This is a genomic window from Pseudomonas sp. GW821-FHT07F05, from assembly GCF_059418765.1.
The window spans coordinates 173,015-288,357 of sequence record NZ_JBWKQL010000007.1; the positions used below are offsets into that span (position 1 = coordinate 173,015).

General features: G+C 62.3%; 93 protein-coding genes and 3 pseudogenes (1 of these 96 cut by a window edge). 51 read left to right on the top strand and 45 right to left on the bottom strand.

What is annotated here, in order from left to right:
- The first annotated feature begins 76 nt into the window (after positions 1-76).
- Positions 77-403: an NIPSNAP family protein gene (locus tag AC07RO_RS16440; RefSeq protein WP_495086571.1), complete on the top strand. Its 327-nt coding sequence runs from the start codon at positions 77-79 to the stop codon at positions 401-403.
- A 220-nt stretch (positions 404-623) separates the two neighbouring features.
- On the opposite strand, the gene AC07RO_RS16445 is transcribed toward AC07RO_RS16440, so the two are convergent.
- A complete protein-coding gene (locus AC07RO_RS16445; protein WP_192172554.1) occupies positions 624-1,304 on the bottom strand; it encodes a GntR family transcriptional regulator in 681 nt (226 codons plus the stop codon).
- A 333-nt stretch (positions 1,305-1,637) separates the two neighbouring features.
- Between AC07RO_RS16445 and AC07RO_RS16450 the strand changes: the two genes are divergently transcribed.
- From AC07RO_RS16450 to AC07RO_RS16465, 4 genes are all read left to right on the top strand, one after another.
- Entirely contained in the window at positions 1,638-2,096 is a 459-nt protein-coding gene (locus AC07RO_RS16450) for a hypothetical protein (RefSeq protein ID WP_423574285.1), read from the top strand.
- Between the two features lie 452 nt (positions 2,097-2,548).
- Positions 2,549-3,397: a phosphate/phosphite/phosphonate ABC transporter substrate-binding protein gene (locus AC07RO_RS16455; protein WP_495009450.1), complete on the top strand. Its 849-nt coding sequence runs from the start codon at positions 2,549-2,551 to the stop codon at positions 3,395-3,397.
- A gap of 31 nt (positions 3,398-3,428) precedes the next feature.
- Complete coding sequence (locus AC07RO_RS16460; protein ID WP_495086572.1) at positions 3,429-6,347, top strand: putative bifunctional diguanylate cyclase/phosphodiesterase; 2,919 nt, start codon at positions 3,429-3,431, stop codon at positions 6,345-6,347.
- A gap of 202 nt (positions 6,348-6,549) precedes the next feature.
- Positions 6,550-6,789 carry a hypothetical protein gene (locus AC07RO_RS16465; protein ID WP_346625741.1) on the top strand — a complete coding sequence of 80 codons (240 nt, stop codon included), beginning with the start codon at positions 6,550-6,552 and terminating at the stop codon, positions 6,787-6,789.
- A 21-nt stretch (positions 6,790-6,810) separates the two neighbouring features.
- Here AC07RO_RS16465 and AC07RO_RS16470 read toward each other — a convergent pair whose 3' ends face one another.
- The 8 genes from AC07RO_RS16470 to AC07RO_RS16505 form a co-directional block, all read right to left on the bottom strand.
- Positions 6,811-7,965, bottom strand: a complete 1,155-nt coding sequence (locus AC07RO_RS16470; RefSeq protein ID WP_346629006.1) for an ATP-binding protein — start codon at positions 7,963-7,965, stop codon at positions 6,811-6,813.
- A gap of 224 nt (positions 7,966-8,189) precedes the next feature.
- The gene (locus AC07RO_RS16475; protein ID WP_495086573.1) at positions 8,190-9,023 is read right to left on the bottom strand and encodes a phosphodiesterase; all 834 of its coding nucleotides are present in this window, start codon (positions 9,021-9,023) and stop codon (positions 8,190-8,192) included.
- Positions 9,024-9,045: 22 nt separating this feature from the next.
- Positions 9,046-10,077: an ABC transporter ATP-binding protein gene (locus AC07RO_RS16480; protein ID WP_495086574.1), complete on the bottom strand. Its 1,032-nt coding sequence runs from the start codon at positions 10,075-10,077 to the stop codon at positions 9,046-9,048.
- On the bottom strand, positions 10,074-10,868 hold the full coding sequence (locus AC07RO_RS16485) for an ABC transporter permease (RefSeq protein ID WP_495086575.1): 795 nt from the start codon (positions 10,866-10,868) through the stop codon (positions 10,074-10,076). The genes AC07RO_RS16480 and AC07RO_RS16485 overlap by 4 nt, the downstream gene beginning before the upstream one ends.
- A complete protein-coding gene (locus AC07RO_RS16490; protein ID WP_495086620.1) occupies positions 10,865-11,686 on the bottom strand; it encodes an ABC transporter permease in 822 nt (273 codons plus the stop codon). The genes AC07RO_RS16485 and AC07RO_RS16490 overlap by 4 nt, the downstream gene beginning before the upstream one ends.
- 48 nt (positions 11,687-11,734) lie before the next feature.
- Positions 11,735-12,739 carry an ABC transporter substrate-binding protein gene (locus AC07RO_RS16495; RefSeq protein ID WP_495086576.1) on the bottom strand — a complete coding sequence of 335 codons (1,005 nt, stop codon included), beginning with the start codon at positions 12,737-12,739 and terminating at the stop codon, positions 11,735-11,737.
- Positions 12,723-13,742: a LacI family DNA-binding transcriptional regulator gene (locus AC07RO_RS16500; protein ID WP_495086577.1), complete on the bottom strand. Its 1,020-nt coding sequence runs from the start codon at positions 13,740-13,742 to the stop codon at positions 12,723-12,725. Before AC07RO_RS16500 ends, AC07RO_RS16495 begins: the two co-directional genes overlap by 17 nt.
- A gap of 280 nt (positions 13,743-14,022) precedes the next feature.
- Positions 14,023-16,605 carry a M10 family metallopeptidase C-terminal domain-containing protein gene (locus tag AC07RO_RS16505; RefSeq protein WP_495086578.1) on the bottom strand — a complete coding sequence of 861 codons (2,583 nt, stop codon included), beginning with the start codon at positions 16,603-16,605 and terminating at the stop codon, positions 14,023-14,025.
- A 242-nt stretch (positions 16,606-16,847) separates the two neighbouring features.
- Between AC07RO_RS16505 and AC07RO_RS16510 the strand changes: the two genes are divergently transcribed.
- Entirely contained in the window at positions 16,848-17,363 is a 516-nt protein-coding gene (locus AC07RO_RS16510; RefSeq protein WP_495086579.1) for a DinB family protein, read from the top strand.
- A gap of 138 nt (positions 17,364-17,501) precedes the next feature.
- Here AC07RO_RS16510 and AC07RO_RS16515 read toward each other — a convergent pair whose 3' ends face one another.
- Positions 17,502-17,816: an RcnB family protein gene (locus AC07RO_RS16515; RefSeq protein ID WP_495086580.1), complete on the bottom strand. Its 315-nt coding sequence runs from the start codon at positions 17,814-17,816 to the stop codon at positions 17,502-17,504.
- Positions 17,817-18,083: 267 nt separating this feature from the next.
- Here AC07RO_RS16515 and AC07RO_RS16520 point away from each other — a divergent pair, with 267 nt between their 5' ends.
- Together AC07RO_RS16520 and AC07RO_RS16525 are read left to right on the top strand one after the other, a co-directional pair.
- A complete protein-coding gene (locus AC07RO_RS16520; RefSeq protein ID WP_495086581.1) occupies positions 18,084-18,641 on the top strand; it encodes a GNAT family N-acetyltransferase in 558 nt (185 codons plus the stop codon).
- 102 nt (positions 18,642-18,743) lie between these two features.
- Positions 18,744-19,922, top strand: coding sequence for an MFS transporter (locus AC07RO_RS16525; protein WP_495009442.1), 1,179 nt, complete (start codon positions 18,744-18,746; stop codon positions 19,920-19,922).
- A 59-nt stretch (positions 19,923-19,981) separates the two neighbouring features.
- On the opposite strand, the gene AC07RO_RS16530 is transcribed toward AC07RO_RS16525, so the two are convergent.
- The gene (locus AC07RO_RS16530) at positions 19,982-20,836 is read right to left on the bottom strand and encodes a LysR family transcriptional regulator (RefSeq protein ID WP_495086582.1); all 855 of its coding nucleotides are present in this window, start codon (positions 20,834-20,836) and stop codon (positions 19,982-19,984) included.
- Between the two features lie 150 nt (positions 20,837-20,986).
- Between AC07RO_RS16530 and AC07RO_RS16535 the strand changes: the two genes are divergently transcribed.
- Positions 20,987-21,460, top strand: a complete 474-nt coding sequence (locus AC07RO_RS16535; protein WP_495086583.1) for a nuclear transport factor 2 family protein — start codon at positions 20,987-20,989, stop codon at positions 21,458-21,460.
- Between the two features lie 113 nt (positions 21,461-21,573).
- Positions 21,574-23,031, top strand: a complete 1,458-nt coding sequence (locus AC07RO_RS16540) for an MFS transporter (protein ID WP_495086584.1) — start codon at positions 21,574-21,576, stop codon at positions 23,029-23,031.
- Here AC07RO_RS16540 and AC07RO_RS16545 read toward each other — a convergent pair.
- Positions 23,028-23,432, bottom strand: a pseudogene (locus AC07RO_RS16545) (MFS transporter); the annotation flags it as partial. The gene AC07RO_RS16540 and the pseudogene AC07RO_RS16545 sit on opposite strands and share 4 nt — an antisense overlap.
- Before the next feature lie 124 nt (positions 23,433-23,556).
- Positions 23,557-24,444, bottom strand: a complete 888-nt coding sequence (locus AC07RO_RS16550) for a LysR family transcriptional regulator (RefSeq protein ID WP_495086585.1) — start codon at positions 24,442-24,444, stop codon at positions 23,557-23,559.
- Between the two features lie 103 nt (positions 24,445-24,547).
- Between AC07RO_RS16550 and AC07RO_RS16555 the strand changes: the two genes are divergently transcribed.
- The 3 genes from AC07RO_RS16555 (at position 24,548) to AC07RO_RS16565 (ending at position 26,430) form a co-directional block, all read left to right on the top strand.
- Positions 24,548-25,210 (top strand): NADPH-dependent F420 reductase, encoded by a 663-nt coding sequence (locus AC07RO_RS16555; RefSeq protein WP_495086586.1) that lies wholly within the window; start codon positions 24,548-24,550, stop codon positions 25,208-25,210.
- Positions 25,211-25,305: 95 nt separating this feature from the next.
- The gene (locus AC07RO_RS16560; protein ID WP_346629190.1) at positions 25,306-25,935 is read left to right on the top strand and encodes a LysE family translocator; all 630 of its coding nucleotides are present in this window, start codon (positions 25,306-25,308) and stop codon (positions 25,933-25,935) included.
- 60 nt (positions 25,936-25,995) lie between these two features.
- Positions 25,996-26,430: a GNAT family acetyltransferase gene (locus tag AC07RO_RS16565; RefSeq protein WP_495086587.1), complete on the top strand. Its 435-nt coding sequence runs from the start codon at positions 25,996-25,998 to the stop codon at positions 26,428-26,430.
- Positions 26,431-26,506: 76 nt separating this feature from the next.
- On the opposite strand, the gene copM is transcribed toward AC07RO_RS16565, so the two are convergent.
- The gene (gene copM / locus AC07RO_RS16570; RefSeq protein WP_495086588.1) at positions 26,507-26,848 is read right to left on the bottom strand and encodes a CopM family metallochaperone; all 342 of its coding nucleotides are present in this window, start codon (positions 26,846-26,848) and stop codon (positions 26,507-26,509) included.
- 379 nt (positions 26,849-27,227) lie between these two features.
- Here copM and cynS point away from each other — a divergent pair, with 379 nt between their 5' ends.
- The 14 genes from cynS (at position 27,228) to AC07RO_RS16640 (ending at position 43,381) form a co-directional block, all read left to right on the top strand.
- Positions 27,228-27,695 (top strand): cyanase, encoded by a 468-nt coding sequence (cynS, locus tag AC07RO_RS16575; RefSeq protein ID WP_192172533.1) that lies wholly within the window; start codon positions 27,228-27,230, stop codon positions 27,693-27,695.
- 120 nt (positions 27,696-27,815) lie between these two features.
- Entirely contained in the window at positions 27,816-28,478 is a 663-nt protein-coding gene (locus AC07RO_RS16580; protein ID WP_346625726.1) for a carbonic anhydrase, read from the top strand.
- A gap of 55 nt (positions 28,479-28,533) precedes the next feature.
- Entirely contained in the window at positions 28,534-29,415 is an 882-nt protein-coding gene (cynR, locus tag AC07RO_RS16585) for a transcriptional regulator CynR (protein ID WP_495086589.1), read from the top strand.
- A 476-nt stretch (positions 29,416-29,891) separates the two neighbouring features.
- Entirely contained in the window at positions 29,892-30,782 is an 891-nt protein-coding gene (locus AC07RO_RS16590) for an alpha/beta fold hydrolase (protein ID WP_346625724.1), read from the top strand.
- Positions 30,783-30,808: 26 nt separating this feature from the next.
- A complete protein-coding gene (locus tag AC07RO_RS16595; protein WP_346625723.1) occupies positions 30,809-31,351 on the top strand; it encodes a carbonic anhydrase in 543 nt (180 codons plus the stop codon).
- Between the two features lie 31 nt (positions 31,352-31,382).
- Positions 31,383-31,778, top strand: coding sequence for a hypothetical protein (locus tag AC07RO_RS16600; protein ID WP_346625722.1), 396 nt, complete (start codon positions 31,383-31,385; stop codon positions 31,776-31,778).
- A gap of 140 nt (positions 31,779-31,918) precedes the next feature.
- Positions 31,919-32,857: a GlxA family transcriptional regulator gene (locus tag AC07RO_RS16605; RefSeq protein WP_346625721.1), complete on the top strand. Its 939-nt coding sequence runs from the start codon at positions 31,919-31,921 to the stop codon at positions 32,855-32,857.
- Between the two features lie 93 nt (positions 32,858-32,950).
- Positions 32,951-33,925, top strand: coding sequence for a nitrilase-related carbon-nitrogen hydrolase (locus tag AC07RO_RS16610; protein ID WP_346625720.1), 975 nt, complete (start codon positions 32,951-32,953; stop codon positions 33,923-33,925).
- A gap of 175 nt (positions 33,926-34,100) precedes the next feature.
- Positions 34,101-34,622, top strand: a complete 522-nt coding sequence (locus tag AC07RO_RS16615; RefSeq protein ID WP_495086590.1) for a winged helix-turn-helix transcriptional regulator — start codon at positions 34,101-34,103, stop codon at positions 34,620-34,622.
- 21 nt (positions 34,623-34,643) lie between these two features.
- Positions 34,644-35,813 carry an HlyD family secretion protein gene (locus AC07RO_RS16620; RefSeq protein ID WP_495086591.1) on the top strand — a complete coding sequence of 390 codons (1,170 nt, stop codon included), beginning with the start codon at positions 34,644-34,646 and terminating at the stop codon, positions 35,811-35,813.
- On the top strand, positions 35,810-37,375 hold the full coding sequence (locus AC07RO_RS16625; protein WP_346625717.1) for a DHA2 family efflux MFS transporter permease subunit: 1,566 nt from the start codon (positions 35,810-35,812) through the stop codon (positions 37,373-37,375). The genes AC07RO_RS16620 and AC07RO_RS16625 overlap by 4 nt, the downstream gene beginning before the upstream one ends.
- Positions 37,376-37,395: 20 nt before the next feature.
- On the top strand, positions 37,396-38,883 hold the full coding sequence (locus AC07RO_RS16630) for an efflux transporter outer membrane subunit (RefSeq protein WP_346625716.1): 1,488 nt from the start codon (positions 37,396-37,398) through the stop codon (positions 38,881-38,883).
- Between the two features lie 271 nt (positions 38,884-39,154).
- The gene (locus AC07RO_RS16635; RefSeq protein ID WP_495086621.1) at positions 39,155-41,719 is read left to right on the top strand and encodes a PAS domain-containing protein; all 2,565 of its coding nucleotides are present in this window, start codon (positions 39,155-39,157) and stop codon (positions 41,717-41,719) included.
- Between the two features lie 246 nt (positions 41,720-41,965).
- On the top strand, positions 41,966-43,381 hold the full coding sequence (locus AC07RO_RS16640; RefSeq protein ID WP_282371678.1) for an MFS transporter: 1,416 nt from the start codon (positions 41,966-41,968) through the stop codon (positions 43,379-43,381).
- 261 nt (positions 43,382-43,642) lie between these two features.
- On the opposite strand, the gene proA is transcribed toward AC07RO_RS16640, so the two are convergent.
- The 9 genes from proA to AC07RO_RS16685 all read right to left on the bottom strand — a co-directional run bounded on the left by proA (position 43,643) and on the right by AC07RO_RS16685 (position 56,873).
- Positions 43,643-48,928: an anti-phage protein ProA gene (gene proA, locus AC07RO_RS16645; protein WP_495086592.1), complete on the bottom strand. Its 5,286-nt coding sequence runs from the start codon at positions 48,926-48,928 to the stop codon at positions 43,643-43,645.
- Positions 48,929-49,107: 179 nt separating this feature from the next.
- Positions 49,108-50,301, bottom strand: coding sequence for an ABC transporter substrate-binding protein (locus AC07RO_RS16650; protein WP_495086593.1), 1,194 nt, complete (start codon positions 50,299-50,301; stop codon positions 49,108-49,110).
- Positions 50,298-51,302, bottom strand: coding sequence for a CobW family GTP-binding protein (locus AC07RO_RS16655; RefSeq protein WP_495086594.1), 1,005 nt, complete (start codon positions 51,300-51,302; stop codon positions 50,298-50,300). Before AC07RO_RS16655 ends, AC07RO_RS16650 begins: the two co-directional genes overlap by 4 nt.
- Positions 51,299-51,598 carry a hypothetical protein gene (locus tag AC07RO_RS16660; RefSeq protein ID WP_065989066.1) on the bottom strand — a complete coding sequence of 100 codons (300 nt, stop codon included), beginning with the start codon at positions 51,596-51,598 and terminating at the stop codon, positions 51,299-51,301. Before AC07RO_RS16660 ends, AC07RO_RS16655 begins: the two co-directional genes overlap by 4 nt.
- A gap of 34 nt (positions 51,599-51,632) precedes the next feature.
- Entirely contained in the window at positions 51,633-52,379 is a 747-nt protein-coding gene (locus AC07RO_RS16665; protein WP_495086595.1) for an SDR family NAD(P)-dependent oxidoreductase, read from the bottom strand.
- Positions 52,380-52,439: 60 nt separating this feature from the next.
- Positions 52,440-53,201 carry an SDR family NAD(P)-dependent oxidoreductase gene (locus AC07RO_RS16670; RefSeq protein WP_495086596.1) on the bottom strand — a complete coding sequence of 254 codons (762 nt, stop codon included), beginning with the start codon at positions 53,199-53,201 and terminating at the stop codon, positions 52,440-52,442.
- Between the two features lie 10 nt (positions 53,202-53,211).
- Positions 53,212-54,552, bottom strand: coding sequence for an MFS transporter (locus AC07RO_RS16675; protein ID WP_282371672.1), 1,341 nt, complete (start codon positions 54,550-54,552; stop codon positions 53,212-53,214).
- Between the two features lie 27 nt (positions 54,553-54,579).
- A complete protein-coding gene (locus tag AC07RO_RS16680; protein ID WP_192172524.1) occupies positions 54,580-55,461 on the bottom strand; it encodes a polysaccharide deacetylase family protein in 882 nt (293 codons plus the stop codon).
- On the bottom strand, positions 55,461-56,873 hold the full coding sequence (locus AC07RO_RS16685; RefSeq protein WP_495086597.1) for an amidase: 1,413 nt from the start codon (positions 56,871-56,873) through the stop codon (positions 55,461-55,463). The genes AC07RO_RS16680 and AC07RO_RS16685 overlap by 1 nt, the downstream gene beginning before the upstream one ends.
- A 332-nt stretch (positions 56,874-57,205) precedes the next feature.
- Between AC07RO_RS16685 and AC07RO_RS16690 the strand changes: the two genes are divergently transcribed.
- Positions 57,206-58,207: a GntR family transcriptional regulator gene (locus AC07RO_RS16690; RefSeq protein WP_346628981.1), complete on the top strand. Its 1,002-nt coding sequence runs from the start codon at positions 57,206-57,208 to the stop codon at positions 58,205-58,207.
- 157 nt (positions 58,208-58,364) lie between these two features.
- Here AC07RO_RS16690 and AC07RO_RS16695 read toward each other — a convergent pair whose 3' ends face one another.
- The 5 genes from AC07RO_RS16695 to AC07RO_RS16715 form a co-directional block, all read right to left on the bottom strand.
- Positions 58,365-59,783, bottom strand: coding sequence for an efflux transporter outer membrane subunit (locus tag AC07RO_RS16695; RefSeq protein ID WP_495086598.1), 1,419 nt, complete (start codon positions 59,781-59,783; stop codon positions 58,365-58,367).
- 17 nt (positions 59,784-59,800) lie between these two features.
- Positions 59,801-62,908: an efflux RND transporter permease subunit gene (locus tag AC07RO_RS16700; RefSeq protein WP_495086599.1), complete on the bottom strand. Its 3,108-nt coding sequence runs from the start codon at positions 62,906-62,908 to the stop codon at positions 59,801-59,803.
- Complete coding sequence (locus AC07RO_RS16705; protein ID WP_495086600.1) at positions 62,905-66,135, bottom strand: efflux RND transporter permease subunit; 3,231 nt, start codon at positions 66,133-66,135, stop codon at positions 62,905-62,907. The genes AC07RO_RS16700 and AC07RO_RS16705 overlap by 4 nt, the downstream gene beginning before the upstream one ends.
- Positions 66,132-67,232 carry an efflux RND transporter periplasmic adaptor subunit gene (locus tag AC07RO_RS16710; protein ID WP_495086601.1) on the bottom strand — a complete coding sequence of 367 codons (1,101 nt, stop codon included), beginning with the start codon at positions 67,230-67,232 and terminating at the stop codon, positions 66,132-66,134. Before AC07RO_RS16710 ends, AC07RO_RS16705 begins: the two co-directional genes overlap by 4 nt.
- Positions 67,233-67,698: 466 nt before the next feature.
- On the bottom strand, positions 67,699-68,751 hold the full coding sequence (locus AC07RO_RS16715) for a GGDEF domain-containing protein (protein ID WP_495086602.1): 1,053 nt from the start codon (positions 68,749-68,751) through the stop codon (positions 67,699-67,701).
- A 263-nt stretch (positions 68,752-69,014) separates the two neighbouring features.
- Between AC07RO_RS16715 and AC07RO_RS16720 the strand changes: the two genes are divergently transcribed.
- The gene (locus tag AC07RO_RS16720) at positions 69,015-70,040 is read left to right on the top strand and encodes a hypothetical protein (protein ID WP_495009616.1); all 1,026 of its coding nucleotides are present in this window, start codon (positions 69,015-69,017) and stop codon (positions 70,038-70,040) included.
- 109 nt (positions 70,041-70,149) lie between these two features.
- Here AC07RO_RS16720 and AC07RO_RS16725 read toward each other — a convergent pair whose 3' ends face one another.
- Positions 70,150-70,449, bottom strand: coding sequence for an ArsR/SmtB family transcription factor (locus tag AC07RO_RS16725; protein WP_346626131.1), 300 nt, complete (start codon positions 70,447-70,449; stop codon positions 70,150-70,152).
- An 84-nt stretch (positions 70,450-70,533) separates the two neighbouring features.
- On the opposite strand from AC07RO_RS16725, the gene AC07RO_RS16730 reads away from it, so the two are divergent.
- Both AC07RO_RS16730 and AC07RO_RS16735 read left to right on the top strand, forming a co-directional pair.
- Complete coding sequence (locus AC07RO_RS16730; RefSeq protein ID WP_282371657.1) at positions 70,534-71,625, top strand: NADH:flavin oxidoreductase/NADH oxidase; 1,092 nt, start codon at positions 70,534-70,536, stop codon at positions 71,623-71,625.
- A gap of 128 nt (positions 71,626-71,753) precedes the next feature.
- Entirely contained in the window at positions 71,754-72,629 is an 876-nt protein-coding gene (locus AC07RO_RS16735) for a LysR family transcriptional regulator (RefSeq protein ID WP_495086603.1), read from the top strand.
- A 34-nt stretch (positions 72,630-72,663) separates the two neighbouring features.
- Here the strand turns inward: AC07RO_RS16735 and AC07RO_RS16740 are convergent, their stop codons facing one another.
- The gene (locus AC07RO_RS16740; RefSeq protein WP_495086622.1) at positions 72,664-74,559 is read right to left on the bottom strand and encodes a HAMP domain-containing methyl-accepting chemotaxis protein; all 1,896 of its coding nucleotides are present in this window, start codon (positions 74,557-74,559) and stop codon (positions 72,664-72,666) included.
- A gap of 158 nt (positions 74,560-74,717) precedes the next feature.
- On the bottom strand, positions 74,718-75,143 hold the full coding sequence (locus AC07RO_RS16745; RefSeq protein ID WP_074883781.1) for a VOC family protein: 426 nt from the start codon (positions 75,141-75,143) through the stop codon (positions 74,718-74,720).
- Between the two features lie 253 nt (positions 75,144-75,396).
- Here AC07RO_RS16745 and AC07RO_RS16750 point away from each other — a divergent pair, with 253 nt between their 5' ends.
- The 5 genes and pseudogenes from AC07RO_RS16750 (at position 75,397) to AC07RO_RS16770 (ending at position 85,471) form a co-directional block, all read left to right on the top strand.
- Complete coding sequence (locus AC07RO_RS16750; protein WP_282371647.1) at positions 75,397-75,909, top strand: acyloxyacyl hydrolase; 513 nt, start codon at positions 75,397-75,399, stop codon at positions 75,907-75,909.
- A 339-nt stretch (positions 75,910-76,248) separates the two neighbouring features.
- Positions 76,249-77,280: pseudogene (locus AC07RO_RS16755) on the top strand (cache domain-containing protein); the annotation flags it as partial.
- Positions 77,281-77,370: 90 nt separating this feature from the next.
- Positions 77,371-78,135, top strand: coding sequence for a methyl-accepting chemotaxis protein (locus AC07RO_RS16760; RefSeq protein WP_446731158.1), 765 nt, complete (start codon positions 77,371-77,373; stop codon positions 78,133-78,135).
- Between the two features lie 138 nt (positions 78,136-78,273).
- Positions 78,274-79,485, top strand: coding sequence for a GGDEF domain-containing protein (locus AC07RO_RS16765; RefSeq protein ID WP_282371643.1), 1,212 nt, complete (start codon positions 78,274-78,276; stop codon positions 79,483-79,485).
- Positions 79,486-79,855: 370 nt separating this feature from the next.
- Entirely contained in the window at positions 79,856-85,471 is a 5,616-nt protein-coding gene (locus AC07RO_RS16770; RefSeq protein WP_495086604.1) for a putative Ig domain-containing protein, read from the top strand.
- Between the two features lie 421 nt (positions 85,472-85,892).
- Here AC07RO_RS16770 and AC07RO_RS16775 read toward each other — a convergent pair whose 3' ends face one another.
- The 9 genes from AC07RO_RS16775 to AC07RO_RS16815 all read right to left on the bottom strand — a co-directional run bounded on the left by AC07RO_RS16775 (position 85,893) and on the right by AC07RO_RS16815 (position 95,722).
- Entirely contained in the window at positions 85,893-86,486 is a 594-nt protein-coding gene (locus AC07RO_RS16775; protein ID WP_495086605.1) for a peroxidase-related enzyme, read from the bottom strand.
- Positions 86,486-87,031 carry a CMD domain protein gene (locus tag AC07RO_RS16780; protein ID WP_495086606.1) on the bottom strand — a complete coding sequence of 182 codons (546 nt, stop codon included), beginning with the start codon at positions 87,029-87,031 and terminating at the stop codon, positions 86,486-86,488. The genes AC07RO_RS16775 and AC07RO_RS16780 overlap by 1 nt, the downstream gene beginning before the upstream one ends.
- 69 nt (positions 87,032-87,100) lie before the next feature.
- Positions 87,101-88,666 carry an ABC transporter substrate-binding protein gene (locus AC07RO_RS16785; protein WP_346628970.1) on the bottom strand — a complete coding sequence of 522 codons (1,566 nt, stop codon included), beginning with the start codon at positions 88,664-88,666 and terminating at the stop codon, positions 87,101-87,103.
- 55 nt (positions 88,667-88,721) lie between these two features.
- Complete coding sequence (locus tag AC07RO_RS16790; protein ID WP_495086607.1) at positions 88,722-89,732, bottom strand: ABC transporter ATP-binding protein; 1,011 nt, start codon at positions 89,730-89,732, stop codon at positions 88,722-88,724.
- Complete coding sequence (locus tag AC07RO_RS16795; protein ID WP_495086623.1) at positions 89,722-90,723, bottom strand: ABC transporter ATP-binding protein; 1,002 nt, start codon at positions 90,721-90,723, stop codon at positions 89,722-89,724. The genes AC07RO_RS16790 and AC07RO_RS16795 overlap by 11 nt, the downstream gene beginning before the upstream one ends.
- A 26-nt stretch (positions 90,724-90,749) precedes the next feature.
- Positions 90,750-91,670 (bottom strand): ABC transporter permease, encoded by a 921-nt coding sequence (locus tag AC07RO_RS16800; protein WP_495086608.1) that lies wholly within the window; start codon positions 91,668-91,670, stop codon positions 90,750-90,752.
- Positions 91,667-92,641, bottom strand: coding sequence for an ABC transporter permease (locus AC07RO_RS16805; protein ID WP_495086609.1), 975 nt, complete (start codon positions 92,639-92,641; stop codon positions 91,667-91,669). The genes AC07RO_RS16800 and AC07RO_RS16805 overlap by 4 nt, the downstream gene beginning before the upstream one ends.
- Complete coding sequence (locus tag AC07RO_RS16810) at positions 92,638-94,098, bottom strand: NAD(P)-binding domain-containing protein (protein ID WP_495086610.1); 1,461 nt, start codon at positions 94,096-94,098, stop codon at positions 92,638-92,640. Before AC07RO_RS16810 ends, AC07RO_RS16805 begins: the two co-directional genes overlap by 4 nt.
- 673 nt (positions 94,099-94,771) lie before the next feature.
- Entirely contained in the window at positions 94,772-95,722 is a 951-nt protein-coding gene (locus tag AC07RO_RS16815) for a LysR family transcriptional regulator (protein WP_282371382.1), read from the bottom strand.
- Positions 95,723-96,016: 294 nt separating this feature from the next.
- Here AC07RO_RS16815 and AC07RO_RS16820 point away from each other — a divergent pair, with 294 nt between their 5' ends.
- From AC07RO_RS16820 to AC07RO_RS16870, 11 genes are all read left to right on the top strand, one after another.
- Complete coding sequence (locus tag AC07RO_RS16820; RefSeq protein WP_495086611.1) at positions 96,017-97,372, top strand: iron-containing redox enzyme family protein; 1,356 nt, start codon at positions 96,017-96,019, stop codon at positions 97,370-97,372.
- Positions 97,373-97,413: 41 nt separating this feature from the next.
- Entirely contained in the window at positions 97,414-98,355 is a 942-nt protein-coding gene (locus AC07RO_RS16825) for a methyltransferase (protein ID WP_495086624.1), read from the top strand.
- A complete protein-coding gene (locus AC07RO_RS16830; RefSeq protein ID WP_495086625.1) occupies positions 98,355-98,669 on the top strand; it encodes a hypothetical protein in 315 nt (104 codons plus the stop codon). The genes AC07RO_RS16825 and AC07RO_RS16830 overlap by 1 nt, the downstream gene beginning before the upstream one ends.
- Positions 98,670-98,807: 138 nt before the next feature.
- Complete coding sequence (locus AC07RO_RS16835) at positions 98,808-99,323, top strand: DUF4142 domain-containing protein (protein WP_495086612.1); 516 nt, start codon at positions 98,808-98,810, stop codon at positions 99,321-99,323.
- Between the two features lie 134 nt (positions 99,324-99,457).
- A complete protein-coding gene (locus AC07RO_RS16840; protein WP_192172498.1) occupies positions 99,458-99,700 on the top strand; it encodes a hypothetical protein in 243 nt (80 codons plus the stop codon).
- 253 nt (positions 99,701-99,953) lie between these two features.
- On the top strand, positions 99,954-102,614 hold the full coding sequence (gene ligD, locus AC07RO_RS16845; RefSeq protein WP_495086613.1) for a DNA ligase D: 2,661 nt from the start codon (positions 99,954-99,956) through the stop codon (positions 102,612-102,614).
- Between the two features lie 415 nt (positions 102,615-103,029).
- Entirely contained in the window at positions 103,030-104,271 is a 1,242-nt protein-coding gene (locus AC07RO_RS16850) for a zinc-dependent alcohol dehydrogenase (RefSeq protein WP_192172496.1), read from the top strand.
- 25 nt (positions 104,272-104,296) lie between these two features.
- A complete protein-coding gene (locus AC07RO_RS16855) occupies positions 104,297-104,515 on the top strand; it encodes a PLD nuclease N-terminal domain-containing protein (protein ID WP_282371371.1) in 219 nt (72 codons plus the stop codon).
- 292 nt (positions 104,516-104,807) lie between these two features.
- The gene (locus tag AC07RO_RS16860; RefSeq protein ID WP_495086614.1) at positions 104,808-105,572 is read left to right on the top strand and encodes a hypothetical protein; all 765 of its coding nucleotides are present in this window, start codon (positions 104,808-104,810) and stop codon (positions 105,570-105,572) included.
- Positions 105,572-106,003, top strand: coding sequence for a phage holin family protein (locus AC07RO_RS16865; protein ID WP_192172493.1), 432 nt, complete (start codon positions 105,572-105,574; stop codon positions 106,001-106,003). The genes AC07RO_RS16860 and AC07RO_RS16865 overlap by 1 nt, the downstream gene beginning before the upstream one ends.
- Positions 106,000-106,839: a DUF3618 domain-containing protein gene (locus AC07RO_RS16870; RefSeq protein ID WP_495086615.1), complete on the top strand. Its 840-nt coding sequence runs from the start codon at positions 106,000-106,002 to the stop codon at positions 106,837-106,839. The genes AC07RO_RS16865 and AC07RO_RS16870 overlap by 4 nt, the downstream gene beginning before the upstream one ends.
- 96 nt (positions 106,840-106,935) lie before the next feature.
- On the opposite strand, the gene AC07RO_RS16875 is transcribed toward AC07RO_RS16870, so the two are convergent.
- Complete coding sequence (locus tag AC07RO_RS16875; protein ID WP_346628960.1) at positions 106,936-107,793, bottom strand: SDR family oxidoreductase; 858 nt, start codon at positions 107,791-107,793, stop codon at positions 106,936-106,938.
- A gap of 443 nt (positions 107,794-108,236) precedes the next feature.
- On the opposite strand from AC07RO_RS16875, the gene AC07RO_RS16880 reads away from it, so the two are divergent.
- Positions 108,237-108,617, top strand: a complete 381-nt coding sequence (locus tag AC07RO_RS16880; RefSeq protein WP_346625690.1) for a RidA family protein — start codon at positions 108,237-108,239, stop codon at positions 108,615-108,617.
- A 122-nt stretch (positions 108,618-108,739) separates the two neighbouring features.
- Positions 108,740-110,734, top strand: a complete 1,995-nt coding sequence (locus tag AC07RO_RS16885) for a peptidase U32 family protein (protein ID WP_495086616.1) — start codon at positions 108,740-108,742, stop codon at positions 110,732-110,734.
- Positions 110,735-110,801: 67 nt separating this feature from the next.
- Here AC07RO_RS16885 and AC07RO_RS16890 read toward each other — a convergent pair whose 3' ends face one another.
- Positions 110,802-111,131, bottom strand: a complete 330-nt coding sequence (locus AC07RO_RS16890; protein ID WP_192172488.1) for a hypothetical protein — start codon at positions 111,129-111,131, stop codon at positions 110,802-110,804.
- 286 nt (positions 111,132-111,417) lie between these two features.
- Between AC07RO_RS16890 and pcsA the strand changes: the two genes are divergently transcribed.
- Entirely contained in the window at positions 111,418-112,137 is a 720-nt protein-coding gene (gene pcsA / locus AC07RO_RS16895) for a phosphatidylcholine synthase (RefSeq protein ID WP_192172487.1), read from the top strand.
- 99 nt (positions 112,138-112,236) lie between these two features.
- Here pcsA and AC07RO_RS16900 read toward each other — a convergent pair whose 3' ends face one another.
- Complete coding sequence (locus tag AC07RO_RS16900) at positions 112,237-112,698, bottom strand: Lrp/AsnC family transcriptional regulator (RefSeq protein WP_282371358.1); 462 nt, start codon at positions 112,696-112,698, stop codon at positions 112,237-112,239.
- Positions 112,699-112,905: 207 nt separating this feature from the next.
- Here AC07RO_RS16900 and AC07RO_RS16905 point away from each other — a divergent pair, with 207 nt between their 5' ends.
- A complete protein-coding gene (locus AC07RO_RS16905; RefSeq protein ID WP_495086617.1) occupies positions 112,906-114,066 on the top strand; it encodes a cysteine desulfurase family protein in 1,161 nt (386 codons plus the stop codon).
- A 138-nt stretch (positions 114,067-114,204) separates the two neighbouring features.
- Here AC07RO_RS16905 and AC07RO_RS16910 read toward each other — a convergent pair whose 3' ends face one another.
- A complete protein-coding gene (locus AC07RO_RS16910) occupies positions 114,205-114,606 on the bottom strand; it encodes a hypothetical protein (RefSeq protein ID WP_495086618.1) in 402 nt (133 codons plus the stop codon).
- Positions 114,607-114,926: 320 nt separating this feature from the next.
- Positions 114,927-115,343: pseudogene (locus tag AC07RO_RS16915) on the bottom strand (RHS repeat-associated core domain-containing protein); its annotated part runs 809 nt beyond the window's last position; the annotation flags it as partial.

The following is a 115,343-nucleotide window of genomic DNA, read 5'->3' on the forward strand; positions in this document are numbered from 1 at the left end:
AATAGGATAATTTACGTTTTCTTACCAGCGGCACCTGCTCGCAACTTTTGTCAGCAGCCCTAACAGGAGAAGAAAAATGATCGTTGAATTGCGCACCTATCACTGTGCTCCCGGCCGTCTGCCTGCATTGCATGACCGGTTCACCAGCACGACGCTGGGATTTTTCGAGAAGTACGGGATCGGGCAGGTCGGCTTCTGGACCAACCTGACGGGGGCGACCAATCAGTCGCTGACGTACCTGTTGCAGTGGGAGAGCCTGGCCGAGCGCGAGACGAAGTGGAATGCGTTTCAGGCGGACGCCGAGTGGATCGCCAAACGCGCGGCGACTGAAGCCCAGACGATTATCGTGGAGCGGATCGAGGTGCAGTTCATGGCGCCGACGGGGTATTCGGCGTTGCGATGAAAGGAGAGCGCTGAAGGCCGTTTGAATATCCGTTGCTGCGGTAACGGCTGCGTGAGCGGACTCCAGTCAGGGTTGATGCGACACCTGTCGGCGCCGCTGGAGGCAAGACCGCAGTGAATGGCGAAGGTCTGCCAGACAAGGCGTCTGACACGCGCCTGTGCTGTCCTCGCGACTCGTGACATCACCGCATCGCGTGCTGTCGACGTACGGCGGCGAACCGTCACTCGACCGCATGCGCCCCTGTCGCTGCCAGCAGTTCAAGGACGTTTTTCGAAGCGTTCTCGACGTGGAGCAATGCCGCAGCGCAGGCACTTTCTTCATCGCGCAACTGGATGTTGCGGACGATTTCCTTGAGTTCGGCGAGGGTGTGAGGCATGCGCCCTTCCCGGCCCAATGACAAGGCGCGCAGAAGGCTGACGCGGTTGTTGAGCTGTTCGAGCATGCTGCCGACGACGCGGCTTTGTTCGATGTCGAGGAGGACGTGGTAGAAGCGTCGTTTGATGTCCAGCAAGGCTGTGCCATCGACGCTGGTGGTGCGCGACTGTTCGGCGAATTCGTCGAAGACTTCACTCAATTCGCCCACGTCTTCGTCGGTGGCGTAACGAACGAAGTTGCGCACGGCCAGGACTTCCAGCGCACCGCGCACGTCATAGATTTGCACCGCATCTTTGGCATCCACCGAAGCGACATAGGCGCCGCGATGGGGCACCTGCTCCACCAGGCCTTCGGCTTCGAGCTGCCGCAACGCTTCGCGCAACGACGTGCGGCTAACGTCCAGGGCCGTGTAAAGCTGTTGCTCGACCAGACGATCGCCGGGTTTGAAACGCCCCGAGATGATTTCGTTGCGCAGTGCATCCTGCACTTGATGCCGCAAGGACGATGCCTGACGTAGTACTTTCATGCTGTATCCCTGATGACCTGTAAATGCCGTGATGGAGACCCTCGTGGAGCAAGGGTCACTTTGAACCTGCGGGCCGATCCTCATGATGCGACCCGTCGAAAGCAATCGTATTGTATTACAGGAATTTACGGGGAATTTAAATCAGCAGGTGATCCGGTGGTCGTTCGGCATGCGCCGGGGCAGCAGACTGGCCAGGCATTCAGGTCGCATGCGCTTTAGCGTCGCGGCTGAAGTTATGGCCCACAAGCGGTTACTCCTTTCTTACTCAAAGCGGCTCGCCTCTGCACTCAGCCCGCTGCTAGCATCCACTCATTGATAACCTGAGATTTTTCCATGCTACGGATTGCAAGCGTCTTTGTTTTCACAGCCATCTTTTCTCTGCCAGCGTCGGCACAGGAGCAATTCCAGTGTGCCGGGGCAACCGTCACCATTGCGGTAGATGCGACCAGGCCATTGCGATCAACAGAAGGCGCAGACGTTGTTCTCCGGGTAGAACGCGGCACTCGTTCAACAGTCTTGCGGTACAGCAATGTGGATTTCATCGGCGGCGAATGCGACACCGATGCAAATCACGCTAGCCGGATCATCTATCAAGCTGTCTGTGGCGGCAGCGGTTGTCATGATTTATCCAACTGGGGAGTCATCAATCCTGAAAGCCTTCAAGCCCTGCTGGTTCCTTCGGACGACAGCCTTGAGCCAGCCATTGCCCTCCTCGGGCATAAGCCGATGCTGAAAGGCAAACCGATGAATGTGAGCGCTGAAGCACACCGGCTGGGACTACCTACGCCGTAAGGTGCAATGGGCCAAAGAAATCGATAGCCGACGATGAAGCCCCTTTGACTCAAATCAAACGGGACCCAGGTCGTTCTTCACCTGTTCTTGCCTTGCCTGATCGCCGCTCGGCGAATCTACGTACGGAACCTGGCAAGCATCTGCCGAAGGTCAAGGGCCGCCTCACCCGGCGAACAGATCAAACACGCCTCCGAACACCGGGTCCACTCCAGCGCTGAAGCCCTTGAGAGCCAACCTTCGCACGCCCCTCCAAACGAGGACGGGATAACGGCCTTCGTCAATGGGGTCAGGGATAAGAAGCGGATCAGTGGATCCAAGTGCAGTTAACTAATTATTTAAGAAAACGGTGCTTAAGATCTCCCCTCTTCGGCCGATTATATTGGATTGCTGAGTTTAATTAACGCTCATCACCTTTGAGTCAGAAACTGATATACATCTGGAGCCAACAAGTAATGTTACGTCTGACCTGCAAAGCTATCCTTATTGCGCTGTCGTTTGGCCTTTCAACTATCGCCGCTTCTGAAGATCTTAAAGTCTATAGTTTCTCGCCTGTCAATCAATACAACCTTAATCTCTCAGCCACTTTCTGGAACCCGATCATACGGTACGTGTCCGAAAAAAGCGGCGTGAACCTCACGCTGAAATTAGGCCGCACCTCCTCTGACACGACCAGTTATGTGCTCGCACAAGAGGTTGATTTTGCATTTACCAATCATCTCTTCAGCCCTGAGCGCGACAAAATGGGCTGGAAGGTATTTGGCCGCCGTGACGCCCCTGCCCTCGAAGGACAAATCGTGGTCCCCGCCGATTCGCCCATCCATAGCCTTTCCGAACTGGAAGGCAAAGAGGTCGTGTACCCCGGCCCCGAAGCGTTTATTGCTTACAAAGTCACCAGCTCGGAACTGGTAAAAAAAGGGATACATACGTCTACGGTATTTGCAGGAAACATGGACGGCGCCTTCAGCCAGCTGCTCAGCGGCAAGGCTCAGGCGATGGGTGTCAATTCACAGCTTGTCAGCGGCTACACGGAGAGAGAAGGTCAATCGTTCCGCGTATTGTGGAGTTCGTCCTCGTTCAATGATTTAGCCCTCATGGCCTCCCCTCGTATTTCTCAGAAAGAACTTGATGCGGTAGCCAACGCATTTTTCAACATGCAGTACGATAAAGACGGCAGCAAGATTCTTCATGAGGCGACCGAGTTAGTTCATGCACCGGCACCGATTACCTTTATTCCTGCGACGGCAGCGGATTACGCTTCCTATCGTGATTTTTACAGCAGCTTGCCGGCAAACCTTAAGTAAATAATCTGACATTTAGCTGGAGAGGCTATTAATGACTTTCTTTAAAAGCCTGCTGCCAAAATCGCTGACGTCGCAAATATTGGGAATGTTGTCTGTTCTGATAGTCGTATTCCTTACGGCCGGCCTGGGTCTGTTTTATAAAAATCAGCTTCTTCAACATATCGAGGAAATCCAAGACACCGCCAATATGCTGATCGAGGTTGCCGCGCAAGCCGTGGAGGAAAGCGTAGTCATCGGCGATTACGACACCATCAAAAGAACCCTCGAAAAGACCCTGGCTCGCTCGCCATTCCAATCCGCCATGTTTATTGACCTGTCAGGTGGCGTCATTCGCCTGCAGGCGCCCAGCGCGCCGGTTGGCAGAGCCCCCGCATGGATAGAGTCCGAGGTCGCTGCACGATTGTTCGATGTCAACCGTCCGATAACGATCGGTGGGAAAGATTATGGCGTGATGCGCCTGTCATTCAACGCCGAGAAAATAGCGACCGAACTTTGTAATCTGGTGGTGCAAGCTACGGTACTGGCAGTGCTTTTTTTGCTCACAAGTTTGTTATTGATGGGCTGGGTGATCAAGCGTTCACTTGCCCAGCTGGACAAGCTTCACTCCTATGAAGCGGAAATCGCTTCCGGCGAAGTGGCAGCAGAGGCTATGTTGGTCGCAGATGCTCCCGTCGAAATACAGGAAGCAATCAAAGCGGTAAACCGTACTGCGGCAAACATGCGTAATCACTTTGGTCAGCGCATCGAATCGTTGATGAACACCCTGGTGCAGCATAAAAACGCCCTGGATGAGGTTTCAATCGTTTGCGAATGTTCGCCGTCCGGTCGCATCACCTATGTCAACGAACGATTCGTGACAAGCTCACAGCGTTCCCGGGCCGAGCTTTTAGAGTTGACGATCGATCAAGTCTGGAACGGCATGTCTTCAACCACTCAGCCGTGGCAGTGGGCACCTGAACGCGGAGTGTGGAACGGTGAGGTCAGGCTTACCGGTCTTGCCGGTAAGGAGAAATGGCATCAACGCACCATCATCCCTATTCTCGATGACAGGGGCGGCGTTGAAAAATATATCTGCATCGACATCGATATTACGGATCGAAAAGAGTTTGAGGATGCGATTCTCGATAACGCCAGAAGGCAAAACCTGATCGCCCTGTTTGGCCAGCAGGCACTGACAGAGGAAAACGTCAGCGCCCTGGGTGAACTGGCCGCACTGACGGCCGCGCAAGGGTTGAGCATGGGTAGGGCCGCTTTGTTAGTCGTTGATCGAGTGAGTCACAGAGTCATCCTCAACGCCAGGACCGGCTTTACCAGCGTTGATGCCCGGAATGGCTACACGAATGAATTCTTGAGCGGTATGGGTTCTTCTGGCGGGCTTGAGATTATTTCCGATACGCCTGATGCAACGTACAAGTTGCTGTCGATTGACACCGTGGAAGCTGAGCGCATTGGAAGCCGTATAGAGGTCGATATACCGTGCGGGAATGCCTTTAAGGGTGTGCTCGGAGTCTATGCCACCACGGGGCAGCCCTTTACCCGTGAAGATGTTAGCTACCTCCAAACGTTGGCAAACCTGTTGGCCGCCGCGCTTGAACGGGATGACGCGAAGAAAAGGCTCACCTATCTGGCCGAAAATGATTCGCTTACACATCTGCCTAATCGCTGGTTTCTGAATAATTACCTGCACACTGCAATCAGCCGCACTGCATCAGCGCCCTCTGCAATAAGCGTCATGTTCATCGATCTGGACAGATTCAAAACCGTGAACGACACCATGGGGCATTCCGTAGGGGATGAATTGCTCATCCAGGCAAGTCGGCGCCTGGAGGAATATATCGATGACGACAGTCTGGTTGCGCGGCTGGGGGGCGATGAATTTTCGATTGTTGTCACACAGGCTGCTTATTCGGAGAGCTCCATAAAATCGCTCGCGACCCATATTGTCGACGCTTTGGCGAAACCATTTAATCTTCGCGGTCAGGATATATTCGTTTCAGCGAGTGTTGGCATTGCTAATTATCCCTTTGACGGGGATGACGCTGGCGTCATCCTCAAGCATGCTGATACCGCCATGTACCATGCAAAAAAGAGCGGTCGTAATAATTTCAAGTTTTACACTGCCGAGATGAATGAAAGTGCCGTCAAGCGTTTGCAAACTGAAACGCTATTGCGGGGCGCGCTTGATCGCGACGAGTTCATTCTGCATTTCCAGCCCAAGGTCAGCCTCACAGACGGCAGCATCAGTGGATTGGAGGCGTTACTGAGGTGGAATCATCCAGAGCTCGGCCTGGTTTCTCCCGCTGACTTTATCCCTATGCTTGAAGACACCGGCCTGATCATTCCTGTGGGCGAATGGGTCATCCGGAAGGTCTGTGAAACCCTAAAACGTTGGGAAGATAACAATCTCGGAGTGGTACCGATCGCCATCAACCTTTCAGCCAGGCAGCTTCAGGTAAAAGGACTGGCTAAAATCGTCAGGCATATCCTGGAAGAATACGGTATCCACCCTGCTCTTTTAGAGTTCGAGCTCACTGAATCCGTGCTGATGATTGAACCCGAGTCGGCGGTTGAAATACTTCGAGAGATAAAGTCATATGGCATAGGTCTTTCGGTCGATGACTTCGGAACGGGTTATTCCAGCCTGGCCTACTTGAAGCGATTCCCTATCGACACTCTTAAAATCGATAGAATGTTCATAAAAGATATAACAAGCAATCATGAAGACGCGGCGATCACCCGCGCGGTCATCGTATTGGCGCACGAACTGGATCTAAACGTCATTGCGGAAGGCGTCGAAACATCTGACCAACTAGAGTTGCTTGTCAAACATGGCTGCGATCAAATTCAGGGCTATCTTTTCAGTAAACCCGTCACAAGTGATGAGTGTGCCGCCATGATTAAATCTTCACGCACGTTGGCTATAAGATTTTCTGAACCTGATTTTGCCTGAATCAGTATCTGCAGCATTTGCGCGACCCGCCAGGACGGGCAGCGGCGCTTGAACCCAGGGTGAATGTCTTCCCCGGGGCCTCCCCCTTCAGAGCCGTCGCAGCTCTGGCGAACACCATCGGGGTCGCGACGCAGCCCGGTTATGGGCACACTGTGCAGCATTCGCCTGAACACACAGCGCCTAACCTCTATCCGGACGTCACATGACACCCAACGCAGAACTCTATAACCCTTCTACCGACTACGCTGACAAGCTGATTTCGCGGATTGGCCAAACACCTTCGTGGATCGCCAAGCGCATCGGTGTCACCGACAAGCGCATCCGCTACATCCTGGACGGCGAAAGAACCGTCAAGGGCGAAACCACGCCCATTCAGATGACCTACACTGAGCAGTTCGCCCTTGAGTGCCTTGTCCAGGAGGCCATCGCGCTCAAGAGGTAAGCATCTTGGGCTGCCGCGAGGCTACAAACCTTTCAGCAGCCCGTCGGCGCGCAGCAGATCAACGATCACGTGCTCATCCACCGCATACACACCCCGCGAAGCCTTCCAGACCAGATTCTTTTCCTGCAACGCGATGAGCGCTTGTTGCACGCCCGGCACCTCAACCTTGATGTCGCTTTCCGGGATGCCCGCCTGCTTCATCGCTGTGGCGTACAACGCCATGGTGGGCGCCTCGAACGGGGCGAAGTTATCGCCCATGCTGCCCATGACGCGAATCACGGCCGACTGAATCGGGGTGAGGCTGTGGATCACCTTCTTGAGGTTCGCATTCAACTCATCAGCCTGTGCGCGAACAAGCTCGGCAAACCGCTCACGTACGTTTTCAGGGTCGATGAAAAAATCGAAGCGAATGGCATCAGCCGCTGCGCCGAGCAATTCGGGCCGATAGCCGCTTTCTTTGAACAGCTGGAACACTTCTGCCGGATCGAGCGGGGATGGCAGATCGATGTTGGCGCACAGCCAGTCGATGTAGTTCTGATCGAGCGTAGGGAACGGCACCATTGATGCCCCAAAGAACGCCTGGTCCTTGCTGTTGCGCAGCATGGCCAGCTTGTCCCGGTTCGAGCCGGTGCAAACGATGCGCAGGCCGTGGTGCCGGGAGCTGTTGAGTTCGTCCCTCGCCGCCTTGAGCGCGAACAGCGCCGCCACACCCGCCTCGGTGGTAATCGCGTGCTGCGCTTCATCGATCATCAGAACGATGAGCTTCTGCGATTCGTCGGAGAGCGCCACCAGCGCCGTGGTGAGGTCGATGTCCTTGCCGAGGCCGATTTTATCCAGACTGAAATTCAAGCCGCCTACAGCGACCTTGTCTATCCCGGAAGCCTTGGCCAGCCGTGTGATGAAGCCATCGTTTCGGCCAACCGCTTCGCGTATGGCTTCCACGATGACAAGGCCGGGGTCTTTGGTCAGGTCTTGCCAGAGGTCGGCATACAGCACAATCGCCCCCGCTTTTTCCAGCGCAGGGCGCAGGTCTTCACGGGCGAAGGTGGATTTGCCGGTGCGCCGTGGCGCTGCCAGGAAGACGCCTGAACTGGCCGAGCTGCCCACAGATACCTGAATGATCAGCTTCGAAAGCCGGGCGGCCAACTCGGGGCGGTGGTAGAAGATTTCGGGCATCTGTAGACCTCAAGCACAGCTCTATAGGCAATTATAGAGCGACTATAGACCAATTATAGAAAGGGTGAAACTTTACGTTTATAGCGGATTATAGAATCACTATAGAGCGACTATAGACTGATTATAGATGATGTCATTTTAGCGATGCAGCGGCACCCACAGGCCCGCAACCCTCCAGGCCTCGCCGGGCCAAGACGATAGGACAACCTCCGGGATGGTGCGAGCTAGTCGATCAGCCCCTGCGCGTCATAAAACGGATACGGCCCCGGGTAATCACCGAACATGCCGTTGTGGGTGACCAGGCCCTGTTCCGCATCCCAGCGATGCAGCAGGTAGCCTGCCGGTTCGAGGTTGAAATGCGCCGGGGCATCTTCGCGCAGGTCGAGCACGATCTGGTGCGAGGTGCCCGGGCAGGTGCAGCTGATGCTGCCGGCAAAGCGCCGCTGCATCGGCCTATGCAAATGCCCGCACAAAACACGTTCGACTTGCGGGTGACGGGCGATCACTTGCTCCAGCGCCGCGCCGTTGATGAACGCCTCGCGGTCCATGTGGCCGATCCCGGTGATAAACGGCGGGTGGTGCATGATCAGCAAGGTCGGCACCTCCGGGCGCCGGCCAAGCACTTCATCGAGCCAGGCCATCTGGCTGTCCAGCACTTGCCCGCCGTGGGCGCCAGGAATGGTCGAATCCAGTCCGATCAGGCGCACCGGGTGCTCTTCGACGACCCAATCCAGGGGTGACTTGGGACAAAGCGGCAGGTAAACGTGATCGGCGAATTCAGCCAGCAGGTGCTCGCGAACGTCATGATTACCGGGCACCAGGTAGTACGGCATGACCAAGCGCGCCAGCTCGGGATGCAGGACGGCGTATTCATCCGGCCGACCGAAATCCACCAGATCGCCGCTGATCACCACGATGTCCGGGCGCGGCGTGCTGGCGTTCAGATGGTCGACCGCGCGACGCAACGCGCCGAGGGTGTCGACCACGCCATAGGTCAGCTTGTTGCCGGCTTTGAGGTGCAGATCGCTGATCTGCGCGATGAGAAACGGGACGCTCACATTCAACTCACTTACACAATGATTACGGATGCAGGGCGAACAACGCCTGCGGCTCGACGGCCAAGGCGATCAGATCACCCGAGGCATGAATGACGTTGTCGGCGCTGTCGACCAGCAAGGGTTGCGCCGCGCCGACTTCAATCAGCAAACGGCTCTGGGCGCCTTGAAAGAACTGACAGAGCAAACGCCCGTGCAGGTGCCCTTCGCGCTTCACCACCCGCAGGTGCTCGGGCCGGCAATAGACGGTGGACGGCTCACCCGCCCCACTCCACGGCAGTTCGCCGCCGCTGACTTTCAGGCCGTTGACGGAGCGGCCTGCCACCGAGAAGGCGTTGAGATTGCCGACGAAACCGGCCACGAACGGGTTGGCCGGCTGCTGATAGATTTCCCGCGGGGTGCCAAGCTGGGCGATGCGCCCTTGCTGCATGACCAGGATCCGGTCGCCCAGAGCCATGGCTTCGCCCTGATCGTGGGTGACGAACACCGAGGTAATGCCCAGTCCGCGCAGCAGCTGATCGAGTTCGCTGCGCAGGCGTTCACGCAGCTGCGCGTCCAGTGCGGCAAGGGGTTCGTCGAGCAGCAGGACTTTCGGCCGTGGCGCCAGAGCGCGGGCCAGTGCCACCCGCTGCCGCTGCCCGCCCGACAACTCGTGAATACCGCGCTTGGCGTGTTCCTGCAGGCCAACCAGTTCCAGCAGTTCGGCGCAGCGCTTGTTGCGCTCGGCGACGGCAATGCCGCGCACTTTCAGGCCATACACGATGTTGCCTTCCACCGAGAGGTTGGGAAACAGCGCGTAGTTCTGAAAAACCATGCCGACGTCGCGGCGCTCGATGGGCAGACGGGTGACGTCCTGATCGCCGAAGAACACCTGGCCGACGTCCGGCCGTTCCAGCCCGGCGATCATCCGCAGCGTGGTGGTTTTACCGCAACCGGACGGGCCGAGGATCGCCAGGGTCTCCCCCGCCTCGATGGTCAGGTTGAGGTCGTGAACGGCGACAGTGCCGTCGGCGAAAGCCTTGCGGCAGCCGATCAGCCGCAGCGTGGTTCCAGTCATCTTTGCTCTCCACGGGAAAGGCGCGCGCTGATGGCCTGCAACGCAACCAGCAGCGGCACGATCATCAACAGAAATATCAGGGTGTAGGCACTAGCGACCTCCAGCCGCGCCGAGGCGTAACTGTCCGCCAGACCGACCGGCAGGGTTTTCGTCATGGGCGTGTGCAGCATCCACGTCAGGTTGAATTCGCCCAGGGACAGCGTGACCACCATCAGCACGCCGGCGAGAATCCCCGCCCGGCAGTTGGGGACCACGACGCTGAAGAACCGTCGCAACGGCCCGGCGCCAAGACTGGCGGCGGCCTCCTCCAGCGTCGGCAGGTGTTGACGCTGCATCACTGCCATCACCGGCCGCACCAGAAACGGCAGGGTGAACAGCACATGGCCGACGAGGATGAACAGCCAACTGCTGCGAAAGCTGCCGAACTGGCCATAAGTCAGCAGCAGGGCCAGGGCGCTGGCGAGGCCGGGCATGGCCACGGGCAAGACCATTAATTCTTCGAAGGCGCGACTGAAGCGGTTGTTCATTCGCACCAGCGCGTACGCCGCCGGTACGCCAATCACGCAGACGCACACCGCGCAGGCCAGGGCCAGTTGCAGGGACAGCCAGACGGTCGGCGAATAGGCCTGCCAGACTTGAGCAATCCAGTCGAAGGTCAGTCCGCTGGACACGCCCTGAAAATAATTGCGGGTGAGCCCGGCCACCAACGACATCAGCACCGGCACCAGCATGAACGCGCAGACCAGGAGCGTGAACAGCAGTTGCGCGATGAACAGCGAAGAACGCTTCACAGGACGGTCCTCGATTGCTTGACCATGCGCCGCGCGAGCAGCAACACCGCCCAGGTCAGCGCGCCCAATACCACCGACAGCGCCGCCGCGACGGTAAAGTTGGCGTAGTTGGTGAACACGTTGTAGATCGCCACGGGGGTGACATTCAGTTGAGTCCCCAAGGTGAAGGCTGTGCCGAACGCGCCCATGGAGGTGGCAAAACAGATCGCCCCGCAGGACACCAGCGCTGGCGCCAGCCCGGGAATGATCACGTCATACACCACCCGCCAGTGCCCGGCGCCGAGGGAATGGGCGGCTTCTTCCAGGCTGCGGTCGAGGCTTTCGCAGGCGGCCATGATCGTAAGAATCACCCGCGGAATCGAAAAATACAGATAGCCGAGGAACAGGCCCGCCAGGGAATAGGCGAACACCCAGCGCTCACCGGCCAGTTTCAGGCCGAGCATGGCAAACAGACCCTGCCGCCCTGCCAGCAAAATCACCAGAAAACCCACCACCACGCCAGGAAACGCCAAGGGAAAGGTCAGCAGCGCCACCAGAGTGGCGCGTCCGAAAAAGCGCTGTCGGGCGAGGAACACGCCGGTGATGCCGCCGACCAGCAGCGCCGCCAGCGTCACCACGACGGCGAGCACACAGGTTTGCGCCAGGCTGCCCAGATACTGCGGGCTGCTGAGCACTTGCCAATATCCGCTGCCGGCGCCATCCCGCTGCTGTCCGCCGAGCACGATCAGGTGCGCCAATGGCAATAGCCAGAACGCCGCCAATACCGCCGCCGCGGGTGCCAGGGCCCACGCGGCTGTTGGGCGCAGACGCCATTTCAACAACCTACGCGCGGCCACGTTCTGCGCCTTCAACACCGTGCTGCTCACTTACTTGACCTCGCTCAGGTAACGCGCGGCGAAGGCTTCCTGCACGTCTGCCATGTGCTGGTAATCCACCACACCGGCGCGGGCGTAATCGCTGTCCGGCAAAAACTGCGCGGCGACGTCCGCCGGCATCTTCATCGTGCGAACCGGACGCAGATACGCCTTGGCCCACAGCGCCTGGCCCTGCTCGGAGAGCACGAAATCCAGCACCTTCTCGGCGTTGGCTTGATGGGGCGCGTTGGCGACCAGGCTCATCACGTAAGGAACGCTGATGCTGCCCTCCTTCGGGATGACGAAAGCGACGTTGGCCTTGTCCTTGTAGCGGGCGCGGTAGGCGTTGAAATCGTAGTCCACGAGGATCGGCAATTCGCCGGACAGTACCCGCGCATAGGCCGTCTGCTTGGGCACGATCGGGGAGTTCTTCGCCAGTTTCTGGAAGTAGTCGATGGCCGGCGCGAAGTTGTCCAGGGTGCCTCCCATGGCCTGGTTGATCGCCACGGCAGAGACGTAGCCAACGAACGCGCTGGACGGATCGAGGTAACCGACCATGCCTTTGTATTCCGGCTTGAGCAGATCAGCCCAGCTTTGCGGGACTGGCAAGCCACCCAGTGCATCGACGTTGACCATGATGCCGAGGGTGCCGGAGTGGATCGCGAACCAGTGCCCTTCCGGGTCCTTCAGGCCTGCGGGAATTTGCTCCCAGCCTTTGGGTTTGTAGGTGCCGACCACGCCAGCCTTCTGCGCCTGCAAGCCGAAGGTCACGCCGTAATACACCACGTCCGCCACCGGGGCGGCTTTTTCGGCCACCAGTTGCGCCAGGGACTGGCCGGAGTTCTTGTTGTCCAGCGGCACTTGCACGCCGGTGCTGTCGGCGATGGCGTTGAGCTGAGTGCCCCAGTCCGCCCATTCCGGCGGGCAGTTGTAGCAAATCGCGGTTTCGGCGGCCTGGGTCAGGCTGGCCACGCCACACAGCAGCAGGGCCGCCAGGGTTTTACGGAAGCGGATCATGGAGCGTCTCCTCGTAGGGCTGAGTACTTTCGCCCGGCCGGATGTGGCACGGCAGGCAGTGGGAAGTCGGGGCGGCGCCGGCGATTTGTGCCAGCAGTTGATCGATGACGGTGGTGGCCAAGGCGGCAATCGGCTGAACCACGCTGCAGAGGGTCGGGTGCATCTGGGTGCCTATGTCGATGCCGTCGAAACCGATGATCGACAGCTGCTGGGGCACCGCCCAACCGTGGCGGCGCAGTTCGGCGATCAGGCTGATCGCCAGCAAATCGTTGGAGCAGACCAGCGCGGTGGGCGCGTGAGGGCCTCGTAGCAACGGCGCGAGCGCGGTGAAATCGGCCTGGGTGTGGCTGGGCATTTCGATGATGGGCATGGCGTTCAAGCGGTGTTCAACCATGGCGTCGCAGTAGCCCGCGTAACGCTGCCGCGCCCGGTCGGACTGCAGCGTCGGCCCCGCGACCATGCCGATGCGTCGATGACCGGCGTCCAGCAGATAGCGCGTGGCAAGGGCCATACCGGCACGGTTGTCCACCGAGACCGCGCTGTATTCGGTGCTGCCGGGCTGGTGAAAAGCGAGGACAAAGGGCGTGTCTTCGGTGCTGAGGCTTTGCAGCACGCGATTGCTGTGGGCATCGGTCACAGTGAGGACAAGTCCATCGACCCGTTGGCGCAGCAGTTCTTCAACCACCGCACTTTCCCGCTCGGCGCTGTAATCGGTGGTCGCCAGCAACAGGTTGTAGCCCCGCAACCGCGCGGCGCGCTCCATGGCTTGAAACTGTTCGGCGAACACCGGGTTGAGCAGGCTCGGCACGACCACACCGATGAGCTGGGTGGTCTGCAGGCGCAACTGGCGGCCCAGCAGGTTGGGGCGAAACCCCAGTTCCCGCGCGGCGGCGAACACCTGGTCACGGGTCGTCGGACGCACCACTTCGGGAGAGGCGAAACAGCGGGCGGCGGTCGCTCTGGAAACCCCGGCCACCCGTGCGACTTCTTTCAGGTCACTCATGTTCACTCGCTTGAGATCGATCTCATTGGCGAGGACATTACGGCGTCAATGTGGCAATTCAGGGGCGAGGATGTGACAGATTGGAGTCATTGGGTGAGGCAGGCCTGACTGCCAGGCGGAAGTCGGACTGGCTCAACCCACTGTAGGACCGGCTTTAGCCGGGAATGCGTCAGGTGTCACACCGCACATCTTAGGGTGTGCGGGCTGCCCTCTTCCCGGCTGAAGCCGGTCCTACACTGAGATCGCGTGCAGCCTCAGAGACCGCATGCGTTGAAGGTGATCAGGCGTCGGACAAAACCACATGGTCCATCGCTGCCTGCACGCCCACGGCCTTGATCTCGGTCGCGTTCGCTGCCGGGCTAAAAGCGAAATCCTCGGCCTTCAGGCTATGGCTGTAATCCCCCGCCAGGGTGACCTGGAATTTCTGACCTGTGCTGTCCGCCTCGTTGCTGCGCACGTAGGTGCGGTCGCTGCTGGCGTTGTAACTGACCTGCAAGGTGCCGTCGCGGCCGTCGCCCAATCCGGTGAAGCCCAGCGCTGAAACATCCAGCGTGTCGTGGCCAGTGGTGAAGTCGGTGATGAGATCCGCCGCGCCGACGTAGCTGTCGCTGATGTGATCGAAGCGGAAGGTGTCCTCACCCGATCCGCCGGTGAGCCGATCGCTGCCAGCACCGCCAACCAGCAAATCATCGCCGACGCTGCCCGCCAGCACGTCGTTGCCCGCCAGGCCAAACAGGGTGTCATTACCCCAGTCGCCATACAGCGTGTCGGCGCCTGCCGTGCCGGTGGCGTTCACCGAGGTCAGTGGCTGAGACGAATCGGTGCGCGTGTCATCGGGGTTGGCGAACAGTACATTGCTCGCGGTCAGGTCATAGAGGTGGTTGCCGTTAAGCAGGATTTCGAAGCGGTTGCCGTCGGCGTCCGGCTCCAGCGACTTCAGCGCCGTCTGGTCGCCGGCCAGGTTCAACACGACTTTGAGCGTGCCGTCATAGCCATTGCCCAGGCCCTTGAAATCCAGGGCAGTAAGGTCGAGGCGATCATGGCCGTTGCTGTTGAAATCGGTGATCAGGTCGCGTTGCGCGTAGCTGCCGCTGGCATCGTTGCGCAGGCTGTTGCTGACGCTGGTGTACACGAAGGTGTCTGCGCCAGCCCCACCCGTCAGCGTGTCGCCGCCGCTGCCGCCGAGCAACCGATCTGCGCCGCCGTCACCGGACAACGTGTCTCGCCCTGCGCCGCCGATCAGCACGTCATCGGCAGCGGTGCCAAACAGCTTGTCGTCATTGGCCGTGCCGGTAATCGACGAAAAGAAGTTCGTCGCGCTCAGCGTGCTCAGGTGGTTGCCGTCGAGTGCCAGCTGAAAGCGGTTGCCGGCGGCATCGGCGTCCAGGCTCGACAGGTAGGTAATGTCGGTGCCAGCGTTGTAGGACGCCTTCAACGTGCCGTTGTGGCCATTGCCCAGCCCTGACAATCCCAGCAGGGTCAGGTCGAGACGGTCGCTGGCGTCGTTGAAGTCGGTAATGCGATCGGTGAAGGACGTGGTGGCCGTGCGATAGCTGTCGCTGACCGAAGTGAAGCGAAACACGTCGCTGCCGGTGCCGCCGCTGAGGCGGTCCGCCCCTGCACCGCCATGGATGACGTCGTCACCGGCGCCGCCGTCGATGCGATCGCGCCCTGCTCCGCCACTGATGAATTCGTCCGAACGGCTGCCGATCAGGGTGTCGGCGCCCGCACTGCCGCGCACAATCAGCACATCGCTGTTGTTGTAGACCTGGGTGTTGTTGCCCGCCGCGCTGATGTCGCCCGAATGAGTGCCGTTGATGACGTTGCCGAAGATCACGCTGCCTTCGACGCTCGCCACGTCCGACGGCACCTCGGCCACGCCCCAGGTCGATCCGGCGCTGCCGGTGATCAGGTTGTCGTAGACGAAATTCTGCGTGCCGTTCTCGCTGCCCAGGTTGCGGATCGCCACTTCCGGCACGTCGTTGCTCTGCGCGTTGGCGTGGATGACGTTGTCGGACACTTCGATGTGGGTCGTGCCCTGCAGATTGACGCCTGACCCGCCGTTGTCATGGATGTCGAGGCGATACACGCCGCCGTATTCGATGCCGCGCATGTGCACGCCATCACCGCCGTTGCCATAGACGTCGCCGCCGATGACGCTGAAAAAGCCGGTGTCGACGCCGCTTTCTTCATGGACGTGAATGCCGTCGCCGGCGTTGCCGGAAGCTTGGTTGTCGGTCAGCGACATCGCCACGCTGCCAAGCCCCACATTGATGCCATTGCCGCCGTTGTCCAGCGCGCGGTTGTCCTGGAAGGTCAGCGCCGGCAGCGACCCGCCCAGCACGAAACCGTCAGAGGCATTGTCTGTGGCCGTGCTGTTGCGCACCGTCAGATGCACCGACGCGCCGGTCAGGTCAAAACCGCTGCCGCTGAAGTTCGTCGCGGTGACGCCGTCGATCAACAGATTGGTACTGCTCGCCCCCGACTGAGACCAGCCACTGACGTGCCCGCTGCCGCTGACCTGATTGCCATCCAGCGAGAGATTGCTGACGGTCGCGTCTCGCACGCTGCTGCCTGCTACCACGCCCAACAGAGCGGTGGTATTCGATCCGGCGCCCTCGGCCAGCTTGAGCACGCTGTCACCTGCGCCCTCCCCGGTGAGGGTGACGTTGCTTTTCAGCGCCAAGGCGTTGCCCGAACCGTCGCTGTCCGACACAAGCCAGGTGCCGCCAGGAATGTAAACCTTGCCCCCACCCGCAGCGCTTGCGGCATCAATTGCCTTCTGGATGGCGACGGTATCGTCAGTGACGGAGTCGCCCTTGGCGCCGTAATTGCGGATATCGAAAGTGGGGGTGATGCTCATGCGCTGCTCCTGCCTGGAATACTGACGACCTGTGAACCGGTTGTCGCAACCGGCTCGGGGAACAGGTTGGACCGGCAGAGTTCCGGATTGTTAGTGCCGGTTCGAAGGCTTTCGTCGGATGGGCTGTATGGGTTTGCGTGGCACTTTTCGGTGCGCCATCCAGTCGCGGGAGTGAAACGCCGGGTGACGAGACATCCCTGAATTCATTACATTCATTCCAGCTATCCACCCAAGGCCTACCGATGAACAGCTATCTGGCGCAGGCACACAATAATCGATGGTCGAACCGGCGCCTGCTCTCGGCATGCCTGGGGTTGAGCAATGAAGAATACCTGGCGCCGCGAACAGGTTTTTTTTCCTCAATTGAGCTGACGCTGCGGCACATACTGGATGTCGATCAATTCTACCTGGCCGCGCTGACGTTTGATCTCGAAGGTCAACGAAAGGAGCTGCCCGAGCATCTCTCGCTGCAGGAAATCGTCCGGCTCCAAACCGAGGCAGACGGCCGACTTGTTACCTATTGCGAAGGTCTGGATGAGCACGCGCTTGGTCGACGAGCGGGTGTAGTACGGGCGACGGGCATTATTCCGGAACGGGTGGATTGCCTGTTGCTACATCTGTTCCAGCACCAGATTCACCACCGTGGACAGGTTCACGCCATGCTGTCCGGTACCCGCATACCACCGCCTCAACTGGATGAATTTTATCTTGATGGAAATTTACCATTGAGGGCATCGGATGAGCTTCTTCCCGGCTAAAGCCGGTCCCACTAAAAAGCACCGCGTGCATCCAGTGGGATTGGCTACGTACCCGAATGTAGGACCGGCTTTAGCCGGGAAGGCGTCAGACGTCACGTCATCATCGCTGGCTGAGGAATGGGGTCTCAGCCAATGGCGTTATTTATGCGCCTTACCCTTGGACACCATCTGTTTGATCGTGCCCGTCGGAATATCAACCAACAGGTACTGGCCCTTGATCTCCACCCACTGTTGATTTTTGTCCGGCGCGCTCAGGTGACGTGCTTTCCAGTCTTTAAGCGCCAGGCTGGGACGTTGGTATTGATCAGGGACGTTGTCGCCTTCCTTCATTTCCTTAACCCCTGCGCCAGGGCGATCCATCGTCACGCTTGGCTGTTCGGCAGCGTAGGAGAAGCTGCTGACTGCGCATACTGCGGTGAACAGCAGATGAGGGAGGAATTTCTTTCCGAGCATGATCAGATCCTTTGGCAAACGAGTGCCGCTGATTGAATAAGGGGTGACGGTGCATCCGTCATGCTCTGACCGGGACTGATTCCCAGGAGTTCGATCTGATCGCGTGCCATACGCTCGCATCGACTTTCGCAGTGGTTGCCAGTGGGGCAACAGCAGATACCAGAAGCCGAAGATCAACAAAGTCCGAGAGCCAGTCTCGAGACACTTGTTCTCTGTCCACTGTATATGGCATCAATGTCGCTGCACTGCTTGCATGGAAAAAACCGCATGGAAAGCCCCACGCTCCAGACTCCCCGGCTGACACTCGCCCCGCTGCGGCTAACCGACGCGCCCGTGATTCAACAGCTGTTTCCCCAGTGGGACGTGGTCCGGTATCTGGACAGCCATGTGCCATGGCCCTATCCCGACGACGGCGCGCTGACCTACCTCCGCGACGTCGCGCTTCCTGCCATGGCAGACGGGCGCGAATGGCACTGGACGATACGCCTGACGTCCGAGCCGGCGCGGATGATCGGCTGCATCAGCCTGCACGATCAGCCCGAGAACCACCGGGGTTTCTGGCTGGCGCCGCAATGGCGAGGTCAGGGGTATATGCGCGAGGCGTGCGAAGTGATCAATGCCTTCTGGTTCGAAACCCTGCAGCGCCCGGTGATGCAGGTGCCCAAAGCGGCGGGCAACGAGGCATCGAGGAAGATCTCCGAACGCGAGGGCATGCGCATGATCGAGCGCCGGGACGGCCACTTTGTCTCCGGTCCCATGGTTCAAGAGCTCTGGGAGTTGACGCGCGATGAATGGTTGACCAGGCAGCCGCCGACTTCGAAATGATGCAGCAGGCACTGGTTTCCCGGGGCAGTTAGCTGATTGCCTGTTGACCTGCTCCGCCTCAATCCCTAGGGTAGCCGGCCTTCTTTACCCCTCAGGAACCCCATGTCCAGCCGCAGCAAACTCCCGTCCACCGTCTACCTTCTGGGCCTGACGATCTTCTCGCTGGTGACGGCCGAATTCATGGTCGCCGGCATGATGCCCGCGCTGGCCGACGCGTTCTCGGTCAGCCTCGCCCAAGTCGGCAACCTGATCGCCTTTTACGCTTTAGGCATGGCCATCGGCGGCCCCCTTGTGACCGTGTTGCTGCTGTCCAAAGGCGTCAGCAACAAACGCTCTTTGATCGCGCTGCTCGTCTGCTATGTGCTGGCCGGCGCAGTCGCAGCGGCCGCCCAAAGTTATCTGGTGCTCGCCGCTGCACGCGTGGTCATGGGCATTTCCAGTGCCGTCTGCATCGGTTTGTGCATGACGGTGTGCGCAGGCCTCGTCACCCCGGAACGACGCGGTCGAGCGGTTTCGGTGGTCCTCGCCGGGCTGATGCTGTCCCCTGTCGTCGGCGTGCCGCTGACCACGTGGGTCGAGCAACACTTCGGCTGGCGTGCGAGCGCCTGGCTTGTAGTAGTGCTGGCGATGCTCTGCACGGTGCTCGCGAGCAAGCGCCTGCCGGCAGGCGCCAATGGCAGCGAACCGCCGCTGCGCCAACAAGTCGCGGACATGAAGAATCCGCCCCTCTGGGCGGCGTACCTCACCAGCGGCTTGATCATCGGCGCCACCTTTGCCGCGTTCAGCTACTGCACGCCCATCTTGATTCAAGAAGTCGGCGTGGCACCGAAATTCGTCGCCCCGCTGCTGGCGCTGTATGGCGTCGCCAACGTGCTGGGCAACTGGGTGGTGGGCCGGCTGGCGGATCGCTACATGATGGCGATCGTCGGCTGGGGTCTTGCGATCATGGTGCTGGCATTGTCGGGCTTCGCCCTGGCCGGGGATCATCTGTGGCTGAACCTGATGTGCTTCCTCGCCCTCGGGCTGACCGGCGTGGCGCTGAACCCCGCGATGGTCGCGCGCGTCATGAAAGCCGCCGAGCCCGGCGCGCTGGTGAACATCATGCACACCTCGGTCATCACCGCCGGGCTGGCATTCGGCAGTTGGGCGGGCGGCGTGACGATCGATGCAGGCCTGGGTCTGCGTTCGCCGCTGTGGGTCGGTGCGGCCATGGCGCTGGCAGGATTGCTGAGCCTGGTGCGGCCGATTGCGATGCGTCGCAGCCAGGCGTTGTGCGACTGAAGGCGTTGTAACTGACGTCCGGGTATTGCCCGGAGACTGATGCCTGAGACCGCCCAGGGTCAGTCTTCGCCAATCATCTGCCCGGCAAGGTCCGCGAATGCGCGAAGCCGGTCCATTTGCCGCATGTCGTGGTGATAGCCCATCCAGATATCCCGCCCGGGCGGGGCCTGGCCGGCGTCCAGCAGCCTGAGCCCGGCGGCCTGATCTCCAAGGACGCGCGGCAATACGCAGACGCCAAGCCCGAGGGCGCACATGCGCGCCTGCACCGTGCGGCTGCTGCTGGTAAAGACGACCCGGGCTTGCGGGTACAGCGCTCGCAGCCAGATGACGTCCGGGTAATGGGATTGCGCGGTGTCCATGGTGATTAACCGGACGCCTTCACCGCCAGCATCCGGAGAGAATGGCTGCTGTGCGCCCACGTACAAACCGTAGTTCAGGGTGGTCAAGCGACGCTGGACGATGTCCGGCTCGGTGAACGGGACGATCCGAAACGCAATGTCGGCCTCTCTGCGGGTCAGGTCGGACAGCCGTTGTCCGGCGATCAGTTCGGGCGCGATCAGGGGATGGCGCCGGAGCAGTTCGGCCAGCACAGGCCCGAGCACATAGCCGGCAAACCAGTCCGCCGACGAGATGCGCAGCAGGCCTTCGAATTGCTCGCTTTCGCCGGCGATGCGCCGCTCGATCGTCAGCGCGCTGTGCTCCATCTCCTGCGCTAGCTCGAAGATGCGCTCACCGCTGTCGGTTAATACCAGGCCGGTCGCCGTGCGGCGAAAGAACACTTCACCACTGCTCTGCTCCAGCACATGCAGGCGACGCCCCACGGTGGGATGGCTTACGCCCAACAACTTTGCGGCGGCCCCCAGTGAACCGCTGCGGGCGACGGCGAGAAAGACGCGCAGGTCATTCCAGTCCATGGCGTACCTCGTACAAAAGTGAACGCCGAAGATGCAGCAATGGCAGTCCCCAAGCAACTGCACGGCTCGCACAATGGCGCTTCTCAGCAAAACACTCAGGGCACGTCCACAGCGTGGAGGCCCAACCCACGCGCTACCGAGAGGAACATCATGAACATTGAAATGCTCGCTGCACGGCTTGAAGCCCTGGAAAGCCGCGCGGCGATCGAGTCGCTCATTTCCGGCTACGCCAACGCCTTTGACCTGATGGACATCGACTTGCTGCGCAGCCTCTGGCACCCCGACGCCACGCTGGATCTGCCGGATTTTGGCGCTGGGCGAAGCCTTGAAGAGATCGTCGCCATGGCTCACACCAGCTGGATCAAGTTGCCGCACATGCATCACTGGATGTCCAACCCCATGATTCAAATCCAGGGGGCAATGGCCTCGGCAACCGTCGCGGCGGACTGCCTGTTTCATGATCGGGAAAAAGGCCCGGTCCAGGTCAGCGGCCTTTACCACGACCGCTTCGAGCGTCGCGATGGACAGTGGCGATTCACGTCTCGCCGCTTCGAGTTGCACTTCCTGACCCCGCTGCTCAACTGGACGCCGATTGCAGGTTCCGAAGCCTTCGAGCGCGTCTGAGACCTCTTCGCCTCAACAGCGCATCGCAAGCTTGCCAAGGCGATGCGCTCCTCTATTGATCGCCCCCTTTTTCATCCGATCGCAACGCCAAGGTTGCGTAGGGAGGTCCACCTATGTCCGTCAATAATACCCTGCCACATGATCCGCGCCGCTGGGCGATGTTTGTGATCCTGCTGGTCGGCGCGTTTCTGCCACCGCTGGATTTTTTTATCGTCAACGTGGCATTGCCATCGATCAAGCAGGATTTGAGCGCCAGCGTCTCCGCTGAGCAACTGGTCATTTCCGCCTACGCCGGGCTGTACGCCGTGACACTGATTACCGGTGGGCGGCTCGGCGACCTCTATGGCCGCGGCCGTGTGTTTTTCATCGGCCTGACCGGGTTCGCAGGGGCGTCATTGCTGTGCGGGTTTGCCTGGTCGCCGTGGTCGCTGGTCGGCGGACGCGCATTGCAGGGCATAACCGCGGCAGTGATGGCGCCGCAGGCACTGGCATCGGTGCAGGCCATCTTCCCGGATTCGGAAAAGCCCCTCGCGCTCAGTCTGTACGGTGCTGTGTTCGGGCTGGCGTCGGTCATCGGGCAGGCATTGGGCGGGATTCTGATTTCGCTGAACCTGTTCGGACTGGGCTGGCGGGTCATTTTCCTCGTTAACCTGCCGGTTGCGGGGCTGATTTTGCTGTTCGGCCTACCTGTGCTGAAGGAAATCCGTGCGCGAAATCCGAACACACTCGATCTGGGGGGCGTGGCCCTTTCGATCCTGACCCTGGCCGCGCTGATCGTGCCGCTGATCAAGGGGCGAGAAGCAGGATGGCCGCTGTGGGCCTGGTGTTCACTGACGGCAGTGCCGTTGCTGGCGTGGGTGTTCTGGCGCTATGAAGCGCGGCTGAGTGCTGCCGGCGGCTCGCCACTGCTGGATCCCCACGCGCTGAACGTCCCGGGGCTGGGTCGCGCGCTGGTCATTGCCCTGCTGTTTTACACGATCGCGCCGTTTTTCCTGTTGTTCTCGATCTATCTGCAAGGGGCACTGGAGACCTCTGCGCTGAGCGCGGGGCTGGTGTTTCTGCCCTTCGGCGCCGGATTTCTGCTCGGGCCGCTCATGGCGCCCCTCTGCAAACGGTCGCTCGGTGTGTACGTCAATGCGACGGGCATGGGCCTGGAGTCGGCCGGCTTTATCGGCATGGTCTGGCTGCTCAGTGCGACGCCGGCCGGCGTGTACCCGGCGCCGGCACTGCTTGCCGCCCTGCTCTTCATGATCGGTTTCGGGCAGGGGCTCGGGCTTCCCACCCTCATGCGCATGGTGACGGGCCGCGTGGCGCCTGTGTATTCGGGCATGATCGCCGGCGTCGCCAGCTCAACGCTGCAAATCAGCACAGCGCTGAGCGTTGCAGTGATTGGCGGGGTGTTCTACACCCTCCTCGATGGACGCACTGACCCGCCAGCCATCACTCACGCCTTCATCATCGCGCTATCGTGCATCGCGCTCTGCCTGGGCGCGGGGACGCTGCTGAGTATCACGCTGGTACGCGAGCCGGCGTTGCCCGATGGAAAAGCCGCCACCCGGTCAGCGGGTTAAGCGGCGTGCACCTGATGAGCCGCAACCATCTGCCCGCCAACCCTTCCACCCTGCACAAACCCATGGGCCCGCGCACGGAACGCAATCACCATGCTGATCAGCAGCACCAGCAACATCACCCACGCAAAGGCGCCCGTCCCCCAGTGATCGAGCAGCACACCGCCCAGATGCCCTGCGACCCAGATGCCGACCAGCGCGGCAATGCCGAACACCAGCAGCACCAGATCGACATGGCGACCCAGCCCGGCGAGGGAAACGAAGGGCGCGACGTAGGTGTAGAGAATGTTGTGGGCGAGCATCCAGGTCAGCACCACGCCAAGGACAGGACGCACGCCCGGCGTGAACAAAACCTGACGCAGCGGCATGCGCCGGGAAGATGATTGACCCGGGTAGTCCGGCACTCACGCCGCAATTACTCATGTGATGGGCGTATGGGACGGGCTGCGCATCGACATGCCGATGGAAGCGGGTGACCCGCCTGAAGCCTGACCGTGGGCTACCCTCGGGAGTCCTCGCCGCTGAGGCTTAACCAAAACGCTCATGCGCCGCATCAATGAATCGGCGCAGCTTGGCCGTTCGCTGTCGGCTGCCGGTGTAGAGCATATGCATGGCCCGGCTCGGCGCCTCATAGTCAGGCAACACTCGCACCAGCGCGCCGCTGCGCACCGCGGACTCGAGGAAATCCCAAGGGCCGAGCACAATGCCGAAACCGTCCAGCGCCGCAGAGAGCAGCGCACGGACCTCATTGACCCTCAATCGACTGGCCACCTGAACCCGTTCCACCGTTGACCCTTTGCAGAAAACCCATTCGCGTTCCGTCGGCCGCGACCACCAGGCGTACCCCAGGCACTCATGCTGGCTCAGGTCCTGGGGACATTGCGGCACGCCGCGTTCGGCCAGGTAGCCAGGTGCTGCGCAAGCGACCAGTTGATAAGGGGCCAGCGGCCGGGCGGTCAGGCTGGAGACGTCCAGCGGGCCGATCCTGAACGCGATATCGACCCCCTCCTCCATCAGATCAACCAAGCGATCGGTCAATTGCAGATCGATTTCAATCTCGGGATGCTGCCGGAGAAATTCCGTCACGAAGGGCATGAGGCGAGAGGAGCCGAAGGTGGTGGGGGCGCTGATTTTCAGCTTGCCGCGCGGGGTGTCGTTCATCATCTCCCCAAGGGAATCCGCCGCCTTCGCTTCACTCAGGATGTGTTTGCAACGTTCCAGATACGCCTGGCCCAGATCGGTCAGGCTCTGGCGCCGCGTGGTGCGGTTCAGCAGTCGTGCGCCGAGTCGATGCTCGATCGCAGCGACATGCTTGGCGACCATTTGCGGCGACAACCCCAGGCGTTCGGCCGCCTTGGCGTAGGAGCCGCATTCCGCCGCCGTGACGAAGGCTTCCATGCTGCTGAGACGATCCATGATTCAACACTCCGGGTGGGGAGACTAAGTGCCTGATGATTATTTATCTGCGGCTGGTTCGCAATCATCATGACCGCTTCCAGCCCACCAGAGGAGTCATCACATGCGCATCGGCATCATCGGGGCAGGCTTTATCGGCCAGGCAGTGGCGCAACGGGTCATCGCCGCAGGTCATGAAGTCATGCTCAGCAATTCACGTGGCCCACAGACCCTGAACGGCCTGCTCGTCCAGATACCCGGCGTCCGGATCGGCACGATTGAGGACGCTGCTGCCTTTGGCGATGTGGTCCTGGTCGCCATTCCCTTCAAGCACTACCCCACCCTTTCAGCTAAATGGCTTGCCGGTAAAACGGTGCTGGATGCCAATAACTACTACCCCGAACGGGACGGCTTTTTCCCGGCGCTCGACAGGTGTGAGACCACCACCAGCCGGCTGCTTGCCGAGCATCTGCCTGGCGCCACAGTGGTGAAGGTGTTCAATGCGATCCTGGCGGATGACCTCATCCGGGATGCTCGGCCAGGTACGGCGCACGACCGACGCGCACTGCCGGTGGCCGCCGATGACCCTGCGGCGAAAGCGCTGGCCATACAACTGCTGGACGAGGTGGGATTTGACGCGGTAGACGCCGGTAACCTCGACGAAAGCTGGCGATTCGAACGGGCCAAACCCGCTTACTGCATTCCATTAAACCGGGAGGCGCTGAAAGTCGCGCTGGCCAAGGCTGAAAGGCACATTGAATTGCCCCATGGCTCGTGGCGCCACTGAGTGGCGTCATCCCGCAAGGGACCTCCAGCCAGCGCCACCTTCCGGTAACATGCGTGCCTGCACATGCCGTTTGTATTGCCTCGGGAAGGAACTTGATGATCGATCTCTCAGTATTGCTGCTTTTCGCTGGCGCCTGCCTGGCGCTTACGCTGACACCGGGCCCGGACATGCTGTTGATTGCATCGCGAAGCATGAGTCAGGGCAGAGCATCCGGTTTCGTTTCGCTGGCGGGCATTCAGGTGGGCACCTATTGTCACGCGCTGGCTGCCGCACTCGGATTGTCGCAATTGTTGATCAATGTCCCCGCTGCCTACGACGCGGTGCGGTTCGCGGGGGCTGCCTATCTGGTTTTTCTCGCCTGGAAAGCGTTCAGCGCCCCATCGCCGCTGCGTGCAGATACGGATCTCGCAGCCACGCCCCTTCTGAGTATCTTTCGGCAGGGAGTCGTGACCAATCTGCTCAACCCAAAAATGGCACTGTTCGTGTTGGCGTTGTTCCCGCAGTTCGTTGATCCGGCGAAAGCTTCGCTGGTCGCGCAGATGCTGATATTCGCCACGGTTTTGAACGTCATCGGATTGCTGGTGAACGGCGCAGTGATACTCCTCGCCAGTAAAATCGGGCACACGCTGGCGACCAATGCCCGCATTGCCAAGCGCCTTAATCAAGTACTGGGTGCGGTCTTTCTGGGATTGGCCTGTCGGCTGGCACTGGTTTCGGGAAGATAAGGTGGCGGTTGCCAGCGTAGAAAGTCTCACCTCCCAGTCCGCTGAATAAGGAGCCTCACCATGGCTGCCATCACTGACTATTCGGACACGCTTCATCGCCAGGCCGTGATCGAACTCTGGGACACCGTGTTCGGCTACGAAACCGCCCATAACACGCCCGGCCTCGCCATCGACAAAAAGCTGGCTGTATCGGACGGCCTCTTTTTTGTTGCCCTGACGAACACCGAGGTGGTGGGGACCGTCCTGGCCGGGTACGACGGTCATCGTGGATGGCTGTATGCGGTGGCGGTGCACCCGTCTCATCGCAGAAATGGCGTAGGCATGCAGCTGGTTCGTCATGCAGAGCACGCCCTGACAGTGCGGGGGTGCATGAAAATCAACCTGCAGATCGTCAGCACCAATGCAAGCGTCCAGGCGTTCTATGAGTCTACGGGGTACTCAACCGAACCGCGCATCAGCATGGGCAAGAAAATCGAATCGAACATCACCCATTGACGCGCTCGACGCAGCGACCTCCTTGCCCTGCCCCCGCTGTCTGCGCCCCTGATCAGGGGCGTATTACTTCGTTGCTTTATTGAGCCGGATGCGCCTTCAGCCAATTCTTCATCTGCGTAATTTCCGCCGCCTGCGCCGCCACAATCTTGCGCGCCAGCTCCAGCATCTCCGGATCCTTGCCGTATTTAAGCTCGTTCTTCGCCATCTCCACCGCGCCTTCGTGGTGCGGCAGCATGCCGGCGGCAAACGCCACATCGGGGTCGTCGCTCATCATGCCGTGGTGCATGTCGTCTTTCATGGCGCCCATCGATTGCTGGTAGGCCTCATGCATCTGTTTGACGTCCTCCGTCTGGTCGGCCCTGACGGCGGTTACGGAAAGCAGAGCAATGACGCTGACAACGGCGGCAATCTTTTTCATGACGAAGCATCCTGGATGAGGGTAGAGACGAAGCCGTCACGCTAGACCTTTCCATTGCGGCAAGGTCAAGCGCATTCTCGATTGCCGTTTAAAACACATCGTTCAATGCCCGAATGCATCCTTGAGCCCAAAACCCGGGTGTTCGTGGATTTTTTCTGGTCGAGCATTTTCGCACCACGATGGGCAGCCGATTTCGAGGGGATTGAGCCAGAGCCTGAGACCAATGGCCACGCTGGCGCGGATCTATAGGCAGCGGTTATGCGAAGGATTGTTTATCGGTCTTGGACGCTATCGGCGGATGGGAAGATGATTGCTCCACGCCTCACCACCCACATCAGCATCATCAACCGGCAAGTCCAACCATCGCCAGGAGAAAACCATGACGCAGTCCCACGCCTACAACGACACCAGCCTCGCACTCACCGCCGAAATCCTCGACGCCAAACAGCGCAAGAACCTGTCCTTCCAGGACCTGACCGACGGCACCGGCCTGGGCCTGGCCTATGTCACCGCCGCGCTGCTGGGCCAGCACCCGCTGCCGGCCGATGCGGCGAAAGTGATTGGCGAGAAGCTTGAGCTGAACGACGACGCCGTTGCCCGCCTGCAGATCATCCCGTTGCGCGGCAGCCTTGGCGGCGTGCCTACCGACCCGACCATCTACCGCTTTTACGAGATGATCCAGATCTATGGCACCACCCTCAAAGCGCTGGTCCACGAACAATTCGGCGACGGCATCATCAGCGCGATCAACTTCAAACTGGACATGAAGAAAGTTGAGGACCCCGAAGGCGGCCATCGCGCGGTGATTACCCTGGACGGCAAGTTCCTCCCACTGCGCCCGTTCTAAGTTGCACCCGCGCTGAGAGGTGGACCCGCCGCAACGGCGGGCCCGCTTCAAACTACTCAAGGGCAGCGGTTGCACTCAGTGATCACAACTTAGGTTCAATGACGGAGAGAGGAATACATCATGAAGGCACTCATCGACGGTCTTTTGAAGTTTCAGAAAGAAGTGTTCCCACAGCGCACTGATCTGTTCAAGCACCTGGCGACGACCCAGCATCCCGGCACGCTGTTCATCACCTGTTCGGACAGCCGCGTGGTGCCGGAGCTGCTGACTCAGCAGGAACCCGGCGAGCTGTTCGTGATCCGCAACGCCGGAAATATCGTGCCGTCGTACAGTCCGCACCCGGGCGGCGTGTCGGCCACCGTTGAATACGCCGTCGCCGTGTTGGGCGTGACTGACATCGTGATTTGCGGCCATTCCGATTGCGGTGCGATGACGGCGGTCGCCAAGTGCACTTGCATGAATCACCTGCCCGCCGTGGCCGGCTGGCTGGAGCATGCGGCCTCGGCGAAGGTCATCAACGAGTCGCGGGTTCACATCAGCGAAGCGGCAAAGGTGGGTTCGATGGTGCGCGAAAACGTCATCGCGCAACTGGCCAATCTGCAAACCCACCCCAGCGTGCGCCTGGCTCAGGACAGAGGTCTGTTGAATCTGCACGGCTGGGTCTACGACATCGAGACTGGCTCGATCGACGCCCTGGACGCCGATAACCGCAGCTTCAAGTCGTTGCTGGATCACCCTTCGACCTGCGCCGTGCACGCTCGCCAGGCAAATGCCGCCGCATGAGGCGAGGCGGGACGTACACTCACCCGGTCTGTCCTTGCCCCTGGTGATCAATCCCATGCTGTTACGACACCTGCGTTACCTGTTGGCGGTCGCCGACCACGGAGGTTTCACCCGTGCAGCGGAGGTGCTGCATGTCTCGCAGCCGACGCTTTCGCAGCAGATCCGCCAGCTCGAAGAGAGCCTCGGGGTGAGCCTCTTCGACCGCACCTCTCGCACGGTCAAACCCACCGACGCAGGCCTGGCGTATATCGAATGCGCGCGGCGGGTGCTGGTGGAGCTGGCGGCGGGCAAGCGCGCGTTGCACGACGTCAAGGATCTGTCCCGGGGCAGCCTGCGCCTGGCCATGACCCCGACGTTCATGGCGTATCTGGTCGGCCCGCTGGTGCGTGACTACGCCGCGCGGTTCCCGAACATCCATCTGGACATTTTCGAGCTGTCCATGGGCGACATCGAACGGGGGCTGGCCGATGATTCGCTGGACATCGCCATCGCGTTCGATCAGGTGCGCAACCCCGACATCGAGTGCATCCCGGCATTTGTCGAAACCCTGGGGTTGATGGTGGGCCGGGATCACCCCTTGTACGACTCACCGAGCCCGCTGACCGCCGCTCAGGTGGCGGACCTGGATTTCGCGCTGCTGACGTCGGACTTCGCGACCCGGACCTGCATCGACAGCTATTTCGCCCGCGCGGGCATCACGCCCAGGGTGGTGATCGAAGTCAACTCGGTAGCCACCCTGCTTGAGGTGATCCGCCACACGCCGGTGGCGACCCTTCTCCCCGAGCCGATTGCCACGCGAGACCGCGGACTGCACACCCTCCCGCTGACCGACACGGCGCCCCAACGCGGCGCATCGCTCCTGCGCCGCAAGAACAACTACCACAGCGCAGCGTCGGTGGCGTTCATGGCGCTGGTGCTGGGGCGGATGGCTGATTAGCGCCAGACGCCCCTTGCCGGCCAAAACCGGTCCTGGCGGCTATACGCGGTGCTTTTCGTAGGACCGGCTTTAGCCGGGAAGAGGCCAGTGTGCATGTCATCCGTCTGTAGCGTGACGCCCAACGCGTTCCCGGCTAAAGCCGGTCCTACGAGGGTACGCGGGGGCGTGGCGCGGCGGTCGAAATCCCCAGAAAACCCCATTGCCAGGAGGCCATCGAAGCGCGCCGGGGCAGGCAGGAGCAATGGATGGAGAAGGAAATTCGCGGAGGCCACTGCTCCCGCGACGCCCGTGAAAGCTGTGTCCGAAAAGGTGGGATCAATGACATTGTGACCATCATCCAAGAGCCGCATCCTGTCTCACATCGGCACCGGCCAACCCCGGGGTGCCCCACCCGTAGTCGCTGCGTTGATCGATGAACGCGGGCCTCGACAGGCCCCGGCCATGCTCGGCTGCACCTTTAACCGTGAGGATTTCTGATGAGCATTTCTGACCAGCCCCTGGCCACGCCCTACACCGAACACTGGATTGCCCGCGAGGGCGGTCGGCTGTATGCGCGGCACTACCCAGGCACCGGGCCGGCTTTTGTGTTGATGCACGGCTTTCCCGACAACCTGCACATCTACGACGGTCTGGTGCCTCACCTGACCCTCGCTGGCCGTAGCGTGGTGACCTTTGATTTTCTGGGCTTTGGTGCTTCGGACAAACACGACGGCGCGGTTTACAGCTTCAGGCAGCAATTGGGCGATTTGCAGGCGGTGGTCGAGGGCCTCCAGCTGGGCAAAATCGTCCCGGTTGCCCACGATGCCGCAGGCCCTGCCGCGATCAATTTCGCGTTGGAGCATCCCGAGAACGTTCATGGCTTGTGCCTGCTGAACACGCTGTACGGCGCCACCCCCGCCGCGCGCCTGCCGGAACTGATCGAGCTGTTTGCCCAGCCCGGCCTCGCCGCGCTGGCTGCCGAGATCATCCAGAGCCCCGAGCAGATGGGCTTTTTGCTGAACTTTCAGTTCGGAAGATTCCAGGCCAGCCTCAGCGAACGTCACCAGGCCCACAGCGCCGCCGTGCTCGGGCCGATTGTGATCAACAGCTTCATGCAGCCACCGAGTTCGGCCCGCGCTTTTGTGCAGCTGGCAGCCGATCTGTTTGCCGAAATCGGGCGCAACACGGCGCGCCTGGCCGACCTGAAAAAACTCGATGTCCCCGTGAGCATCCTCTGGGGCAATGACGACCCCTATCTCACCACTGGTATGGCCGACGACTTCAAACGTCATCTGCCCCGTGCATCCGTTAGCTTCGTCGACGCCGGCCACTGGCTGATGATTGATGAGCCCGCGCTCGTTGCGCAAAAAATGCTGGCGTCTGCCTGAACCCATTGCTGATCAAGGACTTCCCCATGACCGTTATTGATGACCTCACCCAACGCAATGCCCTGTTCGCCAGCACCGGTTTCGACGCGCAGTTGCAGATCATGCCGTCGATGAAGACCGTGATTATCGGCTGCGTCGACCCCCGCGTGGACCCCGCCGATGTGCTGGGCCTCAAGCCAGGCGAGGCTGCGGTGATCCGCAACGTGGGCGGCCGCATCAACCCGGCGATGTTGCAGAACATGGCGATCGTGCGCACCGTTGCGGCCGCCGAAGGCAAGGAAATCGGCCCCGGCTGGAACCTGATCGTCCTGCACCACACCGACTGCGGCATCACGCCGTGCCTGACCCACGCACCGGCGTTGCTGGCGAAGAACCTCGGCGTCGAGATAGCGGACCTCGACGCACTCGCCATCGCCGATCCCTACGCAGCAGTCGCCATCGACGTCGCCGCGCTCAAGGCCAACACGCAGCTGCCCGGCGGTTTTCTGGTGACCGGGATGGTCTACGACGTCGACACCGGCAAGGTCGACGTGGTCGTGCCTCCTGCGCTGTTGCGCTCTACAACGTGAACCTCTTCGCCCACCGCACCGAGCACATCTTATGAAGCTGATCTTTCGCCGACTGCTGCTTGCCAGCGCCTTGTCACTCAGCTTGACCGGCACCTCCCAGGCGGCCCCGCTGCCCATGGTGCCCACCACGAAAATCATCGCCATCGGCACGATTACACCCGGCTCGACCCAGGACGCGATCGGCGCCGTGCTGCCCCAGGAAGTCCGTGAAACCGTGCAGCTGCACCTGGACGGCAAGATCGAGCAGTGGAACGTGCGCAACGACAAACTGGGGGTGGTCTTCGTCCTGAACATGACCAGCGTCGAGGAGGCCAAAGCGATTTTCGCCAGGATGCCGCTGGACCGGGCCGGTCTTATTTCCTTCGAGTTCATTCCCGTGGGCCCCTTGTCACCGCTGTCGCTGCTGCTGGCGCCCGCGGGTCACTGAAGCGGCTGCTGTTTGACTGCCGACGGCGTCCTCACAAGGGACGCCGTTTTCGTTGGCGCGGAGGTGTGTTTAGCGTACAACCCTGATGAAGCAGCCTGCAGGTCTTGCAGGCCACCGTTCCGTTGATCAGGGCAAACGTCATGCAGACCGTGGGATTGATCCTCTACCCGGGCTTTCAGGTGCTGGGGTTGTCCATGTCCGCCACCTTTGAAGTGGCCAACCTGATGGCCGAGCGCGAGGTGTATGCCGTCAAACTGCTGTCCGAAACCGGCGGGCTGGTGCAGTCATCCGCAGGCTTCGGCGTCGACACCGAGCCCTTTGACCAACGCCGCTTCGACACGCTGTTGATCCTCGGCGACAACGTGGTCAGGCCGGCGTCCCCCGGATTGATCCAGTACATGCGCGAGGCCAGTCCGCTGACCCGTCGGGTCGGTTCGATCTGCACCGGCTCCGCGGCATTGGCCGAAGCCGGCCTACTCGCCGGGCGCCGAGTGACCACCCACTGGGCCCACGCACCGGACTTGCAGCGCCTGTATCCCGACATCCAGGTGGACGAGGACCGAATCTTCATCAACGACGGGCCGGTGTGGACCGCCGCCGGCATGAGCGCCTGCATCGATCTGGCCCTGGCGTTGGTGGAAAACGATCTGGGCAGCGAAATCACCCGTCGGGTGTCCCGGCATCTGGTGGTCTATCACCGGCGCGCCGGCGGCCAGTCGCAGTTCTCGGTCATGCAGGACCTCGACCCGAAAACCGACAGAATTCAAGCCGCGCTGACCTACGCGCGACAGCATTTGAAGACCGAGCTTTCCGTGGAGCAACTGGCCTACGTCGCCCATCTCAGCCCCCGGCAGTTCAGCCGGATTTTCCTTGCCCAAACCGGCAGATCCCCCGCCAAGGCCGTGGAAAACCTGCGCGTCGAAGCCGCCCGATTGATGATGGAAAACGGCCACAGCTCCATCGACGTCGTCGCCACCGAGACCGGCTTTGGTGATCGCGAGCGCATGCGTCGCGCCTTCATCCGTGCGTACGGCCTGCCGCCGTCGAGCTTCACCCGCCCTCATCCACAACTGAGCTGACATGACCGAAAAGGTGGCAACCACGACCTACGCCCATGGGATGTCGCCTGTAATCTGACCTCACTGAAACCCAACTCCTGTGAGGAAAGCCCCATGACCATCGTCAAAGCCGCCGCCGTACAAATTGCCCCCGTGCTCTACAGCCGAGAAGGCACCGTCGCAAAGGTGGTGCAGAAGATTCTCGAACTCGGTGAAAAAGGCGTTCAGTTCGCTGTGTTCCCGGAAACCATCGTGCCGTACTACCCCTACTTCTCCTTCGTGCAGACGCCGTTCGAAATGGGCGCCGAGCATTACAAGTTGCTCGACCAGGCCGTCACCGTTCCTTCGGCGGCCACCGACGACATCGGCAAAGCGGCCAGACAGGCCAACATGGTGGTCTCGATCGGGGTCAACGAACGCGACGGCAGCACGCTGTACAACACGCAATTGCTGTTCGACGCTGACGGCACCCTGATCCAGGCCCGTCGCAAGATTTCGCCGACTTATCACGAGCGCATGATCTGGGGCATGGGCGACGGCTCCGGCTTGCGCGCCGTGGACAGCGCAGTCGGACGAATCGGCCAACTGGCCTGCTGGGAGCACTACAACCCTCTGGCCCGCTATGCGCTGATCGAGGATGGCGAGCAGATTCACGCGTCGATGTACCCCGGCTCGTTCGCCGGCGACCTGTTCACCCGGCAGATGGAAGTCAGCATCCGCATGCACGCCCTGGAATCGGCCTGCTTCGTGGTCAACTCCACCGCCTGGCTGTACCCGGAACAGCAGGCGCAGATCATGGCCGACACCGGCACCTCGATCGACCCCATTTCCGGCGGTTGCTTCACCGCGATCATCGACCCCCAGGGGGAAATCATCGGCTCACTGACCGAAGGCGAAGGTGAAGTGATCGCCGACCTGGACCTCTGGGAGATCGACAAGCGCAAACGCCAGATGGACGGCCGCGGGCATTACAGCCGTCCGGAGATCCTCAGCCTGGTCATCGACCGCACCGCCCACAGCCACGTGCATGAACGTGCGCCGCATCCGAAGCTCGCCGAGCTGGAACAGCGCGCCGCCAGCAACGCGTAATCCGGTTTAAACGCACTTGGCGCACCGTCCATAACGACGGTGCGCTGATCGCCCCTCCTCCCGAAAAACACCCACCCGACCACCGGCGTCGTTCATTTCCCGCAGTCACTTTCATTATGAAATTCACTGTGTAATATTATGGGCATCATTCAGCATAACCGGACCGGAGAAATCCATGAAACGCGCCACCTTCCAGCCCATGCCCTGCCCCGTTGCCAACGCCCTGGAACACATCGGCGACGGCTGGAGCATGCTGATTCTGCGCGATGCCTTTTACGGCCTGCGCCGCTTCGACGACTTCATCAACAGCCTCGGCATCGCCTCCAACACCCTCACTCGCCGCCTCAATGATCTGGTCGCCCACGACCTGCTGGAACGTCGCCCTTATCAGGACAACCCGCCGCGCCACGAGTACCACCTGACCGAGGCCGGCCGTGATCTGCGTCAGGTGATTCTCACCTTGATGGCCTGGGGCGCCCGCCACTCCAACACCGGCGACAAGGTTTATCTCGCTGATCAGGAAACCGGCCAACCGGTAGACCTGGCACTGATCGACGCCAACACCGGCAAGCGCATCACCCGCGACGGCCACCGCGTGCACATCAGCCCCGATGCCGACGCGTTGACCCAATGGCGTGTACGCGCCGGTCAGGCCTACCGCGACAACGACGCACTGATCAGCCCCTTCCCTAACTGATTCCCACGAGGTCCTTTCGCCATGGACACCCACACCACGTCTGCACCGCACGCCGCTACTAGTCCCAGTGCCAGTCCAACAAACGCTTCCGAAACCTCGCCCACCGGCAAACCACCCGCTGCCTCCCGGCGCAAGAAGGTCCTGCGCCTCGGCCTGCTGGCCATCGCCGTGATCGGCGCGCTGGGTTACGCCAGCCATTGGTGGCTGACCGGGCGATTTATCGAAGACACCGATGATGCATACGTCGGCGCCGACACCACGGTCATCAGCGCCAAAGTGCCGGGCTACATCAGCGAAGTCGCGGTGCAGGACAACCAGTTCGTCAAGGCCGGGGATCTGCTGGCGCGGATTGACGTCAGGGACTATCAGGCGGCGCTGGCCAAGGCCGACGGTGCGGTGGCGGCGCAGCGAGCGACGCTGGTCAACCTGGATGCGACCGAGCAGCTGCAACAGGCGATGATCAACCAGGCCAAAGCGCAACTGGACGCCGCCGACGCGGAAACACAGCGGGCCAGCGACGACCACACCCGCTATCAGAATCTGGTGCGCACCCAGGCGGTCTCTGTCGAGAGCGCGCAACGGGTCGACGCCACCTGGAAGACGGCCCGCGCCGACCACGCCCGTGCCGAAGCCGGCCTGCTGGGCGCTCGCCGGCAGCTGGACGTGATCGAGAGCCAGCGCGGCCAGGCCCGTGCGGCACTGCAACAAGCCCAGGCCGAGCGTGATCAGGCCCAGTTGAATATCGGTTACACCGAATTGCGCGCACCGGTGGACGGTTATGTCGGCAATCGCCGCGCCCGGCTCGGCGCCTATGCCGCCGCCGGCAGCCAACTGATCTCGGTGGTCCCCGCCCAGGGATTGTGGATCGATGCCAACTTCAAGGAAGACCAACTGGCGCGCATGCAAGTGGGCCAAAGCGTCAGCGTTCGCGCGGATATCCTCCCGGGCCGCGAATTCCACGGCCACATCGAAAGCCTGGCCCCCGCGACCGGCGCGCAGTTCAGTGTGCTGCCAGCGGAAAACGCCACGGGCAACTTCACCAAGATCGTCCAGCGAGTGCCGGTGCGGATTCGCCTCGACGGCGCCGACGCACGCTTCGGGGCCCTGCGTCCGGGCCTGTCGGTGGTCGCGAAAATCGACACCGCCGAATCGCCCGAGCACAAGGACGTTGCCGTGGCGGTGCAGCCATGAACTCGCCGATGCCAACCCTGAGCACGTCGCAAAAGGTTGCCGCGTTTGCCACCATGTGTGTTGGCATGTTCATCGCGCTGATCGATATCCAGATTGTCTCCGCGTCCCTCAAGGACATCGGCGGCGGCCTCTCCGCCGGCGCCGATGACACCGCCTGGGTGCAGACCGCTTACCTGATTGCCGAAATCATCGTCATCCCCATGTCCGGCTGGCTGTCGCGGGTGATGAGCACACGCTGGCTGTTCGCCGTGTCGGCCGCGGGTTTCACCCTGACCAGCCTGCTCTGCGCCCTGGCCTGGAACATCCAGAGCATGATCGCCTTTCGTGCCTTGCAAGGGTTTCTCGGCGGCTCGATGATCCCGCTGGTGTTCACCACCGCCTTCATGTATTTCACCGGCAAGCAGCGCGTTATCGCGGCATCGACCATCGGCGCCATCGCCTCGCTGGCGCCGACACTGGGCCCGGCCGTTGGCGGCTGGATCACCGATGTTTCCTCCTGGCACTGGCTGTTCTACATCAACTTGGTGCCTGGCCTGTTTGTCACCTTCGCCGTGCCCATGCTGGTCAAGGTTGACCGGCCCAACCCGAGCTTGCTGAAGGGCGCGGACTACATCGGCATGGCGCTGATGGCGGTGTTCCTCGGCTGCCTCGAATACACCCTGGAAGAAGGCCCGCGCTGGAACTGGTTCAGCGACAGCACCATTTCCACCACAGCATGGATCGCGGCGGTCAGCGGCGGCCTGTTCATCTGGCGCTGCCTGGAGATCAAAGAGCCGATCGTGGATCTGCGCGCCCTGAAAGACCGTAACTTCGCCCTCGGCTGCCTGTTTTCGTTCATCACCGGCATCGGCATATTCGCGACGATTTACCTGACCCCGCTTTTTCTCGGCCGAGTGCGCGGCTACGGCTCCCTCGACATCGGCCTGGCGGTGTTCTCCACGGGGATCTTCCAGCTGCTGGCGATCCCGGTCTACGGCCTGCTCGCCAACCGCGTCGATTTGCGCTGGATCCTGATGTTCGGCCTGGCGCTGTTCGCCCTGTCGATGTGGGACTTCTCACCGATCACCCATGACTGGGGTGCCAAAGAGCTGTTGCTGCCCCAGGCCATTCGCGGCTTTGCCCAGCAGATGGCGGTGCCGCCGGTGGTCACGCTGACACTCGGTGCGCTGGCGCCCGACCGGCTCAAGCTGGCGTCCGGGTTGTTCAACCTGATGCGCAACCTCGGCGGCGCCATTGGCATTGCCGCCTGCGCCACCGTGCTCAATGACCGCAGCAACCTGCACTTCCTGCGTCTGGCGGAGAACCTCAACACCCGCAACGAGCCAATGAACACCTGGCTCGAACAGTTGACCGGCAGCGCGCAGACCCTCGGACAGAACAGCCTCGACGCCAGTCAGGTGGCGCTGCGGCAACTGTGGGCGCTGACCTGGCGGGAAGCACAAACCCTGACCTACGCCGACGCTTTTCTGATGATCATGGCCTGCTTCGTCGTCGCCACGCTGATGGTGCCGTTGATGCACAAGGTCAAGCCGCCGCAGCAGCCTTCGGCCGACGCCCATTGATGACATTCGAGGATATTTCGATGAAAACCCTGCTCCCCCTCATGCGTTTCCCCCTCGCGGCGCTTACCCTTGCACTGGCCCTGGTGCAGACCGGTTGCACCGTCGGCCCTGAGTATCAGCGGCCCGACGATCAGGCAGCGGCGCAGTTCATGGCCCAGGATGCCTTGCAGCATCGCGACGGCAGCCGCCCGGCGCCGGCGCTGGAAAAATGGTGGCTGGGCTTCGACGACCCGCAGCTGACGCGGCTGATCCAGACGGTGCTGGCGCAAAATCTTGACCTCGCCGCAGCCATGGCCCGGGTCGATCAAGCCCAGGCCGTGGCGGCGCAGGCCGGCGCGATCCGTTTGCCCCAGGGCAGCCTGGACGGCCAGGTCGTGCGGCAGCGTCAATCGCTGGAAAGCCCCGAGGGTCAGCTGGCCAGTCATCAGCCCGGCTACGACCGTAGCCAGACCCTGAGCACGATCAGCGCCGGCGCAAGTTGGGAGCTGGACCTCGCCGGCGGCCTGAAGCGCGGTGAACGCGCGGCGCTGGAAGATGCCCAGGCGGCGCAGGCCAGCCAGGCCGGTGTGAGAGTGTCGGTGGCAGCGGAAGCGGCGGATGCCTACCTGCGCATCCGTGGCGCTCAGCAGCGGATTCGCGTGGCCGAGCAACAGATCGGCATCCAGACCGACCTGCTCGGTCTGGTCGACAAGCGCCTCGGTCAAGGCATTGGCACCCAGCGCGAAGCGTCCCAGGCGCGAGCGGTATTGCAGCAGGCAAAAACCACGATGCCACCCCTGCGCACCGAACTCGCCGTGCAATTGAACCGCCTCGATGTGCTGATGGGGGCCGCTCCTGGCACTTATGCACGGGACCTGGCCGGCAACACGCCTCAGGACGACCGCTATCACGTGCCGCAGATCCCGGCCAACATCGCCCCCAGCGAAATGCTGCGTCGGCGCCCGGACGTGATCGCTGCAGAACGCCGACTGGCCGCCAGCAATGAACGCATCGGCCAGGCCACGGCCGAGTTCTATCCGAAGCTGTCCCTCGGCGGGCTGCTGGGTTTCAACAGCTTGCACGGCGGCTCGCTGCTGACCGATCAGGCGTTTCAGCCCCAGGCCATGCTCGGTTTGCACTGGCGGCTGTTTGATTTCGGCCGCGTCGATGCCGAGGTCGCCCAGGCCAGAGGCGCGAATGCCCAGGCCCTGGCCGAATACCGGCAGTCGATGCTGCGCGCCAGCGAAGACGTCGAGAACGCGGTGGTGACACTGGTTCAGCTGGAAAGCCAGCGGCAGGATCTGGCGCTGGAGATCTCCGCTCGCCAGGCCGCCCGCCAGGCGGCGAGTGAAGCCTATCAAGGCGGCGCGGTGAGCCTGATCGAAGTCCTCGACGAAGACAGCGAACTGCTCCGCGCCCGGGATCAAATGGCCCAGCTCAACGCCAACGACGCCCGCGCTGCCGTCGCGACCTTCCGGGCGCTGGGCGGCGGGTGGGACGCAGGCGATGCGCAGCTGTCAGCAAACTAAAAGCTCAGCCTCCAACTACAAATACTCCATACCGACCTGGCGAATCATTCCCGGCGCCGGAACCTTTATCTTGCCGCCCGAGTCTTTTCTGGAAGCCAAATTGCATTCTGCCAGCAAGCAGCGTAAAACGCTGGCCGCCGATACGTGCTGGATCAGCCGGCTGGCGCAGTCCCGGAGGGAGCATGGCGCACCTCCGACCTCAGGTCATAACGTTACGTTTGCAGGTGGAAACTTGAAGCATTTGACCCGGGAAGCCCTCGAGGCTGAAGTCATGCAGTTGCGGTCGGCGTTGAAGAAAAGTGAAGTCATGAGGCTGAACAGTCTGTGCACCGGCACACGACCGAACGATGTCGCCGGCTCGCTCGACCACACGGCCGAGCGCGCCGCCGAAGAGGTTGCCGAGCAAGCGATCGAAGACGCTCAGGTCCGCTACCGCCTCGCGGTAAAAGCCACCAACGATGCGATCTGGGACTGGGACCTCAAGGAAAACCATGTCCTGTGGAACGACGCCCTGGAACGGGTCTACGGGCATCCGATCGCCACGGTCGAAATGACCGGCGACTGGTGGATTGCGCAGATTCACCCCGATGACAGGCAGCGCATCGTCACCTCGATCCATGACGTGATCGACGGCGGGCAGACCGGCTGGAGTGAGGAGTATCGGTTTCGCCGGGTGGACGGCACCTACGCTCAGGTCCTCGACCGTGGCCACGTCATCCGCGACGTTCAAGGCAACGCGGTGCGCATGATCGGCGCCATGCTCGACCTCACGCCGATTCGTGACACCGAGGCTGCACTGCGGCAGAGCGAGGAGCGTTTCAGGACGATTCTGGAAACGGTCGAAGCCGCCTTTGCCATCGTTCAGGTCAAGTTCGATGCCAATGACTACCCGATCGACTATTGCTTCCTCGAAGCCAACCCGGCCTTCGAACGTGAGGCCGGGGTCAACCTGCGCGGGAAATGGGTCCGGGAGTTTGCCCCGGACCTGGAACAATTCTGGTTCGATACCTACGGACGGGTTGCCAAAACCCGCGTGCCGGCCACCTTCGAAAGCTACGCCAAAGCCTTCCAGCGCTGGTTTGACGTGCGCGCCGTCCCCGTTGGCGATCCCGCCGAATGTCAGATTGCGATCATCTTCAACGACGTGACGGGGCGGCGTGATGCCGAGGAGCGTCTGCGCCAGAGCGAAGCCATCGCCCGCGCGAACGTCGAGCGGGTGCAGCTGGCCCTGGCCGCCGGGGCCATTTTCGGCACCTGGCACTGGGACTTGCCCAGCAACAGTTTCACCGTCGATGAAGCGTTCGCCCGGGCCTTCGGCCTCGACCCGATGCTGGGTTACGAAGGCCTCAGCCTTGAGCAAGTGGTGGCGACCGTGCATCCGGAAGACCGGGCGGGCCTGATGACGGCAATCGACGAGGCCATCCGTCGCGGCGGCGCCTACGCCCATCAATACCGGGTCCGTCGGGCGGACGGCAAATACTACTGGATCGAGGCAAACGGGCGCGTCAACTTCAGCGAGGACGGTGTTCCCCTCAGCTTTCCGGGCGTGCTGATCGACGTCGAGGAGCGGCGTTCGGTCGAAGCCCAGCGCGACCTGGCAACCGCGGCCCTGCGTACCCTCAATGAGACCCTGGAACAGCGCGTGGCGGAACGCACCGCCGCGTTGATGCAGACCGAGGAAAAGCTGCGCCAGTCACAGAAAATGGAAGCCGTGGGGCAACTCACGGGCGGGCTTGCCCATGACTTTAATAACTTGCTCGCGGGCATCTCGGGCTCGCTGGAGTTGTTGAGTGCGCGGTTTGCTCAAGGTCGTCTGACGGATGTCGACCGCTACCTGACGACGGCCCAGGGCGCGACCAAACGGGCGGCTGCCCTGACCCACCGATTACTGGCGTTCTCCCGCCAGCAAACCCTGGATCCCCGGCCCACCGAGATCAACAGCCTTGTCGAGGGCATGACCGAGCTGATCCAGCGCACCGTGGGCCCCAGCATCAGCGTGCAGACCGTTGGCTCGCCGGACAGCTGCGTGGCACTGGTCGATGCGAGCCAGCTGGAAAATGCGTTGCTGAATCTGTGTATTAACTCGCGGGACGCCATGCAGGACGGCGGCAGCATTACCATCGAAACCCGCTGTCAGTTCGTGGGAACAGCGGAAGCACCGCTGCTGGAGGTCCCCGAGGGCGAATACCTGACCCTCAGCGTGACCGACACCGGAACGGGCATGCCAGCCAACGTCGTGGCGAAGGCTTTCGACCCCTTCTTCACCACCAAACCCATCGGTCAGGGCACTGGCCTGGGCCTCTCGATGATTTATGGTTTCGCCAAGCAATCCGGGGGGCAGGTTCGTATCGCCTCGGTGGTCGGACAAGGGACCACGCTGTCCATCTACCTCCCCCGCTACCACGGAACGCCCAGCGTAAATGAGCTGTACGAACCAGATGCCGCGGCCTCGACAGCGGGCATCGGCGAAACAATTCTGGTCGTCGATGATGAACCCACGGTGCGCATGCTGGTGACCGAGGTCCTGGCTGAACTCGGCTACACCCTCTTGGAAGCGACGGACAGTGCCAGTGGCCTGAATCTGCTTCGCTCCGACATGCGCATCGACATGCTCGTCACCGATGTAGGCCTGCCCGGTGGCATGAACGGACGCCAGATGGCAGACGCTGCGCGCCTGGTGCGTCCGGGCCTGCGGACATTGTTCATCACCGGCTACGCGGAGGGGGCGGCGATCGGTGCCGGGCAGCTCGAGCCTGGCATGCATGTGCTCATCAAGCCTTTCGGCATCGAGACACTGGCCGCCCGCGTGCGTGAACTCATGAACACGCCGATCTGATAGACCGATCTGATAGTCAGCCCGGCGGCATGACCCGATCAGGCTGACGCGGACCTTTGGGCCACACCTCACGGTTTTTCCGAAAAGCCAGCGCCTCCCCGGGTGACATCTGAAGCCTGATGAGCATGGGGCGGCGATGTTTCGCGTGCAAACATTGACAGCCTGCTGAAACGCTCGCTATACCTACAGCGTTGTACGACGACAGACGATCACAATCGATAACCCCAATAATAAAAAAGTGATGCCATGATCCCGAACGAGTCTACCCACCCCCAAAGCATTACCCAGGCGGCCACCCGGTCCGTCGGCAAATACCGCTGGACGATCTGCGCGCTGCTGTTTTTCGCCACCACAGTCAACTACCTGGACCGTCAGGTGCTCAGCCTGCTGGCACCGGAGCTGTCCACGACGTTTGGCTGGAGCAACACCGACTATGCCAACATCGCTTCGGTGTTTCAGTTCGTCTACGCGATCTCGATGATTTTCGCCGGGCGTCTGGTCGACAGGATTGGCACCAAAACCGCGTTCGTGGTGGCCATCAGTGTCTGGTCCACCGGCGCGGTCATGCACGCGTTTGCAGTGCCGCTGGGACAAGGCATTGGCGCGATCACCACCGCCCTGGGATTCGCCGCCATTCCGGTGTCCATTGCCGGTTTCATGCTGTCACGGGCCGTGCTGGCGGTTGGCGAGGCCGGTAACTTTCCGATTGCGATCAAAGCGGTCGCCGAATACTTCCCGAAAAAAGAGCGCTCGTTCGCCACCGGCATCTTCAACTCAGGCGCCAACGTTGGCGCGATCACGGCGCCCATTTGCGTGCCGCTGATCGCGGCATTCTGGGGCTGGGAATCGGCGTTCATCGTGGTCGGCCTGCTGGGTTTTGTCTGGCTGGGCGTGTGGATGGCGCTGTACGAAAAGCCGGATCAGCAAAAACGCCTGACGGCCGAAGAACTGGCCTATATCCGTAGTGACGAGGTCGAGCACGTCAAGGCGGCCCCGCTGCCGGGCGCGCCTGCGGTCAAGGTCTCCTGGTTCAAATTGCTCACCTATCGCCAGACGTGGGCGTTTGCCTTCGGCAAGTTCATGACCGACGGCGTGTGGTGGTTTTTCCTGTTCTGGCTGCCGACCTACCTGTCGGCGCAGTACGGGATGAAAGGCCAGGCCATCGTGCTTCCGCTGTTCGTGCTGTACAGCATGACCATGGTCGGCAGCATTGGCGGCGGCTGGTTCCCGAGCTACTTCATGGCCCGCGGTGACAAGCCTTATGACGGCCGGATGAAGGCCATGCTGGTGATCGCGCTGTTCCCGCTGGTGGTGCTGTTGGCGCAACCGTTCGGCTATATCAGCTTTTGGGTGCCCGTCCTGTTGATCGGCATCGGCGCGTCCGCACACCAGGCGTGGTCCTGCAACATCTTCACCACCGTCTCCGACATGTTTCCGCAGAAAACCGTGGCGTCGGTGGTCGGCATCGGCGGCATGGCGGGCGGCCTGGGCGGCGTGGTCATGACCAAGATCGGCGGCTGGGTATTCGACTACTACAAGTCGATCAACGACATTCACACCGGCTACATGATCATGTTCGCGATCTGCGCCCTCGCCTACCTGGTGGCGTGGAGTGTGATGAAGACGCTGGTACCGCGCCACAAAGAGATCACTGACCTTTAACCAGTCGGACGAAGCCAGGCCCCCCCATAAACCGGGGCTGAAGCAACAATGTGGGACCGGCTTCAGCCGGGAAGGCGTCAGGGGCCACACCGTAAAAGTGAGGGCGATCGCACTGGCCTCTTCCCGGCTGAAGCCGGTCCCACTAAAAGACCGCGTGCGGTCAGTGAGATGCTGACGATCAGGCGCCTCTGTTACCTCGACTGACCGCCAGCATTGAGCAAGTAAAACCAGGGTCTGCTAAGACGGGCCCCGGAGATCAATCTAACCAATCGGGGTTTCATTCACCTCGTCGTCAGCCTCAGGTTCCGTTAACGCTGTGAAGTCGACCAGGAGCGGCGCGGTGACGGCCTCATCGGCCCGTTCGGCAGCGCCGTCCCGTCGCGATTCAGCCAGCAGGTCGTTCAGCGCCACGTGCAGCTTCTGCAACGCCCCTTCCTTATCCACCCACCAGTCGGTGGACCACAGCCGCAGCAGGTTCCAGCCCAGGCCGGTGAGAATCGCCCCGCGCACTTTGTCCCGGTCCCGCGCCGTGGCAGCGCTGTGATAGGTGGCGCCGTCGCACTCAACACCCGCCAGATAATCGCCCGGGCGGTCCGGGTGAACGATGCCCAGATCGATGCGGAAACGTGACACGCCGATCTGCGGAACGACCTGCCAGCCCAAACGCCTCAGCCCTTGCGCGACGGCTTCTTCGAACGGCGAGTCGTAACCGCCCACCGAGCCCTGAACCGCCTCGGCCAGCGCCTTCGGACCACGCTGAGCAAACTCGATGAAGTGCTTCAGATCGCGCACGGCCCGGGCGTTGGTGCGGTTGAGGTCAATCATCGACGGATCGAACGAGGTGAACACCAGCATTTCCCGGCGGGACCGGGTGATGGCGACGTTGAGCCGGCGCCATCCGCCGTCCTTGTTGAGCGGCCCGAAGTTCATAGACATCACCGGCGCACCGGGTTCGGTGGGGCCATAACCAATGCCCAGCATAATCAGGTCACGCTCGTCGCCCTGGACGGTCTCTAGGTTCTTGACCACCACCGGCTCGGTCTGGGTGTCCTGGAAGAACGGCTCGATCTGCGGGTATTGCTTGCGGGCCGCGTCCAGCAGGTCGTTGATCAGTTTCTGCTGGTCGGAGTTGAGGGTGATGATGCCGATGGAATACCCCGCCGCCACGAACGCGGGGTCGGTGAGGCGCTTGACGGTTTCATCGACGATGGCCTGGGCTTCGGCCTGGTTGTAACGCCCCTTGCCCTTGGCGTACACGCCCTCGACCTTGCGCCACTCGACGGCGCTGGCGCGGGTTTCCGCGGCCGGGAAAGTGATCAGATTGCTGTCGTAGTAACGGTGATTGGAGAAGGCAATCAGGCTTTCATGGCGACTGCGGTAGTGCCAGCTAAGACTGTGGCTCGGCACCCCTGCCCCCAGGCATTCGTCGAGGATGCTTTCCATGTCTTCGGCGGTGTCGTCGTCGCCGGCATTCGGGCCACGGTTGAAGAAGTTGGTCGGCGGCATCTGCCGAGGGTCACCGGCGATGATCACCTGCTTGCCCCGGGCAATCGAACCGATGGCGTCCCACGGCGCGATTTGCGACGCCTCATCGAAGATCACCAGATCGAACGGCGGTTGGTCGGCGGGCAGGAACTGGGCAATCGACAACGGGCTCATGAGCATGCAAGGGGCCAGGCGATTCAGCGCATCGCCCATCTCGATCGCCAGCTGCCGGACCGGTTTGTGCCGGCGGGACTTCTGCAATTCGTGCTTGAGGATGGCGAAGCCGCTGCTCTTGGGAATGTCATTCTTGGACGGAATCAAGCCGCAGAGCTTGGCGCGGATATAGCGCACCGTGAGTTTCGCCAGCTCGTCGTCCAGACGCACGAAGGCGCCGATGTCGCTCATGTGCTCGGCCGCCACGAAATTGCGCAGCAAGGGTTCGCCGTCGATGCCCTGGGTCGCGAACCAGTGGGCATAAGCCGTGACGAAGGTGTCCTCTGCAGCGGACGGCAACAGGCTGCCGGTTTCCAGTGCCTGAGCCAGAGTGGCCAGGCCGGCCTCAGTTGCCTGTTGGCGCACCCGGCACCAGTCGCACCACGCCTTGAGCTGCTCTTCGTGCTGCTGGATGGCGAGTGACGTGGTCCGAAGAACGGCCACGCTCGGGTGAGTCTCGGTGGCCGTGCCGGCTAGGCCGGCGAACGACCGCGCCGCTTCCTCAAAGCGCGACAGCGCCTGCTGCAACGTCAAGCAGGCGGAAGCGATTTGGCCGCTCGGCGCCAACATGTCGTTCGCCTCGATCACCAGACGCGCCACGGCGCCGCGCAAGGCAACCAAGTGCTCGGGTGATTCCGCCAGCCCGATCAGCATGCCGCGCAGACGCTCGGCCAAGGTCACGGCCTGCAGCGTTCGCACCGGGTCGCTGGTCATGCCTTTCCAGCCGGGCATCGATTGCATGTCGCTGGCCAACCCGTCCAGCTCCAGTAGCTGAGCCTGCAGGCGTTCAAAAATGGCGAGGTCGCCCAAGGTGTCCGGCAGGCCCGCCGCGCCACCCAGAGAGGCCAGCTTCTTCGCCACCTTTTTCTTGGCAAACGTCGCCAGAAACCAGAACTTGCCCTCGGCTTCATGCCACTCGGTGCGCAGTTGCGCGACCGGCACACGACGGCACGCTTCATCGGCGTAATCCAGAGACAGGGTTTCTTCAAGCTCCCGATAGCTCTCGATCAACTGGCAACTGCGCCGGGCTGCTTCGATGCGCGCGGCAGCATCGGGTGCAAAAGCAAATGACAGGTTCAGCCCGTGGGATTCAAGGATCAGGGCAACCAGCTCATGCAGCTGCTGGACCTGCGCCACTTCAGCGACCGGCAACGGCACGTGGGTCAGACCCAGGAGCCGCTCGCTGGCGGCGTTCAACTGATCAAGGGCTTGGGGAATCTCACGGGCGACGCTGGCGATCTGTGCCTGCCAGGCGTTCGACCATTGCGTCTGCGCCAGGGCGCCGAACTTGCCTGACAGCTCGCGGGCGGCGCTGCCGTTGAGTCCCAGGCGACGGGCGAGATCCAGCAACCCGGCGTACTCGGTTCCATCGTGTTCCGTGCCCGTTTCCCAGCTCATTCTTGGCGTCTGAGCGCTGTGGTCGCGAACCACCCGACCGATGGACTGATGCAAGGTCAGGCCGTTATCCCAGCGTCGGTGCAGCACGTCGACCAGTTGATTGAGCCGTGAGCGCAGGGTCTGCAACCGGGCGGCTTCCCGCTCCCATTCCTCGGCGCTCAACGCTTCACTCACGTCCCAGGCGCGGTCCAGCTGCTTGAGCACTTCAACCTTGGACGCCTTGCTGGAATGCAGCTCCAGACAGAACTCGCCAAGGCCCTTTTCAGCCAAACGACGGAATACCACGTCAAGGGCGGCGCGTTTCTCTGCCACGAACAGCACACGCCGGCCGAGGGCCAGGTTGTGGGCGATCATGTTGGCGATGGTCTGGGATTTGCCGGTGCCGGGTGGCCCGTCCATGACGAAGCTGTGGGTGTTGGCCGACGCCACCACCGCGGCCACTTGCGACGAGTCGGCCGGCAAGGGGGCGAACAGCTGCGCCGGCGTGACGGTCGCATCCAGACGCTCGGGGCGGGGAAATTCGGCCGAACTGGAAAAGCCTTCACCCGCTCCTTCACCCGCTGCGTCGGGGTCCAGCAGATGCTTGACCAGAGGGCTTTGCAGCAGCTGCGCCGCGTTGGCGTTCAGGTCTTTCCACATCAGGTATTTGGCAAACGAGAAGGTGCCCAGCACCAGCTCGGTGCTGACCTCGAAGCCGGGTACATCGCGCACCGCCCGGCGCACGCTGTTCCAGATACCGGCCACATCAATGCCGCTGCCATCGCTGGGCAGCTCACCGTCCAGCCAGGGAATCACCAGCTCGAAGTCGTGGCGCAGCAGCTCAAGCAAAGTCAGGTTGAAGCGCGGTTCCTCGTCGAGCAGGCTCAGGGTGACGCCGGACAAGGCGCTTTTGCGCTCCAGTTTCACCGGCAGCAAAATCAACGGCGCGGAATAGGTTTTCGGGTCGTCGACGCTTTTCTTCCACTTCAGGAAGCCGATGGCCAGGAACAGCGTGTTGGCACCGCCTTCCTCGATATCGCTGCGGGCCTTGCGGAACAGGTCGATCAGCGTGGCTTCCAGCTTGACCTTCTCCAGACTGGCGAGGACTTCGCCGCGCGCCAGTGCCTGACGGGCCACCTCGTCGACCAGGCTTTCGTTGTTCTGCTGTTCATACAGGGCCTCATCGCGGCCGCTGCTTTTCAAATCGGGGACGGCCACCACGCGAATGCGCTGGCCGCTGGAGAGCAGGTCTTCAAGGGCCGCCGGATCGGGGCATAGCAGACGCACGCCCTTGGCGCTGTCAGGCAAATGCAGCAGACGATTCCGGGTGGTCAGATCGAGCAGTTTGCGTTGCCACAGGGTAAGTTTTCCGGCCGGCCCCGAGGCGTCTTCATTGATCTCGACATCGAACCCCGGCAGCGAGGGCGCTTCTTCCAGCCCTTCCGCCACGGGCGGTGCTTCCTCGGCGCCATCGACTGGAACAACCGCTGACACCAGCGCCATCGGACGGATCTTCTGCATCCGGGCGCGGTGCACGTCGATGGCCATGATGAACTGCTCATCGTCGAGTTCCCGCTCGGCGGCGGCCACCGCCCGGGAAAAACTCGGCGCGGGTGCCTGGGTCGCGAGGGTCGTCTCGAACACCAGCATTTCTTTCAGGTCGAGACGCTTGCGCACCGCCGACGCTTCATCGGTCAGCAACTGGGAAAATTCTTGCGGCTGCAACCAGACGCCGGCGAATGCGTGACCCTTGGTCATGACCAGCAACGCATTCAAACCGGCCTGCTCCAGCGCTGCCGCGAACAGCAACGCGGTGTCGAGGCAGGTCGCGACGCCGTTTTCCAGCACCACGCTCGGTGGCCTGATCTTCTGGCCCTGCTGCTCGAAACTGGCGGGTGGCAACGCATAGCTCAGTTGAAAGCTGCACACCCCCGACCAGATGGCGGAAGCCAGTTCCCAGGTGCGCGTGCGGGATTTGCTTTCGTAGCCGTCGATGCCGTCTTTCTTGCCGGCACGGCGCAGGACTTGCGAGGCGGCTTTGAGCACCCGGTCCACTGCGGGGTCATTGGGCATGCAGAACGCGGCGAGCAATTCCGGCATCGCGCTCAGACCGCCCCATTCGGTGCGGGCCAGCAGCTCGGTGGGGAAGCGCTGTTCGACGAGCACCGTTTCGCCCTGGGACACGCGCAACACCACGTCGGCGTTCAGGCTTTCGGTCAGACCGGACAGGTATCCGGCGTTCAGCTTGATGTCGCGATCAGGGATGCCGAGGCGATCACCGGCGTGGATGCGGTCAATATTCCAGCTTCGGCTTTCAACGAACTCCGGGTCGGTGCTCAGGGTCAGCACCAGGTCTTCGAGGGTGGTTTCTTCCTGGTTCCAGAGGCTCAATTCACGCACGAGGGGAACGGCATTCTGGTGGGAGGCGAAGCCGATCTTGCGGGCGATCAGCGCGTCAATCTTGATGTTCATTCACAGGATCCTGAAGCTACGAGCGCTGGCCCCATGAGGGGCGCGCCAAATGGCGCCTATAGTCCATGAGTAATCGCCGGTTGTGAATGTGTTTATCGGTCAATCAGCCCGCCGGGCATTTTGCAGGGACGCTGGCGCAGCGGTCCGCCACGCCCCGGCTTGCGGCCCGCGCGAGGGCTTCACTGCCTGCGCGAGCCCTTGCTGCCGGCCCGGGAGATGTCCCCCCAGCGGCGCACCAGGTAGTTGTGCTCATCCATGACCGCATTCCACACCGCGATGTGGCCCATGCGCTGCTCGTAGGAGCCGCCATCGCGCACTTCGCCGATGTCGATCAGCGGCAGGCCGTCGCTGCCCATGAGTTGTTCCCGGGCGGGCAGTCCGGCGTACCAGTAATCCCACTCGGCCGCGCTCAGGTGTTCGCGGCTGCGGGCCGGGTTGCCGATGTAATAACCCTGGCGGGCCATCACCGCCCCGGGCCAGCCGGACAGCCACCAGTTGAGGTAGGCGTAGGCCGCATCGAGTACCTCGCCTTTGGCATGGCGCGACAGGGACAACCCGCCGAACCAGCCGCGATAACCCTCGCGCGGGACGGCGACGCGGTATTTCACGCCGGCCCGATGCAAGCGCACCAGGGTCGGCGACCATAAGCTCTGGATGTCGATTGTCGGATGCAACATCAGCTCCGCCGCTTCTTCATCGTCTGACCAGAACGCGCCGAACATGCCCTGCCCCTGCTTGCGCACGAGGATGTCGGCCAGCACGTCGATCTCTTCGATGCTCAGGTTGCCGATGTCGCGGAACTGCGCCAGCCCTGCGCCTTGCACGGCGAGCGCGGCGTCGAGTGCGCCGATGGCCGCGTCACTTTGCAGGGCCACCCGCCCGCACCAGGCCGGATCGACCAGCCAGCCCCAGCTCTCGTCCGCCGAGCTGAAGCCGGCGGGAAGGCGCTCGGGACGATAGGCGAAACTGTCGGCGTTATGGGTCAGCGGCAACATGCTGATCCGTTCGCTCACCGCGCTGCCGAGGCTGCCGTCGTGCTGCACAAAAAGGCGCTCGCTGGGCACGCTGCCGCTGCCGAGGCGGTCACTGGCCGACAGCCTGCCGCGTTTGGGCAGGTCGTTGATTTCGTGCCACAGGGCAACACGGCGGGTGTCGATGGGCTGAATGGCGCGGGCGGGCCAGACGAAATCCACGTTGTGGAACCACTGGTCATAGAGGTCGTAACTGTCGGGCTGCATGACCGCGATGCGCTGGGCGGTCTGCACGTCATGCACCTGATAGACCAGCTTGATACCGAGGTCTGCTTCGGCGCGAACCCGCAGGGATTCAAGCAGCGTCACCGAAGTGCCCAGTACCCTCAGCGTCACGGTCATGCCAGCGCTTCCCGGGGCGCCGGCGCCAGGCGTTCACTGAACACCTCGAACGAGCGGCGCAGCAGCGCGGTGTCCAGCCCGCGCACGATGAATACCAGCCGCGAACGATGGTCGTCGCCGGGCCATGAAGGCAGGTGCACCGGCGCGTGCAGACAATGCTGCACGCCATGGATGACGACGGGGGCGTGGCTGTTGTTCACGTTGAGCAGTCCTTTGACGCGCAGGATTCGTTCGCCGTGGCATCTTAGCAGCATGGACAGCCAGACCCCGAAGGCGACCCAATCCAGCGGGCGTTCAAAGGTCAGGCAGCAGACCTGCGCCTCACCGTGGCGGGCGGCTGTCGAGCGCACGCCCATTAATTGCCAGCGCGCGACCTCCTGGGCGGGATCACTGCTGTGCAGCCCGTCACCGAGCAGCAGTTGGTCGCCGCTCTGAATGGCATCCGTGGTCATCACAGGCGCGGGATTGATCGACTGCAAACGCCGCTGCAACGCCTGCAGCGCGTCTTCGTCGGCGACGTCGGTCTTGCTGATCAGCAGCCGGTCGGCAGCGGCGACCTGGGCCATCCATTCCGGGTGCAGGCGTTCCTGCAGCGCGGCATGGCTGGCGTCGACCACGGTGACTACCAACCCGATATGCACACGGCCGCGGAGGTGCGGGTCATTGTTGATCGTCGCCAGAATGGGCGCAGGGTCGGCCAGGCCCGTGGTTTCCAGGAGGATGCGTCGAAACGCCGGCACTTCACCCCGCGCCCGGCGCTGGAGCAAGTCGGTCAACGCGTCGCGCAATTCGCCCCGAATCGAACAACAGACGCAGCCGCTGGGCAGCAGGACGGTGTCCGGCGCCACCTCTTCCACCAGCAGGTGATCAATGCCGACGTCACCGAACTCATTGATCAGCAGCGCCGTGTCGCCGAGGGTTTCGCCCTGCAGCAGGCGCTTGAGCAAGGTGGTCTTGCCGCTGCCGAGAAAACCGGTGATGACGTTCAGCGCGATGCTCATGGGTGCTGCTCCAGGTGGTCCAGCAGTCGTTCATCCAGCGGATCCAGCGGGCGTCCGATCAACTGCTCGGCCCGTTGCCACAATTGATCGAGGCCGCTTGCCAGTTCCTGCTTGCCGGTGGCGCCGAGCAGGAGGTAGGAGACGCCCTGAAAGTCCTCGACCTTCAGGCGGAACGGCGCGACCACCTTGTTGATCGCGGCAATCCGGCGCAGGCGTTCGCGGCGACGGGGCAGTTCGTCGCCCAGCGGGTCGCTCCAGTGCACGTCTTCGCCCAGCAGGCCGCAGAGTCCACACATGGTCTTTCGCTCCTGTTTTATTCGATCTGATGCATCAGGGCATCACATCACCGGAATTCGGCCCCAGGGTCTGGCCGACGAACAGATTGCCGCCGGGCTCGCTGGCGAGCAGCACGGCGACGGGCGCCACTTCTTCCGCCAAGCCAAAGCGCCCCAGGGGCAGCTCGGCCGCCTTGGCGGTTTTCCAGGCGCTGCTGATACCGGCCACCAGCGGCGTCTCGATCGGCCCCGGCGCGATGGCGTTGACCAGCACGTTGTCCTTGGCCACTTCCAGGGCGAGGGATTTGCTGAAGCCGATCACCCCGGCCTTGGCCGCCGCGTAATGGGTCAGCTCGGCGCCGCCCTTGATGCCCAGCTGTGACGCGACGTTGATGATGCGTCCCCAGCGCTGCGCCAGCATGTGCGGCAAGGCGCGCTGACTGGCGATGAACACGCTGGTCAGGTCGACGCGCAGCATGTCATTCCACATGTCCAGGGTCAGGTCGACACAGCGCGCCTGGGTCAGCATCCCGGCGTTGTTGACCAGAATATCGATGCCGCCAAAGTGCTCGACGCAGGCATCGACACCGGCCTGCGCGCCCTCGACGGTGCCGACATCGGCCACGCTTTCCACCACTTGGGCACCTAATGAGCGACAGGCCTGAGCGGTGGTCGCCAGGGTAACGGCGTCGCGATCGGCCAGGACCAGCCGCGCGCCCTGCTCGGCGAACGCGCGGGCGATGGCAGCACCGATCCCGCTGCCGGCGCCCGTGATCACAGCGCGCTTGTTTTTCAGTTGCATGGTGTTTCCTCTTTCAGTCCAGCGCCTGTAGCGCGATCAACAGCGGATCAGCGCTGCGCCCTACTCCGGCCACCGCACGGTCAGGCCGCCATCGATGACGATGCTTTGCCCGGTGAGATAACTGGACTCCTCGCTGCACAGGAATCGCACCAGCGAAGCGACTTCATCGGCCCGGCCGACACGACCCAGCGGGATGGCCCGGGCCGCCTTGGCAAGGCCCTCCGGTCCCAGTGAGTTCTTGCTGTCCAGCGATTGCGGTGTCTCGATCAACCCCGGGATCACGGCGTTGCAGCGAATCCCCCGGGGCGCCAGTTCCACCGCCAGTGAGCGACACAACCCGGGCACCCCGGCTTTGGCCGCGGCGTAGTGCGAGTGGTCCTGCCAGCCATAGACGCCACCGGCAATCGACGAAATGGCCACCATCGAGCCGCCCTCGCCCATGTGCCGGGCCGCCGCGCGGAAGGTGCGCATCACGCCGGTGAGGTCGACATCGAGCATCTCGTTCCAGCGCGCGTCGGTCATCTCCAGCAACGGTGCGCGGCGCAGCAGGCCGGCATTGGCGACGGCGTAATCGATGCGGCCGAAGCGGCTGATGGCCTGCTCGGCCAGGGCGTCAACCGAGGCCGTCCGGGTCACGTCCAGCTCCGCCATCAGGCATTCGCCGCCCGCCTCCGCGACCAGCCGCGCAGTGATCTCCGGGTCATGGGGGTCGGCCGGGTAATAGCCGCCCACCACCGCGACGCCCTTGTGCGCGAACGCCACCGCCAGGGCCTGGCCGATCCCGCTGGCGGCCCCGGTAATCAACGCTACTCTGCGAGTCATGTTCAGTTCCTTATTGGACGGTTTCTGGGCGCACATGGCGGGCGGCGAACATCAACACGCCGGACAGAAAGCACGGCACGGCACCGAAATACAGCGCCGAGGTCTGCCAGTCGCCGCCGGCACTCAGGACCGAGGTCGCGCCAAAACCGGCGACCACGGCGCCAATCGGGCCCATCGCGTGGATGATCGCGCCACCGGTGGCGCGGATGCTGGTCGGGAAGCTTTCGCTGATGAAAAACAGGGCGGCGGAATACGGACCGATCAGGAAGAACAGCCCGAGGCTGTACAGGCCGACCACCGTGGGCATGTTGCTGGGGCCGAACAGCATGCCGGTGAACGACAGACCGCCGAGCATCCAGCCCAGGCCGATGACGTTGCGCCGGCCGATCTTGTCGCCCATCCAGCCGTGGCTGAGGTAGCCGCAGTAGCCCACCAGGTTTGACAGCACCAGGATGATCAGCGAGTTCTCGAAGGAGATGTGGTGAACGCTGACGATGACCGAGGTGCCCAGCACGCTGAACACCTGAATCGCCGCCCAGTTGAGCAGGATCGCCGCGCCGATCACTAGGGTCGCCCGGCGCGAGGTGCCCCGGAACGCTGCGCCGATGCCGGCGGTGCGATGCTCTTCGTAATCCACGCCGTAGGTCATTGCCACTTGTTTGGCCTGCTCGGCGTCGCCGGCCTTGCGCAGCTGGGTGATGCGCTGGTGAATCTGGAACTGCGGGCTTTCCTTGAGCTTGCGCGCCATGAACGCAATTACCAGCGCAGGGATGGCGGCGAAGACGAAGCAGCCCTGCCAGCCGATGATCGGCAGCAGCACAGCGGTCAAACCGGCGGCGATCAGCGCACCGACCGGCCAGCCGCCTTGCACCAGGCTGTAAATGAAGCCACGCCGCTTGGCCAGACGGGGGTCCTCGGAGGCCGCATAAATTTCGCTGAGGTACGTGGCGTTAACGGTTTCTTCGGCGTAACCCAGCCCGCTCAAAGATCGGATCAGGATCAACGGCGACTTGCCCCATGACCCGCCCAGCGCCGTCAGCGCGGAGCAGATCGCGGAACCGGTGACCGTGAAAATGATGCCCATGCGCCGGCCGAGGCGGTCCACCAACGGACCGATGGCCAGTGCGATGACCGCCGTGCCGACCGCGGCCCAGGTGGCGATTTCCGCCTGTTCCGCTTCGCCCCACTGAAAGTGCCGGCCGATTTCCGGCAGCAAGGTGCCGAACAGGATGAAGTCGTACACCGCAAAGACCCAGGCGAAGAAGGCGATCCAGGTGGCGTAGCGGACTTCTTCGGAAGTCAGTTGCCGGGGTTTCCAGCCGGTCAGATCAAGCTTGTTGTAAATGGACATGGGTCACGCCTCGGAATGAAGGGGCTATCAGCTGTGGCGCGGGTTACGGCGGACGAAGTCGTCGGCGATTTCGTCGAAGGTGACGAACTTGACCCCGGCGTGGCTCTGGATGTGCTCGATCAGACGCTCCAGCATCAGCAGCACTTGCGGGCGCCCGGAGACGTCCGGGTGAATGGTCATGGTGAACACGGCGTGTTCGTGCTCGCGGTAGACCCAGTCGAACTGATCGCGCCACATCTCTTCCAGATGGCGCGGGTTGACGAAGCCGTGGCTGTTGGGCGCCTTTTTGATGAACATCATCGGCGGCAGGTCGTCGAGGTACCAGTTCGCCGGAATCTCCACCAGATCGGTTTCCTCACCGCGCACCAGCGGTTTCATCCAGGTGTCGGGGTGCTGGGTGTAATCGATCTTGGTCCAGCTGTCGCCCACGCGCACGTAGTACGGATGGAAGTCGTTGTGCATCAGGCTGTGGTCGTACTTGATGCCTTTCTTGAGCAGCAACTCGTTGGTGACCTTGCTGAACTCCCACCACGGCGCGACGTAGCCGGTCGGACGTTTGCCGGTCATCTGAGTGATCAGCTCGATGGACTTATCGAGGACGATTTCTTCCTGCTCGGGCGTCATGGCGATCGGGTTTTCGTGGCTGTAGCCGTGGACCCCGATTTCGTGGCCGGCGTCGAACACGGCCTTCATCTGCTCGGGAAAGGTCTCCATCGAGTGACCGGGCACGAACCAGGTGGTGCGCAGGCCGTAGCGCTCGAACAGCTTGAGCAGGCGCGGCGCACCGACCTCCCCCGCGAACAGGCCACGGGAAATGTCATCCGGCGAATCCTCGCCACCGTACGAACCCAACCAGCCTGCCACGGCGTCTACGTCGACACCGAAGGCGCACAGAATTTCTTTAGCCATCATCGTTCTCCAGCGGAGTTATCGGATCCTTGGTTTCGGGACGTGCGCAACGCGGCTTCAACGGCCAGCGCTGCGCGCAATAAACGTGAGTCTTCGGCACTGGGCGCGCTGATCAACAGGCCGGTGGGCAGGCCAAGGGCGTCGCAGCCACTGGGCAGCGACACGCCCGGCATGTCCAGCAGACTGCCCGGCATGGTCAGGCGCAACGTGCCCAGGTTGGTGCGGGTAAACAGGTCGTCGTCGCTCAGCAACGGCGCAAGCGGCGGCGCCACATGGGCCACGCTCGGGGTGATCAGAAAGGCGCCATCGAGTTCGTCGCTCATCTGTTGCTGAAGCCGCTCGCGGGCGCTGTAGAGGTTGATCAAGTGGCTGGCCGGAAATGCCCGCGCCGCTTCAAGCCGGCGTCGTACGCGAGGGTCGAGTTGCGCGGCCGCCTCGCTGTCGAGCAAGGGCTGATGCAGGGCGAAGGCTTCTGCCGCGCCGAGCCAGCCTTGCTGCTGAATGAGATCAAGGGCGGCCTGAAAAGCCGGCGAAGGACGCACCTCGACCAGCGCGCCTTGGGCCTGCATCGCGCTCACACAGCGCAGCAGGTTGTCCCGCACAGATGGCTCGACGCGGTCGTCCTCAAGAACAGCCTGATCGACCCGGAACCGCTGACCGGCCAACGGGCGCGGCAGCAAAGAGGTCGGTTTTGTGCGACCCCGCAGGATGTCGTCAATGGCGACCGCATCGCGCACGCTACGGGTCAGCGGGCCAAGGCTGTCGAGGGTGTGCGCAAGGGGGAAGACCCCGTCGCGGCTGTAGCGGCGGCAACTGCTGCGAAAGCCCACCAGGCCGTTGAAGGCAGCCGGAATGCGGATCGAGCCGGCCGTGTCGGTGCCCATGGCGATGGGCACAATACCCGCTGCAACTGCCACCGCGGAGCCTGACGACGAACCGCCGGGAATGCGCGGCTGGTCATGCCCGAGGGGATTATGCGGCGTGCCGAAATGGGGGTTCAGGCCCAGACCCGAGTAGGCGAATTCACTGAGGTTGGTTTTGCCGACACTGACCATCCCGGCCCGTGACAGCAGGCCGACGCTCTGCGCATCCAGCAGCGCCGGCGCGTATTCACGGCGCAACGCAGCGCCGGCGGTGGTCGGGCTGCCAGCGAGATCGAACAAGTCCTTCCAGGCGATGGGCACGCCGTCCAGAGCGCTCGCCGGTTGCCCGGCCTTCCAGCGTGCCGCCGAGGCTTCTGCTTCGCGGCGTGCCCGGGGGGTGGAGAAAGAGATGAACACGTCATCGACGGCGGCAGCCTTCGCCAGCGCTGCGTCCAGGGCCTGCACCGGGTCGTTCGTTCCGCTGGCGAACGCTTCGGCCATGGCCAGCGCATCGGCGAGTGTCGGATCCGGGAAGCGAGCGTCGGACATTTCATCTACCCTTTAATGTACATATTTGGAGAATGTACATTTCTTAAAGGCAGAAAGCGTGCCAGAGTCTGAGTACCTTGATTCGCGGAGCGATGATTGCGTGGGCATGCGGGCCAAGAGCCCCGGGCTAGATACCTCGTCCAATTTTAAAGCACGAGGTGGTGCGCAGGACTGTAAGCGTCATCACAGGTATGCCATCAAGGATGGATAGTTATGCAAAGGTACGTTTTAGTGCAGAAAAGTAACAACAGCTCCAATACCGTGCGCTCTGCCGTGGCCCGCAGTGACGCGCTGTCTTGTGCGAGAATCCCCGCCCGCCTTCCGAGAAGTGTATGAAATCGATGTCCGCCGAGGATTCCCGCACTGCGTCCCGCTACGCCACGATCCGACAGGTCCTGCGCGATGCCATCGTCAACGGTGACGTGGTTGAAGGCCTGGTGCTGCTCGAAGCGCCGCTGGCAGAGCTGTTCGGCACCAGTCGGGTGCCGGTGCGTCGGGCGCTGGATATGCTCCATGGAGAAGGCCTGATCAGTCGGTTTGATGGGCGCGGTTATCTGGTCAATCCCAACGGCAACGACGTACAGCCAGTGCGCCTGGCCCTGACCCACCATCAATTGGGCCTCGATAGCAGTGAAGAGCTGGTGGACACGCGTCCCCTCGGCGAACGGATTTTCGAGGAAATCGGTGCGGCGTTATCGACCTGTATCGCCTTCGGTCATTATCGGCTCGATGAGCAAATTGCCGCCGAGCACTATGGCGTCAGCCGGGCCGTGGTGCGCGAGGCGCTGATGCGTTTGCGTGACCGGGGGCTGGTGGAGAAGGAGCCTTACTCCCAGTGGCTGGCCGGCCCGCTTACCGCTCGGGAAGTGACCGAGGATTACGAGCTGCGGGCCTGCCTCGAGCCAGAAGCACTGCGCCAGACCGCGCCAAGCCTGAGCCGGGACGACCTGGCCGCCATGCTCGCGCGGGTTGAAGCCGCGCAGAACAATCCGCAGTGCAGCCTGGCAGACATCGAGCGACTGGAAGAAGACCTGCATCACCACTGCCTGGCGGGCATCAGCAACCGCAAGATTGCCACGCTGATCCGCCAAGGCCAGAGCCCGATGATCATCAGCCGGATTTTCTACAGTCAGCTGGGCATCGGGCCCGACGAAGCGATGCTGGCCGAGCATCGGTTGATCCTCGAATTACTGCTGCACGGCGCGTTTGATGCGGCCGCGCTGAACCTCAAGGAACACCTCAACCGCGCCCGTCAGCGGATGCTGCAGCGGCTGAAAGTCTTGTCGGTACTGCCTGAACAGCCCGTCCCGGCGTATCTGACCCGACTCAGCTGAAGAAGCGGGAATGTGCAGAGTAGGACCGGCTTCAGCCGGGAAGGCGCCAGCGGCAACACCGCAGAATTGATGGCGCACACACCGGCCTCTTCCCGGCTGAAGCCGGTCCTACCAATCAAAAGCAGCCGACACCGAATCAGCAGCACCCGCCTGAAAATCACTCTGTCACCCACGAACCACCCAGCGCTGCCTGCAGCTGAACACTGGTGATCAACTGCGTGGCGACCAGATTGAGCAGGGTCTGGCGTTCGTTCAGGCTGGTGGCCTGGGTGGTGGCGACGTCGAGGTAGTCGATGACGCCGGCTTCGTACTGATCGCGACTCACCGCTGCGGAATCTTCCGCCGACTGCGCGGAATTGCGTCGGGCTTCCAGCTCCGGCTCCAGGGTGCGCAGTTCGACCAGGTAATCCTCGACTTCGCCCAGACCGGTCAACACGGTCTGGCGATAGGTCGCGACGGTGGCGTCGTAGGCATGACGGGCCTGTTCGACACTGGCGCGGGTGGCGCCAAAATCGAGAATCGTGCCGGTCAGGCTCGGGCCGATCGACCAGAAGCGGTTGGGCAGCGAGAACAGGTTGCTCAGGGTGGAACTCTGGTAGCCGCCGCTGGCGCTCAGCGTCAGGTCCGGGTAATACGCCGCCGTTGCCACCCCGACCGCAGCGTTGGCGGCGGCCATCTGCCGTTCGGCGGCGGCGATGTCCGGGCGACGTTCCAGCAAGCGACTGGGCACACCCAACGGCACGCCGGGCACGTGGTACTGCCAGGCCGGGTCTGCGGCGAGGGAAAAGTCCGCCGGCGGTTTGCCCATCAGCAACGCGATAGCGTGCTCGTACTGGGCGCGTTGCCACTGCAAGTCGAGCATCGAGGCCTGGGCGCTCTGCAATTGGGTTTTGCCCGTCGCCAGATCGGCCCGCGACGAGATCTGCTCGTCGTACTTGTTCTGGATGATTTGCAGGTAGCGCTCGTAACCGGCAATGGTCTCGCGGTACAGCGCGATACGCCGGTCCAGCAGGCGCAGCTGGAAGTAATCCTGCGCCAGGGACGATTGCGCGCTGAGAGTGGCGTTGGCCAGGTCGGCAGCGCTGGCTTGGGCGCTGGCGCGGTCCTGTTCGTTGGTGCGGCGCAGTCTGCCCCAGATGTCAGCCTCCCAACTCAGGTCCAGGGTGGCCGAATGCAGCTTGCTCACACCCCCTGCCCCGCTGGACGACGAGCCGCTGGCGGACTCACTGCGGCTGCTCGCCCCGGTGCCGGTCAACGTCGGGAATTCTTCGGCGCGGGACTGACGCACCAGCGCCAGGGCCTGTTGGTATTGCGCGGCGTAGACCGCGACGTTCTGGTTATTGAGCTGCACCTGGGACACCAGCGCATCCAGTTGCGGGTCCTGATAAAGCGCCCACCACGGCCCCTTGGGCAACTCGTCCTGGGGGCTCGCCGCCTTCCAGCCCTGGGCTTCCTTGAAGGTGGCGGAGATCGGCGCACTGGGTTTCTGGTAGTCAGGGCCAACCATGCAGCCCGTCAACAGGGTGCCGGTCAGCAGCAGAGCGATGGACAGACGGGACGGCAGCGCAGCGTTCATTCATTCAACCTTGTCAGTCAGCCGGGCACGTGAGTGCGGCGGATACGCGTGTGCCAGAAACGCCGCGAAGAACGGCTCAGGCGATCGAGATAGAGGTACACCACCGGGGTGGTAAACAGGGTCAGCAACTGGCTCAGCACCAGGCCGCCGGCAATCGCCACGCCCAGCGGCTTGCGCAGGTCGGCATCGCCGCCGCTGCCGAGGGCCAGTGGCAAGGCGCCGAAAAAGGCGGCCAGCGTGGTCATCATGATGGGCCGGAAGCGCATGCGACAGGCTTCAATGATGGCTTGCTCAGGCGACATTTTGCGGTCGCGCTCGGCCATCAGGGCGAAGTCGATCATCATGATGGCGTTCTTTTTGACGATGCCGATCAGCAACAGAATGCCGATCAGGGCGATGACCGTCAGTTGCATGTTCACCGCCTTGAGCAGCAGCAAGGCGCCGACTCCCGCCGACGGCAAGGTCGACAGAATCGTCAGCGGGTGGATGTAACTTTCGTACAAGACCCCCAACACGATGTACACCGCCAGCAACGCCGCGCCGATCAACCACGGCATGCTGGCCGCGAGCGCGGCGTAAGCCTGGGCTGTCCCGGCAAAACCGTACTGGATATCCCGGGGCAAGCCGACCTTGTCGACGGCCGCATTAATGGCCGCCGTGGCCTGTTCCAGAGAGACGCCGTCCTGCAGGTTGAAGGCGATGGTGCTGGTCGCCGATTGACCCTGATGCGCCACGGCCAGCGGCGCATTGTCAGGACTGAAGGTAGCAAACGCGGTCAGCGGCACTTGCTGGTTATCGGCGTTGATCACGTACATGCGGTCGAGCATCGTCGCGTCCTGGGTGTACACCGGGTCCAGGCCCATGATGACGTGGTACTGGTTCAACGTTTTGTACAAGGTCGCCACCTGCCGCTGGCTGTAGGCGTTGTTCAGCAGGTTGTCGATGTCGCTGACGCTCACTCCCAGCCGGCTCGCGGCGGCACGGTCGATGTGCAGTTTCATCTCCTGGCCGCCGGTCTGGGAGTCCGAGTCGATACCGGTCAGTTGCGGCAATGCCCGCAGCGCCGCCTCGACCTTCGGCTCCCACACCCGCAGCAGGTCCAGATCATCGGCCTGCAGGCTGAACTGGTAGGTGGCGTTGGCGCTGCGCCCGCCCACACGAATGTCCTCGGCGGGCATCAGAAACACCTGAATCCCCGCCACCTTGTTGTTCGCCCGGGTCAGCCGGTTCGCCACCGCTGCGGCGCTGCTGGTGCGCTGCTTGTAGTCCTTGAGCCGAATGAAGAAGTCGCCGGTGTTGCGCGACCCGGCCCGCCCGCTGCCCGTTGACGACATCACCGCCTCGACGTCGGGATCGGCCGCCAGGTCATGGGCGATCTGCAGCAAATGCGGCTTGAGGGCCTGAAAGGAAATGTTCTGGTCGGCGCGCACGGCGCCCATCAGCACACCCGTGTCCTGGGCCGGGAAAAACCCTTTTGGCACCGTGGCATAGAGGTACACGTTGAGCCCCACGGTCAGCAGCAGGCTGAACATGGTCAACAGCCGATGGCGCATGACCCAGGCCAATGCCGTGAGATAGGCGCCCTGCATCCGCGCAATGCCGGCTTCAATCCAGCGATAAAGCCGCGGCTCGCGGGCGTCGTGGGCGGGCTGGCGCAGCAGCAGGACACAGAGCACCGGGGTCAGGCTCAGGGAGACCAGCATCGACAGGCCCAGAGCGATGCTCAAGGTCACCGCGAACTCCCGGAACAGCCGCCCGACAATGCTGCCCATCAGCAGGATCGGAATGAACACCGCGATCAGCGACAGGGTCATGGACAGCACCGTGAAGCCGACTTCGCGGGTGCCCATCAGCGCCGCACGCAGCGGACGCATGCCCTGCTCCTGATAGCGAGCGATGTTTTCCAGCACCACGATCGCGTCGTCCACCACAAAACCGGTGCAAATGATCAACGCCATCAGCGACAGGTTGTCGAGGCTATAACCCAGCAGGTACATGATCGAGCAGGTGCCAATCAGCGACACCGGCAGCACCACCGCCGGAATCAGCGTCGCGCGCAGGTTGCGCAAAAACACGAAGACCACGGCAATCACCAGCAAGGTGGCGATCAGCAGGGTTTCTTCGGTGTCATGCAGGGACGAACGCACGGTCGGGCCACGGTCGATGACGCTGATCAGCTGCACGTCACCGGGAATTTCCCGCTGCAACTCGGGCATCAGCGCCTTGATGCTGTCGATGGTCTTGAGCATGTTGGCGCCGGCCTGGCGGGTCACGCCCAGGGTCACCGAGGGCTGGCCGTTGTAATAGCCGCCGACGAAGGTGTCTTCCACCGAGTCGTAGACGTTGGCGACATCGCGCAGACGCACAGCGGCGCCGTTCTCGTAGGTGATGACCAGGTCCTGGTAATCGGCGGCCTTGTCGATCTGGTCATTGCCGTCGATGACCCAGCTCTGCCCCTCGCCCTGGAGAATACCCTTGGGCTTGGCCTTGGTGGCGTCGTTGATGGTCTGCCGCACGGCCTCCAGGGAAATACCGGCGTGGTTGAGCAGGTTGGGCTGAACGTCGATGCGCACCGCCGGCAAGGCGCCGCCCCGCACCGACACCTCGCCAACCCCGTTCACCTGGGCGATCTTCTGCTGCAACTTGCTGTAGGCCAGGTCGTAGAGCTCGCCGGGGCTGCGTGTCGATGAGGTCAGCGCCAGCATCAGCACCGGCGCCTCGGACGGATTGGCTTTGCGGTACGTGGGCAGCGACGGCATCGAACTGGGCAGCAGACTGCGCGCGGCGTTGATGCCCGCCTGCACATCCCGGGCGGCGCCATTGATGTCGCGATCCAGTTCGAACTGCAGAATCAACGTGGTCGATCCCTGGCTGCTGGTGGACGTCATCTCGGTGATGCCGGCGATCTGCCCGAGACTGCGCTCCAGCGGCGTGGCCACCGTGGCGGCCATGGTTTCCGGGCTGGCACCGGGCAGCGAGGCGCTGACCATGATCGTCGGGAAATCCACCTGGGGCAGCGGCGCCACCGGCAACAGCGTGTAGCCGAGAATCCCTGCCAACGTGATGCTCAGGCTCAGCAACAGCGTCGCCACCGGACGGCGGATAAACAGCCGAGACAGATTCATGGCCGCGCACTGCCCTGATCGCCATTCCGGGTGCTGCCCCGATTGCTGCCCCGCGTGAAGCGTGCCCTGGCCCGCTCGGACAGGCGATCAAACATCAGGTAGATCACCGGTGTGGTGAACAGCGTCAGCACCTGGCTGAGCAACAGCCCGCCGACGATCACCAGCCCCAGCGGCCGACGCAATTCCGCCCCGGCCCCCGTGGCGAGCATCAGCGGCAGCGCGCCGAACAGCGCCGCCAGCGTGGTCATCAGAATCGGCCGCAAGCGCAGCAGCGCGGCCCGGTGAATGGCGTCCCGGGCGTTGAGGCGCTGGTGCTGACGACCCTCCAGGGCGAAGTCGATCATCATGATCGCGTTCTTCTTCACGATCCCGATCAACAGCACCACGCCGATCAGCGCGATCAGGCTGAATTCCGTCCCGGTCAGCAGCAACGCCAGCAAGGCGCCGATCGCCGCCGAGGGCAGCGTCGAGAGAATCGTCACCGGATGGATGAAGCTCTCGTACAGCATGCCCAGCACGATGTACATGGTGACCAGCGCCGCGAGGATCAGCCACAGCGTGTTGCCCGTGGCGGTCTGGAACGCCTCGGCCGCGCCCTGGTAACGCAGGGTAATGCTGCTCGGCGCATTCAGCTCGATCATCACCTCGCTGATGGCCTGCTGCGCCTGCTCCAGGGAATAGCCGTCTGCCAGGTTGAACGACACCGTCACGGCCGGGAACTGGTCCAGGCGGCTGAGGGACAGCGAACCGGTGCGCTGGCCGACCTTGGCGATGTCCGTCAGGCGCACCATTTGCGCCGGGGTGCCGGTGGTGGTGGTCGAACTGGATGACGTGCTCTGGGTGGAGGTGCTCGAAGACGTGCCCGATGTCGTGCTGGCCGTCGTCGTGGCAGAACCGGTCGCCGCCGCCAGGTAGATGTTGTCGAACGCCGCCAGGGATTGCTGGAACTGCCCCGGCACCTGCAGCACCACGCGGTACTGGTTGGACTGGGTGAAAATGGTCGATATCAGGCGCTGGCCGAAGGCGTTGTACAGCGCGGTATCGACGTCGGAGGCGCTGATGCCGTAGCGCATGGCCGCTGCGCGATTCAGCTCGACGTACGCCACCAGGCCCTGGTCTTGCAGGTTGTCGACGACGTCGCGCATTTCCGGGCGGTGCTGCAATTTCTCGATCAGCCGGGGCGTCAGCGTCGACAGATTCGCGCTCTCCGAGTCGTCGAGGGTGAACTGGTACTGGCTCGGGGTCAGTTGGTCATCGACGGTCAGGTCCTGGGACGACACCAGATGCAGCTGAATGCCGGACACGGCGCTGGCGGATTTCTCAAGCCGGGTGATGACTTGGGTCGCGGTGTCGTCGCGGTCGTCGAAGGGCTTGAGGCCGATCTGCAGGCGGCCGTTGTTCAGCGAATCATTGCTGCCGTCGACGCCGATGGTGGACGACACCGACTCCACGGCCGGGTCCTGACGCACCGCTTCCACCAACGCCTGCTGACGACGGGCCATCTCGCTGAACGATACGTCCTGGGAGGCACGGGTGAAGCCCTGAATCAGACCGGTGTCCTGGGTCGGGAAGAATCCTTTCGGCACTATCAGGTAGAGAAAGCCGGTGAGCGCTACGGTGCCGACAGCCACCAGCAGCGTGAGACGCTGGTGATTGAGCACCCACACCAGACCCCGGTCATAGCCGTTCAGCACCTTTTGATACTGGCGATCGCCCCAGGCGGCGAAGCGGCCCTTTTCGCCCTCGGGCACATGCCGCAGCAAATGCGCGCAGAGCATCGGCGTCAGGGTCAGTGACACGACCATCGACACCAGAATCGCCACCGCCAGGGTGATGGCGAACTCCCGGAACAGCCGACCCACGACGTCGCCCATGAACAGCAGCGGGATCAGTACGGCAATCAGCGAGAAGGTCAGGGAAATGATGGTGAAGCCGATTTCCTGGGAGCCTTTCAGCGCCGCCGCCATGGGCTCTTCGCCCTCCTCCAGGTGCCGGGAAATGTTCTCCACCACCACAATCGCGTCGTCGATGACGAACCCGGTGGCGATGGTCAGCGCCATCAGCGTCAGGTTGTTCACGCTGAAGCCGGCCAGGTACATGATGCCGAAGGTGCCGATCAGCGACAGCGGCACCGCGAGGCTCGGGATCAGCGTCGCGGTGAAGTTGCCGAGAAACGCAAAGGTCACCAGCACCACCAGCCCGATGGACAGCAACAGCTCGATCTGCACGTCCTTGATCGAGGCGCGGATGGTCTGGGTGCGGTCGCTGATGACTGTCAGCTTGACCGAGTCGGGCAAGGCCGTTTGCAGGGTCGCCAGCTTCTGCTTGATGCTGTCGACCACGTCGATGACGTTGGCCCCCGGCTGACGCTGGACCGCGATGACAATCGCCGGTTGCCCGTTCGCCGTGGCCCCCAGGTACTGATCCTGCGGCGCCTCGGACGTGGTCGCGACATCCTTCAGACGCAGCGCCGCCCCGTTCTCGTAGGCCAGCACCAGCTCGCCGTACTCCACCGCATCGCGCAACTGGTCGTTGGCGTCGATGGTGATGGAGTGGGACGGGCCATCGAAGCCGCCCTTGGAGCCGTTGACGTTGGCGGCATTGACCTTGTCGTAGACGTCTTCCAGGGTCAGGCCGTGGGCCGCCAGGCTGGTGGGGTTCACTTCGATCTTCACGGCGGGCTGCTGACCGCCGGCCAGGCTGACCATGCCGACACCGGAAATCTGCGAGAGCTTGAGCGCCACACGGGTGTTGACCAGATCCTGCACACGGGTCAGCGGCAGGCTGTCCGATGTCGCCGCGAGGGTCAGCACGGCGGTGTCGGCCGGGTTGACCTTCTTATAGGTCGGCGGGTTCGGCAGGTCGGTGGGCAGCAGGCTGTCGGCGGCATTGATCGCCGCCTGCACTTCCTGTTCGGCGACGTCCAGCGACAAGTCCAGGGAGAACTTCAGGGTAATCACCGACGCCCCGGCCGAACTGGTCGAGTACATCTGCGCCAGCCCTGACATCTGCCCCAACTGGCGCTCCAGCGGCGCAGTGACCGCCGAGGCCAGCACGCTGGAGCTGGCGCCGGGGTACAGCGTGGTGACCTGGATGGTCGGGTAGTCCACTTCCGGCAGCGCCGAGGTCGACAGCAGGCGATACGCGAAAATACCGGCCAGCATCACCGCGAGCATCAGCAGCACCGTTGCCACCGGGCGCTGGATAAACAGTCTTGAAGGATTCATGGGGCAGCGTTGCCGGCAGCCGGCTGCGTGGCGCTGGCAGGGGTTCTGGATGCGGCGACATCCGCGCCGGCCGGTTTGTTCGCCTCAATGGTCACCGTGCTGCCGTCACGCAAATGATCGATGCCTCGGGTGACGACCTGATCGCCCTTGTCCACGCCTTGGCTGATCACCGTTTGCTCGCCGAAGACCGGGCCGACCTTGACGCTGCGGCGGGCGACCTTGCCGTCTTTCACCACATACAGAAACTCGCCGTCGCTGCTCAATTGCACGGCGGCCGACGGCACCACCACGGCGTTGTGCAGGGTGTCGGTTGTCAGCTTCACGTTGACAAACTGGTTGGGGTAAAGCTTCTCGGCAGGGTTATCGAACAGCGCCTTCAGTTTGATGCTGCCGGTGGTGGTGTCGATTTCGTTGCTGATGAATTTCAGCGCGCCGTTGGCCAGCGGCGTGTTGCCCAACTGATCGAGGGCCTGCACGCTCAAAGGCTCGCCCTTGCGGACCTTGGGCAGCAGGGTCGCCAATTGCGCCTGGGGCAGGCTGAAGGTCACGGCGATCGGGTTGGTCTGGGTCACGGTGACGATGCCGGTGGTGCTGCTGGACGAAACGATGTTGCCCGGATCCACCAGCCGCAGGCCGACGTAGCCATCAATCGGCGAGACGATTTTCGCGTACAGCAGATTGAGTTTCGCCGCATCGATCTGGCCCTGATCGGCCTTCACGGCGCCGGCGTACTGGCCGACGGTGGCGATCTGCGTGTCCAGGTCCTGCTTGGCGAGGGAGTCCTTGGCGAACAGCCGCTTATAGCGTTCGGCGGTCAGTTGCGCGCTTTTCAGCAGCGCCTGATTCTGGGCCATGTCGCCCAGGTATTGGTCCAGGGTGGCCTGATAGGCACGGGGGTCGATCTGCGCCAGTAACTGGCCCTTCTTGACGTACTGGCCCTCGGTGAAATACACGGCCATCAGCTCACCGTCGACCCGACTGGTCACGGTGACCGAGTAGTTGGGGACGACCGTGCCGAGCGCCTGCTGAATCACTGGAACATCCGCCGTACCGGCTGTGCCCACTGCGACGCTGACCGCTGCGTTGGGGTCCGCCATACCTGGCCCACCGTGGCGACCACCGGGTCCGGCGGAAACAGTCGCGCCAGCATCGGTCGACGGCGTCGTGTTGGAGGTGTGCCGGTAGTAGACATAAACAGCCCCAACGGCTACGGCTATGAGGAGCGCAAGGACAAGGCGCTTTCGTGAGCGGGCTGCCGAATTCTGGGTCATGGTTTACTTCTTTGTGGCCAAGGGACAAAAAGTGAAGCCGTCGGCCAGCGCGTTGCCGGGCGGATCGGTACGGCGTGCAAAACGCTGCGCCAGGCAACGTCGATGCGCGCGGCGCGCTGCAGTCGTGCAGCAGGCGCCGCCTGGCCGGCAGGCTGACGTTCGGATTGAGGTGTTTCGAATTGTTGCGACATTTAGCCCTGCGTGATCCGCAGGAACAAGCGACGAGCCCGACCTTTGCAGAGAATTTACATTCGGCGGGTGCATCGGCTGGGCTTGGCGAGGCCCGCCGCGCTCACTCCGCCAGCATGACCCGGTTGCGTCCCTCCTGCTTGCCCTCGTACAAGCGCTGATCGGCCCGGTTCAGCGCATCCCGGAACGTCTCCCCGTCTTTCAGGATGGCCACCGCAAGGGTCGCGGTAAGGTTCAGGCTCATCTGCCTGATCTCCCCGCCCTGTTCGCGAATATGCGTAAGTATCCGCTCGGCGATCAGCCGGGCGTCCTCGAAGCGGGTGTTGGGCATCAACACCAGAAATTCTTCGCCGCCCCAGCGCGCGGCGATGTCCGTGGTGCGTACACACTGGTCGATGACAGCGGCCACCTGCTGCAGCACCACATCGCCCATGTCATGACCGTGCTTGTCGTTGATCTGTTTGAAGTGATCAATGTCGATCAGCACCAGCGCCGTGGGGATCTCCCGCCGCCCCCCGCCTAGCTGACGCAGACGCTGCAGCACCCGCCGCCGGGTATAGAGATTGGTCAGGCTGTCGCGGTGGGCGGAGTGATAAAGGTTCATGTGCATCGACAGGTTGAAGCGCACCGACAACGCCGTGGCGTGCAGCAACAACGCCGTTGCGGTCAATGCGTTGGCTGCGCCAAACAGGTCCTGAACGTTTTCGCTGATGCTGAAGACCGGCACCTTGTTGCGCAGCAGGTACCCGCCCACGGTGACGATGAGCACGGCGGCGCTGAGGCAGCCTCTGCGCACCGGCGAGGAATGAAAGCCGAAAGCAATGATCGGCACAATGCAGAACACGTAGAGGTGGAAGTTGCTGTCCCAGCCGAGCACCCAGGTGGCGATGGCGGCGTGGGCGATGATTTCGATACAGATGAGCATGCCGGCGCAGCGATACAGCCGGCGTTTGATTGCCAGCAGACAGGCGATGTAAGCCGCGACGCTCGCCGCGTTGGTGACCCACATCACGGGCAGGTCCACGATCAGGAACAAACCCAGCAACAGCACGTGAATCGCGAACGCGATTTGCACGATCGGGATGATGTGTTTCCAGTATTCAACGGTGGCTTCCCGAGTGACCTGAGTGCGGTCATCGGCGGTGAGGGTATTCATCAGGCTATCTCGGGAAAAATTATTACGGTGGTATAGAAGGTAGCCAAGGACAGCGTCCGGGGTGACGCCATATCGCGACTGGGAATAACACTGATTCCAATTTAATCTGCTTGCAGACCTTTGAATTTTCGGCAATTTTGATGCTTAGGCATTTTGCCAGCATTTTATTTTCCGCCTGCATAAAACTAATCAAAAAGTGCGGAGGTCATTGAATTACGCGCAACACGTCTTGCGCTCTGCCAATGACCAAAGGAACTGCCACTATGATTCGCGATGACCGAGTTACACCTGCCGCCTACGACGATCCTGTCTACCGGGGGACTGCTGTTGCCCCCTTGCTCAAACGAATTTCCTGGGGCGCCATTCTGGCCGGTGTGGTACTCGCGCTCGTGGTCTCGCTGATGCTCAGCCTGCTGGGCACCGCCATCGGCAGCGCCAGCATCGATCCGCTGCAAGAAGCCGATCCGCTGGCAGGCATGGGCAAAGGCACCGGCATCTGGCTGGGTGTGAGTATGGTCATTTCCCTGTTCGTCGGGGGCTGGGCCGCCGGCCGGTTGGCCCATCGCGAAGGCGCCTTCCACGGCATTCTGGTCTGGGCCAGCGTTTCGCTGATCAGCGTTTACCTGGTGTCCAGCGCCGTGACCGGCGTCGTGCGTGGCGGTTTGAATCTGGCGGGCAGCGGCCTGTCGGCAGTGGGCAGCGGCATTGCGCAAGTGGCCCCGGCCGTTGGCGGCAAGATCCAGGAGCAGCTGCGCGCCCAAGGCATCGACTTCAATCTGGACGATATCCAGGGCGAAATCGAACAAGCCATGCGCCAGACCGGCAAGCCTGAGCTGGACCCGAACAAGGTCAAGCAGGACGTTGCTACCACCCAGGAAGACGCGAAAAACACCGTACAACGCAGCGCCGAAGCCCCACAACAGGCTGACGAGCAACTGAGCGGCCTGCTCGACCGTCTGAAAGCCAAGGGCGACCAGGCGTGGGACGCCGCTGACCGTCAGGCCTTCGTCAACCTGATCAAGGCCCGCGGCAACAAGACCGACGCCGAAGCCAACCAGATCGTCGATCAGGCCCAGGCCAGCTACCGCCAGGCGTACGCCAAGTACCAGGAGCTGAAAGCCCAAGCCGAGCAGAAAGCCCGTGAAGCGGCTGACGTTGCGGCGAAAAACATTTCCCGCGCCGCCTGGATCCTGCTGATCACCCTCGTGGTTTCTGCCCTCGTGGCAGCCGGTGCCGGTGCAATGGGTCGTCGTACCCAACCGGCTGCGAAGATCGTCGGCGCCGTCTAAGCGTCAGGTTCAAGCCCGCAAATTAAATGGCCCGATCGCAAGATCGGGCCATTTTTGTTTGCGCTGAGGGCGGGTCTACTAACCGCACCGTACGTCTGAAAACGCCGGTTCACGCCTGAGCCAGAATGCACCCCAGCAGACCCGGAAAGCGAATATCCAGCTCCTCGGTGCGCAGCGAATTCATGTGCGTGGTGCCGATGTTGCGCGTATGCACCAGGCCTGCATCGCGCAGCACGCGGAAGTGGTGAGACATGCTGGACTTGGGCCGTCCGCCGTCGAGCTCGCCGCAGGTCGCCTCCTCTACCGTGGAAAGACAGCGAACGATTTCGAGGCGTACGGGGTCACTTAATGCGTAAAGCAAACGCTCAAGTGTGAGTTCGGTCGGTAACGGATGTTTGAAGGCGCGCATGCCGCGCATCATAGCGAGGGGTTTCATTCTTCGCCATATTTCGAATACTATCGAACAAGCGAATTCAATCATCAGGAGTATTTCATGTCTGCATTGTTCGAACCCTTCACGCTGAAGGACGTGACCCTGCGTAACCGCATTGCCATCCCTCCAATGTGCCAGTACACGGCAGACGACGGCGTCATCAACGAGTGGCACCACGTTCACCTCGCGAGCATGGCCCGCGGCGGTGCGGGCCTGGTGGTCGTCGAAGCCACTGCCGTCTCCCCTGAAGGCCGCATCACTCCGGGTTGCGCCGGCATCTGGAGCGACGAGCACGCCAAGGCGTTCATTCCTGCGGTGCAAGCGATCAAGGCAGCCGGCTCGGTCCCGGGCATCCAGATCGCCCACGCCGGTCGCAAGGCCAGCGCCAACCGTCCATGGGAAGGTGACGACCACATGGCCGCCGATGATGCCCGTGGCTGGCAGACCATCGCACCCTCGGCCATCGCCTTCGGCGCCAACCTGCCGAAAGTCCCCCAGGAAATGACCCTGGACGACATCGCCCGGGTCAAGCAGGACTTCGTCGATGCTGCACGCCGTGCCCGTGAAGTCGGCTTTGAATGGATCGAGCTGCACTTCGCCCACGGTTACCTGGGCCAGAGCTTCTTCTCCGAACACTCCAACCAGCGCACCGATGCCTACGGTGGCAGCTTCGACAACCGCAGCCGCTTCCTGCTGGAAACCCTGGCCGCCGTGCGTGAAGTCTGGCCGGAAAACCTGCCCCTGACCGCGCGCTTCGGTGTGATCGAGTACGACGGCCGTGACGAGCAGACCCTCAGCGAATCCATCGAACTGGCGCGCCGCTTCAAGGCCGGCGGTCTTGATCTGCTCAGCGTCAGCGTCGGTTTCACCATCCCGGAAACCAACATCCCGTGGGGCCCGGCATTCATGGGCCCGATCGCCGAACGCGTACGCCGTGAAGCCGATATCCCGGTGACCTCGGCGTGGGGTTTTGGCGATCCGAAACTGGCTCAGGCCGCCGTGCAGAACGGTCAGCTGGACCTGGTGTCGATCGGCCGGGCGCACCTGGCGGATCCGCATTGGGCTTATTTCGCCGCCAAAGAACTGGGCGTCGACAAAGCCTCGTGGACCCTGCCTGCGCCCTACGCGCACTGGCTGGAACGCTATCGTTAAGCGTCCCGCGTAAAAAAATGCCGCCTTTGAGGCGGCATTTTTATTTGTCGACGGCACTGGTTACTATCCGCTGCCGGCCGCCTGTGGGTGCGCCCTGCCCGATTTGAATTTCCTGCCAGGACCTGCCGATGATCAGAGAGTTGAAAACCTTCGTCTGCGTCGCGCGTCGAGGCACCTTTGCGGCGGCCGGGCGCGAGGTCGGGCTGACCCAATCGGCGGTGAGCGCGCAGATCAAGAACCTCGAAGACGCTCTGGGCGTCACCCTCTTTGATCGCACCGGCCGCGCCGCCACCCTCAACGCCGCCGGACAACGCGCCGTGGCACTGGCCGAAGAAATGCTGCAGCTGTTCGGGCGCATGGGCAGCCCCGACAGCGCCAACGACTTTCGCGGCGCGCTGCGCATCGGCGCCATCAGCACGGCGCAGACCGGCATCCTGCCTCAGGCCTTGGTGGCGCTGCGCAGCAAGGCGCCGTTCATCGAGGCCAGTCTGGTGCCGGGGGTTTCATTGAACCTGCTCAGTCAGGTGGACGCCGGCGAGCTCGATCTGGCGATCATGATCAAACCGCCATTCGCCCTGCCCAAAGAGCTGCACGCCGAGGTCCTCGCCAGAGAACCCTTCGTGCTGATCACGCCATCCGGCATGCAGGGCGACGACCCTCGGCAGATCCTCAGCGACCACCCTTTCATTCGCTACGATCAGCGCTCGTTCGGCGGCCGCCGGGTCACGCAGTTCCTGCGCGAGCGCAAACTTGAGGTGCGGCAAACCCTGGAGCTCGATGAGCTGGACGCCATCGTCAAGATGGTCCGCGCCGGGTTGGGCGTGGCGCTGGTGCCCATGGCCGGGTTGTGGCTGGAGCATGCGGAGGACGTGCGGATCATCGACCTTGGTGAGCTGACCTTTTTCCGCGAGATCGTGCTGGTGAGCAAATACCTGCAGCGGCACACACCGCTGCTGGAATTGTTCAGAAGCTGCGTTGTGGACGCGCTCCCCCGCGCAGACTGACGCCATTGCCCGTCGTGCAAGTGCGCCTCGGCGGTCACACCTTGAATTTTCCGACCAGCGTCTGCAAGTGCACGCCCAACCGGGCGAGTTCAACACTGGACGCTGCGGTTTGTTCGCTGGCGGCCGATGTCTGCTCGGAGACTTCGCGAACGCTGATCACGCTGCGGTTGATCTCTTCAGCGACGGCGCTTTGCTCTTCAGCGGCAGCGGCAATCTGGTGGTTCATCGACTCGATGGACACCACCGAGCGGGTGATGCCCCCCAGTGAAACCCCGGCACGGCGACTCAGTTCGACACTGCTGTCAGTCAGCACGCGGCTGTTTTCAAGGATCCCCGCCACCTGCTGCGTGCCGCTCTGCAGACCGGTGATCAGTTGCTCGATTTCTTCAGTGGAAGACTGGGTACGCTGGGCCAGGCTGCGCACCTCGTCAGCGACCACCGCAAAGCCCCTTCCCGCCTCGCCCGCCCGCGCAGCCTCGATGGCGGCGTTCAACGCCAGCAGATTGGTCTGCTGAGCGACTGACTTGATGACATCGAGGACGCTGCCAATTTTGCCGCTTTCGGTTTTCAGGTCCGCCATGGCGACCGTCGAGTGGCCGACTTCGGCAGCCAGGCGCTCAATTTGATTGATGGCCTGACGCACCACCTCGTCACCGTCGCGGGCCTCACGGGTGGCGGTGGCCGCGGCCTCGGAAGCGCTTTCCGCGTTGCGTGCAACTTCCTGCACCGTGGCCGCCATCTCGTTCATGGCCGTCGCCACCTGATCGGTCTCGATCTTCTGGCTGTTGACGCCCGCACTGGTTTGCTCGGTGATCGCTGACAATTCCTCGGCGGCACTGGCGATCTGCGTCACGCCATTGCGCAGCCCGGCAATCAGTTCGCGCAGGTTGACCGTCATCCGCGCCATGCTGCGTTGCAACATGCCCAGTTCGTCTTTGCGCGACACCACACGGGCATTTGTCAGGTCACCACCGGCCACCTGCTCGGCAGTGCGAAGCGCGTCCATCAAGGGCAGGACAATCAAGCGAGTGATCAGCCAGGCCGCAAGAATGCCGAGGATCAATGCGCCCAGTGTCGCGCCGCCCAACACGTTACGGGCGGCGTCCACATCTTCGCTGCGCAATACGGCCTGATTTTTTGCCAGTGCGTTACTGGCGGCAAACAGGCTGGCAATGTCTTCGTTCAACCCCAACTGAGCGTTGGCGGCTCCCGCTTGAGCCTCGCTGAACTGGCTGACCGTCAGCAAATAAGCGTCGAGGGCCGAGCCGAGGTGCTGCACGGCCTCGTTTTGTGCCGCCGGCAGCGCCTGGCCAAGGACCGTGGTGTAGGCGCGAGCGTCACTGATGGCTTTTTTGGCCGGTGCTTCAAGCTCGGGTTTGAGGCTGTAGGTGTAGCCGCGCAATTGGAAGCGCGCCTGCTCGACCAAGGCCTGCGCCTTCACCACCGCAGCGGTCTGCGCAGCGTCGGCGTTCGCGGAAATTGCGGCCTCAATCTTCTGCAATTGCTCCACCGCGGCGTCCGCATTGCTGCCGAAAATGCCACGAGAGGCCTCGCGATTCTGCACAGATTGAACGTAGTCGCTGAAGTGCGCGCGGTAGCGCTTGACCGCCTCCGTCGCCGACTGAATATGCGGGATATTCAACGCCGAATCGAAATTGGCGCGGCAGTACGCCAGGTGACTGTCAAGGTTGTCCAGCGCCTTGACCACCACAGCGGCGTGATCTGCATCGTAATTGAGCGTGTAGGACAAGCGCGCGATGCGCATGTCACGCGTCAGGTCATTGAGCTTTGAGATGTCGAGAATCCGGTCTCCCCTTTCACTCAGTCCGCCGATCCCGGACCACCCTGCCAACGCTATCAGTAGGGTCAACACCAGCACTGCGCCAAAGCCCAGAGACAGCTTGGATCTGACGCTGATGTTTTCCAGCATCCTGTTCATCGCAGTGAGCATAAGTTTTCCAGTCCGATCCGATCATTAAGAGATGCTGAATCGGTTTATCGGCCGCTGGACAGGTAAGTTGAAGTGGCTGCAGTGCGGCTGAAACGAAAACGGGCGCCTTTGACAAGCACCCGAGGGGCACGCCCGGATTATTTGGCGAACAACTGACTCATGTCCTTGAACGCCTTGAATTCCAGCGCGTTGCCGCACGGATCGAACAGGAACATGGTGGCCTGCTCGCCCACCTGGCCCTGGAAGCGGATGTAGGGTTCGATCACAAACTTCGTTTCCCGGGCGCGCAGACGCTCCGCCAGCGCCTCCCATTCTTCCCAGTGCAAGATGATGCCGAAGTGCGGGACCGGTACGTCGTGGCCATCCACCGCGTTGGAATGCACGGACTCCTGGGAAGTGGTCTTCGGGTGCTCATGGATGACCAGTTGATGACCGTAAAAATCGAAATCGACCCATTGCTCGCTGGAGCGGCCTTCGGAGAGACCAAATACGTCGCCGTAGAAGTGGCGCGCGGCGGCGAGATCGTAAACGGGAATGGCGAGATGGAAGGGCGAGAGGCTCATGGGCGATCCTTGGGGCGGGAATGACAGGGCGGATTGTTGACCTTAATCGCACGCCGTAAAAGCGAATTATCCTTCTGCCGAGCCTCAACAATTTTGATCAATCGGGCGCTTGATACCGCTTGAATCATTCCAAAAACGAAGTTCTGGGAAATTTCATACAGGGCCAATGGAACTTTTGTAGTGGCGTTCTGCCCTACATCCGTTCGGGTGATTCCTCTCCCCGGTTTTATTGACCTTTCTGGCTATCTCCACCATGAAAAAGCTACTGCTCGCTGCCCTTTGCCTGTCTTCTTTTGCCATGACCGCCAACGCCACGCAGATCTCCGGTGCATTGGGTGCCACCAGCCAAGGTGGCGTCACCGGCCGCGTTGCCCTGGGTTTCGACTGGGACAAGTCCTGGCTGGAAAGCTCCACCGGCAAGCTGACCGGCTATTGGGACCTGGGCTACACCTACTGGGAAGCAGGCAAACAGGCAGGCGCTCGCCACTCGGCGTCCTTTGCACCAGTGTTCGTTTATGAGTTCGGCAGCGGTCCGGTGAAGCCCTATATCGAAGCCGGTGTGGGCGTTTCGTTGTTTACCGGTTCATCTGCGGGTGACCAGAAGTTCGGTTCCGCTTTCAACTTCGAAGACCGTCTCGGCGCCGGCCTGAAATTCGGCGACACCCAGCGCGTCGGCCTGCGCGTTACCCACTATTCAAACGCAGGGATCAAGGAGCCTAACGACGGGATCGAATCCTATGCGCTGGTCTACAGTCATGCGCTCTAAGGGATGAGGGCCTAGCTGCGAGCTCGAGGCTTCAAGCTTCAAGGTTCAAGCGCCGTGCTTCGTGCTTGGGCCGCATAAGTCGAATGCCAGAGGGCTGCTTTTTGCAGCCCTTTTTTTGGGCGTCTGCCCTGCTCCACTTACTCACGTCCTCGCCCTCAGCCCTCCTCGCTTAGCACGGTTACATGACTCGCGGGCCGTACACCCAGGACCGATTGTCAGATTCCAGTCAAATAGAGGCCTGTTTTGCGCAGCAAGCCATTCATCTATCCCGCTGGCCGCCGATAGCCCGACTGACACACTGCAATCCTTTCCCTGCAATCGCTTGAAGGCCCTCAAGGCATGACCAAATCCCTGAAATTCAGCCATAAAATCCTGCTGGCGGCGTCGCTGGTGGTGATCGCCGCGTTTACCTTATTCACCCTCTACAACGATTATCTGCAACGCAACGCCATCCGGGATCAGTTAAGGGAAAGTCTGAACCAGATGGGCGAAAGTACGGCCGGCAATATCCAGAACTGGATGTCGGGACGCATCCTGCTGGTGGAAAACGTCGCCGAGGGCGCCGCCGTGTCGTCGCCCGAGGTGTTCAACCGGCTGCTCGGTCAGCCAACGCTGATCTCGACGTTCATGAGCATCTACCTGGGCAGAGCCGATGGTTCATTCGTGACGCAACCGCCTGATGACATGCCCGGCGATTACGACCCGCGCACCCGCCCGTGGTACACCGATGCACTGAAGGCCGGCAAGACCACCTTGACCGAGCCCTATCTGGACGCCGTGACCAAAGGCCTGATCGTGACCATCGCCACGCCGGTGAAAGGCCCTTCCGGCGTCGCCGGCGTTGCGGGCGGCGACCTGAGTCTGGAAGTGCTGGTGAAGATGATCAGCGCGCTGCGCCTGCAGAACGACGGCCATGCCTTTCTGGTCGACGCCAACGGCCGCATTCTCGTGCATCCGGACACCTCGCTGGTGATGAAAACCCTGGCCGAGGTCTACCCGAACGCTACGCCGCGCCTGTCCGAAGACGTCAGCGAAAGCGAGCACGCCGGCAAGACCGAAGTCGTCACCTTTGCTCACGTTGACGGTCTGCCGTCGGTCAACTGGTACGTCGGCATCGCGGTGGACAAGGCCCAGGCCTACGCCGCACTGGGCGATTTCCGTAACTCGGCGATCGTCGCCACGATCATCGCCGTGGTCCTGATCATTGCGCTGTTGGGCGTGTTGCTCAGCGTGCTGATGCGTCCGCTGAACACCATGGGCCGCGCCATGCACGACATCGCGGCAGGTGAAGGCGATCTCACCAAGCGCCTGGAGATCCTCAGCCAGGACGAATTCGGCTACCTGGGCAACGGCTTCAACCTGTTCGTGGAGCGGATCCATGACTCCATGCGCGAAGTGGCCTCCTCCACCGTGCAGCTCAACGAAGTCGCGCTGCGCGTGGTCAGCGCGTCGAACTCCTCGATGCTGAACTCCGATCAGCAGGCCAACCGTACCAGCAGTGTCGCGGCGGCCATCAACGAGCTGGGCGCTGCGGCGCAGGAGATCGCGCAGAACGCCGCCATGGCGTCCGGGCATTCCAGCGACGCGCGCAATATGGCGTCCAGTGGTCAGGCCGTGGTCGGTCAGAACATTCAGGCGATGAACCGCTTGTCGACGCGTATCAGCGGCGCCAGCGAGCAGATCGAGCAGCTCAACACCAAGACCGCCAACATCGGGCAGATTCTGGAAGTCATCACCGGGATCTCCCAGCAGACCAACCTGCTGGCCCTCAACGCTGCCATCGAAGCAGCACGCGCCGGGGAAGCCGGGCGCGGGTTTGCCGTGGTCGCTGACGAGGTCCGCAGCCTGGCCCATCGCACTCAGGAATCGGCAAGCCAGGTGCAGAAAATGATCGAGGAGCTGCAACACGGCGCCCGTGAAGCGGTGGCGATCATGAATGACAGCCAGCGCGAGAGCCATGAAAGCGTCAGCATCGCCAATCAGGCCGGCACGAGCCTGGAAAGCGTGACCGTGCGCATCGGCGAGATCGACGCGATGAACCAGTCGGTCGCCACCGCCACCGAGGAGCAGACTTCGGTGGTCGAAGCGATCAACGTCGACATCACCGAAATCAACACACTGAACCAGGAAGGCGTGGAAAACCTGCAGGCCACGTTGCGCGCCTGTTCCGACCTTGAACGTCAGTCGGCGCGTTTGACGCAGCTGGTGGGCAGTTTCCGTATCTGAGGCAAGACGGAGCGCTGTTCATCGCAAACCTGACGCTTGATCGGTCAGTCCTTGCGAAAACAGCGCTCCGACGAAATGATGGCACTAAGACATCACCGATGATGTCATAGTCCGGTCAACCCACCCCTTTGGTGCAACATGCTTTCCTTTGTCCTCGATCGACCTGGCCCCCATGACGCGCAACTTCTCGCCGAGGTCGATCGCACCATCGCATCGCGTTTTCGCAGCCTGCGTTTCAGCACTGAGCTGGAACAGCGCTACGAGGCCGAAACGCTTGAGCAACGCCGCCAGTTTCTGTCCGCCGTGGGCATCGGCGGCATCCTCATCTACAACCTGTTCATGGTCAGCGACTGGCTCAGCCTGAACGACATGTTTACCTACGTGGCGCTGGGCCGTGTCTGCCTGATGACGCCGATCTTTATGATTCTGCTGATCATCGCGCGGCGCGCCAGCACCCGACGCATTGTGGAAGCGACGGCAGCCATCGGCACCGTGACGTGTTCGGTGATGCCGCTGATAGCGATGATCTACAGCGAAAGTCCGTTCCGCTTGCACTATCAGCTGGGGATGCTGCTGATCATGGTGTATTGCACGGTGATCCAGCAGGTGCCGGTGCGCTGCGCGGCGGTGGCCATGGCCTGCATGCTGGTCATTCAGCTGGTGACCACTTACCTCGCTGAGTTCGCCGACTTTCAGATCTGGCAAGCCAATGCGCTGTTGTTCTTCTCCACCGCGGCGTTGCTGATGATGGCGTCGTGGTTTCTGGAACACGGAAGCCGCCTGAGTTATCTGTTTGCGTTGCGCGGGCAGTTGCTGCGAGCGCAACTGGTGGAACTGGCGCGCATCGATTCGCTGACGCAATTGTTCAACCGGCGTTTTCAGGGCGAGGTGCTGGCCTCCCTGTGGAGTCGCGCAACGCAGACCCCCACGAACGTCGCGGTCATCCTGCTGGACATCGACCACTTCAAATCCTACAACGACAACTACGGGCATCTGCAGGGCGACACCTGCCTGCGGTTGCTGAGTGGCGTGATCCAGCGCACGGCGCAGAAAGCCGACGCCCTGACCTTTCGCTTCGGCGGCGAGGAAATCATGGTGCTCATGACCCACGCCCACCCGGCCCAGGCCAGGGCCCTGGCAGAAAACCTGCGTGCTGCGGTCGCCGCGCTGAACGTGCCCCACCCGGTGCTGGGCGACGGCGCCAGGGTCACCATCAGCCTGGGCGTCGCCATCGCCAGCGCACCTCAGACCAGCGCCGAAGCGCTCATCGCCATGGCCGACAAGGCGCTCTACGCCGCCAAGGGCGAAGGCCGCGACTGCCTGCGCTGCGCCCCCGCTGAAGTGGCCTAGTAGGCCCGCCAACCCATAATAGGACCGGCTAACGCGAACTTTGTGGGACCGGCTTTAGCCGGGAAGGCGTTGGTCGTCACACTGCAGAATCGAGGGTGCCCACCCTAGCCTCTTCCCGGCTGAAGCCGGTCCTGCCAAGCGATCTTCATCGCTCGCAGACTCCTCATCTCTCCAACAGTGCCAGAAAAGCACATCCCTCCAAACGTCAATTACGTGACACCAACAACCACCAAAATGTGCCGATCGTCACAAAACGACGGTTTTCCGACATACGGCGACAACTTTTCCGTTCAGGTGGGTCATACCTGCTGCAGTGCCGATTGGAAATTGGCACGCAGCGTGACCTCAGCCTGTGACCGGAGATAAGTACATGATTTTTAACGTCCAAAATTTTGGCGCCAAGGGAGATGGCGTCTCTGACGACACCGCGGCCATCCAACAAGCGATTGATGCAGCTGCGGCGGCGGGTGGAGGACAAGTCTATGTACCCCCCGGGACCTACATCGTCTCAGGCGGCGAGGAACCGTCCGACGGCTGCCTCATGCTCAAGAGCAACGTCTACATGTACGGCGACGGCATGGGCGTCTCCAACATCAAGGTCGCGGACGGTTCGGACACGAAAATCACCGGCGTCATCCGCTCCGCCTACGGCGAAGAGACCCACGACTTCGGGCTGAGCAACCTGACCATCGACGGCAACCGGGACAACACCACCGGCAAGATCGACGGCTGGTTCAACGGCTACATCCCGGGCAAGGAAGGTTACGACTCCAACGTCACCCTCGATGGCGTGGAAATCAAGGACTGCTCCGGTTACGGCTTTGACCCCCACGAACAGACCGTGAACATGGTCATCAAGAACAGCGTGTCCCACGGCAACGGCCTGGACGGCTTTGTCGCTGACTTCCTCAGCGACAGCACCTTCGAAAACAACATCGCCTACGACAACGATCGCCACGGTTTCAACGTGGTCACCAGCAGCCACGATTTCACCCTCAGCAACAACGTCGCCTACGGCAACGGCGGTGGCGGCATCGTCGTGCAGCGCGGCAGCGAGAACATCCCTTCGCCGAACAACATCACCATCACCGGCGGTGAGGTCTATGGCAACGGCGCCGAAGGCGTGCTGATCAAGCTGTCCAGCGAGGTCACCATGACCGGCGTCGACATCCACGACAACGCCAGCGCCGGCGTTCGCATCTACGGCAGCAACAACGTCGACGTCATCAACAACACCCTGAGCAACAACTCACTGGGCGGCGGCGTACCGGAAATCATCATTCAGTCCTACGACGACACCAAGGGCGTTTCCGGCAAGTATTACAACGGCAGTGACAACACCGTTCAGGGCAACACCATCAACGGCAGCGCCCTGTCGACCTATGGCGTGGCCGAGCGCAACGAAGACGGCACCGACCGCAACGCCATCATCGGCAACACCATCACCCATACCACCAAGGGCGACACCCTGGTGTATGGCGATGGCAGCTACGTCAGCGCGACCGTGCCAGTGGTAGCGGTTCAGGGCACCGACGGCAACGACACCCTGCTGGGCAGCGACGCCAACGAGATCTTCTACGCCGGCGCGGGCAATGACACCGTCAACGGCGGTGGCGGCAGCGACATCCTCATCGGCGGCGCCGGGGTCGACAAGCTCACCGGCGGCGCGGGCGCGGACATCTTCCGCTTCACCAGCGAGTCCGACAGCTACCGCACCGCGACCACCAGCTTCGACGACACCATCACCGACTTCGACCCGACCCAGGACAAGATCGACCTCGCCGGTCTGGGCTTCACCGGGCTGGGCAACGGCCGTGGCGGCACCCTGCAGATCAGCTACAGCGCCAGCAACGACCGCACTTACATCAAGGATTACGATGCCGACGCCAACGGCAATCGCTTCGAGCTGATCCTCGCCGGGAATCTGGTCAGCGCACTGACCGCCGACAACTTCATCTTCAACCGCACCCTCACCGGCACCACCGGCAACGACTCGCTGCAGGGCACTGACGGGGCCGACACGCTGCTGGGCCTGGCCGGCAACGACAGCCTGGCGGGCGGCGCCGGGGACGATCGTCTCGACGGCGGCGCGGGGCAGGACACCCTGAGTGGCGGCGCTGGCGCTGACACCTTCGTGTTTTCCAGCCGCACCGACAGCTACCGCAACTACAACGCCGGCGGCGCCAACCTGGGCGACGTGATCACCGATTTCGACGTCACCGCCGACAAGATCGACCTCTCCAAGCTGGGCTTCACGGGCCTTGCCGACGGCATGAACAACACCGTGTACGCGGTGCTCAACGACGCCGGCGACAAGACTTACATCAAATCGCTGACCGCCGATGCCGAGGGCAACCGCTTTGAAGTGGCGCTCGTGGGCAACTACCTCGACAAACTGACCAGCGCCAACTTCGTGTTCGCCACCGCCCCGACGGTCAATCAGGCGCCCGTCGTCGCCAACCCGCTGCTGGATCAGAACGCCACCGAAAACACGCCGTTCAGCTACGTCGTGCCCGGCACCAGCTTCACCGATCCGGACAACGATACCCTCAGCTACAGCGCGACCCTGGCCGACGGCACCGCCCTGCCGACCTGGCTGATCTTCGACGCCGCGACCCGCACCTTCAGCGGAACCCCGGGCAACACGGCGTCGGGCACCTACGCAATCAAGATCACCGCGAGCGACGCTAGCAACGCCACCGTCAGCGACAGCTTCACCCTCGCCGTGCAGGACGTGCCGGTAACGCCGGGCGTGATCAACGGCACGCCGGGCAACGACACGCTGACCGGCACCACCGGCAACGATCAACTGTTCGGCGGCGCGGGCAATGACACCCTGAACGGCGGCGACGGCAACGACGTTCTCATCGGTGGCGCCGGTGCCGACAAACTCACCGGCGGTGCGGGGGCGGACGTGTTCCGCTTCACCTCCACCCAGGACAGCTACCGCACGGCGACCACCAGCGCCAGTGACCAGATCCTTGATTTCGATGTCACCGCCGACAAAATCGACGTCTCGGGCCTGGGCTACGGCGGCCTGGGCAACGGCCTCAACGGCACGCTGCAGGTGACCTACAACGCCAGCACCAACCGCACCTACGTCAAGGACAACGTCGCGGATGCCAACGGCAACCGTTTCGAACTGTCCCTGGCGGGTAATCTGGCCGGCAGCCTGAACGCCAGCCACTTCGTCTTCGCCAGCCAGAATGCGCCCGTCAACGTGGCGCCGGTGGTGGTGATTCCGCTGCTGGACCAGAACGCGACGGAAAACTCGCCGTTCACCTACGCGGTCACCAGCAACAGCTTCTCCGACGCCAACAACGACGCGCTGACCTACACCGCGACCCTGGCCGATGGCAGTGCCCTGCCCGACTGGCTCAGCTTTGACAGCACCCGCCTGACCTTCAGCGGCACGCCGACCAGCACCGCCTCCGGCAACTACACGCTGCTGATCAAGGCCACCGACCCGTCGGGCGCGTCAGTCAGTGACAGCTTCGCCCTGGCCGTGGCCGATGCGCCGGCCAGCACCATCACCGGCACCGACAACGGCGAAGCGATCGCCGGCACTGCCGGCGCCGACCTGATCCTCGGCCTGGGCGGCAACGACACCATTCGCGCCGGCGCAGGGCCGGACATCATCGACGGCGGCGCGGGTCGCGACTCGCTGTACGGCGGCGACGGCGCGGATACCTTCCGCTACACCAGCGTCCAGGACAGCTACCGCGACTACAACACCGGCGGTGTCACCGCGACTGACACGATCTACGATTTCACCCACGGCGTGGACAAGATCGACGTCTCCGCCCTGGGCTTCCTCGGCCTGGGCGATGGCAGCAACGGCACGCTGTACCTGAGCCTCAACGCCGCTGGCGACAAAACCTACATCAAATCCAGCGTCCCCGACGCTGACGGTCACCGCTTCGAGATCGCCTTGAGCGGCAACTACATGAACACCCTCACCGCCGACGACTTCGTGTTCGGCTCTCGGGCCGACCAGGACATTCTGTTCCTGCCGACCCTCGGCCAGTCCAACGCACGTCTGCTGCGCATGACCGAAGACGACAGCCAGTCCGGCACCACCATGCTGGTGGACGGTTTGAGCAAATACACCACCTACGACGTGCGCAGCCAGTTCAACGACGCTGACGGCAATGGCATCGACATCGCGGTGGGCGGCAGCACGGTCAACGGCCTGTCGACCCTCGGCGCCGAAGAGTTGAAGCTGTGCTGGTGGCTGACCGACACCGACCAACCGGGCCCGGCCCTGTTGCGCGCCGTGGCCTTGCTGAACGACCAGCTCACCGAGCTGAAGTCGATCGACAACGTGACCATGGGCATCATCTGGGGTCAGGGCGAAGAAGCGGCGCAGGAAATCGCCCGCGCTTCGGACAAGGATGCTGCGGCGGCGGCGTACAAGGCGGCGACCTTGTCGGTGTTCGATTACCTGCACGCGCAGTTCGGCAACTTCAACGTGTACATGATGGAAACCGGTCACTACGACCAGGACGCGGCCCGCGCCCGCGGCTTCTCGGAAGAGAAGATCGCCGGCATCGTCGAAGGTGTCGGCTACGTCCGCGCCACCCAGGAAGCGATCGCCGCCCAGCGTGACGACGTGAAGATTGCGGTGGATTACACCGACCTGCCCCTGCGCCACGAAGTCGACCCGCTGGTCTACCCCGACGACGTCTGGCACTTGCATGAAGAGTCCGCCGAGATCGTCGGTCAGCGTCTGGCCGACTACATCGCCGACGACCTGGGCTTCCACGGTGACCCGAGCGACAACAACAGCGTACAGGCCATCTTCGACGGTGCGCAGAACGAAGGCGGCATGATCTTCGGCACCGACCAGGACGACACGCTGGTGGGTTCGTCCGGCAACGACACGCTGGACGGCGACCTCGGCGCCGACAGCATGACGGGCGGCGACGGCAATGACATTTACATTGTCGACAACGCCTTCGACAGCGTCACCGAAAGCAGCGACTCGCCGTCGCAGATCGACACCGTGCAGGCGTCGGTCAGCTGGACCCTCGGCGCGAATCTGGAAAACCTGGTGCTCACCGGTGTCTCGGCCATCGACGGCAACGGCAACGAGCTGCGCAACTTCATCACCGGCAACGCGGCCGCCAACGTGATTGATGGCGCCGGCGGTGCCGACAGCATGAGCGGCGGCAATGGCAACGACACGTACTACGTCGACAACAGCGGCGACAGCGTGATCGAAACCAACGCCGATCGCGTCTCCGGCGGCATCGACAGCGTGCACAGCACCCTGGCGACGTTCACCCTCGGCGCCAACGTGGAAAACCTGTACATCGACAGCCTCGATGCGGCCAACGGCATCGGCAACGCGCTGGACAACGTGCTGTTCGCCGGCAGCGGCAACAACGTGCTGGACGGGCGGGACGGTAACGACACCGTGTCTTACGTTGGCGCGCAGGCAGGCATCACCGCCACGCTGTCGACCTCGGCCCAGCAGAACACTGGCGGCTCCGGCCTGGACACGCTGAAGAGCGTCGAGAACCTGATCGGCAGCGCCTTCGCCGACAGCCTGACCGGCAACAGCGGCGCCAACGTGCTCAACGGCGGCGCCGGCGATGACACGCTGATCGGCGGCTCGGGCAACGATCGTTTGATCGGCGGCGCGGGTACCGATTCGCTCACCGGCGGCACCGGGGCCGACACTTACGTGTTCGACTCTGTCGCCGACATGGGTGTCGGTGCGCTGCGCGACGTGATCAACGGCTTCAAGAGCGCCGAGGGCGACCTGCTCGACTTCAGCGCCCTGGACGCCAATCCTCAAACGCCGGGCATCGACGCGTTTACCTTCATTGGCAGCAACGCCTTTGACAGCAACGACGCCACCGGGCAGATACGTTTTGCCGACGGGATCCTCTACGGCAGCATCAACGCCGACGCCACCCCGGACTTCGAAATCCAGCTGGTCGGCGTCAAGGAGCTGCACGTCACTGACCTCGTTGCCTGATTGATCGCGTAAACACAAAAACGGCCTCCGCAATGGAGGCCGTTTTTTTTTGATGGATAGCGCATCTGCCGGCCCCTTCCCGGCTAAAGCCGGTCCCACTGAAAGCATCCCGTGCATCCAGTGTCACTGACTGAAACCCGAACGATGGGACCTTATATTTTCTGTGGGACCGGCTTCAGCCGGGAAGGCGTCGGATGCCACACCGCAAAATTCACTGCGCACGCACTGGCCTCTTCCCGGCTAAAGCCAGTCCCACTAAAAGCAGGAGTGAGCTTGCTCACGAAGAGGCCGGGACATTCAGTGAATTTTCAGCGGTTGGAACGGCGCCTTCGTGAGCAAGCTCACTCCCACAGGTGCTGTGTTTGCTGCAAGAAAGCGTCGGGGCAGAACGACAATTCGCGCTAAACGTTATATGAATCCATCAGGCCTGATCCGCCGGAAACACTGGCTCCCCCAGATTCAGCATCAGGCGGTTGGCCCAGGCGAAAATCGAGATGGCGTGTATCAGGTCCAGTACCTGCCCATCGTCCAGGCCCTGCTCACGCAACGCCTTGATATGGGTGGCATCGATCGAGGCCGGGGCCAGTGTCAGGTCTATCGCAAAGCGCACGATGGCTTTTTCCCGTTCGTTGGTGCCCGCCGTGGCAGGGTCGGCGAAGACCTCGCGGATCACGTCGTTGCGCTTGGCCAACTGCTCAAACCGCTGGGCATGCACCGAGGCGCAGTACACGCAGCGGTTGACGCACGAGACCACGGTGCTCGCCAGTTCACGCTCGGCTCGGGACAGCCCGCCTGGGGCGTACATGATGGCGTTGAAGGCCTGGGAACGCTGGCGAAGAATGTCCGGGTGATGGCCCAGGGTCAGGTAATAGTCCGAGGTCTTCGCCTGGGGATGGCTCTCTTCGAGCACCGCGATCTGCTCGGGGGTGGCGCTGTTCAGATCAACCGTCGGCAGCCAGGCCTTCCAGCCCAGTACCTCGTTGGTGAATCCATTGTCGCGAATCGGCTCACTCATCACGCTTCTCCAGCAGAAAGCAGTGCACCCAGCCCTGCGGCCAGACGCACCTGATAGGACATGAACGCAACCAGCTGCGCCAGCACAACGATTTCCTCAGTGCTCAGCCCGACATTGTGCAGCGCCTGCAACGCCGCCTGGTCGCCATGCACTGGCGACTCGATCAATGTGCGGGTGAATTCCAGAATGCCGCGCAATCGAGGGTCGCTCAGCTCATCCAGCGAACCGGAATCAATGCTGGCCACGCTCAACGCGTCCACGCCCTGGGCGTGCAACTGCGCCAGATAGTGCGCGGTCAGTGTCGCGTGCGGCGTCAAATGGGCGGCGTAATAGGTCACCCACAAGCGTTCGGTCAGCGACAGATTGCCCGGCAGTTCAGGGGCAAAAAACAAATCCTGACTGCCCTGGGTGGCGGAGGCGACCTTGTCGCGGGCATGGCGAACGGTGTGAAGCGTCGAGCCCGGCTGAATACCGAGCAGACCATCAAGCACATCGGGCTCAGTGCCCGGCACAGTGTCCAGCGGGTGTGAGGGATTCAATGACATGACGTTTCCTGACAGTAAGTGGGACGTCGTCCCCGCTGCGCACCTGTGTCGCCGCGGGGACATGCAGAATCAAGGTTGCTCGGTGACCATGGTCGCGGCGGTGCGGTCGCTCACCAGCGGCTCGACTTTCAGGCCCTTCCGCGCCGCCCAGATGTTCTGATAATGAAACAGCGGGATGATGCCGACGTCGTCGCTGACCACTTTCACCGAGTCCTCCAGAATCTGCCGGCGCTTGGCTTCGTCGAATTCGGCGGTTGAATCGACCAGGGCCTTGTCCACCAGCGGGTTGCTGTAATGACCCCAGTTCGAAGCGCCCTGCCCCTTGCTGCTGTCGACGGTGGTGAGAATGTTGGTCAGCGCGTAGGCCGCTTCGCCGGTGCCGTTGCCCCAGGCTATGACGCTGACCGCCAGTTCATTCTTGTTGGCCTTGCCGGCATACACCGCCCACGGCAGCACTTCGAGCTGCACCTTGACGCCGATCCGCGACCAGAACTGCGCCACCGCCTGCATCGCTTCCGGCGCCTGCGGATAACGGTCGCCCGGCACGTGCACGGTCAGCTGAAAGCCTTCGGGGAAGCCGGCCTGGGCCAGCAGCTCTTTGGCCTGCTTGACGTCGTAGGGGATGTTTTTCACCTGCGGGTTGTAGCCGAAGGTGTTGGCCGGCATCCATTGATTGGCCTCGGTCACGGTGCCTTGCATGATGCGTTCGTCGATGGCCTGGCGGTTGATCGCCAGGGACAGCGCCTTGCGCACGCGTACGTCACGCAGCGGGTTCTCTGCCAGCGGCTTGCCGGCGTTGTCACGGATGAACTCGTTGGGGCCTTCGCGGAAACTCGGCTGAATGATCAGCGCACGCAGGCCCTGATAGGCAAACACGTTAACGCTCGGGGTCTTGCGCAACCGCTCCACGTCCGTCGGCGAGACCTTGTCGATCACGTCGACGTCACCTGCCAGCAATGCAGCAGTGCGGTTGGCGGCATTGGCGATGAAACGAAAATCGACCTTGTCCCAAGTCGGCTTGCCGCCCCAGTAACTGTCGTTGCGCGCGAAGATCGTCCGGTCACCCGGCACGTAGGAGACGAAGCGATACGGCCCGGTGCCGATCATCGCCTTGCCGGCGTTGTAATCGGCACTGCTGGCGTTCGCCCCGGCGTGGCGGCTGACGATGTAGATCGAGTCGACGTCAGGCAGCAGATTGGCGTTCGGCGTGCGGGTTTTGATGATCAGCGTGTGGGCGTCCTTCGCGCTGACCGACTCGACCGTGCGCATGGCGCCGGCGTACGAGGCGACGCTGCCGGGCACGCTGCGCGCGCGCTCGAAGGAGAACACGAAATCATCGGCGGTCAGCGGCGTGCCGTCCTGCCATTTGACGTCATCGCGCAGGTCGAACTGCCAGGTGGTCGGGTCCACGACTTTCCAGCTTTTGGCCAAGCCCGGCAGGGTCTTGTCATCGTGGCGGTTGACCAGGGATTCGAAGGCGTGCAGCGCGACCGAGCGGTCGCCGGCGTAGTTGTTCAGTTGCGGGTCGAGGGACGAGACCGGGTCGGCGTAACCGATCCGCAGATCCTGGGCCGAGACACCCCCGGCGGCCAGCAGCAGAGCCGTGGCGATCAGTGAGCGAACACGTGGTTGCATGGGAGATTCCTTGTACGCAATGGCTGGGATTCAGGACGCGCTTCGAGGGGCGCGCTCATGACAGATCGTTGAGGTGACACGCACTCAGGTGGTTCGGCGAAACCTCCCTCAGGGCCGGAACTTCCTCGCGGCAGCGCGCCGTGGCATGCGGGCAGCGAGGGTGGAAATGACACCCGGCGGGCGGGTTCAGCGGGCTGGGGATTTCCCCTTTGATCGCGTCATAACGGGTACTGCGGACATCGAAACGCGGGATCTGCGCCAACAGCGCCTGGGTGTAGGGGTGATTGGCGCGGGCGAACAGGTCATCGACCGAGGCGCTTTCCACCACCCGGCCGAGGTACATGACCACCACGCGATCGCACAGGTGCTCGACCACGCCCAGGTCATGGCTGATGAACAGATAGGTCAGCCCCAGTTCGTCGCGCAGGTCCATGAACAGGTTGAGGATCTGCGCCTGAATCGACACGTCCAGCGCCGCCACGGACTCGTCGCAGACCAGCAGTTCAGGCTGCACCGCCAGCGCCCGGGCGATGCCGATGCGCTGGCGCTGGCCGCCGCTGAACTGGTGCGGATAACGCTGGCGCAGTTGCGGGCTGAGCCCGGCGCGCTGCAATTGCGCGCTGACGTAATCGTCGAAACCGGCCTTATCAGTCAGCCCGTGCAACAGCGCGCCCTCGCCGACGATGCGGTCCACCCGCAGGCGCGGGTTCAGGCTCGACGACGGGTCCTGGAAAATCATCTGCACTTTCAAACGTACGGCGTGGCGCTCTTGCTGGGTCAGGCTGTCCCGCGCCTGACCGTCCACCAGCGCGGTGCCCGACGACACCGGCAACAGCCCCGCGACCATGCGACCGAGGGTGGACTTGCCGCAGCCGGACTCGCCAACCAGCCCCACCACTTCGCCGCGCTGAATGCGCAGATCCACCTTGTCGACGGCGTGGGTCACCGGCCGTGGACGGGTAACGTGCAGGCGTTGCAGCAGACGCTGAATGGAGCTGTCCGCCGCTGTGCCGAAGGTTTTACTGACCTGGCGCAGCTCGATGAGCGGGGTGGATTCACTGCGCATCGGCGGCTCCGGGATGAAAACAACGGACGGTCTGGCCCGGCGCAATCTCGCGCTCGGCCGGTTCTTGAGCGCAGACCGACGAGGCGCGCGAGCAGCGCGCGGCAAAGGCGCAACCGGTCGGCATCGACAACAGGTCCGGGGCCATACCGGGGATCTGCCGCAGGCGCTGGCCGCGCTTGTTGCGGCTCGGCAGGCTGTCGATCAGGCCCTGGGTGTAAGGGTGTTGCGGACGGTCGAGCACATCGGCCACCGAACCCTGCTCGACGATGCGCCCGGCGTACATCACCGCCACGTCATCGGCCAGGCCGGCGACCACCGACAGGTCATGGGTGATCCAGATCAGCGAGGTGCCCTGCTCGCGCACCAGCTTCTGCACCTCGCTGAGGATCTGCGCCTGAATGGTCACGTCCAGCGCCGTGGTCGGCTCGTCGGCGATGATCAGATCCGGCGAATGCAGCAGGGCAATGGCAATCGCCACCCGCTGGCGCATGCCGCCGGACAACTGATGGGGGTAGGCACGCAGGCGTTCTTCCGGACTGGGAATGCCCATCAGCGCCAGGGTTCGGCCGGCATGGGCGCGGGCTTCGCGCTTGCTGACGACACGATGGGCACGGACCGCCTCGATCATTTGCGTGTCGACCCGCAGCACCGGGTTCAGGGTCATCATCGGGTCCTGAAAGATCATCGCGATGCGGTTGCCCTGCAGTTCCCGCAAGTCCGCCGCGATGAGCTGGGTCAGGTCGCGCCCCTTGAAGAGCACTTGACCGCCGCTGATCCGGCCGGGCCCATCGACCAGACCAAGGATGGAAAAGCCGGTCACCGACTTGCCCGAACCGGACTCCCCCACCAGACCGAGAATGCGCCCCGGCGCGACCCGCAATGACACATTCCGCACCGCCGGCAGCACGCCCGCGCGGGTGTAGAACGAGGTGCACAGATTGCGCACCTCCAGGGTCGGCATTGGCGTTGGCGTTTGTGTGGGCGTGGACATGGCCGCCGCATTGCGTTCTGGCAGGCTCATCGCAGCAACCTCGGGTTGAGGACGTCACGCAGACGGTCGCCCACCAGATTGATCGCGACGATGGTGATCAACAGCGCCAGGCCGGGAAACAGGCTGATCCAGTACTCGTTGCTAAGCATGTATTGAAAGCCGTTGGCGATCAGCAACCCCAGTGAAGGCTCGGTGACCGGCACGCCCATGCCGAGGAACGACAGGGTCGCTTCCAGCGTGATGGCCCGGGCAATCTGCAGCGCGCCGATGACGATCAACGGCGGCAGGCAGTTGGGCAGAATGTGGCCGACGACAATGCGCCACGGTCCGATGCCCTGGCCGCGGGCGGCATCCACGTATTCGCGGCGGCTTTCGGTCAGGGCCTGACCCCGCGCCGTGCGGGCGTAATACGCCCACTCCAGCAGGATCAGCGTGAGCATGACGTTGCCGACGCCCTTGCCCAGCCACGCCAGAATCATCAGCGCCATGAGAATCACCGGGAACGACAGCAGCAGGTCCACCAGGCGCATCAGCAAGGCGTCGAGCCAGCCGCCGACGTAGGCCGAGACCAATCCGACCAGGGTGCCGATGACTGCCGCGATCAGCGCCGAACCGATGCCGACCCACAGGCTGATGCGCAGCCCATACAGGATCGCCGACACCAGATCGCGGCCCTGTCCATCGGTGCCCAGCCAATAGGTGTAACCGCTGTCCACATTGGCGCTGCCGGGTGCGAGCCGCGCATCCAGCACGTTCAGTTGCATGAGGTCGTAGGGGTTTTGCACCACGATCCACGGCGCCAGCACCGCCACCAGCACGATCAGCACAAGCACCAGCAAGCCAACGATGGCAGTGGGCGAACTGATGAATTCGACGGCGACCCGGCACCAGGGTGATTGCGCCTGCAGGCCAACATGGGACGGGACCGGTTTGGAAGCGGCGTTCATCGCGAGCCCCCCACGCGCACCCGGGGATCGAGCAGGTAATACAGGCCATCAACGATCAGGTTAAGCACCACGAATATCACCACCACGACCATTAGATAAGCCACCACCACCGGGCGATCGAGCATGTTGATGCTGTCCAGAATCAGCTTGCCGGCACCAGGCCAGGAAAAAATGCTCTCGGTGACTACGGCGTAGGCGATGGTTGAGCCCAGTTCCATGGCCAGCACCGTCACCACCGGAATCATGGTGTTGCGCATGACGTGCATGCACATCACCCGCATCGGCGAGAGGCCTTTGGCCCGGGCGAATTTGACGAACTCCTGGGGCAGCACTTCGCGCACACCGGCGCGGGTCAGGCGCAGCACCAGCGAGATTTTGAACAGCGCCAGATTCAACGCCGGGAGCAGCAGGTGTTGCAGGCCGTCGAGGGTCAACCACGACCACTGCACGCCAAACAGCTCGCGGGTTTCGCCGCGACCACTGGCCGGCAGCCAGCCGAGCTTGATCGAGAACAGCATGATCATCATGAGCGCCACCCAGAACGCCGGCAGCGAGAAGCCGACGATGCTGGCGGCCATCATCATTCGCGACAGCGGGTGATCCGGGTAGGTGCCGGCAAACATACCCAAGGGCACGCCGATTACCACGGCGAGAAACAACGCGCAGAACGCCAGTTCGAAGGTCGCCGGCAAGCGCTGCAGAATCAGGCGCATGGCGTCCTCGTGGTAGACGAAGCTCTGGCCGAGATTGCCGTGCACCGCGCCCTTGATAAAAATCAGGTACTGCTCCCACAGCGGCTTGTCGAGACCGAGGTGGGCGATGGCTTGCAAGCGCTCGGCCTGATTGAGGTCTTCGCCCACCAGAATGTCCATCGGGTTGCCGATGGCGTTGAGGCCGACGAACACCACCAGCGTCATCAGCAACACGACCAGAAAGGACTGAGTCAGTCGCCGCAGCGTCCAGCCGATCATCGAAGCAACTCGTCAGCGGTCGGTTGTCCGGCCACCCACTCATCGCCGAACAGCTCGGGGTCGGCGTAGTTGCGCATCGCTTCGAAGTGCAGCTCGACGTCCTCGACGAACAGCTGGCCGATCAGCGCCTGGGCCAGCCGCTTGGCGCCTTCGCTGATGGCCGGGATGTCGCCGGACACCGCGCCGAAGCTCAACGCTGCCGGGTAACTGAAGCAGTGAATATGGTCCAGGCCGGGACAGGCGCCGGGGGTCTTTTCCTGAAACTCGAAGCACGTGCCCAGATCGGGCAGCTCCGCCAACTCGGCGTCGCTCTCCCCTGCGGGCGGCTGAAAGCGGTCGCGCCAGACACGGACGTGGGAGGCAAAGGGTGCGAATTCCGGGCGCTGCTGAAAGTGGGTGCGGAAACCGGTGGCGAACACCACAAAGTCGGCCTCGATGCGTGCGGTCGGGGTGTTTAGCCACACGCCGCCGGCGGGGTTCTGCGCGACAGAGGTGACTGGACTGTTGAGCAGAAACCGCGCACGGCCCGACCCGGAGACGCGCAAGGTGCTCCCGCGGGGCGGCGGCACCTGCTGGGTGTTGAGATAATTGCGGATGCGCCACTTCCAGGCATCCGGCAGACGCCAGTAGCCGTGGGTCATGCCCGGGTTGCCAGCGCCTTTGCCCTTGTTGATGCGCGGCAATTCGGCACGGCGGATCAGCAGGTCCACCTTGCTCGCGCCCGATTCGAGGGCGGTGGCGGCGCTGTCCATGGCCGATGCACCGCCGCCGATCACGGCCACGCGCTTGCCCTCGAACCACGCAGGCTGGAGGCCATCAGCCGAATGGGCCCAGAGATGGCGTGCCAGGGTGTGGGCGAAATCAGGGACCCACGGCCCGCCAAGGCCGTCCCGTCCGGTGGCCAGAACCACGTGACGGGCGCGCAAATGCAGGGTGTGCCCGGCGGTTTCGACGTCCAGCTCGACCAGCCCGTCGGCACGGGGCGCCACATGGCTGACCCGGTGTTCGTTGCGTACGTCCAGCGTCAGGACCTTGCGGTACCAGCGCAGGTATTCAGCCCATTGCAGACGCGGAATCTTGTCCAGCGCCGCCCAGCCTTCGCTGCCGAACTGCGCCTCGTACCACGCGCGGAACGTCAACGCCGGCAAGCCCAGGGCCGGGCCGGTAAGTTGTTTGGGCGAGCGCAGGGTTTCCATGCGCGCGGTGGTCGCCCACGGACCTTCGAAACCGGCTGGCGCCTGATCGAACACCACTGCCGCCACGCCTGCATGCTTAAGCTCCGCCGCCAGTGCCAGGCCGGCCATGCCGCCGCCGATGATCGCCACGTCCAGCACCGGCGCGCCTTCGCTGAATAGGGGTTTGACCCATGGGCTGGCCGGCAGATCGAGCCAGGTCAGGTCCTGTCGCAGACGGCTTTCCAGTGCGGCAAGACCTGAGGGAATCAGCGTGTCAGACATCGGGAGTACTCGGGAGTCGATCGGGCAATGCTTGATTTCGAATTCAAGAAACGTTCCAAAACTGTCTAATAATGAATTCATGGATGCTATGAATGCTTAATCCGAATACTAAAAGCCGCTCCTTATTCTCGCAACGCGCAAAAAAGCATATCGATATAGCTAAAACGCGGGATGAATGTCAGCTATGCCACCTTCCCGGCTAGAGCCGGTCCCACTAGGGTTTTGTGTCGCTGCGGATTGATGCGCCGAGCGCGGAATTGTGGGACCGGCTTCAGCCGGGAAGAGGCCAATACATCCGCCACACCTGGAGCGCCAATGACGCACCCTTCCCGGCTGAAGCCGGTCCCACTAGGGTTTTGCATCGCTGCAGATTGATGCGCCCAGCGCAGAATTGTAGGACCGGCTTCAGCCGGGAAGAGGCGAGTGAATCGGATACATCTATAGCGCCAATCACGCACCCTTCCCGGCTAAAGCCGGTCCTACAGGGATATGGGTCATTGCGAAATCGCTGCGGCGTACGCGGAATTGTGGGACCGGCTTCAGCCGGGAAGAGGCCAGTGAATCCGATACATCTATAGCGCCAATGACGGCCCCTTCCCGGCTAAAGTCGGTCCCACAAGAAGTGTTCCAACCGCCGCACCTCGGGCGCGGCCGAGATTTCCCTGCGGCTCATCTATTCCGCATAAATGCTCTGCAGCAGCGCATCGTGTGCACTGGCCTCGTGCATGAGCATGTCGGGCAGCAGTTGTCTGGCCGAGCGGGCGATTTCCTCGATCAGTGCCTGGGCAACATCCGACAGCGGGTGGGCGAACGCGGAAATCAGGCCGAAGAAGAAGGGAATGTTGCAAGCGATGGGCCGCACCACCACGCCTTCCACCGGAACACCCATCGCGGTGAACGGGTCCACCAGCGCGATGCCCAGCCCGGCCCGGGCCATCTGCATGGCGATCAGCGAGGTATTGGTGTCGAGCATGCGCGGCGTTCCACCTCCTGCATCGGCAAAGGCCTTGTCGATGCGTCGGCGAAAGCGGTAGGGGTTGGCCATAGTCACCAGCGTTTGCTGAGACAGCAGCTCCATCGACAACACGTCATGACGCGCCAGTTCGGAATCCGCTCGAAGCACAGCCATACAGGGCGCTTCGCCGATCCAGTGGATGTCCAGGCCGCGATGCTCCAGCGGCAGGCTGACCGCGCCCAGGTCCATGGTCTTGGATAACACCGCCTGAACCACGTTCTCCGGCGACATGCTTTGCAGTTGCACCTGCTGCGGCCGCAGATGCTCGGGCAAACGCGCCAGCGCAGCGGGCAGCAGCCCCGCCGCCAGCGCTGAAATCGCCACCAGTTTGATCTGATGGTTTTCCTCCTGGGCGATATGCGCCGCGCGCTGGCGAATGTTGCGGATGCCCAGCAGCGCGCTCTCCACCTCGCCGTACATCATGAACGCCTTGTGGGTCGGCGTGACTTTCGGGCCGCTGCGCTCGAACAACGCGAACCCCAGTTCCTGCTCCAGCTCCTGAATGACCCGCGTCACCGAAGGCTGCGAGCGGCCCAGCATCTTGCCGGCGGCAGTGACGCTCCCTGCGGACATCACCGCCGCAAATGCTTCCAGTTGACGCAGATCCATAAACAGAGCCTTACCACGGGGTTAATGAAGACAGCGCGCAACCAGCGAGGCAGCGGGTTCGCGAGTGGCCGAAGTCTACACGGTGAGGCGAAAACGGCGCGAGGTCGTCTACCCGACCCTCGGCGCCGGTGCCCGTCCTTGTACGATCCTGACTTCAGTGATCGTCATTTGAGTACAGATCCCGGCCATTCATCCGCCACGGGTGTCGATCATCGACTGCCCTGCAACTCGATGGAATTTTCGCGAACCCCCTCCCTCTGAACCTACATATCAAGAAAAGTCAGCAGGCTACCCATGACCTCTTTACAGCTTCTTTCCGAGCGTTCTGCCACGGCGCATTTATCCAGCGGCGCCCACCACTCGCTGTACTCCCGTCTGCTGCGCGGACAGGTGGAAGCCGAGCGGGACAACGCCCGTGAGTTCCTCCAGGAGCAACTGGAGGTCGCGAAGACGCTGCCGTCCAACCTGCCTGCTGACCTGAATGATCTGTCGTCATGGGTGGCCAATAACAGTCATTCAGTGGCCGAGCAATATCGCGTCTATCTGGAGGAACGCCGCGCCGGCGGGCCCCGCAAGTTCTTCACCAATAAAGCCCACGCCCTGTTCTTCCTGCAAAGCGTTGCACCGAGCAAGCTGGTGGACGGCGCCTGGCTGTACGGCACGGTGAAGCATGCCAATGACTGGCGCTATCACGGCCTGATCCGCACCTACCTCGAAGAGCTGGGCGACGGTGAGCCTGCACTGAACCACGTGGTGCTGTACCGCAACCTGCTCACCGAACACGACTGCGCACCCATCGCGCAGCTGGACGACTCGTTGTATTTGCAGGGCGCCATTCAACTGGGTCTCGGCCACTTGAGCGACGAGTTCCTGCCAGAAGTGCTGGGCTACAACCTCGGCTACGAACAACTGCCGCTGCACCTGCTGATCACCGCCTTCGAGCTGAGTGAGCTGGGCATCGACCCGTATTACTTCACCCTGCACGTGACCATCGACAACGCCAGCTCGGGCCACGCCCACAAGGCGGTACAGGCCGTACTGGATCTGTTGCCGAACGACGACAGCAAGGATGAATTTCTTCAGCGTCTGCGCGCAGGCTACCTGCTCAATGATCTGGGCATTGGTTCGACCGACATCGTCCGCGCGTTCGATCTGGAAGAAGAAGTGGTCTCGATGCTGGAGACCAAAAGCACCTTCGGCCAGCACATGCATTCGGACTATTGCCGCCTCGAAGGTCGCACGATCAATGACTGGCTCGCCACTCCTGGCCAGAGCCGTCAGTTGCTGAGTGCGCTGGAAGATCGCGGCTGGATCAAGCGCAATCAAGACCCGCAGGACAGCCGCTTCTGGCAACTGATCGACGGCCCCGGCGCGGTGATGTTCGGCGTGTTCAGCGGTTATGAAATGCAACTGCTGAAGGACTGGATCGCCGGTGACTGGCAGGCCTCCGAGCAGAGCAACCCGTTCCGCACTCGCTTTCGTCGCCGCCACGTGGCCGCAAACGACGTCGCACAGCCGCGCAACGGCCCTTCCCTGCCGCTGGAGAAACTGGTTGAGCTGATCGCTCCCGATTCCCATCCAACGCCGGAAGGTCTGGCAGCCACCCGAATCTATGCCCGCCAGTTGGCGCAAGGAAGCCTGACACGATGAACCAGCAGACATTGCTCGAGCCGACATTCGATACCCCGGAAATGACCGACGAAAGCCACGACCTCGCGCTGCTGCAGTTGGGCCAACGCCTGCAGGCTGATCACTATCGTTTCATGACGGTCACACCGCTGACCCATCAGCGCGTCAACGGACGTGAGCAGAACCGTAAAGCCCGTAGCCTTCGCGACGTTTTCGGCTGGAGCCGCCCTTTCGAAACCGGCCTGCTGGACGAAGCCGAGCTCGAAACTTTGCTCGCCGCCGGTGTACTCCGTGCCCATGCCGGCCTGTGGGTCAGCGACGTGCGTTGGTCGAGCCTCGACGATTTGCTGTTCGTCCACTCCGCCTTCCCCACCGTGGCCCACGATTCGGTGTTCTTCGGACCCGACACCTATCGCTTCGCCCAGGCCATCGAGGAGCATTTGCGCACCTCGACTCACCCGATCCGCACCGCCGTCGACATCGGCTGCGGCAGTGGCGTCGGCGCGATTTTGATCGGCCGTGCCCGTCGGGATGCCAGCGTGCTGGCCGTGGACATCAACCCCACTGCGTTGCGCTTTACCGCGGTCAACGCGTCGCTGGCCAAGGCCGATAACGTGGTCGCCTACCACAGCGACATTCTGGCGGGCACCACGGGCGAGTTTGACTTGATCGTCGCCAACCCGCCTTACATGAAAGACAGTCAGGAACGCGCCTACCGCCATGGTGGCGATCAGCTGGGTTCGGAGCTTTCGGTGCGCATTATGGCCCAAGCCATCGAGCGACTGGCCCCGGGCGGCAGCGTCTTGTTGTACACCGGCGCTCCCTCGGTGGACGGCGTTGACCTCTTCCTTGAGCAGGCGCGCAAGCTTGTCGATCGTCCTGACCTCGCCTGGTCCTATCGCGAGATGGACCCTGACGTGTTCGGTGAAGAACTGGAAACCGAGACCTATCAGGAAGCTGACCGCATTGCCGCCGTGGTGCTGACGGTGACGCGGATCCAGTGATCTATCCGACCACCCCGGATGGCCGCTATTTCGTGGTCAAGGGCCAACTGTGGCGCTGCAGCAACCCGGCCCTTGGCGAAGAAGAGCGGCAGCAGTGGGTCAACGCGCTGATGAAGGCCCGCCAAGCGGTCAAAGCCGCCAAGCGCGCCGAAGATGCTAACGCGCTCAAGGCGGCTCGCGCTTCGGTCAATGCGGCAAAGATCGCACTGGGTGAGCGCGGTCCGGTGTGGTGGTCGGACGGTGCAGCAGATTTCAATCGCTACAAGGCTGTGAATACGCCCTATCGGAACTGGTTCGAGTCACTGCAACAGTGAGCGGCTGCTGACGCCAGACTTGCAACACATGACCTGACAGCGGCGCGTTATCAAATTCTCTGAACGATTAACGCGTTCATTGCGTCGGAATAAGTACGGGCACTCAAGCCACGTCAAGGACAGAAGAGGAACTTCACTATGGCAAAGCTCATTCAGACTTCCGCACTCGCATTGTTGATGGCCATCGGTAGCCAAGGCGCTTTCGCTGCCCAGGACAATGACGACTTCGTTGAAGATGCATCCGCCAAAGGTGTGGCTGAAGTCGAAGCCGGCAAACTCGCGCTGGAAAAAGGCACTTCTGCGGATGTCAAAGCGTTCGCGGAAATGATGGTCAAAGACCACACCGCCGCCAATACCAAACTCAAAGGCATCGCTGACACCAAGAAGCTGGAAGTCTCTGACAACGCCATGCTGATGGACAAAGCGAAAGCGATGATTCTGGAATTGCGCAGCTCGAAGTCGTTCGATCAGGCGTATGCGAACAACCAGGTGGTTGCCCACGAACAAACTATTGCGCTGTTCAAGAAAGAAGCCGCTGAAGGTAAGGACGCTGATCTGAAAGCGTTCGCGACGGCGACTCTGCCTAAGCTGGAAGAGCACCTGACCCACGCCAAGGCCTTGGCCAAAGCACATGGCGGTGACGCTGCCAAATAATTCGGACGGTGCCTGTTAAAGGCTAATTCGAACATTTAGTTGAGAGAGGCAGGGTTTAGAGACCCTGCCTTTTTCATATCTGTCAGAGTGTCTTCATGGGACATACGCCCGCCCCTTAGTACGTGAGGCCCGACATGAGCAATGCAACCCGCAATCAAATGGCTGTTGTCCTGAACCAACTCAACGAACTTCGCGGCAGCGTGAACGAACTGTTCCGCCTTGAGCTGTCCGAGGTCACCGAGCTGACCGGGCACCAGACGGTGGACGACAAGCAGAGCATCGCCCAGTGCTTCGCCACGCTGGAGGCCTCCATCGTCGACATGGAGCAGACCTTGGCGATGCTGGCGGAAGCGACCGAGCAGCGTGGGGCTGTTTGACCTGCTCCCCTTATTTTATTTTGCAGTGTCAGCGCCGACTATTTTGCAGTGTCAGCGCCGACGCTTTCCCGGCTAAAGCCCGTCCTACTATGGAAACGCGATCCTTTAGTGGGCCCGGCTTTAGCCGGGAAGAGGCCCGTCCAGGCGCCATCATGTTTGCGGGTGTAGGGAGACGATCGCTCCCACTCTGGAACTCCGCCCTCGCCGCGAACTCTGCGTTTAACAGACACATGCCGCAGGGTGAGGGATTTCCATGAGCGCCGGACTGGACGAATACAACCGCAAGCGAGATTTCGACGCGACGCCTGAGCCCTCAGGCAGCACGAAGAAGAAACGCACTTCGAGCAAAAAGTCAGCGCACGCCCTTCAGTTCTGCATCCAGAAGCATGATGCCTCCCGCCTGCATTACGACTTCCGCCTCGAAATCGATGGCAGCCTGAAAAGCTGGGCCGTGCCCAAGGGCCCTTCGCTGGACCCCAAAGCCAAGCGCCTGGCGGTCCATGTGGAAGACCACCCCGTCGAATACGCCACCTTCGAGGGCAGCATTCCCGAAGGGCATTACGGTGCAGGCGACGTCATCGTCTGGGACCGCGGCGTGTGGACGCCCCTCTCCGACCCCGCCGACGCCTACGCCAAGGGCAAACTCAAATTTGAATTGCAGGGCGAGAAGCTCGGCGGCGTGTGGAACCTGGTCAAGACGCACATTCCCGGCAAGCAGGAGCAGTGGTTTCTGATCAAGCATCAGGACGAATTCGCCCGACCGGAAGCCGACTACGACGTGGTCAAGTCGCTGCCCGACAGCGTGCTCAGCGAGCGCACCCTGATCCCGAAAAAACGTGGCGGCAAGTCGACCGCGTCCAGGTTGGCAAAGCCCCGGCCTGAACAGCCGAAGCCCGTAGAGAAGGTCCCTGCCCCGCGCAAGAAATCCGCCAAGGCGCAGCTGGTGGGCGCTGAACCTGCAGAACTCCCGGACCTCATCAAGCCGGAACTGGCCACGCTGGTGGAGTCCGCCCCCGAAGGCGACTGGCGCTACGAGATCAAATTCGATGGCTACCGGGTCATGGCGCGGGTCGCCGACGGCAAGGTGCAGCTGTTCACCCGCAACGGCCATGACTGGACCCATAAACTGCCGCGCCAGGCCGAAGCCATCGCCGGGCTGGGCCTTGAGTCGGCCTGGCTCGACGGCGAGATGGTCGTCGCCAACGACGACGGCGTGCCTGACTTCCAGGCCCTGCAGAACGCCTTCGAGGCCGGCCGCAGCGGCAACATCATTTATTACCTGTTCGACATGCCTTTCCTGAACGGCATGGACCTGCGGGAAGTGCCGGTGGAGCAGCGACGCACCGCGCTGTCCAAGGTGCTCGAACGCACCGACGACGAGGTGCTCAGGTACTCCGAAGACTTCGCCGAAGTGCCGGAAGTCCTGCTTAACAGCGCCTGCCAGATGAAGATGGAAGGCCTGATCGGCAAGCGCGCCGGCAGCCCCTACGTGTCACGCCGCAGCGGCGACTGGATCAAGCTCAAGTGCAAACGCCGCCAGGAATTCATCGTCGTGGGCTACACCGATCCGAAAGGCGCGCGCAGCAAATTCGGCGCGTTATTGCTAGGTTTGCACGATGCCGACAGCGGTGAATTGAGGTACGCCGGCAAGGTGGGCACCGGTTTCAACGAAGCGACATTGGGCACGATCTACGACCAGTTGACCCCGCTCCACGGGAAGAAGGCTGCGGTGGTCAATCCGCCCACCGGCTTTGAAGCCAAAGGCGTGCACTGGCTGAAACCGGTGCTGCTGGCTGAAGTGGCCTTCGCCGAGATCACCAAAGAGGGATCGGTGCGGCACGCAGTGTTCCATGGCCTGCGCACCGACAAGCCTGCCGAATCGATCACCGAAGAGCTTCCGGCTCCGGCGGTTTCTGCCGAGCAAACCTCCGAGCCAGAAGAGAACCCAAAGCCAGCGCGCAAACGCGCAACAGCATCCAGGGCGGCCAAGTCCGAAGAAAGCCGGCCTGGATCAGCAGCGACCACCGACGCCACAACGGGCAAGATCCGCCTGACCCACCCCGAGCGGGTGATCGACCCTACCAGCGGCGCGACCAAGCGTGACCTCGCCGATTACTACATCCGTATTTCCGAGTGGCTCCTGCCGCAACTGGCCCAACGCCCCGTGGCGTTGGTGCGTGCGCCCGAGGGCATCGGCGGCGAGCTGTTCTTCCAGAAAAACGCCGACCGCCTGGCCATCCCCGGCATCGAGACCATGGGCAAGGAATACACCGGCCACCCCGTGATGCTGATCAACAACATCGAGGCGCTGATCGGTGCGGTGCAGATGAGCGCCATGGAGCTGCACACCTGGAACGCCGTTGCCAAGAATCTGGAGCGGCCGGACCGCTTCATTCTCGACCTCGACCCTGACCCGGCGCTGCCCTGGAAAACCATGGTGGAAGCCACGCAGCTGACCCTCGCCGTGCTGGATGAACTGGGGCTCAAATCGTTCCTGAAAACCAGCGGCGGCAAGGGCATTCATGTGGTCGTGCCGCTCACGCCGAAAGCCGACTGGGACGCCGTGAAGGAGTTCAGCCACGCCATTGTCAAGCACATCGCCAGGCTGCTGCCGGAGCGGTTTTCGGCGGTGTCGGGGCCGAAGAACCGGATTGGCAAGATCTTCATCGATTACCTGCGCAACGGCCTCGGCGCCACCACCATTTGCGCCTACTCGGTGCGCACCCGGGATGGCCTGCCGGTGTCGGTGCCGATCCATCGCGAAGAGCTGCTGGAGATCAAAGGCGCCAACGCCTGGGACATCAACACCGTCCACGAACGCCTTGCCGAACTCGACAGCGACCCGTGGGCGGACTTGAGCAAAACCCGGCAGACCATCACGGCGGAGATGCGCAAGCGGGTTGGCCTCAATTAGCCCCGCCGCGCGCACTCCGTTGTGAGGCCGCGATCACAGAGTGGGACCGCGTGTTCATTGCAGGACCGGCTTTAGCCGGGAAGGCGTCGGCAGTCACACTGCAGAACTGATGGCGCTCACACCGGCCTCTTCCCGTCTGAAGCCGGTCCTACTAATCGACCGCGTGCTCATGGTAGGACCGGCTTTAGCCGGGAAGGCGTCGGTAGTCACACTGCAGAACTGATGGCGCACACACCGGCCTCTTCCCGGCTAAAGCCGGTCCCACCAAAGCAACGCGTTTCAGCAGCGGGACCGTGATCACATAGTGGCCCCGCACGCACCGCTAATCCCCCACCGCTGCAAAGTCCTGAACTAAACCCCCCGCCGCCTGCTCCGCTACTTAGTTGCCCCTAATTAATCGCGGAGAAAAATCACAATGAGAGCACTTACCTACCACGGCGCCCATGACGTCAAAGTCGACACCGTTGCCGATCCGGTCCTCGAACAAGCTGACGACATCATCCTGCGCGTGACCGCCACGGCCATCTGCGGCTCCGACCTGCACCTGTATCGCGGCAAAATTCCCACCGTTGAACACGGCGATATCTTCGGCCATGAATTCATGGGCATCGTTGAAGACACCGGCTCAGCCGTAACCGCCGTGCAGCGCGGCGACCGGGTCGTGATCCCCTTCGTCATTGCCTGCGGCGAATGCTTCTTCTGCAACCTGGACCTGTACGCCGCCTGTGAAACCACCAACACCGGTCGCGGCGCGATCATGAACAAGAAGGCCATTCCACCGGGGGCGGCGCTGTTTGGCTTCAGCCACTTGTACGGCGGCATCCCCGGCGGCCAGGCCGAATACGTGCGCGTGCCCAAAGCCAACACCGGCCCGTTCAAGGTCCCCGGCACGCTGTCGGACGAGAAAGTGCTGTTCCTCTCCGACATCCTGCCCACCGGTTATCAGGCGGTCCTGAACACCGGCATCGGCCAGGGTTCGAGCATCGCCATCTACGGCGCAGGACCCGTAGGTCTGATGGCGGCGGCCGTGGCCCGGATGCTTGGCGCCGATCAGATTTTCATGGTCGACCACCACGCTTACCGGCTGGCATACGCCCAGGCGACCTACGGCGTGATCCCGATCAACTTCGATGAAGATGACGATCCGGCCGACACCATCATTCGTCAGACCAAAGGCATGCGCGGCGTCGACGGCGTGGTCGATGCGGTGGGTTTCGAAGCCAAAGGCAGCACCACCGAAACCATTCTGACCAACCTGAAAATGGAAGGCAGCAGCGGCAAGGCCTTGCGCCAGTGCATCGCAGCAGTACGCCGTGGCGGCGTGGTCAGCGTGCCGGGTGTGTACGCCGGCTTCATCCACGGTTTCCTGTTCGGCGATGCGTTCGACAAGGGCCTGACTTTTAAAATGGGCCAGACCCACGTGCAGCGCTACCTGCCGGAACTGCTCGAGCACATCGAGGCCGGCCGCCTTGCCCCCGAGGCAATCATCAGCCACCGAATGTCGCTGGAGCAGGCCGCCGAGGGCTACAAGATTTTCGACAAGAAACAGGAAGACTGCCGCAAGGTCATCCTGACACCGGGCAGCCCTGAAATCCCTCTGACCGAAACCGAAACCGTGACCCAAACCGGAACCGTCACCGGCATCCCCGCCATGTGATGGCACGCGCACCGAGGACAATGATATGGAAACGCTCTTCTCGATCGCCCTGGCGGTGATCATCCTTCTGGTCGACGTGTGGGCCATCGCCAGTGTCTGGCGCAGCACCAAGTCGTCCGGTACCAAGATCGGTTGGGCGGTGCTGATCTTCATCTTCCCTGTCATCGGTGTCGCCATCTGGGGCATCGCCGGCCCGCGAGGTATCGTCGAAGCACCCACGTCCAAGGCGCACAGCAAGGGCTGAGACACGCCCGTTTTACGGCGCGCGGTCGCAATGACCTCGCGCCGATGCTGCCCTCACCTTCCCCTCGTTTGAATCAATTCACGCCCGAACAGATCGATCATGGCCCCGCCTTTCCAGCGTTCGGATCAACTGCTCGACCGTCCGTCTTCGACCCCGAACTCCCGCTTCCCTAGGCCCCTCCACCCTTACACAGCGTGCAGATTCGCTGCCGCGTGAGATGGCCAGGTGCGCCCGTCCCTGAGTGTGCCTTTGCCCCGAATGATGTCCCGATTGATTTGAGGATGATGATCAAATGCCTACATTCAGCGAAGACACCGCAGGCGCCCAAGCGCGCCCCGCGTCTCCCGGCGAGGCGCTGCACACTCTGCAAGATAATGCGAAAGACCTGCTCGGCACGGCCCGCGAGCACGGCACCGAGCAGTTCGGCAGTTACCGCGACAGCGCCGCCGAGCAAATCGAAAACCTGGCCAAAACAGCGAGCGCTGCGGCTGAAGAGCTACAGGACAAGGACACCCTGGGCATCTCCCATTACATCAGCGACATCGCCGAGAGCCTGAGCGCGTTTGCGACCAGCATGCGCGGCAAAAGCGCCGAGGAGATGCTGCACCAGGCCGGCCGTCTGGCGCGGGAAAACCCTGCGCTGTTCGTGACGGGCAGTGTCGCGGTGGGCTTCGGGCTGTCGCGGTTCCTGCGCGCCAGCAGTCCGGACCTGAACGCCTCAACCTCGTCCCCATCGTCATCCGCCCCTGACTCGCCGCAGTACCCCTCGGTCGACAGCGAGAGCGGCTTCAAGGCAGGCCAGAACGAAGGCCTGAGCGCTCGTCACCCGTACGAAGCGGATACCTCTCGAGGAGTGCCGATCCAGACGCCGGACCCACTGGCCCCGCGCAACCCCACCGCCCAGGGCGCAGCCACCACGGATCTCGACGACGGTGGCGGCATACAGCAATCGGGCGCCGAACTGGGCAGCTTCAACGCAGACCCCGGCACCGCGTCGAGCCCTGCGCACACCTCAACGCCCGCGCCTGACAAGCCTGCGTCCCGGGGAGAATTCTGATGTCGATTAATTCTGAACTTCCCCCACGCAGCACCGGCATCCACAACGGCGACACCGACACATCGGCGCTCGGCATCATCCGCCAGTTGGCCCACGAAGTCCCTGCGCTGATCAGCGAAGAACTCGCGCTGGCCAAAGCCGAAATTCGCACCTCGGTCGCCACGGCCAAAGCCGCGTCTGCCGCCCTCGCCGGGGGCATGGTCATCATGCTGGCGGGATTGGTGATCCTCCTGCTGGCCGCCGTCTATGGGCTGGCGATGGTCCTCGTTCCCTGGCTGGCCGCGCTGATCGTCGGCGTGGTGGCGATGATCGTCGGCTTCCTGATGGTGCAATCCGGCAAGAAACACCTTGAAGCCACCCAACTGGCCCCTGAGCGCACGATGAACTCGCTCAGCAAGGACAAAGAAGCCATTCAGAGGAAAGTCTCATGAGCGTCGACAGCAGCTTTGCCACCGAAGATGAACTGAACCGCGACATCCCCGATCCGCTGCTGGCGAAAAGCCCGGACGCGATCGAGCGCAACATCGATGCGCGCAGGGCCAACATCGAAAACCTCGTCGACGCCCTGGAAAGCAAACTGTCGCCCGGGCAACTGATCGACCAGGCACTGACGTTCACCAAGGAAAACGGCGGCGAGTTTTTCGGCAACCTCGGCACCTCGATCAGGAATAACCCGATGCCGATGCTGCTCACCACGGTGGGCATTTCCTGGTTGATGCTCGGCCAGAATCAAAAGCCCGGCGCCGCGTCCGGCGGCAGCGGCGCTTCGATGTTCGGCCAGTGGGGCGAGAAGCTCAGCGGTGCAGCCCACAGCGTGAGCGAATCATTCAGCGGCGCGACGGATCACGCACGGGAATCGGCGCATCAAGCCAGCGACAAGGTCGGGCAGTTCGGGGAATCCGCCAGTCAAACGCTGGACGATCTGAAGCAGCAGGCCAGCGAAAAAACAGCCGCGATGAAAGACACCCTGTCGTCCACCGCGAGCAATGCCCAGGAAGCGGTTCTGCGTCAGAGCCGAAATGTACAGGGCACCTTCCACTACCTGCTGCGCGAACAGCCGTTGGCGCTTGCCGCCATGGGCATCGCGCTGGGGGCGGCCCTGGGTGCTGCGCTGCCAAGCACCGAGAAAGAAAACAAGGCGTTCGGCAAGGCCAGCGACAACCTCACCCAGAAAGCCAGGGCGACGGTGAGCGAGACATGGGAAACAGTGTCCGACGCGGGCAAGAACATGGCCGATGATCTGAAGAGCACCGCCAAGGGGGTCTGACAACGCAGGGTACGCAGGACGAAAAAAGGGGCTGCGTTGGCAGCCCCTTTTCATGCGCACTACCCGCCGTGCGCGTATGCCCAGCGTTTGCAATCCTTACAGGATCGGCTTGCCGCCGGTCACGCCATAACGTGTCCCCGAGATGTAACTGCCTTCGTCGGAGCCCAGCAGCACATAGATCGGCGAGACTTCAACCGGCTGACCCGGCCGCCCAAGTGGGGTTTCTTCGCCGAAGCTTTTCACGTCTTCGTCAGTCATGGTCGACACGATCAACGGCGTCCAGATCGGGCCGGGCGCGACGCTGTTCACGCGAATGCCGCGTTCACCCAACAACTGCGCCAGGCCGGCGGTGAAGTTGGCGATGGCGCCTTTGGTGGCGGCATAGGGCAGCAGCGTCGGCTTCGGCGAATCCGAATTGACCGAGCTGGTGTTGATGATCGAACTGCCCGCGGCCATGTGGGGCACTGCGGCCTTGCAGATGCGAAACATCGCGGTGATGTTGATATCAAAGGTCTTCACCCACTCCTCGTCGGGGATTTCTTCGAGGGTTTTGTGGGACATCTGAAAGGCAGCGTTATTGACCAGCACGTCGATTCGGCCGAATTTCTTCACCGTCTCGTCTACAATCGCCAGGCACTGGGCCTTCTCGGCCAGATCGCCCGGCAGCAGCAGGCACTGACGGCCCGCCTCCTCCACCCAGCGTGCGGTTTCCTTAGCGTCTTCGTGCTCGTCGAGGTAGGAAATCGCCACGTCGGCGCCTTCGCGAGCGTAGGCAATTGCCACTGCGCGACCGATGCCGCTGTCACCGCCGGTGATCAGCGCAATTTTGTTGCTCATGCGGCCCGAGCCTTTGTAGCTGGTCTCACCGCAATCCGGGTATGGCTCCATTCGGCTCTGATCGCCAGGCACTGTTTGCTGCTGAGGCTTGAACGGCGGTTTCGGGTAATCAGTCATGGGGCTCTCCTTGAAATAGTCCAACGCAAACGGTCAGCGTCAAAAGTGGACTGAAGGCGCGAGGGATGAGTTCGGAGTTTTTTAAAACGGCCTTGCCAGGCGGTTTCATCGAGTACCGATGCGATGTCGATTCTTTCCACATCCGCAACACTGAATTGCTAAATGTTAGCTAGCTAACGGAATCGACCGCTGCTACTTTCAATCACGTTGAATCCGCCGATTTGACAACCCCCCCGGAGCCGCCTTCGCGTCAGAGATAACGTGAGGGCGGCTCGCTTTTTTGTGCCGGCCCCTGGCACATCGGTATCAGGAATTGATCGCAAGCCAGGCCCACATGGCCCGCCGAAACACCGTCAGGCCTCCCCTTTCCCTTCCGAGTCGGACATCATGAGCGTCGGCCGTTTCCTGGCCCGTCATCCACACACTCGTAGAAGAGAGCTCCCATGGCAAACCACGACATCACCTTCACGCCGGATCCCGACGCCGATTCCATCTCCTCGGACGTCGCCGGCTTTGGCGGTCTGCTGGTGTCCACGCAGATCCCCACGCGCGCCGACGGCACTCTGGAACTGGGCGGTATCGTCGAGCAGAGCGAATGCACGCTGCAGGCGCTGAAAGTGGCGCTGGAGCGGGCCGGCAGTTCCATGGACCGCGTGTTGCACCTGACCATCTACCTCACCGACATGGCCGATCGCGCCGCTTTCAACGACGTCTATAAGCGCTTTTTCGCCAAACCCTGGCCGGTGCGCGCGGCGGTTGGCGTCGCTGCCCTGGCCGTCGAAGGCATGCGCGTGGAAGTCACGGCGATGGCCGCCAAGGCCTGATCCCGCGGGTTTTCCGGCGCCCCGCTCAACAGGCAGGCGCCACCGGGCAGCAGACGGGTGCCGGTCAAGCGTTTCGCCGCTACAATGCGCGCCTTGACCGTGACCGTGCCGACTAAAAAAATATGTCTCTGCCCAAACATCACCTGGAATTGCTCAGCCCCGCCCGCGACGTGGCCATTGCCCGCGAGGCCATTCTGCATGGCGCTGACGCGATCTACATTGGCGGCCCCAGCTTCGGCGCGCGCCACAACGCGGCCAACGACGTCAGCGAAATCGCCCAACTGGTCGAGTTCGCCCGCCGTTACCACGCCCGCGTCTTCACCACCATCAACACCATTCTTCACGACAACGAGCTGGAGCCGGCGCGCAAGCTGATCCATCAGCTCTACGACGCAGGCGTCGACGCGCTGATCGTGCAGGACCTCGGCGTGATGGAGCTGGACATTCCGCCCATCGAGCTGCACGCCAGCACCCAGACCGACATCCGCACGCTGGAACGCGCCCGCTTCCTCGATCAGGCCGGCTTCTCGCAGCTGGTACTGGCCCGTGAGCTGAACCTGCAAGAGATCCGCGCCATCGCCGACGAAACCGATGCCGCCATCGAATTCTTCATTCACGGCGCGTTGTGTGTGGCCTTCTCCGGTCAGTGCAATATTTCCCACGCGCAGACCGGCCGCAGTGCCAACCGGGGTGACTGCTCCCAGGCCTGCCGCCTGCCCTACACGTTGAAAGACGATCAGGGTCGCGTCGTTGCGTACGAAAAACACCTGCTGTCGATGAAAGACAACAACCAGAGCGCCAACCTGCGCGCACTGGTGGATGCGGGCGTGCGTTCGTTCAAGATCGAAGGCCGCTACAAGGATATGGGCTATGTGAAGAACATCACGGCCTACTACCGCCAGCGTCTGGACGAGATTCTCGAAGACCGCCCGGACCTGGCACGTGCCTCCAGCGGCCGCACCGCGCACTTCTTCCTGCCGGACCCGGACAAGACCTTCCACCGGGGCAGCACTGACTACTTCGTCACCGACCGCAAGATCGACATTGGCGCGTTCGACTCTCCCACCTTCACCGGCCTGCTGGTCGGCGTGGTCGAGAAAGTCGGCAAGCGTGATTTGCAGGTGGTCACCCATGAGCCGCTGTCCAACGGTGACGGCCTCAACGTGCTGGTCAAGCGCGAAGTGGTGGGTTTCCGCGCCAACATCGCCGAGCCCAAAGGCGAGTTCGAAGAAGACGGCAAAAAGCGCTATCGCTACCGCGTCGAGCCGAACGAGATGCCGAAGGGCCTGCAACTGCGGCCCAACCATCCCCTCAGCCGCAACCTCGATCACAACTGGCAGCAAGCGCTGCAAAAGACCTCGGCCGAACGCCGCATTGGTTTGTCATGGGTGGCGCGTCTGCGTGAAGAGCGTCTGGAACTGGTCGCCACCAGCGAAGAAGGCATCAGCGCCCGCGTCGAGCTGAACGGCCCGTTTGGCGTTGCCAACAAACCGGAGCAGGCACTGGAACAGCTGCACGATCTGCTCGGCCAGCTCGGCACCACTGAATACCACGCGACGGCCATCGAGCTGGACGCGCCCCAGGCGTTCTTCATTCCGAACTCGCAACTCAAGGCCCTGCGCCGTGAGGTCATCGAGAGCTTGACCGCCGCTCGCGTCCAGGCGCACCCCCGCGGTGCCCGCAAGCCGGAAACCGCGCCGCCGCCGGTTTACCCTGAGGCGCACCTGTCGTTTCTGGCCAACGTCTACAACGAAAAGGCGCGGCACTTCTATCACCGTCACGGCGTGCAGTTGATCGACGCCGCTTACGAGGCCCACGAAGAGAAAGGCGAAGTGCCGGTGATGATCACCAAACACTGCCTGCGCTTCTCCTTCAACCTGTGTCCGAAGCAGGCCAAGGGCGTAACCGGCGTGCGCACCAAGGTGGCGCCGATGCAGCTGGTGCATGGCGATGAAGTGCTGACGTTGAAGTTCGACTGCAAGCCGTGCGAGATGCACGTGATCGGCAAGATCAAGGGCCACATTCTGGGTCTGCCGCATCCGGGCAGCGGCGTGCAGGTGGTGGGACATATCAGCCCCGCTGATCTGCTGAAGACCATCCCGCGCGCCCCCCACTGATTCGGGCCTGTTGCGCTAACCGCGCTGCACCTTTCGGAATGGAGCTTCCGTGATGCAGCGCGGTGAGTCAGCGGCGTGCGACTTCGTGCTTGATGCAGCCTTCGTAATACACCTGTTTGACGCTTTCCGGCCGCAGCCTTGAAGGACTGTCGTAGGTCTGTTCGGTGATGCCCAGTGCGCTCATGCGCATCCACTGCTGGGCGAAGTGCTGGGCCTGCATCTTCTTGCGTGCGCCGTACAGCGTCAGGCCGGAGAGTTTGTATTGCTGAGCGGTGCCCGCCATCCCGGCGCCCCAGGTGCAGAGGTCGCGTTCGTTCTTGCTCGGAGGGCGCGCAAAGGCTTGGGAAGTCACCGTTGCGAGAACGCAGAAGGTCAGTAGAGCCCTGAGAAATGACATGCGATTCCTTGCCTAAGTGACTGATCAGGCGTGGATTCTGACGACAGCGCCCTTGCACCGGGGCCAGCATATTGCCTTCTTTCTCGGCCAGCCGACCAATGACACCCGCGCCGCCATGTCTCAGGGCTCCGCGTCACATTTGAGTAACGAAAGCCTGCGCCGCCTGCTACCGTGTAGGGGTTACGTATGAACCTTATCGGCCGATCCCCGGTCGATAGATGCACCTCTGGTTCCGTCGACCGCTGCTGTACCCGACCGAACCCGCTTATTTCCAGAAGGACCGTCCATGATTCCAATTCAACGCATCGCCTGGCTCAAGGCCTGGGGCGCCCATGGTTTTACCGCCACGGGCGTGGTGCTCGCCTTTCTCGCGACCATTGCTCTGTTCGACAATCAACCCAAGGCGTGCCTGCTCTGGCTGGGCTTTGCCCTGATTGTCGATGGCGTGGACGGCTCCCTGGCGCGCAAGCTCAACGTGCAGTCGGTCCTGCCGCACTTCGACGGCTCCGTGCTGGACCTGGTGATCGACTACCTGACATACGTATTCATCCCCGCCCTGTTCATCTACCGCTACATCCCGCTGCCGGAATACACCCTGCTGCTGACCACCTCGATCATTCTGGTGTCTTCGCTGTTCTGTTTCTGCAATGTCGAGATGAAGAGCAAGGACAACTACTTTCAGGGCTTCCCCGCCGCCTGGAACGTCGTCGCCCTGTGCGTGTACATCCTTTCCCCTGCGCCGTGGCTGACGTTCATCACGGTGATCTGCCTGGCGCTGCTGACGGTCACACGCATGAAGTTCCTGCACCCGTTCCGCGTTCGCCGCTTTATGCCGCTCAACATCGCGGTCACGGCCGTGTGGTTCTTGTGCAGCTTCCTGCTGGTGATGAACCACCCCTACAACGGGTCGGTGACGCTGTTCGTGTGGCTGGCGATGTCGGCGTACTTCCTGGGGATCTGCATCTGGCGCACGTCCATGGAATGGATCGACAAAGCCCGCGTCTGATTCTTCCGACGGCTTTATTCGACGCACAAAAAAAGCAGCCCTCTTCGGATGGCTGCTTTTTTTCTGCGCGGGGTTTAACCAGGCGTTTTTGACGCGGGCTTAGAGGGTGTAACTCAACGGCAGCTGGGTCGTCGACTTGATCTGCTCCATGGCAAAGCTGGAACTCATGTCGGTGATGCCGGACAGCTGGATCAGCTTCTTGTAGACGGCGTCATAGCCGGCGATGTCCGGCACCACGATCCGCAGCATGTAGTCAGTGTCGCCGGCCATGCGGTAGCACTCCACCACTTCGGGCAACGTGGCAATCAGGTCATGGAAGCGTCCCAGCCACTGGGCATTGTGCTGGTTGGTGCGAATGGCGGCGAAGACTGTCACGGCGACGTTCAATTGCCCAGGATCAAGCAACGCCACCCGCCCGCGAATCATGCCCTGCTCTTCAAGCTTCTGTACCCGACGCCAGCATGCGGTGCTGCCAAGGCCGACGCTGTCGGCGATTTCCGCAATCGGACGGGTGCAGTCATTTTGCAGGATGCTCAGGATGGCCTGGTCGAATTTGTCCATGGGATGCGCGGTGGCCTCAGGTGAAGTCATATGCCGGGAAGCGATAAAGATAGGCCAAAAAGCGCGAAGCTGAAAATCATATTCCGCTAACTGGGGTTTTGCCGGAAATATAATCTAAGCCGGGTCTAAATCTCCGTTGAGGAATCAATTTTTTTTCAGCCTGACGCTAGTAGTATTTTCTGCACGACGGACAGCGCAGAAATCCCCATGAAAACACTCCCTTGTTATTTCGATTACGCCGCCACCACACCGGTTGATGACCGCGTCATCCAGGCCATGGTCACCTGCCTGGGCCGCGAAGGCACCTTTGGCAACCCGGCCTCCAGCTCCCACGCCTACGGCAATCAAGCCCGCCAGGCCGTTGAGTTGGCGCGCCGTCAGGTCGCGGAACTGGTGGGCTGCAGTGCCGATGCCCTGGTCTGGACCTCAGGCGCGACCGAATCCAACAATCTGGCGATCAAGGGCATCGCGCTCAACCCCAACAACGGCGCCCGTCGCCACCTCATCACCAGCACCATCGAACACAAAGCCGTCATCGACACCGTGCGCCAGCTTGAGCAGGCCGGTTGCCCGGTGACCTGGCTCGAACCCGATAACCGCGGCCTGATTCACCCCGACGCCGTGCGCCAGGCACTGCGCGACGACACCCTGCTGGTGTCGCTGATGCTGGTGAATAACGAGCTGGGCACCGTCACCGACATCGCCGCCATCGGCCAGATTGTGCGAGCGCACGGCGCCCTGTTCCACGTCGACGCCGCTCAAGGCGCTGGCAAACTGGCAATCGACTTGAGCGCATTGCCGGTGGACCTGATGTCCTTCTCGGCGCATAAAACCTACGGCCCCAAAGGCATCGGCGCACTCTACATCGGCGATCGCGCACGGCCGCTTCTCGAAGCACAGATGCACGGCGGCGGCCACGAACAGGGTTACCGCTCCGGCACCCTCGCCACCCACCAGATCGTCGGCATGGGCGCGGCTTACGCACTGGCCAGCGCGGAAATGGACGAGGAAGTCGCGCGCATCAGTGCCCTTTCGGCGCAACTGCGTGAAGGCCTGCTCAGCCTGAAGGGCGTGAGCCTTAATGGCGATCCGCAACAGCGTGTCCCCCACACGCTCAACGTTTGCATCGACAGCCCGGGGTTTAACGTCGCCAGCCTTGCCAGTGAATTGGCGGTTTCTTCGACCTCGGCGTGTAACTCGGCGAGCAGCAGCGTTTCTCATGTGTTGCTGGCGCTGGGGTTGAGCCAAGGTCAGGCGGGCAGCAGCTTGAGGCTGAGCTTGGGGCGGTATACCGAGGTGGGTGATGTGGAGAAGGCGATTGCGGTGATTGCCGGGAAGTTGAGTGCGCCGGCAGCGACGTTTTGGTGAGGAAACTGGATCATAAGCGGAACTGATTCTTCATGGATCGTAAGGGGACTGATTTATGTACAGCGCCTGAGCGTAAATAAGTCAGTCCCGCAGTGGTGGAGTAATCAATGGTCTAACCTACTCGCCTCATTTAGCGAACTAACTTTTTCTTGTTTCGTAATTTCTTCTCGCAAGACGAGCGACGGCCTCATTGTCGTCATGAATAAGCCGCTCAAGGATCGAGCCGGGAGTTTTTTTATTCGACGCTATTCCAAGTCGCACTGAGGAATTGACATCTTGCGAAAGACTTTCAAATAGAGCTGACGATAGCTTTCTTTTTCTGGCAATAAACGGCCTGCTATCCGCGTCGACCACGCACAGCTCCTCCAGAATCTCCAATGGGACTGTCTTATTGTGAACAACCCACCTTAGATATTCAGGATATTTCTTAATTACTTCTCGCCAGACAGAACTTGGAGCTTCTTCCATGGCAGCTCTGTCGTACTCAGCTTTTATCTCGCTACTTCGTAGTACAACAAACTCTTCAGCAGACGTGATCATTTATTGTCTCTGCATTTTAAAGATTTGAAGTTGATGTGTTTTCCGGTTTCGCTTTTGTGTTTATCCATGTGATCCCCATAGACATCTGCGTCGGCAATCCATGCGCCGTGCTCATCGTAGACTTTCCAGGCGCTCTGCCCATGGCCGGTTTTATCCATCGACCACCAGCGATCGGTATCTGGATCTTTATAATATCTCGCGTAGCCCACGCCAGCGACATTACCCTCGCAAACCCGGTCGTAGCGATTGACCTCCCATTTTTTTCTGCATGCGCGTTTGCAGTTCTGATTAGGCTTATCTGACTTAGGCTTACGCCCTGGTCCGACGGGCGAACTTGCCAGCCCTAACGGGTCGACCCAACTGATTGAGTTTGGCCCATATTGGTAGATGTTCAATCCACCTAAATAGCCAATCGGATCCTTGCTGATGAACCGCCCGACCTTTGGATCATAGTACCGATGCCGGTTGTAGTGCAGGCCGGTTTCGTGGTCGTGGTATTGGCCTTGGAAACGGATGGGGTTGGTCAGGCCGACTTGCTGGGCGACTCTGAGCGCTGTTCTTGCGCCTCGCCCCACGCTTTGTACTGAGCGCTCCACGCGGTGTTGCCGTTCTGGTCGGTCATTTCCTGGGGCGTGCCGAGGTGGTCGCATTGGTACCAGGCGAGTGCGTCAATCGGCAGCGCGACTGGCTTGTAGTTCCAGAGCGGGTCTTCTTTGAAGTTGTAGCGGCCTTCGTAG

Excerpts from the sequence above, each read along its gene's own strand:
- AC07RO_RS16905 (WP_495086617.1), top strand. The coding sequence starts at position 112,906 with ATGAAAACACTCCCTTGTTATTTCGATTACGCCGCCACCACACCGGTT.
- AC07RO_RS16795 (WP_495086623.1), bottom strand. The coding sequence starts at position 90,723 with ATGTCCACGCCCACACAAACGCCAACGCCAATGCCGACCCTGGAGGTG.
- AC07RO_RS16880 (WP_346625690.1), top strand. The coding sequence starts at position 108,237 with ATGGCAAACCACGACATCACCTTCACGCCGGATCCCGACGCCGATTCC.
- AC07RO_RS16615 (WP_495086590.1), top strand. The coding sequence starts at position 34,101 with ATGAAACGCGCCACCTTCCAGCCCATGCCCTGCCCCGTTGCCAACGCC.
- AC07RO_RS16815 (WP_282371382.1), bottom strand. The coding sequence starts at position 95,722 with ATGGATCTGCGTCAACTGGAAGCATTTGCGGCGGTGATGTCCGCAGGG.
- AC07RO_RS16480 (WP_495086574.1), bottom strand. The coding sequence starts at position 10,077 with ATGACTGGAACCACGCTGCGGCTGATCGGCTGCCGCAAGGCTTTCGCC.
- AC07RO_RS16735 (WP_495086603.1), top strand. The coding sequence starts at position 71,754 with ATGATCAGAGAGTTGAAAACCTTCGTCTGCGTCGCGCGTCGAGGCACC.
- AC07RO_RS16565 (WP_495086587.1), top strand. The coding sequence starts at position 25,996 with ATGGCTGCCATCACTGACTATTCGGACACGCTTCATCGCCAGGCCGTG.
- AC07RO_RS16470 (WP_346629006.1), bottom strand. The coding sequence starts at position 7,965 with ATGCCCGAAATCTTCTACCACCGCCCCGAGTTGGCCGCCCGGCTTTCG.
- AC07RO_RS16885 (WP_495086616.1), top strand. The coding sequence starts at position 108,740 with ATGTCTCTGCCCAAACATCACCTGGAATTGCTCAGCCCCGCCCGCGAC.
- AC07RO_RS16875 (WP_346628960.1), bottom strand. The coding sequence starts at position 107,793 with ATGACTGATTACCCGAAACCGCCGTTCAAGCCTCAGCAGCAAACAGTG.
- AC07RO_RS16595 (WP_346625723.1), top strand. The coding sequence starts at position 30,809 with ATGACCGTTATTGATGACCTCACCCAACGCAATGCCCTGTTCGCCAGC.
- AC07RO_RS16825 (WP_495086624.1), top strand. The coding sequence starts at position 97,414 with ATGACCGACGAAAGCCACGACCTCGCGCTGCTGCAGTTGGGCCAACGC.
- AC07RO_RS16700 (WP_495086599.1), bottom strand. The coding sequence starts at position 62,908 with ATGAATCTGTCTCGGCTGTTTATCCGCCGTCCGGTGGCGACGCTGTTG.
- AC07RO_RS16610 (WP_346625720.1), top strand. The coding sequence starts at position 32,951 with ATGACCATCGTCAAAGCCGCCGCCGTACAAATTGCCCCCGTGCTCTAC.
- AC07RO_RS16720 (WP_495009616.1), top strand. The coding sequence starts at position 69,015 with ATGATTCGCGATGACCGAGTTACACCTGCCGCCTACGACGATCCTGTC.
- AC07RO_RS16770 (WP_495086604.1), top strand. The coding sequence starts at position 79,856 with ATGATTTTTAACGTCCAAAATTTTGGCGCCAAGGGAGATGGCGTCTCT.
- AC07RO_RS16835 (WP_495086612.1), top strand. The coding sequence starts at position 98,808 with ATGGCAAAGCTCATTCAGACTTCCGCACTCGCATTGTTGATGGCCATC.
- AC07RO_RS16765 (WP_282371643.1), top strand. The coding sequence starts at position 78,274 with ATGCTTTCCTTTGTCCTCGATCGACCTGGCCCCCATGACGCGCAACTT.
- AC07RO_RS16890 (WP_192172488.1), bottom strand. The coding sequence starts at position 111,131 with ATGTCATTTCTCAGGGCTCTACTGACCTTCTGCGTTCTCGCAACGGTG.
- AC07RO_RS16525 (WP_495009442.1), top strand. The coding sequence starts at position 18,744 with ATGTCCAGCCGCAGCAAACTCCCGTCCACCGTCTACCTTCTGGGCCTG.
- AC07RO_RS16535 (WP_495086583.1), top strand. The coding sequence starts at position 20,987 with ATGAACATTGAAATGCTCGCTGCACGGCTTGAAGCCCTGGAAAGCCGC.
- AC07RO_RS16465 (WP_346625741.1), top strand. The coding sequence starts at position 6,550 with ATGACACCCAACGCAGAACTCTATAACCCTTCTACCGACTACGCTGAC.
- pcsA (WP_192172487.1), top strand. The coding sequence starts at position 111,418 with ATGATTCCAATTCAACGCATCGCCTGGCTCAAGGCCTGGGGCGCCCAT.
- copM (WP_495086588.1), bottom strand. The coding sequence starts at position 26,848 with ATGAAAAAGATTGCCGCCGTTGTCAGCGTCATTGCTCTGCTTTCCGTA.
- AC07RO_RS16725 (WP_346626131.1), bottom strand. The coding sequence starts at position 70,449 with ATGCGCGCCTTCAAACATCCGTTACCGACCGAACTCACACTTGAGCGT.
- AC07RO_RS16495 (WP_495086576.1), bottom strand. The coding sequence starts at position 12,739 with ATGATCCGCTTCCGTAAAACCCTGGCGGCCCTGCTGCTGTGTGGCGTG.
- AC07RO_RS16675 (WP_282371672.1), bottom strand. The coding sequence starts at position 54,552 with ATGTCCATTTACAACAAGCTTGATCTGACCGGCTGGAAACCCCGGCAA.
- AC07RO_RS16580 (WP_346625726.1), top strand. The coding sequence starts at position 27,816 with ATGAAGGCACTCATCGACGGTCTTTTGAAGTTTCAGAAAGAAGTGTTC.
- AC07RO_RS16865 (WP_192172493.1), top strand. The coding sequence starts at position 105,572 with ATGTCGATTAATTCTGAACTTCCCCCACGCAGCACCGGCATCCACAAC.
- AC07RO_RS16750 (WP_282371647.1), top strand. The coding sequence starts at position 75,397 with ATGAAAAAGCTACTGCTCGCTGCCCTTTGCCTGTCTTCTTTTGCCATG.
- AC07RO_RS16445 (WP_192172554.1), bottom strand. The coding sequence starts at position 1,304 with ATGAAAGTACTACGTCAGGCATCGTCCTTGCGGCATCAAGTGCAGGAT.
- AC07RO_RS16455 (WP_495009450.1), top strand. The coding sequence starts at position 2,549 with ATGTTACGTCTGACCTGCAAAGCTATCCTTATTGCGCTGTCGTTTGGC.
- AC07RO_RS16790 (WP_495086607.1), bottom strand. The coding sequence starts at position 89,732 with ATGCGCAGTGAATCCACCCCGCTCATCGAGCTGCGCCAGGTCAGTAAA.
- AC07RO_RS16850 (WP_192172496.1), top strand. The coding sequence starts at position 103,030 with ATGAGAGCACTTACCTACCACGGCGCCCATGACGTCAAAGTCGACACC.
- AC07RO_RS16625 (WP_346625717.1), top strand. The coding sequence starts at position 35,810 with ATGAACTCGCCGATGCCAACCCTGAGCACGTCGCAAAAGGTTGCCGCG.
- AC07RO_RS16665 (WP_495086595.1), bottom strand. The coding sequence starts at position 52,379 with ATGCAACTGAAAAACAAGCGCGCTGTGATCACGGGCGCCGGCAGCGGG.
- AC07RO_RS16660 (WP_065989066.1), bottom strand. The coding sequence starts at position 51,598 with ATGTGTGGACTCTGCGGCCTGCTGGGCGAAGACGTGCACTGGAGCGAC.
- AC07RO_RS16635 (WP_495086621.1), top strand. The coding sequence starts at position 39,155 with ATGCAGTTGCGGTCGGCGTTGAAGAAAAGTGAAGTCATGAGGCTGAAC.
- AC07RO_RS16630 (WP_346625716.1), top strand. The coding sequence starts at position 37,396 with ATGAAAACCCTGCTCCCCCTCATGCGTTTCCCCCTCGCGGCGCTTACC.
- AC07RO_RS16695 (WP_495086598.1), bottom strand. The coding sequence starts at position 59,783 with ATGAACGCTGCGCTGCCGTCCCGTCTGTCCATCGCTCTGCTGCTGACC.
- AC07RO_RS16620 (WP_495086591.1), top strand. The coding sequence starts at position 34,644 with ATGGACACCCACACCACGTCTGCACCGCACGCCGCTACTAGTCCCAGT.
- AC07RO_RS16730 (WP_282371657.1), top strand. The coding sequence starts at position 70,534 with ATGTCTGCATTGTTCGAACCCTTCACGCTGAAGGACGTGACCCTGCGT.
- AC07RO_RS16560 (WP_346629190.1), top strand. The coding sequence starts at position 25,306 with ATGATCGATCTCTCAGTATTGCTGCTTTTCGCTGGCGCCTGCCTGGCG.
- AC07RO_RS16680 (WP_192172524.1), bottom strand. The coding sequence starts at position 55,461 with ATGGCTAAAGAAATTCTGTGCGCCTTCGGTGTCGACGTAGACGCCGTG.
- AC07RO_RS16440 (WP_495086571.1), top strand. The coding sequence starts at position 77 with ATGATCGTTGAATTGCGCACCTATCACTGTGCTCCCGGCCGTCTGCCT.
- AC07RO_RS16505 (WP_495086578.1), bottom strand. The coding sequence starts at position 16,605 with ATGAGCATCACCCCCACTTTCGATATCCGCAATTACGGCGCCAAGGGC.
- AC07RO_RS16530 (WP_495086582.1), bottom strand. The coding sequence starts at position 20,836 with ATGGACTGGAATGACCTGCGCGTCTTTCTCGCCGTCGCCCGCAGCGGT.
- AC07RO_RS16780 (WP_495086606.1), bottom strand. The coding sequence starts at position 87,031 with ATGTCATTGAATCCCTCACACCCGCTGGACACTGTGCCGGGCACTGAG.
- AC07RO_RS16555 (WP_495086586.1), top strand. The coding sequence starts at position 24,548 with ATGCGCATCGGCATCATCGGGGCAGGCTTTATCGGCCAGGCAGTGGCG.
- AC07RO_RS16450 (WP_423574285.1), top strand. The coding sequence starts at position 1,638 with ATGCTACGGATTGCAAGCGTCTTTGTTTTCACAGCCATCTTTTCTCTG.
- AC07RO_RS16860 (WP_495086614.1), top strand. The coding sequence starts at position 104,808 with ATGCCTACATTCAGCGAAGACACCGCAGGCGCCCAAGCGCGCCCCGCG.
- AC07RO_RS16685 (WP_495086597.1), bottom strand. The coding sequence starts at position 56,873 with ATGTCCGACGCTCGCTTCCCGGATCCGACACTCGCCGATGCGCTGGCC.
- AC07RO_RS16640 (WP_282371678.1), top strand. The coding sequence starts at position 41,966 with ATGATCCCGAACGAGTCTACCCACCCCCAAAGCATTACCCAGGCGGCC.
- AC07RO_RS16760 (WP_446731158.1), top strand. The coding sequence starts at position 77,371 with ATGCTGAACTCCGATCAGCAGGCCAACCGTACCAGCAGTGTCGCGGCG.
- AC07RO_RS16785 (WP_346628970.1), bottom strand. The coding sequence starts at position 88,666 with ATGCAACCACGTGTTCGCTCACTGATCGCCACGGCTCTGCTGCTGGCC.
- AC07RO_RS16870 (WP_495086615.1), top strand. The coding sequence starts at position 106,000 with ATGAGCGTCGACAGCAGCTTTGCCACCGAAGATGAACTGAACCGCGAC.
- AC07RO_RS16810 (WP_495086610.1), bottom strand. The coding sequence starts at position 94,098 with ATGTCTGACACGCTGATTCCCTCAGGTCTTGCCGCACTGGAAAGCCGT.
- AC07RO_RS16800 (WP_495086608.1), bottom strand. The coding sequence starts at position 91,670 with ATGAACGCCGCTTCCAAACCGGTCCCGTCCCATGTTGGCCTGCAGGCG.
- cynS (WP_192172533.1), top strand. The coding sequence starts at position 27,228 with ATGACGCAGTCCCACGCCTACAACGACACCAGCCTCGCACTCACCGCC.
- AC07RO_RS16775 (WP_495086605.1), bottom strand. The coding sequence starts at position 86,486 with ATGAGTGAGCCGATTCGCGACAATGGATTCACCAACGAGGTACTGGGC.
- cynR (WP_495086589.1), top strand. The coding sequence starts at position 28,534 with ATGCTGTTACGACACCTGCGTTACCTGTTGGCGGTCGCCGACCACGGA.
- AC07RO_RS16590 (WP_346625724.1), top strand. The coding sequence starts at position 29,892 with ATGAGCATTTCTGACCAGCCCCTGGCCACGCCCTACACCGAACACTGG.
- AC07RO_RS16460 (WP_495086572.1), top strand. The coding sequence starts at position 3,429 with ATGACTTTCTTTAAAAGCCTGCTGCCAAAATCGCTGACGTCGCAAATA.
- AC07RO_RS16520 (WP_495086581.1), top strand. The coding sequence starts at position 18,084 with ATGGAAAGCCCCACGCTCCAGACTCCCCGGCTGACACTCGCCCCGCTG.
- AC07RO_RS16650 (WP_495086593.1), bottom strand. The coding sequence starts at position 50,301 with ATGACCGTGACGCTGAGGGTACTGGGCACTTCGGTGACGCTGCTTGAA.
- proA (WP_495086592.1), bottom strand. The coding sequence starts at position 48,928 with ATGAACATCAAGATTGACGCGCTGATCGCCCGCAAGATCGGCTTCGCC.
- AC07RO_RS16515 (WP_495086580.1), bottom strand. The coding sequence starts at position 17,816 with ATGCTCGGAAAGAAATTCCTCCCTCATCTGCTGTTCACCGCAGTATGC.
- AC07RO_RS16655 (WP_495086594.1), bottom strand. The coding sequence starts at position 51,302 with ATGAGCATCGCGCTGAACGTCATCACCGGTTTTCTCGGCAGCGGCAAG.
- AC07RO_RS16540 (WP_495086584.1), top strand. The coding sequence starts at position 21,574 with ATGTCCGTCAATAATACCCTGCCACATGATCCGCGCCGCTGGGCGATG.
- AC07RO_RS16605 (WP_346625721.1), top strand. The coding sequence starts at position 31,919 with ATGCAGACCGTGGGATTGATCCTCTACCCGGGCTTTCAGGTGCTGGGG.
- AC07RO_RS16550 (WP_495086585.1), bottom strand. The coding sequence starts at position 24,444 with ATGGATCGTCTCAGCAGCATGGAAGCCTTCGTCACGGCGGCGGAATGC.
- AC07RO_RS16500 (WP_495086577.1), bottom strand. The coding sequence starts at position 13,742 with ATGAGTGACCTGAAAGAAGTCGCACGGGTGGCCGGGGTTTCCAGAGCG.
- AC07RO_RS16670 (WP_495086596.1), bottom strand. The coding sequence starts at position 53,201 with ATGACTCGCAGAGTAGCGTTGATTACCGGGGCCGCCAGCGGGATCGGC.
- AC07RO_RS16820 (WP_495086611.1), top strand. The coding sequence starts at position 96,017 with ATGACCTCTTTACAGCTTCTTTCCGAGCGTTCTGCCACGGCGCATTTA.
- AC07RO_RS16600 (WP_346625722.1), top strand. The coding sequence starts at position 31,383 with ATGAAGCTGATCTTTCGCCGACTGCTGCTTGCCAGCGCCTTGTCACTC.
- AC07RO_RS16910 (WP_495086618.1), bottom strand. The coding sequence starts at position 114,606 with ATGATCACGTCTGCTGAAGAGTTTGTTGTACTACGAAGTAGCGAGATA.
- AC07RO_RS16900 (WP_282371358.1), bottom strand. The coding sequence starts at position 112,698 with ATGGACAAATTCGACCAGGCCATCCTGAGCATCCTGCAAAATGACTGC.
- AC07RO_RS16710 (WP_495086601.1), bottom strand. The coding sequence starts at position 67,232 with ATGGCGGACCCCAACGCAGCGGTCAGCGTCGCAGTGGGCACAGCCGGT.
- ligD (WP_495086613.1), top strand. The coding sequence starts at position 99,954 with ATGAGCGCCGGACTGGACGAATACAACCGCAAGCGAGATTTCGACGCG.
- AC07RO_RS16745 (WP_074883781.1), bottom strand. The coding sequence starts at position 75,143 with ATGAGCCTCTCGCCCTTCCATCTCGCCATTCCCGTTTACGATCTCGCC.
- AC07RO_RS16740 (WP_495086622.1), bottom strand. The coding sequence starts at position 74,559 with ATGCTGGAAAACATCAGCGTCAGATCCAAGCTGTCTCTGGGCTTTGGC.
- AC07RO_RS16840 (WP_192172498.1), top strand. The coding sequence starts at position 99,458 with ATGAGCAATGCAACCCGCAATCAAATGGCTGTTGTCCTGAACCAACTC.
- AC07RO_RS16855 (WP_282371371.1), top strand. The coding sequence starts at position 104,297 with ATGGAAACGCTCTTCTCGATCGCCCTGGCGGTGATCATCCTTCTGGTC.
- AC07RO_RS16705 (WP_495086600.1), bottom strand. The coding sequence starts at position 66,135 with ATGAATCCTTCAAGACTGTTTATCCAGCGCCCGGTGGCAACGGTGCTG.
- AC07RO_RS16805 (WP_495086609.1), bottom strand. The coding sequence starts at position 92,641 with ATGATCGGCTGGACGCTGCGGCGACTGACTCAGTCCTTTCTGGTCGTG.
- AC07RO_RS16690 (WP_346628981.1), top strand. The coding sequence starts at position 57,206 with ATGAAATCGATGTCCGCCGAGGATTCCCGCACTGCGTCCCGCTACGCC.
- AC07RO_RS16715 (WP_495086602.1), bottom strand. The coding sequence starts at position 68,751 with ATGAATACCCTCACCGCCGATGACCGCACTCAGGTCACTCGGGAAGCC.
- AC07RO_RS16510 (WP_495086579.1), top strand. The coding sequence starts at position 16,848 with ATGAACAGCTATCTGGCGCAGGCACACAATAATCGATGGTCGAACCGG.